A 98,529-nucleotide genomic window follows, 5' to 3' on the forward strand; every position below is an offset into this window, starting at 1 on the left:
GTTGCGGGTTCTGGTGCTATTGCCGCGCTCGTCCTCCAGATAGTTGAGGAACGCCGACACGGTCTCCGCGTCCAGGTCGGCCCAGTCCAGGTTCGCGAGCTCCGCGACCGCCGCCAGTCCCGGCTGCGGCGGCTCCGGCTCGTCCCCCGTGTCGTGCCGCAGAACACCGATGACCGCCCGCAGCTCCTCCAGGGCCTCGTGGGCGCTCTCGCGGACGACGCTGGCCGCGTCGTGGATGTCGGGGTCAGCAGCCGGATGCAGCTCCAGGGCACCAGCGTTCAGGCTGATCATCGGAAGGCGGTGGGCCAGTACGTCGTGCATCTCGCGGGCGATGCGATCACGTTCGTCACGCCGGGCCGCGGCGACCTTGGCGACCTGCTGCGCCTCGGCCCGCGCTACTCGCTCGTCCAGGTAATGAATCAGCGCCTGGCGCTCTCGGGCGTACAACCCCCAGCCCAACGCTGCCGTAACCAGTACACCGCGGACGACAGGATCCGTCCACAGCGGAAAGCGCGGATCGCGCTGCAGGAGGACGTACACCGGGGCGGTGGCGAGATAGCCAGTCGCGAACGCGGCCACGATTGTGAAGCGGAGGCGCAGTGCCAGACCGAACACCGCGCCCAACACGGCTCCACTCGCCATGACCGAAACAGCGCTGAGCGAGACGGCCAGCGCCGCGAGGCCGAGCGGCCACCGCCGCCGACACAGCAGCGCGAAGCAGGCAGTAACACCGGCCGCGACGTCTGCCTGCCACGGCAACAGCCCGGGCACAGGTCCACCAGCGTCGCCCACGAACATCAGAAGGCCGCCAGCCGTCAGCGCGGCCACGACAGCCACCGCGTCACGGACTGCGGCACTGCGCCCCGGCCACCAGACCAGGCTAAAGCCGGCAGACCCAAACCGGGTAGCGCCTTTGGTCACCGTCACCCCCTACCAAAGACGGAGACGCGCATGACTGAATGCCGACGACAGCGACACGGCGACGTGGGCAGTCTCGCCGCATGACATCTTCTCAGACCCTCGCCAGCCACCTCATCATCTCTTGGCGCGGTTGTCTGCTCGCCACAACCACCTTGCGCTGCGGGGCCGCGACGGCGTGGATCGCCGCACGCGCCGGTGCCGCCTTCCCGGACGTGCTCGAGCCCGTCGAACTGGCCATGTCCGTACCCGTGCCCTTCTTCGGTGTTCTCGCGGTCGCCGACCTGCACCAGTCGCAGGCGCCATCGCGCCGCCAGGTCACGCCGCGCCTGATCGGCGCGCTGGTCCTTGCCCTCGGCTTCGCGCTGATCGGTGCGCTACTAGCAGCGACGGTGACCGTGCCGCACAGGGACGTCTGGCCGCCCGCCGGGCGTACCGCGATGCTCGTCACGGCTGCCGTGCTGGTACAGCTGATCGCCCAGCTGACAGGCATCGGATGGGGACTGCTACTTCGCCACTCGGCCGTGGCCATGGCCGCGACGGTCCTGGTGCCGATGACCGTGACCGTGCTGCTGAGCGGCATTGACCCGGACGGAGGCCTGGTCCGATGGCTGACCCCGTACGGCAACGCCCGGTCCCTACTCGCTGGCAAACCCACGCCCGCAACGCTCGCCGGACTCGGTGTAGTAATGCTGCTGTGGGGTGTCCTGCCGAACCTCCTCGGAACGCGGCACGTCAACCGGAACGCGCCACGCTGTCGATGAACTCCGGGGCGCTGGTTGAACATCCGGATCTCGGCATGAGTGCGCGAACGGCCCGTTGCTGACGCTTGCGTCGCGTGACGAGTTCCGACGGCACGCAGCGCACGGATGGCGGCAGAACAATGCGCCCGTCAGCCGAGCTTGAGCAGAAGCTCGGTCAGTTCGGTCGGCACCGTGATCATGCAGTCGTGCCCGCTCGTCAGCTCCCACACCGTCGCCGGGGCGGGAACCGGCCGCCGTTCGAAGCCCAACGGATCGCTGCCGATGCAGTGGATATGCGTCTGCGAGATCGCGTGGACCGCCGGGTTGTCCAGCCGGGCTGGCTGCAGCAGGCAGAGCACCGGCTGGTCCGAGAGCATCGTGCGCAGCCAGGCGACGTCCGCCGGATCGGTGACTCCGAACAGGCCGAAGGGTGGCGGGAACTCGGGCATCGGTGGGATCCGCCACGGTGCGGCGGAGGTCGCGGCGCTGTCGATCAGCGCCCGCGTGACCGGCATGACGTCGACCGCGGTCTCACCGTCGACCGGCACCATTGCGTCAAGATAAACGAGCTCGGCGATCCGCTCCGGCAGCCGGTTCGCCACCGACGAGATCACCATCCCGGCGTAGCTGTGGCCCACCAGGATCACCTCGGTGAGATCCTCCTCCAGGATCAGGCCGGTGATGTCGTCGACGTGCGTCTGCAGCCCGACATCCGGGCTGAGCAGGTCCCGCTTGTCGCCGTATCCGGTCAGCGAAGGAGCGAGGACCCGGTGCCCGGCCGCCTCCAGCAGCGGCACCACCCGATCCCAGCTGTGCCCGCTGTGCCAGGCGCCGTGTACGAGCAGATAAGTGGACATGGCTGTACCTCATGCGCTTTCGTGAGTTCTGCATCGTGACCCGGTACCTGTGGGTAACCGCAGTTTCGATCATCGGTCGCCTGCGACCGTCGCGCAATCAGGCACATTCGTGTGCCCCGGTTCTCTGGGGGAAACCATGACCACGCCGACAAACCCGCCGGACCGCAAGGACGGCTGCCGGGCCATCATGGGCGACAAGTGGGCCATCCTGATCGTGTCCGACCTCGGCGCCGGCCCGCGCCGCTTCACCGAACTCAAACGCGGCATCGACGGCATCAGTCAGCGCATGCTTACCGTCACCCTGCGCAGCCTGGAGCGCGACGGCCTGGTCACCCGCACCGTCCACAACGTCATGCCGCCCAACATCAGCTACGGGCTCACCCCCATGGGACTCTCCCTGCTCGAAGCAGCCACCCCGTTGCTGGAATGGGGCAACGGCCACCTGCCCCGGATCAACGCCGCCCGCGCCACGTACGACGACCGCGCGGCCACCGAAATCGACCGCGGCAAAACGACCTCACCAAAGCAGTGAAGCGTTGAAGCACCAGCCCACACACGAACACAGGCCCAGACGTTCGACTGACAGGAACCCTCATCGGCTTGATCGAGTGCACTGTTCTCGGCGCATTGAGCGTGTTGCCACGAGAGACGCTCGCCACCACTCGCCGTCACCGAGGAGCTGGATCGCTCCGCCTGCCGGGTAGCGGCCAGGAGTCGCTCGGGTGGGGCCGCCTCGCACCATCCCCGACCGATCCGCCAACTCGGATGGACAACTTCCGCCAATTAGCGTGGACAGTCACACCGGCACGCTGGACGTCCAACCTGACTGATTGGAACGCTCGTGCGACTACTCGGGTTTGTGTGGGTGTTGAATGGCATAGCCAGGTCGCCGTCGAGCCCCCGATACTTCCTCTGCTGATGGTCATAATCATCGCCATGACGCACTCGGCGTGGCCATTGTTCGACCTGCGCATCAGGTGTCGCACCGTAACGCTGCGACCGGTCAAGGAGAGCGACCTTTCGCTGCTTGCGGCGATCCAGCCCGACGACTACGAACATAATCCACATGCGGAGCGGCTGCCTGGTACGGACCTCAGGCAGCATCGCCAGCGCTTGGTCCATCAGGACTACTGGCGCGCCCTGGGTACGTGGTCGCCCTCGTCGTGGACGTTATCGCTGGCGGTCGAGTACAGCGGAGCGCTCGTGGGCGTGCAGTCTCTCGAGGCCGAGAACTTCATGGTCCTACGCACGGTTGACTCCGGTTCGTGGCTTATCCACGCCGCCCGAGGGCGAGGCGTCGGTGTTGCCATGCGCAAAGCGGTGCTCGGGCTCGCGTTTGACCACCTGGACGCTCTCGCCGCGGTCAGCGCAGCGCGTCGCGATAACGGCGCGTCGCTGGGGGTGTCTCATAGTCTTGGCTATACGAATAACGGCGTCAGCCTCAATAACTCCGGTACCGGCCTGGTCGAACTGCAGCATATGAGACTGCCAGTGCAGCAATGGCGCGCCGCCGGCCATGGCAGCGAGATCGCAGTGGACGGCTTGACACCGTGCCTGGCCTGGTTCGGGCGATAGTACGTGGTCATCGCACGTCCGCATCTGGCGACGTGCGTGTCCAACCCGCCGTGCAACAGGCGTAGGAGCTGCTCAGAGAAAACTCACGGATTGCTGAAGCGTGTGGAGCTGGCTTGAAAGCGCGGCGCTGGCCCCAGATTGAGATCGGGCTGCCAGGTACTCGTTGATCAACCCGTGCGGCTTACCACGGCAGCGACCTGCTCCACGAGGAGGACTACGCGTTCTGGGCATAGCTGAGCCATTCGCCGAGCCGATGGCCGTGCCGCTGGGTCATAATTGCGGCGAAGGATTGCACCAGCTCAGCTGTGGTCCGTAGTTCGGGACATTTGCCGAGGATCGTGGTCAGGCGGCTGGTGTCGCGGTCGGTGAGGTTGTCGGGATGCCGGCAGATCCAGACGGTGACTTGCCAACAGCCGGGCGGCGGTGGCGAGGGTGACGTGGCGGTGCCAGCCGATCCAGGAGCGGCCTTCGCAGATCGCGGCCCAGCGGATCATGTTCGGAGACTTGCGGGTTGCGTTCGTAGTCGCGGGACAGCCTGCGGTAGGCGATCAGCCAGGCACAGAGTCCGTTCCACGACCTACCATTTTGGATGGACTCAGAAGCCGTGTTGGTTGGCCGGCTTACGCACGACGAGGAGTGTTTGAGCGGCCCAGTAGACCAGTCGGCCGGCGAAGCCCTGGTCGGCGAACACGAACCGGATCGGCGTGGACAGGTAGCCGCCGAGCGTCGCGGTCTTCGCGCCGTCACGGGTCCTGTCACGACGCGGCCAGGACCGTGACGCTGACCAGCACTCCGAGAGTGTCGGTCACGATGAATTACCTACGCCCGCTGATTTTTCGCCCCTGAAGGGCCGGTTTCGACGGTCGTTGCCTGATCTTCAAGAACGTCGATCTAACGGGAACCGATTAGGCCTGCCTACGACGCCTGAGTTAGGGCGCAACCGTCGCAAGCAGGCCGCCCGGAGGTCGGTGGGTCAGTCGGTGGAGCTGCTGGCTGAGGGAACGGGGTTTCCACCGTGCCTGCCGTGTCCGCCGCCGTGTCCGCCCTGGCCTTCGGTGATGGTCTTGAGGTCGGCGCTGACGTCGTAACGGACCTGCGCGCCGGCCTTGGTACCGAACACGTCATAAGAGCCGTCGGCGTCCTTCTGCACACTGGTGACGGTAACCGCAGAGTCCCTCGCCTTCACCGCCGCGGTGACCTTCGCGGCCTCGTCACCCGTCACGGGTGTGTGGGTTCCACCGCGGCCTCCGTTCGTGCCGGTCGACGAACTCGGCGACGGCGTGGCGGGGGCGGCGCTCGCCATGCTTGACACGCCGAGGGCCAGTCCACCGACGCTGACGGCGCCGGCAGCGAGCAGACCGATCTTCTTCCAGGACACGCAAGACTCCTTCGGCTGATTGGGCCGGCTGAGCGCCGACCGCACACCTCAAGAGTCGACATCGCGCCTGTCAACACCCTGTGAAAGGCGTAGGTGTGACCTGCCACTTTGCGCTGTGCGCGCCGGTCGGCTGCGTTGTTCAAAGCCGGCTAGTGACCGTGATCGGCACCGGTTCCCCGGCGCGGGTCGTGGTGGTGCCGGGGCCGTCGATACGGATGTAGCTGTTCTCATCGGTCGGGCCGGTGGTATTGGACCAGCCGATGCGGGTCTGGTCCGGCTCGGCGGCGTACTTGGCGATCAGTTTGGCCGCGGCGGCGTCGGCGAGGTCCCCAGCGTACGTTTGGATCGCCGTGCTGGCCTGCTTTTTCTGCGCGGCGGTCAGCTGCGGGACTGGCAGGCCCTCGACGGCGGGGAACTCGCCGGTGTCCTTACCCGGACCCATCAGCAGGTCGTCGAAGCTGCCGGTTAGCTTCGCGCTGGTCTTCTGCGTGTCGGTCAGGCCCGCCATCATGGCGAACATGGCCGCCACCTCGGCCTTCAGCGGCTCGACGGTGGTGCCGCCGGTGGTGGTTGTGGATGGACGGTTCGGTGCCGACGAACTGTGGGGTCTGGCTGACCTTGTCGCCGTGGTAAGTCAGGTTACGGGCCAGATGGTGCCCGCCGAATTGGATCATGAAATGAGGGTCACCCGTAATTGCGTGCCGATTGCGCGGCGGCGCTGCTTAGAGGCGCGACCATCCGTGTCTCTGAGCAGCGCCAGTTGCTCGATGCCGCCGACCGCAGGAGCTGCGGCAATCTTTTTCTGACAGACCTGCCACAGAGGTCTCATAGCTGCCGCCCAGCTTCACCGCCAAGGTTTGTCCTCATGACACCCGTTGACGTTCGCCGGCACGTCACGGGAAATCGGCAACGAAGGGGAACACGATGACCGAGCGTGACGCCACCCGGCCCGCGATGCCCGCCCAGCAGGCAGACCGGTTGCTGGCCGGTGAGGGCGACCGCCGCAGTTTTATGCGCAAGGTGTTCTTCGCCAGCGGCGCCGCGGCGGTGGCGACGATGACCGGCGGCGCCGCGAAGGCATTGGCGGCGCCGAGCCCGTCGGCCACACCCACCGCCTCGCCCAGTGGTTCGCCGGCGCCCAGCGGTGCACCGACCCGGGGACCGGGCACGGGCGGACCCGGGGCGCAGACGATTACCGAGGACTTCTTCGGTCTGACCACGAACGGCAAACAGATCGATGACCTGTTCACGATCCACTCCCAAGGCGTGAACACCGCCCCGGTCATCGCCGCGGCCAAGGCGTTCCTCGCCGGGCTGACCGACGCTGAGCGCACCAAGACCGCGTTCACGGTCCGCTCCACCGAGTGGCGGCTGTGGAGCAACCTCGACCCGCAGGGCTTTCCCCGCCAGGGCGTCAGCCTGGCCGACCTCGACGACACCCAGAACGCGCTCGGCACCGCTTTGCTGAAGGCGGCGCTGAGCGCCGACGGCCTGGAGACCACGGAGAAGATCCGCCGGATCAACCTGGCCGCCGGCAAGCTGGTCGGCAACAGCGCCGTGTTCAACGACGAGCTGTACTACTGGACGCTGATGGGCACCCCGTCGGCGACCGAGCCATGGGGTTTCCAATTCGATGGCCACCACCTGGTCATCAACTACTTCGTACTCGGCAACCAGGTCGTCATGAGCCCCTGCTTCTGGGGCTCCGAGCCGACCACGCTGCAGATCGACGGCGAAACCGTCACCGTCTGCCGCGAAGAGATCGACGCCAGCCTGGCGTTCATCCAGTCGCTGACCGCGGCGCAGCAGAAAACCGCGATCATCTCCGCCACCAAGGCCGACGAGGACATGAAGGCCGGCGCGTTCGCCGACAACGCGGTCATCGCGTACGCGGGCATCCGCGCCACCGCGCTGAACGCCGCGCAGAAGCAGAAGTTGCTCGACGTGGTGCAGGTGTTCGTCCGCCGCGGCAAGGCCGACGTGGCACGGGCCCAGATGGCCGAAATCCGCGCCCACCTGTCCGACACCCACGCCGCGTGGATCGGCGGCACCGGCAGCAGCGACCCGTTCTACCTGCGGATCCACAGCCCCGTCATCTGGGTCGAGGTCGACTGCCAGGCCGCTGGCCCTCTGGGCGGCGCCTACGGCAAGACCCGCGCCGACGGCCCCACCCAACTGCATCTGCACTCCGTCGTACGCACTCCCAACGGCAACGACTACGGCAAGGAACTACTGCGCCAGCATTACCTCACCTCACCGCACCATCAGTAACCTGATCAGCGGCGACCGGCCGTGAGGATCCGCAGACGATCGCAGGTGCCACGCCTGCCTCATCCGCGGGTCCACGCGGCCGGTCGCCGCACCCCATCTGCGCCCGGCAGCTTGCTCCCCGGGCCGTCGCCCTCCCTGAGCGCTCGCGACAGCAGCAGATCCGGACACGGGCGGCCGTCAAGGCAGCCTGATCACACCGTGATCGGCGGCCCGCGTCGTACCGGCGCCATTGACCGGTCGCCCACTTCGGCGACCCGTCCGTCGAGGACGGCGACGACGTGTGCGTTCTGGTCGAACGCCTGCCAGACGCGCGACACCGGCGATTACGTGTCGCCCGCCGGCATCCACACTCAGCCGGACGTCGTGGTGGGTGTGGCGTCAAAGTCGGTGACGGGATCCAGGAAGCCGTCGAGTGCCTGGAGGAACCAGGTGGGGTCCTCCTCTACGACGAAGTGTCCGGTCGGCGCGACGAGCCCGGCGAGTCGGGGTGCGTGGGGACGCAGGGCGTCAGCGACGCCGGTACCCATGCGGTCACCGCCGCCGATCGCGAGCACCGGCATGGTCAGCGGACGATTCTGCAGCAGCGTGCGGTTCTCCCGCCCGTCCTCCAACAGGTCGCGGTAGTGCAGGAAGCCACCGCTCAACCGTTCCCTGCCCTGGTACGCGCGGGCGTAGAAGGCCAGGTCCTTATCGGTGAAGGTGCCCGGGTTGCTCAGTGCGGTGAACGTCGTGGTGAAGAACTCGAGCTCGTGGCCGTCGAACAGCATCTCCGGGATGTGCGGTTGCATGAAGAATCCGAAGTGCCACATCCCTCCCGTCGCAACGTTCATGGCTTCCTCGAGGCCCAGGCCCGGGAAGATGACATCGATGGCAATCAGGGCCGCTACCTCGTCCGGGTGGGCGGCAGCCCAGGCGAACGAGACCATGGCGCCGATGTCGTGGCCGACGACGACCGAGGGCCCGGACAGTCCGAGGTGCTGCAGCACGCCTCGCATGTCCTCGGCCTGGTTGGTCTTGTGGTAGCCGTCTTCCGGCCGGGCGCTGGCACCGGATCCGCGCAGGTCGGGGACGACCACGGTGTGGTGCTCGGCGAGCGGGCCCATGACGTGTCGCCAAGCGCGTCCGGTCTGCGGCCACCCATGCAGCAGAATCATCGTCGGACCGCGTCCGCCGACGGCGGCCGAGATGGTGGTGCCGTTGGTGTCCACCTCGTGCACGGTGAAGCCGGCCGGCAGCCAGTGGTAGTCAGTGCCCGGGGCCGCGATCGTGTCGGACATATTTCTTCTCCTGCTGGTCGATGTTGGTTGCGGTGGATTTCAGTGGCGTGCTAGTTTGCGCAGGCGCGGTTCGCCGATCATGGAGAGCATGTCGGTGTGCTCGGGATTCCAGCCGAGTTCGCCTCGTGCGGTGACCGCTCGAAGCCGGCTGGAGGCGGCCATGACCAGGGCCCCGAAGTCGCCCCATACCCGAGATGCCTCTGCCGCTGTGATGCTGCGGGTTGCCACGCCGAGGTCGCTGGCGACCCGCTCGGCGATCCAACGGTTGGGTACCTCCCCGGCAACCGCGTGGTAGAGACCACCCGCCTGTCCCTTCTCGAGGGCAACGGTGAACAGGCGGGTCACGTCGGCGATGTGGACATGGCCGTAGGTGTTCAGGCCGGGCCCGACGTAACAAGCGCTCCCGGTCGCGGCGACCGACTGGTAGATCATCGACACGTGGCCGTGGTCGCCGGGGCCCCAGATCAGTCCGGGGCGGATGACCATGGCTCGCAGTCCGCCCGCGGCGGCGCCGAGGACCGTGTCCTCGGCCGCCTTGCGGGACTCGGCCAGGGGTTCGACGATGAACGGGTCGTGCTCTGCGAAGGTGTCCTGGCTCCAATCGCCCCCGGTGCGCTGCAGGAGCACCCCGCTCCCGGAAAGGAAGATCAACGTCTTTCCGGTGCCGTTCAGCGTACGGGTCAGTTCCTCGACGGCTGCGGTTTCCTGCGCCGGATCGGGCTGAGCGGCGTAGATCACGGCGTCGGCGCGCCGGGCCGCCTGAATCATGGTGGAACGCCTGGTGTCGAGGTCCCCCGCTACCGGGTCGACTCCCCCGGCGACGAGGGCCGCGGCGGCCGGCTCGGTGCGGGCGAGACCGGCGACCCGGTGCCCGCTCCCGACCAGGTGCCGGGCCAGGGCTCCACCGACGAATCCGGTGGCGCCGATGACGAAGATGTTCACGATGATCGTCCTCAGCCGGGCAGGGCGCTGCGCTCGCCACCGTCTGCGAACAGCACGGCCCCGTTGACGTAGCTGCTGGTGTGGCCGACCAGAAACGAGACGACGTCGGCGATCTCGGCTGGGTGGCCGGCTCGGCCTCGCGCGTTGGTGGTGTCCAGAACCGCGATGTGCTCGCCGAGCATGGCCGCGGTGCCCTCGGTGTGCACCGGACCCGGTGAGACAGCGTTGACGCGTACACCGGACGGCCCGAACTCGGTTGCCCAGTAGCGGGTGAGGAGTTCCGTGGCGGCCTTGGACGCGGCGTAGGCGGCGCCGAAGGGTGCAGGCTGGCGTGCCGCATTCGATCCGATCAGCACGATCGACCCGTGCCCCCGCTCGGCCATGCCGGGTGCCAGCGCTCCGACGAGTAGGAACGGGGCGCGGGTGTTGACCGCGATGTGCCGGTCGAAGGTTGCGGCGTCGGTCGCCGCGGTTGGCACGAACTCGTACACGCCGGCGTTGTTGATCAGGATGTCGATGTTGCCGGCCGCCGCGGCCAGGCGAAGCGTGTCCTCGGCGTCGGTGAGATCCGCAGTCACGAACCGGGCTACCCCGCCCTCGGCCGCGATCTGCTCCACCAGGGCCTTGCCACGGACCTCATCGCGCCCGTGCAGGACGACTTCGGCCCCCTGCTGGGCCAGGTTTTGCGCGATGGCCCTGCCGATCCCGGACGTTGCTCCCGTCACCAGTGCGGTCTTGCCCCGCAACGCGGTGCTGGTGGTCATCGCAGTCTCCTCGCTGTCGTCGCGACGCCCGGATCGTCCGCGGCGCCTCCAATCACTATGCCGCGCAGATGTTCTGTTAGCAAGAAGATCTGCCAGGACGCTCGGTGTGCTAGGTTGCACCGGTGAGCGCATCCACATCCGGGAGAAAGCCGCGCCGCGAGGTCGGCGACTTGACGCTGGAGACCGATCTGGGCTGGGCGATCCGCCTGGTCTCCACCGCGTTCAGCCGCGTCGCCACCGAATCCGTCGCCAACCTGCCCGGCGGACCCCGTGGCTATCTCGTTCTGGTCGCCCTTACCGGCGGGGAGCCGCCTTCGCAGCTCGCATTGGCTAAAGAGGTCAGCCTCGACCGCACGGTGATGACCTACCTGCTCGACGACCTCGAAGCGCACAATTTCGTGACACGCCGGCCCGACCCGCGGGACCGGCGTGCACGCCAAGTCCTCATCACCGACACCGGACGCACCCGCCTCGAGCAAGTGCGGGGAAGCCTCGCCGCCGCCGAGGCCCGGATCCTCGCCGATCTTGACGAACGAGAAGCCGAGCAGTTCCGCGCCCTGCTGTCCAAGGTCGCGCAAACCGCCCAACGAGAGTCGATCGCACCCGTCGAAACGGATTGCTGACAACCCGGGTCCACTACTTGGCGCGGTCGGCTTTGGCGCGAAGCCATATCATGATCAAGGCGATGGTTGCAGTGGTGTGGTAGCGATCGCGGAGTCATACCTGATCGCGACGGCGCGGAATTGCTCAATCCGCGCGATCCACGGCGGGCGCTGGCGCCTTCAGTCCAGATCTGTCGAACGGCTGAGCTTCTCCCACCTTGCCAAGTCGGTGCGCAACAGTTCGTGGTGGGCGGTGATGTGGTCGACTGCGTCGTTGCCTAGTGCCAGCCGCAGCGGTGGCTCAGCGCTGTCGAGCACCTCCAGAATGACCCGCGTCGCCTTCGCCGGGTCGCCAGGCTGGGTGCCGTCCATGGCCTCAACTGCGGAGCGGGTAGATCCCGTTGACACCGCATATTCAGCAATGATCCGTGATCGGTGCATCCGATGACCGCCGAACTCGGTGCGGAACGCTCCTGGCTCCACGATCAGTACGCGGACACCGAACGGGGCGACCTCCGCCGCCAGCGCCTCGGACAGGCCCTCGAGCGCGAACTTCGCCGAGCAGTACGCCCCGAAGCCCGGCATGCTCAACTGACCGCCCATCGAGCTGAGCTGGATGATTGCCCCGCTCCGCTGGGCACGCATGTGCGGCAGAGCGGCTTTGGTCACCGCGACAGCGCCGAAGAACATTACGTCCATCAAGGCCCGCAGGTCGGCAAGGTCAAGTTCCTCGACCGCGCCGACACTGCCGTGGCCGGCGTTGTTCACCAGCACGTCAATCCGGCCGAACTCGGCGATCGTCCGCTCGACCGAAGCCGCTACCTGATCATCGTCAGTGACATCCAACGGCGCCGTTCGTACCCGGCCCCCTCCGAAGGCGACAAGATCATTCAGCTGGCCCGGTTGGCGCGCGGTGGCCATCACCCGGTCTCCGGCGGCGAGAGCTGCCAACACCAGCTCTCGGCCGAATCCGGCTGAAGCACCGGTGATCAGCCACACCCGGCCTGTCTCCATCATTTCCACCGTCGCTCCTGTATGCGTTGCACACGTCTATAAGAACTACCTTGCCGAACCGTCCCGATTCGCCGCCAACACAGCCTTCCTTCAACGGTTACAGTCTTGGCCTGTGAGCGTTGAGTTGCGGCAACTGCGATACTTCGTCGCCGTGGCCGAGCACCTCAGCTTCAGCCGCGCCGCAGAACACCTGAACCTGGCTCAACAGTCACTGTCGCAGCAGGTCAAAGCTCTTGAACGCGGCCTGGGTGTACGCCTGTTCGATCGCGATACTCGCGGCACCCGGCTGACCGCCGCCGGACAGGTCTTCCTGCCGGAAGCATGCGCCGTCCTCGCCCGCTTCGACACCGCCGTTGTCGTGGTGCAGCGCGCTGGCCGCGGTGAGATGGGCCGCCTCAACGTGGCATTTCTTACCTCGACCGCCAACTACATGCTGCCGCCGGTCGTGCGAGCCATGCGAGAGCAATTCCCCGACCTCGAACTGACGACCCACAACGTACCGATTGATGAACTCGTCGCCGGCGTGCGTGCTGGGCGTTTCGACGCCGCGTTCACCCGCCCACCGCTGGTCGCCGACCTGGCGACCCGAGTACTGACTGTCGAACCGGTCTGCGCGGTGCTACCCGCCGGGCACCCCCTTGCTACCCGCGACGTACTGCACTTGTCAGACCTTGCCGCCGAAAACTGGATTCTCACGCCGCGCGAGTCGTGGCCGCCCTGGCACGCCAAGTACGACCGGGACTTCGCCGCCGCCGGGTTCACCCCCAGGGTCGTCCAACGCGCCGACGGCGTACCGAACCTGCTCGGCCTCGTCACCGCAGGCGTCGGGGTGACCCGCCTCGCCCGCTCAGCCCGCAGCATCCGACGCACCGGAGTCGTATTCGTACCCCTTGCTGATGACCACGCCGAGACCGTCGTCGCATGGATGCCCACCCGCGAAGGACCGGCACTACGGAACCTTCTCGACGTCACCGCTACCTTGACCCGAACCGTCAACCTCACATCCGCGGGCTGAGCATTGGAGCGGCATGTCAATGTCCGCTCGTCGGCACGAGCGTGCGTCGGGCCGACGCCGACCTGCGTCACACCGTGTAACGACTCACCGTCGACCGGTGCGGACGCTCGGCGGCAGATAGGACGTCGGAGCGCTCACGAGGTTCGGGGCGTTGGAAGCATTGTTTGGAAGGTTTGCCGGTACGCGGTCGGTGCGACCCCGGTTGTGTTGGTCAGGTGTTGGCGCAGCGATGCGGCGGTGCCGAAGCCTGCTTCCGTAGCAACTCTGTCCACCGGTAGATCGGTAGTCTCCAGCAAGCGTCGGGCGTGTTCGAGTCGCTGCCGCGTGAGCCACTGCACGGGTGTCATGCCGACCTCAGCGCGGAAGCGGCGCGTGAACGTCCGAATGCTCATCTGCTTGTGGAACCCGACAGCGCTGGGCTTGCCTCGCTCGTTGACCTGGTCGACAAGGGGCATCTGCGCGTCGAGGTGGACACGGTGCTGCCCCTCGAACAGGTCGCCAAGGCCCACGAGATCGGGCAAGCTGGCCATACCAAAGGAAAGATCATCCTGAAGCTTCGATCTTCTGCCACCGTTCGCTGAGCGACGGACCGCACAATCGCAGCGACGCGTCACCCGTGCCCACGAACGACCAGGCAGTCAACCGTCGGAGCGCGGCTGGCTCCAAGGCTCAGATCAACGCCTGCCGCCACCGTCCGAGCCAGCCGCTCGGACGGTGGCGGGAGGAGGGTGCCGTAGCGGAACGCCGACGAGGAAGACCAGCGACACATCCGCTCATCGGCACGAGCGTGCGGGGGGGCACCCTCGACCTGAATCACGCCGAGTGACGACTCACCGCGGGCCGCCGCGCGCGGCCGGCGTCAGAACAGTAATTTTGAGGACCGGCTCGGCGGCCGCGGTGTTCAGGGCAGGCCGGGCTTCTCCGCCCCCCATTGACACCACACTGCCGTGGCCAGGTCGGTTCTCGCATCCTCGCCCGCGCATGCCGATGGGCTGACTGGCCGACCGGGGCGTTGGTCGCGGTCAAGCTAGAGATTCGTCGTGTTCGGCCCGTCCTGGTCTGACGGTGAGTTGTCTGCTGCTGGTCAGCAGACAAGCAAAGAGACCCGTTCTGGGGGAAAGCGGTAGCCGCTGCCGCGGGCGCCGGTCCAGGGGTCGAGCGCGACCACGCCGGTGGGATGGGTGGGATCGGTCGGCCGCTGCCCGGTCGTCGGGTCGCCTCCCTCGAACTGGACGAGGGCGTTGGGGCCGAGTCCGCATCCACTGCTGTGGAGGCGTACGCGTGCGGTGTTGGTGGGCAGATCCAGGCGGTGCCGGACAACGCCAGTGGTGAGGTCGACCAGCAGGATTGCATCCCCGTCGGCCCACGGGGCCTCTCGTGGGTCGCCGGCCCGGATGAGGGGCACTACGGCGGTGATCCCGTCGCCGAGCATCACCTCGCCCGGCCAGCCCGTTGGGTTGACGATCTCGCCGGGCCGCAGGTGGGAGCGCAAGTCGGCGTCGACACTGCCGGGCTGCCGGCCTCCCACGATCCAGTGCACCGTGGCCGCGCTGGTGTTCGCGGGTCTGGCCCAAATCGGGTCGCCGTGGGCGTTGACTGCGACAAGCTGGGCGTCATTGGCGGCTGAATCTTCCACCCGGCGCACGCTCGCGCTGACGATGTCGACGACGACGGCCTTTCCCCCATCGGGACCATCCGCAGACACTGCTGCCCAGCGCGCGCCGGGTGACCAGAACACCGGACCCCACGCCGCGAGGTGGCCGGGTAGGGCCACCGAGCGCGATGTTCCGCTGTCCAGATTGCGCAAGACCAACCCGTCGGACCCTTCGTACAGCATCAGGACGGCACCGTCCGGAGAGATCGGACCGGGCCCCTCGTGCATCACGCTTTTGGGCAGCGTGTACTGGGAGCCGTCGGTGAGCACGAGGCGGAATCGGCAGTTCTCGTCCTCGTTCATGGGGTTGCACCGTGAGTAGAGGAACGCCGCGCGGGCCAGCGGCCGGTCCGGCAATGGCGCCGGATCGGCCACCGGCGAGTTCACCGTAGACAAAGCGGCGGTGGACGCGGCCGGCAAGTCGGCCCGCGGTCCCGTCGAGTGGGCCGCCGGGTCGGAAGCCGACGGGTGCCGCGCCGAGCACGCCGCGACGAAACCGGCCGACACCAACCCCGCGGCCACCAGCACGGTCACCCGGCGGAGCCGGCCCGGCCACAGCGGTCGCCCGGACAGCTCCACGCCTACCTCGACACTCTCGACGCCCGCGCCCGGAAACTCCGACGCGTCCCCCATCACAGCACCCCTCCCGTACAGGCGGCGAGCCCGACGACCGCCACGCCCGCGCGGGGTGGGGCCGGCCGACCGTACCTCACCGACCACCACGGCCCGACGCGCCCGCACTGACCGGACCGCGCACCGCGATTCCACGCACACGAATCATTCATGGCTGCCAGCGTCGCGATCGCCGGGCCAGTGCGCCCGAGAGCCCGTACTCAACCGAGGGTGAGTACCGGCACCTACCTGCACGTCGATTTGACGACGCAGGTCCCACCCATCGCCGACATCCGCTGGGTGCTGTAGGGCGGGGTGCCGGCTCCACATCCCGCAGTCGGTGCGAGTGCGACCTTGCACATACCGGATGCGGCTCAGCGCCTGTTCGTTTCCTCCAGAACGGACCGGTACCGAGTAACCCATTGATAAGCGACTCGGATCGTTTCGGGCACCCCGCTGTCGCGGAGGGCCATCAGAGCCGGATCGCCGGCCGCTGCACCTCGCGTGATCCCATCAGCGCTGCGCCGCTGCCACCAGAGGATCGCGTCGGTCAGCGGGGCGTCGCGCGAAGCCCATATGCTGACCTGATCAAGGCGATTTGCCGCCCAGCCTCAGCTGGATCGGTGCGACCTGGGCCGAGATCAAGAAATTGCCAGCAAAGATGGGCCACGTCGTGGATCCGGGCGCCGGGAGCGGCCAGGTCCCAATCCAGGAACGCCACGGGGTTGTCGCCGTGGTAGATGGTGTTGCGCGGCGATAAGTCGTTATGGCAGGCGACCTCCCCGCCTGCGGCGAGCGGGGTATCCGCGGTTAGGTCATGGAAGGCTCGCAGCACACCGTCCGAAACCGGCTCCGACCCGGCCAGGGGAATTCCTACCGCTCATCGACCGTGGCGGTGCCGGCCCAGCTGTCGTGCTTGGCTCGCCGCAGCGTCTCGGCCTCGCTCGGCTCCAGGTGGCCGATCGCCCACCGCAGCAATGGCGGCGCCATCAGCGACGTCACGATGGCAACGAGCACGATGATGGTGTAAGTGGCCGTGGTCAGGACACCGAGGCGCAAGCCGGTGAGGGCCACGATGACCTCGACCACGCCGCGGGCGTTCATGCCGGCGCCCAGCGCGACGGCCTCCCAGTGGCTGATACGCGCGAGCTTCGCGCCGAGGTAGGCACCGGCGAACTTGCCAAAGATGGCGATCACGAGTACCACGACCGCCGCAAGTGCGACGGACGAGTCGGCAAGCGCGGTCAGGTCCATCCGCAGCCCGGCAGTCGCCATGAACAGCGGCGCCAGCACCGACAGGACGATGGTCCGCAGTGGAGCAAGGTGACGTTGGTCGGCCACACCCGGCAGGCCGACGAGGATACCGATGACAAACGCACCGAAGATGGCCTCCATGCCCAGCGACTGGGTGAGGGCCCCGCCCAGAATGACGAGAACGACGGCGAACACGATGCTGGACAGGGGACCGGACCGCGCCGCGTGCTGCATGATGCGCGCGATCAGGGGTCTTCCGACCACCACGGCAAGCATTACGAAGCCCACCAGGTACAGCACTGATCGGGTGACCGCACCCGCCGTGACCCCGACTCCGGCCGCCGCCGACACGATCGACAACAGGAACCACCCGATGCTGTCGTCCACCGTTCCTGACGCGAGCGTCAACTGGGCGACGTCACGGTGCAGCAGCCGCATGTCGGTGAGCGTTTTAGCGATCACCGGGATCGCCGTCACGCACATCGCGACGCCCAGGAAGAGGGCGAACACCCAGGTCGGGATCCCGGCGCCCCGCATGTCGGCGGGCATGTACGCCCCGACAGCGATACCAAGGCCGAGCGGGATGACCAGGCCGAAGAAGCTGACCAGCACGGCGCTGATCGCCCGCCGGCGCAGCAGCGTCATGTCGAGATGGGCACCGGTCACGCCCACCAGGAGCAGGACCCCGATCTGACCGACTGCGTCGAGCAGATGCATCTGCTCACTGACCGGTGGGATCAGCCAGTTGGCGAAATCCGGGGCAAGATGCCCGATCAGGGACGGCCCCAGCACAACCCCGGTGAGCAGTTCACCGACGATGGCCGGCATACCGAAGCGCTCGGCGACCCGGCCCAGGGCGAAGGCCCCGATCAGCAGGACCGCCACCTGCAGCAGGAAGATCAGAAGGCCGTGTGCCGGTAGCGGCGGCGGGGTCTGGGCCAGAATCATGAACGCTGCCCTCCGCCGATCCGCTCGCATTCAGCCGTCCGCCCGACCAGATTCTCGGGACACAGGGTGATGGTCACAGCTTCTCCTGACGCTCAAGGTGGTGACAGCTCTCCCGGCGAGGCAGGCGGGACCCGCTCATGCTCGGCGGCCGGCGAGCGAGACGAGCGTGTCGGCGACGACACGGATCCCTTCGCGGACCGTCGCCTCGTCGGCGGTGATGGACAGGCGCAGACACTGGGTGGCGTGTCGGCCCACGCCGTCCGGGTCGGGGAAGAAGTGCCGCCCGGGCACGGCGACGACGCGCCGTTCCTTGAGCCGGGCATACATCTTCGCGTCGTCGAACCAAGGTTCGTCGATCCACAACCAGCAGAACATGCCGCCGTCGCCGGTGTGCAGACGCCAGTTCAGGTCGTCCGGCAGGTACTCGTGGAGCAGGTCCTCCGCGTTGCGCCGGCGGGCGGCGTAGTAGGGCTGGACCACTGCGGTGGCCAGCTCGTCGAGGCGCCCGGTCTCCAGCGCCCGGGCCAGGATGAGTTGGGGGAAATGAGGCGCGTGCAGCGCCGAGTTCGCGATCACGGCGACCATCGCCGAGATCTGCTCGGGTGCACCGACCGCGAATCCAAGCCGCTCCCCCGGAAGGCCGGCCTTGGACACCGAGAAGCAGTTGATGACTGCCGGATGCCACAACGGCGGCGCCGACGTCCGCGCCACCCGAGGAAATGGCTGCCCGTAGGCGTTGTCCACGACCAGCACGGCGTCGTTCGCGTCGGCGGTCGCCACCAGGCAGCCCATCTCGTCCTCGTCGAGGCTGCGGCCCGTCGGGTTGCTGGGGCTCGACACCAGCAGCAGGCCGATGTCGGCGCTGTCGCGCAGAGCGTCGCGGTCGAGCAGATAGTGGAAGCGGTGCCGGCCCACCGGCTGTACCCGCGGCGCGAAACCTTCAGCACCGCCGCTGTCCATGCTCATGCCCAGGTAGCCGGCGTAGTCGGGCACGCACGGAAGCACCAGCCGACGCATGCTGTCGTCGCCGGGTCCGGCGAACAGCGCGGCCGCGATGAAGCACAGCATCTGGCTACCAGGCCCCACCACCACGTTGTGCGGGGTCAGGTTCCAGCCGTATGTCTTGGCGAAGTAGTCCACGATAACGTCGATCAGCCGGGCGTTCCCGCGGGAAGGGCCGTAACCGGCGCTCTCCGTCGCGAAGTCGAAATCAAGGGTCTGCTGGGCGAGGTCGTGCCACATGGCACCGACCTCGGGTATGAATGCAGGATTCCCGACGCCCAGATTGAGCCATCGCTCACCGGCCGACCGGGTGGTCGCCACGTCCGCCATGATGCTGCGGAGGCCTGACGTCGTCATCATGTGACTGCCACGCTGAGAAAATTTCATGGAGCAGCTCCCTCGCCGGCGGTCGCCCTCAGGCGGTGTCCGCCAGGTTCTGTTCGACATCGTCGGCGAGGCTCCGCCACATCCCGGCCAGCTCTCGGGCCAGGTCCGCGACCGTCATCCCGCAATGCGGGGGCAGGTTCGGGCCGATCTTTCCCCACTCCTCCATTCCGGCCATCTGGACATGCAGCATGCGCAGCAGGGCGCGACCGGTATCGGTGAAACGCAGGGCTGGATCAGCGGTCAGGCGCCGCACGGCCTGCATCATCGCCATCCTGCTACGGCCCGTAGACGGCTGAGCGCCCGAGGACGCCGTCTTCGCATCGGATGCCAGCCGGGCCAAGGTGCCCGGTTCGCGGGGCCGCGAGCCGTTGGGCACCGGCTCCTCCCCCAGCTGGAGACGATTGCGGACATCACGAACCGTTTCCGGCGAGATCCCGACCTCGCGGGCGATCTGCCGCAGGGACATGCCGGGGTTCGCGATCATTAGCTTCGACGCCGCGATCCTGCCCTGCGCGCCGTTGACCGGCCGTGACCTTCCGTCCTGACCGACACGGACCTCCGCCGTTACGCCACCCGCCTGCCGCACGTCGGCCACGGTCCGCGGGTCGAGCCCCGCGACCGAACCGATCATCCGGTTCGACCAGTGCGGATGCGTGGCGATGATCCGGGCGGCCGCGTGGCGCCGGTCGGCCAGCGGCAGCGGCAGCCCGTGCGCGACGTTCGCCCTGACCGCCAGCACGAAGGCGTCGGCGGCGCTGCCCTCGAAGAATCGCACTGAGATGCGCTCGTCGCCGCGCAACCTCGCCGCCTGACAGCGGTGCAGTCCGTCGATCACCTGCATCGTCTCGCGGTGAACGGTAATCGGCGGTACCGCATCGCCGGCGGCCAGCAGATGCTGGACGTGCTCGGCGTTCTCCCCCGAGAGGCGCGGCGTGTCGCCGATCCGGAGCTCGCCGATCGGAATCGGCACGACGGGGCCGAGGACCGGCATCCGCGATCCGCCGGGCGAGAATTCGAGCAACGTACCGGTTTCCTTGTCCTGAAGCGTCGAATCCATGGCCAGCCTTTCCCCGTTGTGCGAACCACTGACAGAAATGCCTGGTCTGCGCCACCAATGGCAGGTCAGGCGACGGACCATGACGAGTACTGCCGCAGTCCGTACAGCAGCGGCGACTGGTCGACCGCCGCCGGATGCTGCACGCGGAACACCTCGCCGAACACCACGGTGTGGTCGCTGGCGGACATCGTCCCGGTGATCCGGCAGTCGGCGATCGCGTGGGCGTCATCGATCAGGTGCGGACCGGCCGCCTCCGGATCGGCCGACCAGCGCACCATGTCGAACCGATGGGGAGTCCCGGAGGCGAAAAGGTCCGCCGCCGCCCGGCCGCGGGCGTGCAGCAGGTTGACCGCCAGGGTGGAGCGGCGCAACATCGCCGTCAGAGTGGGACTGCCCGTACGCAGGCACATGAGCAGAGTCGGCGGGTCCACCGCGACGCTGCACACCGACGAGCAAGTCATTCCCCGCGGCTGACCGTCGAGGTCCGAAGTCGTCACGATGGCCACACCGCTGGGGAACGTGGACATCAGCGAGCGGAACTGCGCGGGAGTGACCGTCTGCGCCGCGGCTGCGCTCCCCGCGGCTCCACCTTCCATCATCGAATCCGTCATGTCACCTGTTCCCTTCCCCCGCCGGCGAACGCGGCCGGGAGCACAGTCGCGGCGCGAGCGCCACGGGGCCGGTCCCGGCCGCGAACTCGGCGAGGGTCATCGCGCCGCGCCCGCCTTGCGCCGCTTCGGCGGCAGACCGTGCAGGTGGGCGAAGTACTCGTACTGGCTGGGCAACTTCTCGACCAGCGCGCTCGCCTGGTCGGCCACCAGCCGAAACTCCCGGTCCGCCGCGGTGCCGTCGAGCTTGCCGAGCACGGGCAGCGGCCGTGTCGGCAGCCCGCCGAGGCCGAGGATGATCGCCCGGTAGGAGTACGACTCGAAACCGTGGTAGTACGGGTAGATCGAGTCCTGGTCGGGCAGCTTCACCTTCCACTGCTCCAGGCGCTCAGCCATACCGTCGGGGAGCTCCCGAGTCTTGGTGTCCCTCCAGTACTGGTTGTCGGCGCGGCCGGAGGCGTACCAGTGCAGCACCATGAACTCCCGCAGGCCGTCCATCACATGTGCGGCCTGCCGGTTGTAGGTCTTGCGAAGCTGGTCGTCGACTGCCTCGTCACCGACCGGGAAGTTCTTCACCAGCCGCTCGATGCCGTTCTGGATGATGAAGATGCCGGTGGACTCCAGCGGCTCGACGAATCCGTTGGAGAGGCCGACCGCCACGCAATTCTTGACCCATGCACGCTCACTGCGACCGATGCGCATCTTGATGTGGTTGGCGCTGACGTCGTCCGCCGCGGGACCGACGAACTCGCGCAGCGTACGTTCGGCCTCTTCCGGCGTGGCGTAGTCGCTGGCGTACACGTAGCCGGTGCCGAGCCGCTCGAAAAGGGGGATCGTCCAGATCCACCCCGCGTCCTGGGCATGCGCGGTGGTGGCCGGGCGCAGACCGTGCTCGGCCATGTCCACCGGTACCCGCAGCGCCACCGCGCTGTCGTTGGGCAGATGGTTCTGGAACGAGATGAACGGCTCGCCGAGCGCCTTGCTGATCAACATGCTCCGGAAGCCCGTGCAGTCGATGAAGAGGTCGCCGTGGACGTCTCCCTGCTCCCGGGTGCGCAAGAAGTCGATGGCGCCGCGGTCGTCCAACACGACGTCCACCACGTCGTCGAGGATGTGCCGTACCCCGCGCTCGACACCGAAGCGGGTCAGGAACTTCGACAGCAGCGTCGCGTCGAAGTGGTAGGCGTACGGGAACTGGGTGTTCTGCTCGGTCAGCGTGGTGCGGTACTCCTCGCCACGCTCGAACGTGCTGTCAAAGAGGGCGCCGTCCAGATAGCGCGGTGAACTCTCCGCGTCGCACATCGATGCGATCAGGAACGAGTCCCGGTCGAAGCGCTCGGTCGGCTTCTTCTCCAACCACCAGTCCGTGAGCGGGAAGCCGTCTACGACACGGTTGCGCTCGAACGGGTGGTAGAACACATCCCCGCGCTCACGCCAGCCCTCGAACCGGACGGCCAGCTTGTAGGTGGCGTGGCACTCCGGCATCCACTCGCGCTCGTCCAGACCCAGGTAGTTGAAGAAGTGCCGGATGGTGCTGAACGTGGCTTCTCCCACCCCGATCGAGGGCACGTTCTTCGATTCCACCAGGGTCACCGACACCCGGTCACCGAATGCCGCTTTCAAGTAGGTCGCCGTCATCCAGCCCGCCGTACCACCACCGACGATGACCACGCTGCTAGCCATGCACGCCCCCCAGATTGCCGCTCATGAATGTTTCTGTTCGAGCCTGTCGAAATGGCCGGTGCGCAGCCATCTCTTTGACCGACGAGTGAAATTGGGCGGTCACGCGACGGATCCGCACCGCCGGGAGCGGGTTCACGAGATGACCCGGGACCGGACTCCGGTCGACAGGAACACCCGGCGGATGTCGCGGATGAGGTTGACCCGCTTCAGCCACCGGTCCTTGCCGTCGTACCGCGGCTCGAATGGGTCGCGACCGTGCACGACGCGGTAATTGTCGAGAAATATGGCGTCCCCGGGCTCCAGGACGACCCTTTCCACCGCGTCGCACATGTGCCTGTAGAGCTCCTTGATGGCATCCCGCGCGGCATGGTCGTCCTCGTCCGCGGCGAAGGTGTCGTCGAAGTCGATCCGCAGGTAACACGAGCCGGGCGGCCCGAACATGATCGCGTCGAGGTCCGCCACGTCGGCCGAGTGGCCGTGCGGCCCGACGTGCGACTGGTCCGGGCGGTGCCGAAACCTCTTCTCGGCGAGGATCCCGGACAGTGGCGCCGGAAGGTCGAGCCGGTCGGCTCGCACCACGGTGGTGCCGACCCGTTCCGGGTTGCGCAGGCAGAAGAGCGCCACGTAGTCGCAGCGGCACTGGTGGAAGGCGTCCTCAGTGTGCAGTGACAGCGGTGCGGTGCTACTGCCACTGGTCTCCGAGCGTTCCATGCCCGGTGTCGGGCACACGTCGTGCACGATCCGTCCGTCCTGCTGGTTGCCCCAGGCGAACGGCTCACCGAGGGCGGCACTGCACAGAGCGAGCACCACCTCCTCCCGGCGACCGGCGCCGGTCTTCTGTGCCATGTCCCAGCCGGTCGGCGTCGCATCGAGGTCCGGACTCAGCGGTAGCCCCGACAGCACCGCCACATCGGACTCCTCGGACTGGATCTGCCGGAAGAACTGGCGGACCCGCAGGGGCAGCGACTCGGCCACCGTCTTGGCCTGCGTCACGAACTGCACCGGGTCCCAATGGCCGTGCTCGGCGAGCACATCGTCGACCAGCCGTTCGATGTGCCGGCGCTCGTCGGGTGCGATGGTCAGCCTTTTCACGCAAATCGTCCTTCCATTTCGTCGACCGGCGATCCGGCCGGCGCCGCGCCGGGTGATGATCGGTCGTCCCGAGCCTGGCCAGACCGCCGCCGTGCGGCCATCTCTTTGACCGACGGGTGAAATGGGTCGGATCCGCCGGCCGACGCCGGCCGCGCCGGCGAGGAGCTGGGCAGAGGCCCATCTGCGCTGCCAGACGGGGTTGCCGACCGTGGCGCCGGCCGGTACGAGCCCGGCGGAGCTCGTCGCGACTTCTCCTATAATTCAACCTGGTCGCCTGTCCGTGGATTCGACGAAGACAATCCGAATCGACGAATCCACGGAAAGAAAAGGGTATGAATCAATGGCGACCTTGACCGGGAACTCCTCGGCCTCGACCCGACGGGAGCCGGCGGCTGTTCCCGTGCTGAATCGGCGGCCATTGCTGGCCGTGTCCGCCGCGGTCGGTATGGTGCTGCTGGCGCTGTCGTGGCGGCACGGGTACCACGTCGACGAGCTGTACAACCGGGTGACCGGGCAGCACCTGGCCTGGGGGTACGTCGACCAGCCTCCGCTGGTCTCGCTGATCGCCAGGCTGGAGCTCCTGGTGTTCGGCGACACGCTCACCGGGCTGCGCGTGATACCGGCGCTGCTGACCGGAGTGGTGGTGTGGGTGGCCGGCCTCATCGCCCGGGAGCTCGGCGGCCGCGGTGGCGCCCAGGTGTTCGCCGCTGCCGCGACGGGCGCGTCGCTCGTCACCCTCAACGCCGGGCACGTGCTCACCACGAACGGTCCTGACCTGGTCACCTGGGTGGTGGTGAGCTGGCTGTGGATCCGCCTGCTGCGGACCGGCGACGGCCGGCTGTGGCTCGCCGTCGGCGCGGTCACCGGCGTGGCTCTGCTTACCAAGAACCTCATCGTGCTGCTACTTCTCTCGCTGCTCGTGGGCGTGCTGGCGGTGGGCCCGCGGCAGATCCTGCGCAGCCGGTGGCTGTGGGCCGGCGCCGCACTCGCCGTGCTGATCGCCGCACCCTCGGTGGTGTGGCAGATCGTGCATGGCTGGCCCCAACTGGAGATGAGTGCGGCTTTGTCGAAGGCTCTGGGATCGGCCTCCCGCTTCGCCTTCGTACCGTTTCAGCTCCTCCTGATCGGCCTCTTCCTCGCTCCGGTGTGGATCTGCGGACTGGCCGCTCTGCTGCGCCGCACGCAGTGGCAAACGTACCGGTCGGTCGGGGTGGCCTACCTGTTCATGGCGGCGCTGCTGATCGCAATCGGAGGCAAACCCGAGTACACCGGCGGTCTCCTACTGGTGCTGCTGGCGGCAGGTTCCGTGGTTTTGCAGGGATGGGCTCACACCGCCGCACGCCGCTCGCTGGCCGGCACCGCCCTGGCGTTCAACATGGCGATGTCGGCCGTGCTCATGTTGCCGGTGCTGCCGATCGCGGTGTACGGGTCGAACCCGGTCCTCAAGGAGCTCGGGGTCTTCCAGCTCGACCAGTCAGGTTGGCCCCAGCTGGCCGCACAGGTGGCCGCAGTGCACCGGTCGCTGTCGCCCGAGGACCGCGCGCACGCCGTCATCTACGCCAACCACTACGGCTTGGCGGGCGCCCTGGACCGGTACGGGCCGGCGAACGGTCTACCAGCCGTCTACAGCGGACAGAACTCTTATGCCGCCTTCGGCCGGCCCGCCGACGACACGAACGTGGTCATCGCGGTCGGCGTCAACCGTGACACGTTCGATGCCCTGTTCGCGAGTTGCGAGCCGCGCGGCACGTTCGAAATCGACCTGCCCGTCGCCGACCGGGGTGCAGGCTTCCTGGTGTGCCGCGGTCCCCGCCAACCGTGGTCGCGGCTGTGGTCCGAGCTGACCTGGATCGGTTTCCAGTGTCCGTACACGGCTGAGGCCATCACCGCCGACAGCAAGAAGGGATGCTGGTAGGCCGGGTAGTTCCGGTGAGGGGCCGCGATCGCGGCCCCTCACTTCAGCGTCGGGAACCGGCGCAAGGTCGGGCTCAACAGGGTGCCCACGGCGCCGACGGCCATGCTGACACCGCAGATCAGCAGGCTGCTGCGGCTGTTCCCACCGGTCATCAGCAGACCGCCCACCAGCGGGCCGATCGCGCCCGCGCCACCCGCGAAGAGCCCGACGATGCCGCTCAGCCGGCCACGCAGCTCATCGGGGGCGACCGTGATCTGGTACGTCATGACCGTCGTGAACGCGGTGGGGATGAAGAAGGCGATCCCGCCGAGCAGCACGCCGGTCAGCACCCCGGTCGGTACCTGGGCCATCACCAGCGTCAGCGTCGCCGCGATCCACGGGAAGCCGATCAGCACGGCAGGCCCGGGCACCGCGGCGTGCAGCCGACCCGCGACCGCCGCACCCAGCAGCCCACCGGCACCGAATCCGATCATGATCACGCCGAGCTCGCCCGGCGGCATGTCGCGGTCACCCGACGCCGCCAGCACAATGATCAGCAGGGCGGAGATGAACAGCTCACACGCGATCAGCCAGAGCAGCGTCGACCTGATCACGCGGTGCCTCAGCACCCACCGGAACCCGTCGGTGAGCATGCTCGTCGACCCGGGCCCCGGCACCAATACGCGCCGGGGAAGGCGGAGGAAACACAGCACGGCGCAGGACGCCACGAGCAGGACGGAGGCCACGGCGAACGGGGTTCTCGGATCGGCGGCGAACAGCAAGCCCGCGCTCGCCGGGCCCGCCAGTGTGGCGACGTAGCGACGTACGGTGTTGCGCGCCACCGCCGCCGACAGCTGCGCCTCGGGCACCACCTGCGGGAGCGCCGCGTGCTCGGCCGGGTCGAAGGCCGCACTCAGCAGGCCTTCCGCGACCGCGACGACCAGGACCAGCGGCATGGAGAAATGCCCGGTAAACAAGGCAACCGCGAGGCCGCCCAGCGCCACCGCCCGGGCACACTGGCACACCAGCATGACCAGCTTGCGGTCGAAGCGGTCCACCAGCACGCCCGCCGGGAGGTTGGCGATCATGCTCGCCGCTCCGACGACGGCCGTGACGGCACCCATCCACAGCGCGGAGCCGGTGGCCGTCAGCACCATCAAGGGAAACGCGATGAAGCTCAGTTGGCCGACCAGTTCGGAGACCAGTTGGCTCCCCCACAGCACGTGGTAGTTCCGGTTGCGCGACAGCGGCGGCGCATGACCAGAATTCACTTCGGCGGTCATTGCTCGTTCCCGCCGGTACGCCAGAGCAACCGCCCCGCGAGCTGGAGCAGCTCCACCCCGCCCGTGCCCGGGTCGCGGACGAACCGGCCCGTACGGGGCAGCCCGGCGCCCTCGGTGGTGAACCGCAGGTCCGTGCGACACATCAGCTCCGAGCGCGGCCCGGAACCGACGGCCAGGGTGAGTCCTCGGGCGCCGGACTCGACCACGCAGTCCCAGTCGCCGTTGGCGTAATGCCCCGCGCAGTCGGCGGGCCCGGCGACCGGCTCCCCCGGCTCGGACAGCACCCGCATCGAGTAGTTGGCCACGTCGATGCCGGCCGTGCGGAGATCGGCGAGGAGGTCCTCCCACAGCCCGAGTCCGGTGTTCGCATTGGTGTTCAGCGCGACGGCCGTCCCGGTGACCGGGTCGAAACGCAGGTGCGACCATGTGCCGTCGCCGCTGCCGTCGTGGCCGTTCCAGTCACCGCCGGCGCCGCGGTACACCGACCAGCCGAGCCCCCAACCGTCGGCCAGGCCGAACGGTCCGACGGCGAGGTCACCGGTCCGGTCCTGGAGCATCGCGCCAGCCGCCGCGGGGGCCAGCACCCCGGACCTGGCCGGGTCGTGCACGCCGGCCAGCCGTACCAGATCGGCCGCCGTGGCCACCAGCCCCGCGGCGGGTTCGTCGATCGCGGAGAAGGACTGCTCGGGCACGGTGAGCACGCGGCCGTTCACCACGTGCCCCTGCGCGCCCGGCTGCGCGTCGGACGCCACCGAGATGCCGAGTGGGCGCAGCACCGTCGACTCCACCGCCGTCCGCCAATGCATGCCGGTCAGCACCTCGACGACCCGGCCCGCGAGCACATAGCCGAAGTCGGAGTAGGAGAACGCCGTTCCCGGTGGGTGCAGCACGGCGGTCCGGTCGCCATGACGTTCGACCCACTCGAGCCGGTCCGCACTCGGCACCCGTTCCTCGACCCCGGCGATGAGGCCCCCCGTGTGGCTGAGGAGTTGCCGAGGGGTCACCCGGCCGACCGGGCCCACGGCGGACAGCTCCGGCAGGTACGCGCCAATCGGGGCGTCGAGGTCGAGGCGCCCGCCGGCGGCGAGCAGGTGTACGGCCAGCGCCGTCACCGCCTTGGTGAGGGAGGCGACCGGGAACGTGGTGTCCGCGGTGACCGGGAGGCCGGTTCCCGCGACAAGCTCCCCCGTCTCTACCACGATCAGCCGGCCCTGGTGGCGTACGGCGAGCTGGGCGCCCGGAACCTCGTGGGCGCGCGCCAGCTCGGCGAGCCGGGCGGACAGGCCGGTCAGCTGTCCTGCCCGGCTGATCCGGGCCGAACGCCCGGAGCCGGCCTGCCGCCCGGGCACGGAGGTCTGCCCGGGCGGCGTCACGCCCAGGAGGTCCGCAGCCCGCACGGCCACCGCAGCCAGGCGTTCCACGGTCGGGTGCAAGAACAGGTCCGTCGGCACGATGTGCCACCCGGCACGCCGAGCCCGGTAGACCACCTGGACGCTCACCACCGAGTTGCCGCCCAGGTCGAAGAAGCTGGCGGTCACGTCGATCCCGTCGACCGGCCGGCCCAGCACCTCCGCCCAGATCGCGGCCAGCACGGCCTCGGCCTCGGTGCGCGGTGCGACCCGCGGCGCGTCGGTGTCGGCCACTGCGCCCGGAGCGGGCAGCATCCTCCGGTCGACCTTCCCGCTGGGTGTCAGCGGGAACACGTCCATGACCACAAACAGTGCGGGCACCATGTAGCCCGGCAGGTATTGCCGCAGATACGCCTTCAGCTCCGCCGTCGCGGGGACGGTGTCCCGGGCCGGCGCGACGTACGCCACCAGTTGCTTGTCACCAGGGGTGTCCTCGCGCGCCACCACCACGGCCGAGCCCACCTCCGGGTGGGCGCCCAGCACCGTCTCGATCTCGCCGAGTTCGATCCGGAAGCCCCTGACCTTGACCTGGTCGTCGACTCGGCCGACGAACTCGAGCAGGCCGTCGGCCCGCCACCGGACCACGTCACCGGTGCGGTACATACGCTCGGCGGGCGGCCCGAACGGGTCGGCCACGAACCGGCCCGCGGTCAGGGCAGGGCGGTTCGCGTAGCCCCGCGCAACACCCTCACCGGCGATGTAGAGCTCCCCCGGCACGCCGGGCGGAACCGGCTGGAGACCGTCATCGAGCACGTACACCCGAGTGCCGGCGATCGGCCTGCCGATGGGCGGTGCACCGGTCTCGCCGCGTGTCAGCTCGGCCGCGGTGGACCAGATCGTGGTCTCAGTGGGCCCGTACACGTTCGTCACCGACGGCGACCCGGCAGTCAGGGCCCCGGCCAGCTCCGCCGGCAACGCCTCGCCGCCGACCAGCACCCGGATGTGGGCGAGGACGTCCGGGGCGCCCTCGACCACGCCGCGCCACAGACTCGGCGTCGCCTGCACCACCGTGATGCCCTCGTCGTGGACCAACCGCCGCAGTTCCTGCGGGTCGTGCACCAGCTCCTTGGCCGCCAGCACCACGGTCGCACCGCTGATCAGCGGCACGAACAGCTCGAGGTGCGCAATGTCGAAGCCGACGGTGGTCACGGCCAGCAGCCGGTCGTCCGGGGTCATCGAGGTCCGGGCCCGCATGTCGAGCACAAAGTTGGCGAGGTTGGCCCGGCTGATCACCACACCCTTCGGCTTGCCGGTGGACCCGGACGTGTAGAGCACATAGGCGGCGTTCGCCGGGCCCGGCGGTACGGCTGGCTCCGGCTTGGTGGCCGGATGGCGGGCCAGCGCGGCGGCGACGCCCGGCTCGGTGAGCGAGAGGGACGGCCCCGCCGGCAGGTCGATCGTGATCCCGTCGGCGGTCAGCGCCAGGACCGGGGCCGCGTCGCCCACCATTAGGGCCAGGCGTTCGCGCGGATGGTCAATGTCCAGCGGCAGGTAGGTCGCGCCCGCCTTCAGCACCGCCAGCATGGCCACCAGCAGCTCGGGCGTCCGCGGGCAGGCCAGGGCGACGATCTGCTCGGGGCCGATCCCCATTGCGATCAGGTGATGGGCGAGCCGGTTCGCGCGGGCGTCCAGGCCGGCGTAACTCAGCACGGCATCCCCGCACACCAGCGCAGCCGCCTCCGGAGTCGCGGCGGCCTGCCGTTCGAACAGCTCGGTCACGGTGGCTGGCCCCGTCGGGCGGAAGGTGGCGTTCCATTCGCGGAGCAGGAGGTCCCGCTCGCCGGCGGGCAGCAGGGGTAGCCGGGCGATCGGGGCGTCGGCGTGATCGGGGAAAGAGTCGAGCACAGTCGCCAGGCGTTCGGCGAGCGGTTCCACGGTGTCCGCGTCGAACAAGCGTGGGTCGTAGCCGATACGTAGGTGCAGCTCGTCGGTGGTGAAGGCGGTCAGTGTGAGGGCATAGTTGGTCTCCTCCGCGCCGGTGCTCTCGCGCACCACGAGCCCGTGCCGGGCGGCGGCGTCCCGGTCGTACGGGAAGCTCTCGAAGATGACCAGGCTGTCGAACAGGCCCGACTCCCGCGGGACCTCGCTCCAGCCGCGCACCTGCGCCAACGAGAGGTGCTCGAACTGCCGGGCTTCGGCCTGCTCGTCCTGCATCCGCCGCAGCCACGACACGAGATCCCGGCCACTGTCGACGGTTGTTCGTACGGGCAAGGTGTTGATGAACAGGCCGACGATCTCGTCCGCCCCCGCCAACTCCGCGGGCCGGCCGGACACTGTCGCGCCGAAGCACACGTCGCGTTCGCCGCTGTGCCGCGCGAGCAGGAGCGCCCAGGCACCCTGCACAACAGTGTTCATCGTCAGCCGGGCGTTCCTGGCGAACTCGTAGAGCCGGTGCGCACGGTCGGCGGGCAGCCGCAGATCCACGTCGCGGGTGGACCGCGAGCCGTGCGCGGCCAGCGGTGCCCGGTCGAACGGTAGCGTTGTGGCCGCCGTGAAGCCGGCCATGGTACGGCGCCAGTACGCCTCGGCGGCCGCGGCGTCCTGCTCGGCCAGCCACTGTACGTATTCGCGGTACGGCCGGCGTGGCTTCGGGGCGGGGGCGGGCGCGCCGCCAAGCGCGGCGTGTTCCTCGAACACCTGCGCCAGCACGTCGGCGAAACTCCACCCGTCCAGCAGCAAATGGTGGGAGGACCAGAACAGCCTGACGCTCGTCCCCGAGAGCCGCGCGATCGTGAGCCGCATCAGCGGCGCCTCGGACAGGTCGAGTTCCAGCGTCGGCAGCGTCTTCCACAGCGACTGCGACCGCGCCTCCCTGTCTTCGACGGGCAGATCGCTCCAGTCGAGATGGGTCACGGGCAGCCGCACGTCACGGTGGACAACTTGGAGCGGGGCGTCCGCCTCGATCCCGGTCACGGCGGTCCGCAGGATCGGAGTGCGATCAACGACCCGCTGGAACGCGTCGGCCAGCCGGCGCGGCTCGTCCACCCCGTCGAGCACTGCGGCGAAGTGGGTGAGGTACACGTCGCCGTCGTCGTCGAGGGAGTGGAACAACATGCCGCTCTGCATCGGGGTGAGCGGATAGATGTCCTCCACCGAGCGGCCGTCGCCGGCGATCCGGTCCACCGCCGCCTGATCGAGCCCGGCCAGCGGGAAGTCCGACGGCGTACAGCCGCCGGCGCCGGGCCGGGTGCAGTGCTCGACGATCTGCTCCAGCGCGGCGTGGAACGCCTCAGCCAGCCGCGCGATGGTCTCCTGGTGGTGGACATTGCCGGAATACTCCCAGCTGAATTCCAGCTCGCCGTCGCGGACCATGCCGGTGACATCGATCAGGCACTGCCGGGGCTGTGCGGCGCCGCGGTCGGGCACCGGGCTGTCACACCATCCCCGGAAGAGCCCGGCGTCGCCCGAGTCGGTGCCGGCATCAAAGCGGCCATGATAGTTGAACCCGACCTGGCATTGTCCGCCCCGCTCCACCGCACCCGGCTCGCCGAGATAGCGCAGGGCGTCATAACTCAGACCACGCGACGGTACGGCGCGCAGCTGCTCCTTGACAGCCTTCAGGCTGTCACCCCAGTCCCGGTCGTCGGGCAGCTCAAGCGCCACGGGAAACACTGTGGTGAACCAGCCGACGGTACGCGTGAGGTCGACGTCGCTGAACAGGTCCTCGCGTCCGTGGCCTTCCAGCTCGACCGGCACAGTGCCGCCGGTCCAGTCGCGCAGCACCCGGGCGAGGGCGCTGAGCAGCACGTCGTTCACCTGCGTCCGGTACGCCTCCGGCACCTTGCGCAGCAGCGCGTCGGTGTGGTCAGCCCCCAGCCGCCGGGTCAGGGTACGCGCGGAGCCCACGGTGTTCGGCCCGTGGCGGTCGACCGGCAGCTCAGCCGACTCCGCGATGGCGCGCTCGGCTCGGGCCCAGTACTCCCGATGCGCATCAAAACCGCCCTCGGCCACCAGAGCGGTGAGACGGCGCGCCCAGTGCTGGAACGACGTGGACTTCGCACCCAGGTCGGCTTTCTCGCGGCCGGCCACCTGCCGGTGCGCGGTTTCCAGGTCGGCCAGGATGACCCGCCAGGACACCGCGTCCACGACGTAGTGGTGGGCGGCAAGGAACAGCCGGGGCGACCGGTCGCCGCCCGAGGTGAACAGCACGCCCCGCAGCAGTGGACCGGTACGGACGTCGAATCCTGTCTGCACCGCGGTGATCGCCGTGCGCATCGCCTCGTCCCGAGCGGCCGCGTCGAGGCCGGCCAGGTCGACGGTCTCGAACACGTCGCCGTGCTCCTCGGCCGCGTTGTACTGCCGCCACGTCCCGCCGACCCGCTCGACCCGGAGCCGGAGAGCGTCGTGGTGGTCGAGCATGGCCGTGAACGCCGCGCGCAACGCATCGGCATCAACGGCGGCGTCCACCTCGAGGAACAAGGACTGGTTGAAGTGGCCCGGCGCGTCCGGGAACTGCTCGAAGTACCAGTGCTGCATGGGCGTCAGCGGCACCGGTCCGGTGACCGGGCCCTGGTCGGCGCCGGCCTCGGCCACCACGGTGACCTCGCCCGCCAGCTCGGCGATGGTCTGCCGGTGGAACATCTGCCTGGTGGTCAGCCGGAGGTTCGAGCGCCGGGCCAGCGACACCACCTGGAGGCTGAGGATCGAGTCACCGCCGAGGTTGAAGAAGTTGTCCTCGATGCCGATCCGAACGGTCTCCACGCCCAGCACCTTCGCCCAGACGTCGACGAGCGTGGCTTCCACCAGGGTGCGCGGCGGGACACGGCGGGACGGATCGGCGGGAGACTCCGCCACCTCGGGCAGGGCACGCCGGTCCAGCGTCCCGTTCGGGGTCATCGGCAACGCGTCGAGGGCCACGATCGCCGAGGGCACCGCCTGGCTCGGCAGGTGCGCGGTCAGGAACTCCCGGAGATCGGCGAGTCCGGGCGCCCGGTCGCCCGCGGGCACCACGTAGCCCACCAGCCGGACGTGGCCCGAGTCGCCTTTGCGCGTGGCCGCCGCCGCGGCCGCCACCTCGGGGTGGCGCGCCAGCACGGTCTCCACCTCACCCAGCTCCACCCGGAAACCGCGGATCTTGACCTGGTCGTCCGCGCGGCCGAGGAACTCCAGGTTGCCGTCGCCGCGCCAGCGGACCATGTCCCCAGTCCGATAGAACGCGCCGGTACCCGGCCCCATGACGTCCCGGGGAAACCGCTCGGCTGTGAGCTCAGGCCGCCGCCAGTACCCCTGGGCCACGCCGCCGCCGCCGATGAACAGCTCGCCGGCCACGCCGATCGGTACCGGGCGGCCCACCGCGTCCACGACATATGCGCTGGTGTTCACCATCGGCTTCCCGATCGGGACGAACGCCGAGGGCTCAACCGGATCGCCCCGCAGCGCGAACACCGTCGAGTCCACCGTCGTCTCGGTGGCGCCGTACGCGTTGACCACCAGCGTGTCGGGGCCGACGTGCTCGAGAAGATCGGCGCAGTCGCCGGCCAGCCAGCCCTCGGCGCCCAGGGAGAGCAGCCGCAGCGACGCCAGGGCGTCGCTGTCCCGTCCGGCCAGCTCGGCGGTGACTGCCCGGGCCAGCGACGGCGTGGTGGCCAGGATCTGCGGCCGGACGGCGGCGATCAGCTCCACCAGCGCGGGCGGGTCGGTCACCACCTCCGCCGGGCACACCACGAGCTCGCCGCCGAAGAGCGCGGAGAACAGGAAATCGCCGAAGAACAGGTCCACGCCGAAGCTGGCCACCGACAGGCAGCGGCCGCGGATCTCGTCGAGTCCGTATCGGGCGTTCCAGGCGCGCAGGATGTGGTGCACGTTCCGGTGGCTGATCAGGACGCCCTTGGGCCGGCCGGTCGTACCCGACGTGTAGATCACGTAGACGAGGTCGTCGACAGTGACCCCGGTATCCGGCGCTGAGGTCGGCAGGGCGTCGAGCACCGGCCGGTCGCGGTCGAGGCACACCACTGTCGCGTCGTGCCCGGCGACGCGGTCCAGCACGGTGGTCTGGGTGACCACCACGGGTGCGTCGGCATCGGCCAGCATCATGCTCAGCCGTTGCGCCGGGTAGTCCGGGTCGAGCGGCACAAAAGCCGCGCCCGCCTTCAGCACGCCGAGCAGACCGACCATCGCGTCCACACCGCGCTCAAGGCACACCCCGACCAGCGTGCCCGGGCCCGCGCCCAGGCTCCTCAGGTGCCGCGCCAGCTGGCCGGCCCGGGCTGCCAGCGCGGCGAAGGTCAGTTTCTCGCCCGCGCAGCTCACCGCGACCGCGTCGGGAGTGAGCGCGGCCTGATCGTCGAACAGCTCGTGCACACACCGGGCGGGGGCGTACTCCACCGGGCGGCCGTTCCACTCGGTGAAAAATTGGTGGAGCTCGGACCCGGTGAGCATGGGCAGCGCCCGCATCGGCTCGTCCGGCCGGGCGGTGACACCGTCGAGCAAAGTCAGCAGGTGCCCGCTCATCCGCTCGATCGTCGCCGGGTCGAACAGGTCGGTGCTGTACTCGATGGAGCCGGTGAGCGTACTCCCGTGCACGAAGAAGTCGAGGGACACGTCCATCTTGGCCACGCGCATCGGCGGGGTGATCTCCGAGACCCGCAGGCCCGGCAGGTCGTCCCGGCCGTCCGGTGCGCTCTGCAGGTTGACCATCACCTGCACCAAGGGCGGCCGGCTCGGGTCGCGCTCCGGCCGCAGGACGTCGACCAGCCGCTGGAACGGGACCTCGTCGTTGGCGAACGCGTCGAGCACGGTGGAGCGGACCTCACCGAGCAGGTCGGTGAAGGACCGCGTCTCGTCGATGTGGGACCGCAGCACGACGGTGTTGCTGAAGTAGCCGATGAGGTGATCCAGCTCGGCCCGGCCACGACCCGCGGTCACCGAACCCACGGCGATGTCGCGCTGCCCCGAGTAGCGGGCGAACAGCAGTTGACTCGCGGCGACCAGGACCATGAACGGCGTCGCTCCGCAACGCGCCCCGAGTTCCGTCACCCGCTCGGCCAGCGAGCCGGGCATCGAAAATTCGTGCACCGCGCCCGTAAAGCCGCGCACCGGGGGCCGAGGGCGGTCGGTCGGCAGGTCCGCCGGGGCCAGCCCCGCCAGCTGCCTCCGCCAGTAGTCCACCTGTCCCGCCACTTCCGGCCGGGTCAGCCGTTCCTGCTGCCAGACGGCGAAGTCGGCGTACTGCACCGGCAGGTCGGGCAGCTCGGCCCGCTCCCCGCGCAGGTGCGCGGCATATCCGGCGGTGAGTTCGTCGACCAGGATGCCGATGGACCAGCCGTCGCCGACGATGTGGTGCAGGCCCAGCACGACCACGTGCTCCTCGCCGGAAAGACGGAGCAGACAGACCCGGAGCAGCGGCCCGCGACGCAGGTCGAACGGGGTGGACGCCTCCCGTTCCAGGCACCGGTCGACCTCAGCGGCCCGTTCCACCGACGACAGGCCGGACAGGTCGACGACCTCGACCGGTACGCGACCGGGCTCGTGCACCACCTGAATGCCACGGCCCTCGACCTCGCCGATGGTGGTGCGCAGCGCTTCGTGCCGGGCGACCAGACCGTCGAGGGCCGCGCGCAGCGCCTCCAGGTCGAGTTCGCCGGTCAGCCGCAGCACCCGCGGCGCGTTGTACTCGACGCTGCCGGGATCCAGCTCCGCCAGGAACCACAGCCCTTGCTGGCCCACCGACAACGGCAGTGCGCCGTCCCGGGACGCATGCGGAATCGCGCCGTCCCCAGGGGCGGGATCGGCAGCACCGGCGAGCTGCCGCATGAGGATTTCGCGCAGGTGGTCGGGAAGCGCCGCCAACCGGTCCTCGATGAGGGGTGGCAGTTCCATGCTGTTTTCTCCCATTCGAAAAGCGCGGTTCCGGTGCCCTCAGGACTGGCGGTCGGCCATCCGGAGCACCTGAGCCAGGATTCGGTCGCGGACGGTCGCGGCGAGGGCGGCCACCCTCGGCCCCTCGAAGACGTCCCTTGGAGTGACCTCCACGCCGAATGCGGTCCGCATCCGGGCGACGACGCGGAGGCTGTTGATGGAGTCGCCCCCGAGAGCGAAGTAGTCGTCCTCGACGCCGACCCGCGGGATGTCCAGCACTTCCGACCAGATCCGGGCCAACGCCTCCTCGGTCGGGTCGCGCGGGGCGACGTAGCCGGTGCCCGCGCCGTCTTGCCGGGTCGGCGCCGGCAGCGCGGAGCGGTCGAGCTTGCCGTTGTGGTTGAGCGGCATCCGCTCCAGCAGCACGATCCCCGCCGGGATCAGGTAGTCGGGCAACGAGATACCGAGATGGCGACGCAACTCATCCACGGCCGGCTCGGGCGCCCCGGACCGGCGGACGACGTGCGCAACGAGCCGCTTGTTGCCCTGGTCGTCCGGCCACACCGACACCGCGGCCTCGGCCACGCCGTCGTGCCGCAGCAGTACGCTCTCAATCTCACCGGGTTCCACCCGGAACCCACGGATCTTGACCTGGTCGTCGGTACGCCCGACGAAGTCCAGCGTGCCGTCCGGGCGCCACCGCACCACGTCGCCGGTCCGGTAGAGCCGCGCTCCGGACGGTCCGAACGGGTCGGCGATGAACCGCTCGGCGGTCCGGGCCGGGTTGGCGATGTAACCCCGCGCGAGGCCGGCGCCGCCGACGTACAGCTCGCCCGGCACCCCGACCGGTACAGGAGATAGACGCTCGTCGAGCAAATAGACCCTGGTGTTGGCGAGCGGCTTGCCGAGCGGCACAGTGCGGTGGCCCGCCCCGGACTGGACCTCGAACAGGCTGACGGTGACGCCCGCCTCGGTCGGCCCATAATTGTTGATCACCCGGTGGTCGCGCGCCCACGCCTCGGCCACCTCGGGCGCGACCACGTCACCGCCGACCCGGATGGTCTCCATCCCGGGCAGGGAATCGGAGTCGAGCGACGACAGGACGCTGATCGGTATCGATGCCGTGGTGACTTCACCGGCGAGCATGTGCTCCACCAGATAGGCTCCGTTGCGCGCGACGTCCGGAGCCGGCACCACCATCGTGCCCCCAGCCGCCCAGGTGGTGAACAGATCCTGGACTCCGGTGTCGAAGCTCATGGAGCACAGCTGAAACACCCGGCTGGCCGGGGTGAGCCCGTACGGCTCGACCACCGCGGTCACGGTGTTGTAGAGCGAGCGGTGCTCCACCATCACGCCCTTGGGCCGGCCCGTCGAGCCCGACGTGTAGACCACGTAGGCAAGGTCACGGGCGCTTCCCGGTGCCCCGGGATCGATGTCCGGGTACTTGGCGACGACCGGCCAGTCCCGGTCGAGGAAGACGAGATCTGCATCGCTGCGGGGGAATTTGTCGATGGCCCCCTCGTGCGCCAGGACAACCGCCGGGCGGGTTTCGGCCAGCGTGACGGCCAGCCGCTCCGCCGGGTAGTCCGGGTCGAGCGGCACGTACGCGCCGCCCGCTTTGAGCACGCCTAGGATCGCGACGAACAGGTCGGGACTCCGCTCGACGGCGAGGCCCACCAGTACGTTGCTGCCGACGTTCCGTTCGATGAGATAGTGGGCCAGCTGGTTCGCCCGCGCGTCCAGCTCGGCGTAGGTCAGCCGCTGGTCGTCGAGCTCCACGGCGACCGCGTCCGGACGCAACCGCGCCTGTTCGGCGACCAGTTCGTGCACCCGGTGCTCGACGGAGTAGTTCGCGGATGTGTCGGTCCAATCGTCCACGACCGTCCGGTGCTCGGCCGGCGAGAGGGCCGGCAGGTCGCCGACGGTCCGTCCGGGGTCACCGGCGAACGCCTCCAGCAGCGTGCGCAGGTATTCCGCCATCCGCCGTACGCTGTCCGGCTCGAGCAGCGCCGGGTCGTGGTGCAACCGGATGGTGAGCCGGTCACCGGGGAGCACGACGACGCCGAGCGCCGCGCCTGCGCCGACCTCGGTGTCGAAGTGGCTCAGCTCCAGGCCGTACGCGGTGAACGTCCGCTCGTCGAACGGGAAGTTCTCGAAGACGATGATGTTGTCGAACAGGTTGTCCCCGGCGGACAGCCCGCTGCACGACTGCGCCTGTGTCAGCGACACGGCCTCGAAGTCCCGGGCGTAGGCCTGCTCAGCCTGCAGCCCGGCCAGCCAGGTCAGCAAGTCCTGCGCGCCGTCCACCCGCACCCGCACCGGCAGCGTGTTGACCAGCATGCCGACGATCGAGTCGATGCCCGCCAGGTCGGCGGCCCGGCCGGACACCGTGCCACCGAAGCAGACGTCCCGGCTGCCGCTGTAGCGCGACAGCAGCAACGCCCACGCGCCCAGCACGAGCGTGCTCATGGTCAGGCTCGTTCGCCTGGTCAGCTCCACGAGCTGGGTGGACAGATCGGCGGCGATGTCCACCTGCACCATCCCGGTGGCACGCGGCCGGTAGTCGGGGGCGGCCGGGTGGTCGTACGGCAGCCGGGTCGGGGTGGTGAAGTCCGACAGCACGCCGCGCCAGTACGCCTCTGCCGCGCTGTTTTCCTGCTCGCCCAGCCACCGCAGGTAGTTCCGGAACGGCACCCGGTTTTGTGCTCCGGGTCCTTCGCCGTCGCGCAGCCGTGCGTAGTCGGCGGCCACCTCGGCGAGCAGTTCCGCACCGCTCCACCCGTCGACCACGATGTGGTGCATCGACCACAGCAGGCGAACACTGGTGTCGGTGAGCCTGATGATCGCGACACGGGCGAGCGGTGCCACGGCCAGGTCCATCCCGGCCGCCCGGTCGGCGGCGCACAGGCCGCGCCACCGTTCGCGCCGGTCGGCTTCCGGCAGCTTCCGCCAGTCATGCCGGGTGACCGGCAGCGTGGCCCTGGCCCGGACCACCTGCACGGGGTCGCTGACATCGGCCCACACCACCGCGGTACGCAGGGCGGGCAGCCGGTCCGCGGTCCGCTGCCACGCCAGCCGCAGCAGCTCCGGGTCGTCGACGTGGTCGAGCACCAGGTCGAACTGGATCAGGTGCAGGCCGGTGTCCCCGGTCATCAGGGCGTCGAAGAGCATCCCGCCCTGCATCGGGGTCAACGGGTAGACGTCCTCGACGGCCCCGCCCGCGGCGAGGCCACCGAACTCCCGGTCGCTGAGGTGGATGAGCGGGCGGTCCGCCGGCGCGTCATCGGGCTGGGCTCCCGCAGTCGTCACGACCTCGGCCAGCGCGGCGATGGTCGGCTTGAGGAAGAGGTCCTTGGCGGTCAGCCGGATGCCGTGCACCCGGGCCCGGGAGACGACTTTGATGGCCAGGATGGAGTCGCCACCGATGGCGAAGAAGTTGTCGGTCACGCTCACCCGTCCGACCCCGAACACGTCGGCCCACACCTGAGCCAGCAGCCGCTCGGTGTCGGTCCGCGGCTCGACGTGCGCCGCCTCGGACAGCTCGTCGATCCGGGGTGGTGGCAGCGCACGGCGGTTGATCTTGCCGGTGTTCGACAGCGGCAGCGTGTCCATCACGATGAACCAGGACGGCACCTCGTAGCTCGGCAGCCGCGCGGCCAGGGCGTCACGCCACGCCGCCTCGTCGGCCTTCCGGCCGCGTTCCGGTACGACGTACGCGACCAGGTGCCGGGCACCGCGAACCTCGTGGACGACAACGACAGCATCAGCGACACCGTCGAGCGCGGCGAGCGCGGCCTCGATCTCGCCGATCTCGATCCGGAAGCCGCGGATCTTGACCTGGTTGTCGAACCGGCCCAGGAAGTCCACCGTTCCGTCGGCCCGCCAGCGGACGACATCGCCGGTGCGGTACAGCCGCTTCCCCGGCTCGAAGGGGTCAGCCACGAACCGTTCGGCGGTCTGCGCCGGTCGCCCGAAGTAGCCGCGCGCCAGGCTGTCGCCCGCGATGTAGAGCTCACCCGGCGCGCCGGGCGGGACCGGGCGCAGCCACGCGTCGAGCACGTACAACTGGGTAAAGTCAAGGGGCCGGCCGATCGGCACCACGCGCGCCCGTACCTGTTCCAGGGTCAGAACCTGCATCGTCGAGAAACAGGTGGTCTCGGTCGGCCCGTACGCGTTGTTGAGCTGAGTGCCGGGACAGTGGGTCAGCACCCGCTCCAGCGCCTCGGGCGAGTGCACCTCGCCGCCGGTGGTCACCGTGGCCACGCCGGCGAAGCAGTCTGGCGACTCCTCGGCGAACAGGCGCAGGAGGGCCGAGGTGATGAACACCGACGTGACCCCCTGCTCGACGATCAGCCGGCGTACGAGAGCGGGCGTCGACTCCTCCATCGCAATGACCATCTCGCCGCCGGTCAGCAGCGGTACCCACAGCTCGTAGGTCGAGGCGTCGAAGGCGTGCGGGGAGTGGAACAGGACCCGGTGATGTGCCGCGCTGCGCCATAACCGGTCCCACGCGAGGCAGACCACGTCCGAGTGGGTGACCGCGACACCCTTCGGGGTTCCGCTGGAGCCCGAGGTGAACATGATGTAGGCGAGTTGCCGGGCGTCCGGCAGCCGTTCGGGGTCGTGGGTGGGTTGCCCGGCGGTCGTGACCAGGTCGTCCACCACCAGCGTCGGCAGGCCGGCCGTGGTGGCCCTGGCCGCCATCGCCCGGTCGGTCAGCATCAGCTCGGCGCCGACGTCAGCGAGCATGGAGCGGACGCGGTCCTCGGGGTGGTCGGCGTACACCGGAACGTAGGCCCCACCCGCCTTCACCACCGCCAGGATTGACACGACCGTGTGCACCGACCGTTCCACCAGCATCGCAACCCGGGACTCCGCAGCGATGCCCTCGGCGAGAAGACGGTGGGCGAGCCGATTGGCCCGCTCATTGAGCTCGGCATACGTCAGGCGCTCGGCACCGGCCAGCACGGCCGGTCGGTCGGGGCCGAGCCGCACCCGCTCGGCGAAGATGTCCGGCATGCTCCGGTGTGCGGGAAACTCGCGCGCGGTGTCGTTCCAGTCGAGCAGGACCCGGCGCAGTTGGTCGTCACGCAGCAGCGGAAGCTCGGACAGCGGGCGCCCCGGGTTGGCGAGCACACACTCCACCACGGTGCGGAATGCCTCGGCCAGCCACTCGACGATCTCCATCTCGACGACGTCGGGGTCGTGGCCGACGGTCACCTCCAGCCCGCCGTCCTTCTCGGCGAACCGCAGAACGATGTCGGCGACGGCGAACTCGGCAGGCAGCGGAAGGTCCGCCGCGCCGGGAACGTTGCCCAGGAGGTTGTCGAAAGACAGTCTGCCGTCGACGGTCGAGTTCAGCACCACGGGCGAGCCGCGGTCCTCGGTAGTGCAGCGGACTGCCGCGGTCACCTCGTCCTGACCTGCGTATGCCGTGGACAGCACCTGACTCGCGGCAACCAGCGCTCCGAACAGCGTGCCCCCGGCCGAACCCGCGAGCTGCCGCAGATCCGACACGAGCGAGGCGTCGAGAGCGATCCGGTGCGTCGCCGCAGGACCGGTGGGCACCGACGGCCGTGGCCGGTCGACGGCGAAACGGGTCAGCGCCCGGTCGGCGGCCGGATCCGACGCCGGCCCTGCTTCCTGGAACCCCTCGGGCGTCACGTACGGCCTCCCTGTCCGGTCCGGGCTTGGCCTCCACCATGGAAGCCGTGCCTGACCGCCTCAGTCTTCCGACCGGGACCGCGATCCAGCTATGCACTTGATCGAAGAGGAAACCGGCAGTCAGCGGGCTGCCCGCCTTCTCGGGCGACCGGCGCCCAGGGCCGCGACCCGGTGTGAAAGGCCGACGGCGCCGCCGGAAACCCGGCGACGCCATCGCGCGCTGTGCAACCTCAGCCGTCCGCCCGGTCCTTACTCGCGCCCGCCGATCGCGTCGATCGCCGCGTGCCGCAGGGCGAACCGGGTGGCCATCGTGATCGCACCCCAGGAAATCGCGACGGTGAGCGCCACGATTGCGACAACTCCCATGATGGAGAGGCTGGGCCTGGGTGACTGCGTCAGACCGAGACTGAAGCCGATCAGCGGGGGGATTGTCGCCAGCGCACCGAAAAGCAGTGCCGCAAAGACCACGATCCTGGCCTCGCCGTTCATCATCGCGCGGATCTGGTTCCGGCTCGCCCCGATGAGCTGCAGCATCGCGAACTCGCGGACCCGCGCCGCCGTTGCCATCACCAACGTGTTCACCACGGCGATGGCGATGTAGCCCAGCAACACCGTCTGAAAGAGCAGATTGAGCACCCAGTCACTTCCGCCCCCTGCCCCGGGCGCGGCCAGGAATGCCTCCCGGTCACCCACCTGAACCGTCGGATAGGGCTGGACTGCGCCCCGCAGTGCGTTCTCGAGCGCCTTCTGGTCGGTCCCGTCCGCCGACCTGATCAGCACCGCGTTGTCGACCCGCGCGGTCGTGTGGGCGAGGACCAGATCGTTGGGCAGAGTGACATCACCGAAGCCGAGGCCGTTCTCGTAGATCGTCACCACCCGCGGCTTGATCGTCGTGCCGTCGCCGAGGTGGAGCTCGATGTTCCTGCCGACCTTCGCGTGGACGGTTTCCGCGACGACCCGGCTCAGCGCCACCGTCTCACCCTGCAACTGCGTGATGTCGCCCTCGATCACGGCGAGGTCCATGGTGTCGGAGAGCCGATCGGGCGTGACCCCCTGAGCGGCGAAGACCTTGGTCGCGGTGCTGTCCTCGGACGGGAAGGTCAGCAGCACCTGCATCCGCGCCACCGGCGTCACCACAGCGACGCCGGGCACCCGCCGCACGGCGTCCACGACCTCCGGGGAGATCCCGGCGCCGGACGACGCGGTCAACGCGTGATCGGCTCGCAGTCCTTCCTCGACCTGGTCCTGCGCTCCGGCGATCGCCGTGGAGGCTCCGAACACCTGCACGGCGGCCAGGGTCACGCCCATCGCCAACGGTGTGGTCGCCGCACTGAGCCGCCGCCAGTTGGCCCGGGCATTGGCATGGGCGAGGAAGCCGCTGGCCTTGGTGGGCAGGTTGACGAACCGGCCGAACAGCAGGAGGGCGCCGTAGAGCAGCAGTGGTCCGAGGCAGCCGAGCGCCACGACGAACAGGAGAACCGCGCTCGCCGCGGTGTCGGCGGCGGAGTCGCCCGGAGACGCCACGTTGCCCAGGGTCAGCAGCAGCCCGAGCGGGATGAGCAGGAGGCCGATGGTGAGCCGGACCCAGCCGAGCTTCTTGGGCTCGACAGCGGCGTCCCCGAGCGCCTCGACCGGGCTGACCTTGGCCACCCGGCGCGCGACCAGCCAGCCGGCGAGCCGGGCGCTGGTCATGCACAGGACCAGCGAGGCGAGGATCGGCAGCGGCCCGACTTGCATCTGGAAGTCCGGGGGCATCGCGCCCGCGAAGACGAACACGCTACGCATCGTGAAGGCGAGCAGCAGCCCGGGAATCGCTCCGACCAGCGCGCCCGTGAACGACACGAGGGTCATCTCGGCATTGATCATCCAGTGGATCTGTTTGGGCAGCGCTCCGATGGCGCGCATCAGGGCCAGCTCGCGCCGGCGTTGCCGCACTGACAGCGCGAGGGTGCTGGCCACCACGAACACCACGATCAGCACCATGGTGCCGCCGAACGACGCCGCCGTCTCCACCACCAGACTGCGGGCGTCTCCCACGTCGAGGAATTCCACGTCGCCGCGTTCCGCGCCGACGTGCACCACCACGCCGGGGACGGCGGCCTTGATGCTCTCGGCCAGCTGCGCCGGGGTGACGCCGGGCGCGGCGAGCACACCGATGGCGTCCACCCGGTCCGGCCGGCCGGACAGACGGGTCGCCTGATCGTCGGTGAAGAAGACCGCGGACTGCCGGTTGAGTTCGTCCGGAGCGGTGACGAGACCCACCACGCGATAGGAGGCCGGGATCGAGCCGACCACTATCTGCACCGTCGCGTCGAGCGCCACGTCACCGCGATCAGCGAGCTCGGCGTCCAGCACGACCTCGCCCGGCGTGGCCGGGGCACGGCCCTTGCTCACCTGGAAGGGCGCGAGGGCCGCCGCGGACCAGCCGTGCCCGAGCACCGGGAAGTCCTGTGGGCCGCTCACCACGTCGCGGTCCGGGGCCAACAGGCTGAGCTGCACGTTGACGTCACCGACGGCAGACCGGACACCGGGCACCGCGGCGACGGCGGCTACCGTGCCAGTGGGCAGCGTGACGCGCTCGCTGTAGCGAACCTCGGAGCTCTCGTCCAGCCAGAAAGACTGCTGGGCGCCGAGGACCACGGCCGCGGCCGAATACCGCTCGGCGGTGACGCCGTTTCCGAGCCCGGACTGCAGCAGGACACCGCATGCGGTGATCACGGCCGAACCGGCGACGATCGCGACGAAGGATCCGCCGAATCCGCCCTTGTTCCCCTTGATCGTGCTCCACGCCAGCCGAAGATCGCTGGGCAACGGCACCACGAGGCGGACCAGCCGCCGGATGCGGCGGATCACCACTCACCCAGGTGCGTCATGCGCGACGCCACCTGCTCCGGGGTGGGCCGGGTCAGCTCACCCGCCAGCTTGCCGTCGGCCAGGAACACCACCGAGTCGGCGAACGAGGCGGAGACCGGGTCGTGGGTGACCATCAGGACGGTCTGCCCCATGGTGTCCACCACCTGTCTCAGCAGCTCCAGGACCTGTTTGCTGGACCGGGTGTCCAGCGCACCGGTCGGCTCGTCCGCGACCACCACGTCCGGGTGGTTGATCAGCGCTCGGGCAACCGCCACTCGCTGCTGCTGACCGCCGGAAAGCTCGCTCGGCCGCCGCTTCAGGTGCTCGCCGAGACCGACCGCGGTGAGCACCTCCCGCAGGAACTTGCGGTCGGTCTTCTTCTCCGCGAGCCGCAGGGGCAGCGTGACGTTCTCCTCCACGTTCAGCGCGCTCAGCAGGTTGTAGGCCTGGAATATGAAGCCGATCCGCTGCCGGCGCACCTCGGTCAGCTGCGCCTCGCTGAGGCCCGACAGCTCGACGTCGCCCAGCCAGACCGAGCCCGAGGTTGGCCGATCCAGGCCGGCCGCGCAGTTCAGGAAGGTGCTCTTGCCGGAGCCGGACGGGCCCATCACCGCGGTGAACGTTCCCCGGCGCAGCTTGATGCTGACGGCGTCCAGCGCCTGCACGGTGCTCTTCGCCGATCCGTACACTTTGGACACGGCCTCTAAGCGAATCGCATGGTCAGCGGACGTGGCGCGCTGTACGACATGGGTCATAATAAGTAGTTCTAACGATACGCACCATAGGCTGTCAACTTTTCCCAAAGCCAGGAAATGTCGGTTACACGATAGCGCGCGATTGACTGTCCGGTCCGGACACCCACTATTTCCGGAGCGCCCGGTGCGCATTCATCGGCCGGTTCGCCCAGGACGGTCGCGCATGAGTCCCCGACGATCGGCCGACGCCTCGCGCGAGACGGCCCGCGACCCCGGCACGAGCCGGAGGACCACTCACATAATCCCCGCTTCAGCAGCCAAAACGAGGCTCATCCGAGCGAACCGATGGCACGCCGGAGAGCCGCCGGCCGACGTCTGGCAGAGGTTGGCGGCGGCTACCGGCAGCCGACATACTCCGGCCGGGAACCAGCTTGGTAAATGCATTCCTGAATGTTGCCGAGCATCATCCTTCCAGCGGCGGCGTAAAGGTCGTAATCAGCGGTAAGCGAATCCGAGCATGTCAAGTTCGGGTGCCGTGGTGATGGGTTCAGGAACCAGATTGTCTTTCTGGACGAACCGTTTCAGGTAACCGGCGCCTTCGGTGCCGCCGGATCCCTTCACCCCAGGAAGATAGCGGCGGCCGAAGCCGTAGTGCCTACCTCGCCAGGTCAGCAGCGTACGTTCGACCGCGTCGAGCGCCTCGGTCAAGTCCGGATCGCCCGCGCCGAGCACCGTGTCGCGTAGCGGCCGCACAGACCGCAGCGGCGGCACGGTCAGTTCGTGCAGGTGCTCGAACCTGAGGTACGCCTCGACCTTGCGCGCGTCGTGGCCGTACATCACCAGCTCCATCAAGTGGTAGTTCAGCGACTGGACGGCGCTGGCCTCGCCCGTGGCGTCGCGGAACGTCAGGAACAGATCGGGGGTCAGTGTCTGCAACACGTGAAAGATGTGGTTCGGGAGCTCCGCGTAGTGAACCAGCTGCGCCATCAGGGCAGGCGCCTGGCCGTCGCCGCGACCGATCGACAGCCTTGCGCGTACGGTGAAATAACGGATCAGGTAGAAGGCCAGCTCGCACGCCTGCACCGTGCGCAGGAAGATGTGCTCGTGGTGGTCGTTCGAGGCAAGGAAGCCGGAGCAGCGGGTCAGCACGAACGCCTGCCAGAGCGCCATGCCGTCGTCGCCCCGGCCTTTGATGATCTCGGCCACGTTCGCTTCACTGCCGATCTTCACCGGGAGCCGCCCGACCTGCTCGCGGAGCGCGTTCAGCCGCTTCAACCGTTCCTCGGTGTGGTCGGCTTCGGTCAGCCGCGGAGCGGCGCGCCGCTCGACCGCCTCCAGGGCGGCCAGCGTCGCGTCCAGGGCCAGCACCGCTCCGGCCACCGGCTCGGCCGGGCTCTGGTCGAGAAACCATGCGTAGACGTGTAAGTTGGCGTAGCGGTAGTACTCGGGGATGGGTTCCCGGCTGAACGACCGGGTCAGCAACCGCATCACCTCGCTCGCAGTGCCCTGTCCGGCGCACGCCTCGCCGTACAGCCGGCACAGGAGGTCCCGCTCGGCAGCGGTCAGCGCCTGCCGGCCGGCCTTCTCTTGAAGCCACGCGACGTTGTCGCACTGTCCCGGAAGTTCAAAGGTGCCCGGTACGGTCTTCATCACTCCTCCGGCGCTGCGCTTAGGAACCCGGAACCTGGCCGGCCGTTGACGCGGCGCGTCATTTCTTGAAGCCGATCACGAGGTGCTTGTCCTGAGAGGACCGGCGCACGTCGCAGTCGACGAAGCCGGCGGTTTCCAGCAATCCGATGTACTCGGCCGCGGTCCGGTGCCTCCCCTTCGCCTCGACGTGCATCGACAGGTTCATCACCGCGGTGGGCAGCGGCCCACGACGATCGTGGTCGAACAGCCGGTCCATGATCAGGACGCGGCCGCCGTCGGCGCAGGCGCGGTATGCCTTGTGCAACAACTGCAGGCCGATCTCGTCGGTCCAGCCGGAAAGGACGTAGCCGAACGCGACGCACTCGGTCGGGGGGAACTCGTCGCGGTGAAAGTCGCCTACGACAAAGTCGAGCCGGTCCTGCAGCTGGTGCCGTGCCACGGTGTCAGCCACGTACGGGCCGACCTCGGGCAGCTCGAACACTGTGGCGCGCAGACCGGGGGTGGACTCCAGGGCGGCTACACAGAATGGCCCACTCGCACCGCCAACGTCGAGCAGGTGCCGGACCCCGGCCAGCCCGGCCAGCGGCGCGAGTTCCCGGGAGACGTCGTAGGTGAGCTGCCACATGGCTTCCAGGAACTTGCCGGTGAGCTCCGGCGTTCCGTACATGACGTCGAACGGAGCGGGCAGAGCGGCGTCCACGGCCGACTTCCCGTCCGTCAGGTACGCGTCGAGCTGCGGCAGCCGGTCGAGGGTGCTGTTCATGACGTGGCTGACGAAGCCACCGACCGAGCGTGGGCTCTCGGGGTCGAGGAACGGCGCGAGCTCGGCGGGGATGCGGTAGGCGCCGTGCTCATTCCGCTCGATGATGCCGAAGGAGTCGAGCAGGACCAGCAGCCGGTCCAGGGAGTCCTGGTCGAGCCCGAGCTCGGAGGCGACCTTGTCGGTAGACGCTTCCCGATCGATGAGGTAACCGAAGACACCATGTTTGTCCGCCAGGTGAACCGCGGTTGTCGCGTACACGCCGTAGACCGCTTTTTCCAAAGCACTGGGCGGCATTTACTCAGTCTCCAAATCATTTCTGCGGGCGGTCACGTATTCCTACCGAGGAGCCATCGGCATCCGTCTTTCCCGAGGTACGGGAGGCCGGCGTAAAAGCGGTCGCCGGATACGCGGCCGCGACTGGGAGGTACTGCCTTTTCGAATGTCCGTGAGACGAGGCTATGCATGGCTGGTAGGGGCCTGAAGGAAGTTGCCTTGTCGTTCAAGGACCGCCGCAGAAATTTTCTGTACGCAGAAGTACCCGGCCCATGGGGCCGGGTACCGGAATTGCGTGGGTGTCGGATTGGTCGAGTGGGTGGGCTAACGCTGGTCCATCGCCTCCGCGAGACTCCGGGGCCGCATGTCGGTCCAGTTCGCCTCAACGTGGTCAAGCGCCGACTGCCGATCGGTCTCTGGCAGCACGACCGTCCATCCCGCGGGCACCTCGGCGAAGGACGGCCAGAGAGAGTGTTGACCCTCGTCGTTCACCAGCACCAGATAAGTGCCGGCCGGGTCCTCGAACGGGTTGGTACTCATGGTCTTCCCTTCGTTGGTGTGGCTGGTCCGCACGCCTGGCCCCGGCGTCAGGCCGCTGAGGACTGACCGTCGGTCCGGCGGCCGGCCGAGCGCCGCTGCTGCAGCAGCGCAACGCCGAGCGGCGTGAGGGAGTGCAGCGCCATGTTGCGCTGGCGGGCCGTCGTGATCAGCCCCGCCTTGCGCAACACCTTGGCGTGCTTGCTGGCTCCGGCGAGTGAGATGTTGAGGCGCTGGGAGAGTTCCCCCGTCGTGCAGCTGTCCGACAACGTCTCGAGCACAGCGGCGCGGGTGTGTCCGACCAGCGCGCTCAGCGCCTGCTCGTCACCCCCGCCGTGTCCCCACAACGTGGTCGCAGTCGTCGTGTCCACGGGTACGGAGAAGACCAGAACGGGCACCCCGATCTCCTGGAAGTCCTCCACGAGCATGCATGTCTTGCCCGCCAGGAACAGCGACGGGCACAGCACAAGCCCGCGCCCGTTGAGATGGACGTCGCGGTCGGGCTCGCCCGGCGCTTCCAGGCTCGGAGGCCTCCAGTTCAGCCTCGGGTGCAGGTTGTCCAGCGCGGTGTGCATACCGTTGGCGATGCTTATCCGGCCGCAAGCGTCGCGCACCGAGGCCAGGTGACCGCGCATCTGCCGCCAGTGCGGCAGCACGGCGGCCTGGCAGAACCCGAACAGGGTCGCCTGCGCCCGCTGACGGGCTCGTTCGTCACCCCCGGCGTCGGGATTTCCGCCGGGATGCTTGAGCAACGTCAGTAACTCGTCCGTGTCGTACCGGCCAGCAAGCTGCTCGACCTCGGCGACCCGGGCGCCGAGCCGCTCCCGGACCCCCTTCTGCCAGCCCTGGAAGGGAGCGCCGCCCTGCCTGCCAAACTGCTTCAGCGCGAATACGCTTTCGGCGACGGGCCCCAGAGTCGATATCATGGTCAATTGCGCGAGATCGGCAACCGTGAAGTGGATTCTCAAATCCCTCGGCCCCAAACGTCATTGTCGGTGGGGCCAGCCCTCAACGCGCCGCCACAACTGCCGGGCCATGGCACCGCACCCGATCGTCGAAGTACGCACGAACAGTCCGCGACATGCCACGTGTGGGCACGTCCCGGAACGATCCGAGTTGACTACCCCAGCTTTCCCAGTGGTTCCAAACAGCTATTTCCCAGCAACACAATGCATTGCGCCGTACCCCCGCGGATGCCACTCGGTCAACCACTGACGCAAAGCCACCTCCGAGCGGTAGGAAAGGAGATCCGTCGACTGAACGGCAATGCGCGATGAAGAAGTATGCGGACAGCCCCGCGGGGAGTCCCGGGTCGAACGGTCGCGCCGGTGCGAGCGCGGCATCGACCACAGTGGCGGGACCGAGTTAAGCAGCGCCCGGAAGTGCTGTCAACTACTATTGTGAACAGAGCGCACGGCGGTGGCCGGCCGCGTCCGAGACCCACCTCGATACCGGATTGCGCTTCACCGCAGGCCTAAACTTGATCTCCGTGTCCGCCTGACGTCCATCGTGGAGCAACGGCCCGAAATGGATCGTTGTTCAAAGTGGTTGACAAGACGACTCGCCGCCGGTTTGCTATGCGTGCTATGGATGACCAACCCCTTCCGCGCAGTGACGGTGCCGACATCCGGCCGACCATGACTCTTGCCGACAAGATCAATGCATTGATCGTCGAGCATTGGCGGGGGCAGAAGCCGCCCGGCAATGCCGTGATCGCCGAGCGCATCCGCGCGGCGACCGGGTTGTCGATCTCGACCGGCTATCTCTGGATGCTCCGGACCGGCGCGCGGGACAACCCCACCGGCACCCGCCTCCAGGCCCTGGCGAAGTTTTTCGGGCGCTCGCCCTCGTACTTCCTCGACGCCGACGGCTCCGAGGCGAACGACCAACTCAGCGCAGCTTTGCGGTCGGAGGACGTGGTCCAGATCGCCCTGCGCTCGGACGGCCTGTCCGCCCAGAGCATGAAGGCCATCCTCAGCATGGTCGAACATGCGCGGATGATCGAACGGCTCGATGAGGACAAGGCTCAGTAGATCAGTTCGACGACTGCATTTCGCCGGATCCACCCGGGGATCCGAATCCACACGGGGAGAAAAATGCTTGATCGCGAGCTTCAACGTTACTGCAGCTCGATCACTCGAGATATCGAGCTGCCCCGGCCGTTCTCCGCCAGGGCCCTGTGTGCGGAATTGTCCACGCAACGGGATCGGCGCATCTACCTGCACCCCCATGAGGCCGTCGGAGTAGGGACCGATGCCCCCTGCGGCGCGTGGATCGCCACGGCGCAGGCGGACCACATCTTTTTCGAACAGAGGACCAGTAAGTACCACCAGGAGCAGATCATCCTGCACGAGATCGGACACGTGCTCTGCGGCCATGGCCTGCACGACGTCTTCGAGACCCTGCTGAGCGGTCCCGGCGTCCTCGATAATCGCGTTGCCGTTCGCGGGGCGCTCCTTCGCACCAGCTACACCACTCAGCAGGAGAAGGAGGCAGAGCTAGTGGCAACCATGTTGCTGGGGCGGTCGACCTCCTGGGACGGCGACGGCGCGCAGACCGGCGAGCGCTACCTGGGCAAAGTGCTGGGCTTCATCTGATCCATTCTCAAGACACCCGCACGGCCCGGCATGCATTCGCCGAGGCCATTTCCGATCATTGTCACGGCTTCTGTCCCAACCGCGTTCGAACTGACGAATAGGGCGATCCTCGTGAATATTCAGACGGATATATCTGTCGGGTACCTGCCCGTCACGCGCGCCAATCACATCGATGACCACTTGGGCTCGGCCGAGCACCGATACTTCGGATCCGGTCACAAACAGGTGTTCCAGCGCATTCTGAATCTTGCCTGGACTCCGGCCGCAGCGGAAGCCGGGTCGCTGCGCACCGAGGCGCAGGGCACAGCTGAGATCAGGTATCCGGTCGCCTGGTCGTACAAGAGCAACAATGCCATCGGCCCCGCGCATGTGAGCACCATCGACGCCCTCGCACTCAGCCTGCGCATGGTGGAGGCATTCCTGTCATCCGGTTTCGGGCTGACCGCTGACCAGATATCCCGGGCTTGGCTCAGCCGTTACACGATGCGGCCGAGTTCGCGGCCGCACACCGACATGCACGACGTCCCACTTCGGATCGTCCGGGGCGAGAGCCGTACCGACGACCGGCCGTCCGGGCGGGCCTCCACAGAATTCGTCTGTGCGGTCGGCGGCATCAAGGTCCGATGTCACGTCGAGCACGATGCGGGCGAGGCCCAGCGCATGGGCACTGCACTCTCGCTCGTCACAGCACCTTACCACTGCGGTGGCTACCGTCGCCGGACACACGAGATCACTGACGTGACCTTGGCGGCCGCGGGGACGTCTGTCGCAGCTACGGTCTGGGTGTGCGACACGGCGCAGGCCGGCGCCGGTGCCGGGGAACTCGGGGCGGCGTACCAACCGGCGTTGACGACGCTCGATGCCACCATCGTGTACGCCCAACTGGGCCAGGTGTTGATGTACTCCTTGGACGAGGTGTCACGAGGTGACACCAACACGCTGTGGATGCGCGCGGTCGACATGTCGTGCAGCAGTCCGAATTCCACCTTGCCCGGACCGATGTCGTGCGCCTCGAGCGTCACCCGGAGTTCCGTCCTGAACGTCGCCGGTCAGCAATGGCGGGTCTCCGCGATGCGAGGCAGCATGGCGAACACGACCGTCACCTACTCGCTTGGACACCGCCTGCCGGGTGAGGAGCGGTGAAGCTGGCGATCTCCGGCACCTACTCCTCCGGCAAGACCACGACGTCGATCGCGCTGTCCCACCTGACCGGCATCCCACGGACGCACGCCCGGACCATGCGGGAGATCCTGCCGAGGCTGCTGCCCGGCCGGCGTCTGGAGGAGTGCACCATCCCGCAACTGCTGCAACTGGGCATGGCGCGGTACACCGAGCGGGCGGTGCACGAGAGCAAACTGCCCGACGGCTTCATCTCCGACGGGTCGTCATTGCACGAATGGGTGTACGGCAGCGTCCGGGTGGCGGTCGGCCTTCATCCCGGCCGCCCGCGGGATCCGGCCGGCTTCCGGTCCGCCGACGAGCGCGAGTTCTTCGTGCAGGTCATGGACGCCATGGGGGCGGTGATGCGCCGGCACGCGATGGACGCCTACGACGCGTTCGCCCACCTGCCGATCGAGTTCCCTCTCGCCGCCGACGGGCACCGGCCGGTCTCCGAGGAATTCCGGGCCCTGTCCGACAAGCTGCTGCTTGATGCCCTCGGACAGGCCGGCATTCCCGTACGCGTCATCGGAGGTTCGCTCGGCGGCCGGCTGAATCAGATCGTCGGGGCCTTCGACCTGCCCACGGTGATGCCGGTGAACAAGGCGATTGGGCTCGCACGCTCCGAGATGAGCCGCACGGACACCTCGGACGAGCTGGCCCGCCGCGACGGCCGGACGGTTGTCAGCACAGCGAAGGGACCGGCATGACCATCGCCGAAGCCAACCAGGCGCTGCTCGCCCCGTTCCGGCTCGGAAAACTTCCGCTCCGCAACCGGGTCGTCATGGCCCCGATGACGCGCGAGGCCTCGCGCGACGGCGTGCCGACCAAGAGCATGATCGACTATTACGCCCGCCGGGCCGCCGGCGGCGTCGGACTGATCATCACCGAGGGAACCACCGTCCCTCACGTGGCCGCTCGCAACCGGGTCGGCGTCCCGGTCTTCCACGGCGTCGAGAGCCTCGAGCAGTGGGCGAAGCTCGCCGCTACGGTGCGCGCCGAGGGCGCGGCCATCATGCCGCAGCTGTGGCACGTCGGGATGGATCGCAAGACCGGGGATCCGCCCGATCCGACGGTGCCGCCCGCCGGCCCGTCCGGCATCGACCTGAACGGCACCAAGGTGGGCCGGCCGATGACCCGGAACGAGATTGACGACGTCATCCAGGCATTCGCCGCCGCCGCCCGCGATGCCGAGCGGATCGGGTTCGACGGCATTGAACTGCACGGGGCTCACGGGTATCTGATTGACCAGTTCCTCTGGTCACGAACCAACCAGCGGACGGACGAGTACGGTGGCGACATCGTCCGGCGTACCCAGTTCGCGGCAGATCTGGTGCGCGCGTGCCGCTCGGCCGTCTCGGCCGAATTCCCGATCATTTTCCGGCTCTCCCAGTGGAAGATCAGCGACTTGACGGCCCGGCTGACCGAGTCGCCGGCGGAGCTCGAGCAGGTCGTCTCGCTCCTCGCGGACGCGGGCGTCGATGCCTTCCACTGCTCCACCCGGCGCTACTGGCTCCCCGGGTTCGCGGGCCTGCCGTTGACATTGGCCGGCTGGGTCCGCAGGATCACCGGGCTGCCGACGATCGGTGTGGGATCCGTGGGCCTGCGGAACAGCGAATTCACGGCGACGCTGCTCCACGGTATGGGCGCCGAGGTGGACGGACTGGCCGGTGTGGCGGACCACCTGAACCGCGGCGAGTTCGATCTCGTGTGTGTCGGTCGTGCTCTCATCTCGGAGCCGTCGTGGGTGAACAAGATCGCGCAGGGGCGCAGCGACGAACTGCGGCCCTTCAACGCCGGTGATCTGGCCAGGTTGTACTAGGGAGACGATGGTGTCCACCGCCGATCGCCTCGACACACTCGGCACCGCAGTTGCACCGGCCCGTCCCGGCGACGGTGCCCGGCTCCTCGCGCTGGCCATCGGATTCGTGATGGCCACGCTCGACGCCACCGTTGTCACCGTCGCCGCGGTCGACATCGCCGACGACATGGCGATCGGACCGACCGGCCTCACCTGGCTGATGGACAGCTACATTCTCTCGTTCGCGTCGCTGCTGCTGTTGGCCGGGTCGCTGGCCGACAGATTCGGCGCACGGCGGACATACCTCGCCGGGCTTGCGCTCTTCATCGCCGCGTCGACCGTGTGCGGACTCGCCGGTGACGGCGGTCTGCTCGTCGGAGCACGCGTCGTTCAGGGTGCCGGCGCGGCGTTGTTCATGCCCAGCTCTCTGGTCCTGCTGGTCGGGGCTTTTCCGGAGCCGCGCCGCCAGGCGATCGTTCTCGGGTACTGGACCGCGATCGTCTCGACCGCCTCCGGGCTCGGACCGGTCATCGGCGGTGTCCTGGTCGGCACGCTCGGCTGGCGGAGCATCTTCCTCGTGAACATCCCTTTCGGGATCGCCGGCGCCGTCCTCACGATGCGGTGGATCAGTCCGTCGCCGCGGCGCCCGAGAGGGCTGAACCTGGCGAGCAACGTCGCGAGTGCCGGCCTACTGGCCGCATTGTCGATCGTTCTCATCGAGGGGCCGAAGCAGGGCTGGACCTCGTTCCCATCAGTTGCGATCCTCACGGTGGCGGCTCTGTGCGTCAGCGCCCTCGTCGTGTCGGAAAGGTTCGCCGCGGACCCGCTGATCTCGCGTTCACTTCGCGGCAGCCCGGTCTTCCGGGCAGCCGTCAGCATCGGACTGCTTCTCAACCTGGCGCTCTTCGGCTCCATCTTCATGCTGGGCGTCTTCTTCCAGCGCGCGTGGGGGTTGTCACCGATGCAAGCGGGATGGTCGCTGCTCCCCATGCTGGTGGTGTTCGTCCTGGGAAATCTCACGTTCGCGCGCCTGGTCCACCGGTTCGGCAGCCGCCGGCCGGGGCTCGTCGCGCTCTGCGTGGCCGCGGCCGCCTCAGCGACGATGGTGACCATTTCGGCGGCGACACCGTACGCACTCCTGGCCGTCGCCGTCGGCGTCGCGAACTTCTGCGTCGGTGTGACGGTACCCGCGTTGACCGCCACGCTGATGGAGGTGGCGGGCAGCCACGCGAGTACTGCTGCCGCCCTGCTGAACGCCAACCGTCAAGTCGGGGCGCTCCTGGGGGTCGCCGCCGCGGGATCAGTCATAGCCGCGCCCACGGACTGGTATCACGCGGCATCCGTGGCGTTCGCCGTCATCGCCCTGGCCTACGGCACCGCTGCGTGTCTGGCATCGCGGCTTGCCCGATCGACGTAGCACCGGGTACCCCAGCAGGGGCCGTACCGAGCAATCCCGATATCCTGTTCGACCATCTTCGATGAGTTATGGGCGGTAATGCGACCACAGACGGAAATGCAGCCACATCCACACGGCTATCAGGGGCTCCGTGCCGATCATGTGTTCGACGGTGAACGGGTGCGCGACGACCGTCCGGTGATCGTGCTTCGTCACGGCCGGATCGAAGCGATCGAGGACGGTCCGATCGATGCGTCTCTTCCTGTAACGGACTACGGTGCGGCCACCCTGCTGCCGGGGCTGGTTGATGCCCACGCCCACTTGGCTTTCGACCCGTCCGGCGCTCCCGCCGAGCAGTTCCGCCACGATTCCGACGACATCCTGCTCGCCCGCATCCGTGAGCACGCCCGGATCGCCCTGCTGAGCGGCGTGACAACCGTGCGCGACCTCGGCGACCGTGGATATCTGGCCCTGCGGGTCCGCGACGAACGCCGGCCGGACCTGCCGGAGCTGCTGTGTGCCGGCCCTCCGTTGACCCGTAAGGGTGGCCACTGCTGGTTTCTCGGCGGTGAGGCGGAACCCGGCGCCGCGTTGACGGACTCGGTCGACAGCCACGTCGACCAGGGTGTCGACGTCATCAAGATCATGGCAACCGGTGGAGTGATCACGCCCGGTTGGACACCTTACGAGTCGCAGTACACGGCAGCGGATCTGCGCACGGTTGTGGAACGCGCGCATCAGCACGGAGTTCCCGTCGCGGCCCACGCCCACGGGGCTGACGGCATCGCCGCGGCACTCGAGGCAGGCGTGGACGGCATCGAGCATGCGTCCTTCCTGAGTGCCGGCGGGGTGCAGGCCAGCGATGAGGTGATTGCCGCCCTGGCAGCCAGACGCGTCTTCGTCGGCGTGGCCTCTGCCCGGCTGCCGAGCGGGAAGCCGTTGCCACCTCTGTTCCAAGCCGTGGCCGCCGTTTTCGCGCGCCAGTATCGTGCCGGCGTCCGGCTGGTCTGCTCATCCGACGCGGGCGTGGATCCGGAGAAGCCGTTCGACTGCCTGCCCCACGGAGTCGTCGACTTCCGGGACGTCATCGGCATGGACAACCTGTCGGCGCTCACCGCCGCAACGAGTCTGGCGGCGGACTCGTGTGGCGTCGGCAACCGCAAGGGACGCCTTCGTGCTGGTCATGACGCGGACATCCTGGTGGCGCCCGGGGACGCCACTACGGACGTATCCGCCTTAAGCAAGCTTGTCGCTGTCCACCGTGCGGGAATTCTGGTCAGCTGAGAAATGAGGGCGCTCACGGTAAGCGGCTCGCACCGCCATGAGCCACCGCACCTCGCTGTCGAGATCATCGCCGCCGTCGGTGGCGATGGCGGGCACCTCCGTGGACCGCGGCGCGCCGGCCAGCTTGGCGGCTCGACCCAGCACGAGACAGCGAGCGGTCACGGTACCGGCCGCCTCCATGCCGGTGAGCCCGCTCTCCCCCACCTCCGCTGTCACCGCCGCCAGCTGCTCCGGCGTGACCCATTCACGCAAGGTGATCGCAGCGTCCCGGATCTCGATGACACGTCGTTGGAGCCGTACGATGCTGTGGCGCAGCTGGAGCAGATCACGACCGAGCGACGGGCAGTCCTCGAGGACCACACCGGGCACGGCCTGGGTCAGGCTGTGCCAGAGGTGGAAGAGCCGGCACCGCTGCCACCAGGCCCGGACGCCGGCGACGATTGGGGCGACGACCACGATCGCGCACCCGAACACGAAACACAGAAAGTAGGTCATGGACGCGTACAGGACCAGGGTGTCGCTGGCGGAACCCTGGCCGGAGCCGTTCACGACGGTGACGGCCCGGCCGAAGACGTAGACGACGCTCGCACAGGCCCCGATGAAGAGCAGCATGACGGCAAGCCGGAGGGCTCCGAAGCTCGTGGCCCGCTGGTGACGCCACAGCCGCCTGGCAGAGTCGGCGGAGGCGACTGCCATGAACAGCAGATACGCGATCCACCCGACGGTGATGACATTGCGGTACGCCGACACCGGCAATGCGCGGTCGCGTGTCGCCTCAGCGGCGAGGGTGGACCACAGTTCGGCGATCAGGATCACCGTCACGATCGCGGCGGTGAACCAGAATCGGAACCGGCGACCGCGTCGAGACCAGGCATTGGGCGAATCGACGCTCGCGATGGTCCACAGGATCGACATCATGACGATGTGACACCAGCCGCCGAGGAAGACGTCGAGATTCGGCACGCCGCTGACCCGGACCACCGTGACCGCGACCTCATCCTGGAGCAGAGCGATCTCCACGGCCAAAGCCAACAGGGCCAGCCACACGGGGCGTTGCCGGGCCAGGAAGGCCGCCCGGGTGCGAAGCAGAAGCGCTGACCAGCTCACAACGAGGAGAACAAGCCTGACGACCTGCTCAGTCGTCATGCGACATCATCCCGGGCCCCGGTGCTCCCCACGGAGGGCAAGCCCTACGCGCCTTCGAGCAGCCGGCGTTTCATACCGGCGACGGTGAACATCTGCGGGAAGAGCACACCACCCGGATCGAGCGGTGCGGACTCCGCCAGGCCGCCGATGTCGACCGGGGCAAAGCCGGTGGCCTTGACCAGTTCGCCGACCATCTCCTTGGCCGAGCTGTCGTCGCCGGCGACCGCCATCGCCCACAGACCCGGTTGGCGCCGGCCGCGAACAGCGAGGAGCTCCGCCATCACGTGTGTGAAAGCGCGCACCACAGTTTCGGACGGCAACAGCTTCGCCAGGCGGGTCCCCACCGTCTCGTCACCGTCGAGGCCGGAAACGATCTGCCCGTCCGGTGACAATGCGATCGGATTGGTGGGATCAACGACGATGCGGGCCGCGCCACCGGCGGGCCAGCCTGCCACGATGTCGTTTATCGCGTCGTAAGGCACTGCCAGTACGATGACGTCTGCCACCTCTGCGGCAGCGCGCCATCGCACACATTGGACGGCTGGTGGGACGTCGCCCGCTGCGAGCACTTCGGGATTACGGACGCCGACGACGACCTCATATCCGCCGTCGTGCAACAGCGCCGTCAGGTGTTGTCCGACAGGACCGTAGCCAAGAATCGCGACTGTGCCCAGTGTGTCCACTGTGTGCCAACCCCCCGATCGCTTCGTCCGCGACCGTACCAGAGGTCTTGCCTGGCGCGATGCCCTCGCGCGCGGCGGCAATTTTTTACACCACTGGCACCGGGGTAGGATCCATGGCCGCGTTCCACGGTACGTCGGTCGGCGCGGACTCGCCCCGTACCTGCCGAAAGTAGGCGTCTACCAGGTCAGTGGTCACCGCGCAGTAGGGCCAGCCACGGAGTTCGTTGCCGTCGATCTCACGAACCGGCGCGAATTCGGTGCCGGTGCCGCACAGGAAGACCTCGTCGGCGCGGCGCAGCCGCTCGGGGCTCACCGCCTCCGCCCGGACATCCAGGCCGAGGACAGTCCGTGCGGTGGCCAGCACCCAGGCCCGGGTGACACCCGGCGCCATCACGTCGGACAGGCGGGGAGTCAAGAGCCGGCCGCCCTCGACGAGGAAGACCGACGCGGAAGGGGTCTCGCTGATGAAACCGTCGCAGGTCAGCAACACGCAGCCGTCATACCCGGTCGCCGACGCGGCATCCTGCGCCAGGCGGGGCCCGGCATAGGCGGAGATGGTCTCGGCTGTTCTCCGGAACGTTTGCTCCGACGGCCGCTGCCAGTCGCTGATCAGCAGCCGCATGCCCTCGCCCGTGGCCAGCCATCGCTCGCGGCCACTGGGTGCCGCCGAGACGGTCAGGACGGTCTCCGCCGGGTCTCCGGTCCCGTCCGGGTTGCTCGCCCCGACCGCAATGCGGACGTAGCTGTCCTCCATGATCGAGTTGGCGGCGACGAGCTCTTCGATGACCAGGGGTACGGCGTCGGCGCAAGCTGCGCTCAGTCCCATGATGCGGCACGAGTGGCGCAGGCGGTCCAGGTGCTGGGCGAGCAGCCAGGGCCGGACCAGGCCCGGCGAATTCTCCTGCCGGTACAGTCGGACGCCTTCGAACGCCGATGTCGCGTAGGGCATCGTGCTGCCACCCGCCGGGATCGTCGCCCGGTCGGCCGGGACCAAGCGGCCGGCGTGGTGGATCAGGCGAGGGTGCGTGGCGACCCTGGGCCGGGAAACGAGCGGAAAGCTCACGTCAGCCTCCGTAGCGATAGACCGGCTCGGTACATGGTCCGGTGGAGCCCGCCGGGCGGCACGCACACATGGCGCGCCGCCCGGGCGACGTCCTGGCCCGAGGCCAGAACGTGTTCGACGGCCATGGGACGGCTCAGGCCGTCGCCATGACGGCGTCGAGGTGTCGAGAGATCTCGGCGATCGTGGGGCGGCGGAACAGCGCGTCCATCGGCACCTCGACGCCGAAGGCGCCCCTGAGGTCCACCTGGATCTTCTGCATGATGAGTGAGTGCCCGCCGAGGTCGAAGAAGTCGTCGTCGTCCGCGATCTGCGGCAGCGCCAACTGCTTCTTCCAGATCTCGCGTACCTGCTCGATAGCCACGTGCAGCCTCCTTGCGGTCGGAACGGCGTCCGGCTCAGCGAGCCGGACGGGTGGTGAACGGCTGCCCGTGCACGTCCTGCGTGCGAATCTTGTTGTGTCCGAACTTGTCCTCGCCGGACACCAGCACCGAGCCGTAGTCGGACAGATCGAACGACGCGCCGTGCGCGGTGAACTGCTTCTGGTTGGGGTACACCCGCACGTGGGTCGGCACGTAGCGGCCCGCGATGGCGAACCGGGTCTCCCGCTCGGTGACGTTGGGCTCCGACCCGTGCACGCACGTCGCACTGAAGATGACCGCCTCGCCCGGCTGCATCTCCATCCGGACGACGTCCTCCTCCGGTGGCGTCCAGGCCGGATCGATGAGGAAGTCGGCGAACTTGTAGCCGAAGAATGCGGTGCCGGAGTTGTTGACGTCGAAGTTCTGCCCGCGGCCGGAGTCGGTGGTCTTGCGCTCGTCGTAGTACCAGTTCCGCTGTGAACCGCGTACGAACCGCAGACACCCCGTCTCCACCGTGGCCGGCGTCCATGCCGTCCACACCGTGATGTCGATAAACGCGTTCCAGTCGGGGTCCGTGGGCAACAGCTGCGGATTCCCGTTGGCGTAGCTGTAGTCCCGTACCTGGTGCCACTCGGTGCCCTCGGTGCCCGGGAACTTCGGGAAGAACTCGGTGCGCCACATCAGCACGTCCGGCCCGAGGATCGACTGCAGATACTTGATGATCGTCGGGTGACTGATGTGCGAGTTGAGCAGCGGAATGTCGAAGTGGCGATCGTAATTGACGTTGTTGTGGTACAACGCCTTGGAGTGGTCCTGGTTCTGGGCCCTGATCTCGCGGATCATCGACGAGGCCTCGTCGGGCTCGTAGAGCTTGATCGGCCCGAAGAACCCGTCGCGCTGGAAGGCCGCCACATCGTCCTTGATGTCTTCGTGGGCCACAGCGTTGGCCGCGAGATTCGCAGTCGGCTTCGGCAGTGCCTGCAGATCCGTCACAACAACACCTTTCCTTCTAGGATTCGGACACCCGCAGCGCGAGTGCCAAACGATCGACCTTTCCGTTGGGACTCAACGGAAAGTCACCGACCGGGACGAACTGTGCGGGAATCATGTGCTTGGGCAGCACGGCCTGCAGATCCCGGCGGACCATGTGCGGGTCGAAAGCACCGTTGCCGGCCGGGACCACGAAGGCCACCAGGCCTGTGACCTGACCGCCGTCGCGGGACGGCAGCACGACGGCCTGACTGACGTACCGGTTGCCGGTGAGTGCCGCCTCGACATCACCCAGGTCGGTTCGCATCCCTCTGATCTTGACCTGACTGTCCGCCCGGCCCACGAACATGAGCTCACCGTCCTCGCGGAGACGGGCGAGGTCGCCGGTGCGGTACAGGTCGACGATCTGCTGTCCTACCCGTACCGGGACGAAGCGGTCTCCGGTCATGCCGGGATCGTTGAGATAGCCGGCGCCGAGTCCCGCCCCGGCTATGCAGAGTTCGCCGACTTCTCCCGGCGCCACCGGGTGCAGGTCGTCGGCCAGCAGGTAAACGTCGACGTTGCTGATCGGTCGCCCGATCGGCACCCCGGTCGTTGCGTAACTGCGGTAGTCGGCAAGCACGTGAGCGGTAGACACGTCGGTGCATTCCGCGACGCCGTACACGTTAACCAGGGTGGTGCCGCCTGGCCGGGTGGCCCAGCCGGCGACCCGGTCGGCGACGATGGGTTCGCCACCGGGGAAGGCGAAGTCGAGCGAGTCGAGCGCGTCAGCGCCAGCCGCCCCGACACCTTCCAGCAGCAGGTACAGCGCGCTGGGTGCACAGTGCAGCGTCCGGACTCTGCGCTGCTCGATGACCCGGTACGCCATCATGGGATCGAAGTGCCGACTCGGTAACAGGTGCAGGGTCGCGCCCGCGAACAGGGGCGCCATCAACGCCCGCTGGCTGATGTCGAACCCGGCCGGGCTCAGCAGCAGCCCACTGGAGTCCGGCCCGAGGGAGAAGTCCTCGACCAGCCAGCTGAGCAGGTTGAACCAGCCGCGGTGGCGGACCGCGGTGGCCTTCGGTGTACCCGTTGAGCCGGAGGTGAACACGACGTAGCACGGGCTGTCGGAGTCGGCCACGGGTGCCGGGGCGTCCTCGGGGAGCCGGTCGAGCAACGGCCACAGGCGATCCACGTCGAGGACCTCGGCGGTCGATCCCGTCGTCATGGCGGCGGTGTCCGCGCTCACCATGATCAACTTTATACTCGGGACCTGTGACACCATGAGCCGGAGCCGCTCCGCCGGGTACGTGGTGTCGAGCGGCACGTATGCGGCACCGGCCTTCAGGGTGCCCAGGACACAGGCGACCATCTCGGGCGACCGGTCGAGGCAGATCCCGATGACGTCTCCCGCTGCGATTCCGCGTGTCCCGAGGTAGTGCGCAAACCGGTTCGCCTCGGCGTCGAGACGGCCGTATGTCCATTCCTGCGGCCCACAGGTGAGCGCAATTCGCTCCGGCCCGCTCCGGGCATGACGGTGAAACACCTCGTGGACAAAAGGACGTACCGGACGAGGAACACGCCGCCCCGGCAAAACCATTAGTATTCCTCCCGCCAACTCAGCAGAGAATGAATGTGAAACAGCAATTCCTCACCGGCTTCTGATGAGTCGACCGAATCAACGAGGAAAGAATTGAATGAAGAATATTGAGCGGCGCGGGCAGTGGTCAAGGAGTGGCAATGCAGCGGGGTTGGACGTCGCGGTCCAACGGTGCGGGCAAGAGAATTCACATGTGTCCAACCGCTGCATATCCACTGATGGACAAATGCCAGCGAGGAGCTCACCGCCGAGATGAGGCGGTGAGCTGACGCGTAAGGGCGGCGTCCAACCTCCGCCATTCGGCGCTTGGACGCCGCCGCCCGGCGGCTCACGCCCCGCCGGACCTGGCCGCCCCAGCGGGCATACTCGCCGCGGTCAGAACGGCGATCAGCTCCGTGACGACAGCCCGCCAGTCCCCGACGATGCCGATGTCGGACTGCGCGAAGATCTCGGCGTCCGGGTCCGCGTTCACGGCCATCACAACCGACGCACGGCTGAAACCGACGGTGTGGCTGAAGCGGCCACTCGCACCGATCGACAGCACCAGCTCCGGAGCCACGGAGCGACCCGTGATGCCGATCTGCCGGCTGCGGGGCAGCCAGCCCTGGTCGGCGACCTTCCGGGTTGCCGCGATCGGGCCCGCGCCCAGCAGGACGCGAAGCCGGTCGATTAGGGGGTAGCCCTCGGGCTCCACACCGGCACCTACGACCACGAGCCGCTTGGCCCGGTGCAACTCCCGCATTTCGTGGTCCAGGCCGCATACCGGCGACGCGGTGACCCTGGTGGTGCGGGGAACCGACATGACCTCGGCGGCCGGGACGGTCCAGCTACGGTACGACCCCTGTCCGCCCAGCGCCCCCGGGCGCACGCTGACCATCAGAGTGGGTGACGTGCTGGTCACGGGCACCAGCGCCTGACCCGAAAAGGCCGACTTCCACGCGAGCAGCCGCCCACCGTCCACAGTGAGGCTCGTGGCGTCGCCCACGAGCCCCCAGCCCAGCCGTGCTGCCACCCGCGCGGCGAACTCGCGGCCCCAGGTGGTGGCCTCGACGACGACGGCGTGCGGCGGCTGGCTCCGCAGCCGATCGGCCAGCGCGGCCGACCAGTCCTCGGCAGCGGTCGAACCACCGACCAGCATCAACTGCCCGTCGACGCCCAGCGGCACTGTCGCCGGCACGCCGGTCAAAGCCAGCAGACGCCGGTCCACGCTCCGGGCGAGCGTGCTGACGGCTGCCAGCATCGCCTCGTCGGGGCCGATCGCCGTGGGATCGAGAACACACCATACCGGCGTGTCGTCCAGCACCGAGCGCGCGTCGCCGGACCACTCCGACCCGGGCAGCGCCACCGGCACGGCCAGGTCATGCCACAAGCGTGCCGCCTCGGTCACCGAAGTCGTCAGCAGCCGCCTGCGGGGCATTCCCGGCACCTGCACCGTGTCGCGGACCCGCGTGGGCGAGCCTGCCGAGCCGACCTGCGCCGGATCGAAGCCCAACTCCCGGACACCGATCTCCCGGATGAGCGCGGCCGGGACCTGCGCCCACCGGTCGGCATCGGTCTTCGACGGCGTACACAACCGCTCAGCGGCGGACGCCACGAGCGGAAGCGCCACCTCCACGTCGACATAGCCGCCGTCGTACTCCACGGCCCCCGTCGCGACGCCGCCGACGACGTCGAACCTTCGACACGGCCCCACGAACGGCAGGCCCAGCATCTCGGCGACCTGGATACCGACGTGACCGGTCTCCGAGTCCAGCGAGCAGGCCCCGGTCAGGACGAGGTCGAACGGACCCTCCAGGCGGATCGCCTTCGCCAGCACCGCCGCCGTCACCAGCGTGTCGCTTCCGGCCAAGGCCCGATCGCTCACCAGGATGCCGCGGTGGGCACCGCACGCGATCATCTCCCGCAGCACGTCCACAGCGCTCGGCGGACCCATGGTGAAGACGACCACCTCGTCGTCCGGGCCGTCCGCCAGGGTCACGGCGCGCGCGTTCGCCCGTCGGCAGTATGCGCTGGTTTCCAGCGGGACGCCGGTTCGCACTACGTGGCCGCCGGTGAACGTGAGCTCTACGGGCGCTGGAATTTGCTTGACCAGAACGGCAATGCGCATGGCTGCTCCATTGATCGATAGCCTGTCGAGGCGACACCTACTCAGTTGTCGCGGGCCCGCAAAACGGCGATGGTCGGAGGAAAAGTGTTTCAGCCCGCACCTGAATTGACGAGCCACCACTCGGACACAGCACGCGACGAAGCGGCTCGCCGCCGATGTACGGGAATGCTTTTATCTGGCAAAATCCGGCTCACTCGGCCAAGGAGACGACATTGACAGCGCACGAACGATGGTTCCTGGGCGGGCCGCCTCAGCAATCCCGGCGCATTCAGCTGCTCTGCCTACCGCATTCCGGGGGCGGCGCTTCCAGCTATCGGTACTGGCTGGAACCGCTTTCTGATGTCGCCGATATCAGAGCGGTGCAATTTCCCGGGCGGGAGAACCGCCGCGCCGAACCGTTCGTCACGGACGGAGACGTACTCCTGCACCGGCTTACCGAAGCGGTGATGGCAACCTCCGCGGATCACCTCGCGCTGTTCGGTCACAGCCTCGGCGCTGTGATGGCCACCCGCCTGTGCATGGCCCTCGAGGCTCGCGGCCGTACTGTGCGGGCGCTGATCGTGTCCGGCCATGCCGGACCTACGACCGTGTCGGGCACGTCGCGTAGCCAGACGGCGCAACGGTTCTTCGACGTCCTCACCAACGGGCAGCTGAGCCTGGCGGACGCGCTCGTCGAACTCGGCGCCATGCCGGAGTACGTGCGTGACAACGCCAGCCTGCAGGAGCTGTTGGTTCCTGCCATCCGCGCCGACCTGCGGCTGATCGCCGATGAATTCCTGGGGACTGAGCGCGTACGCGCACCCGTCACCGTGTTGGCCGGCGTCGATGACCCGCTGTTGACGGGACTCGACTTCGCTGGCTGGCGCACGGTCAGCCCCGGAGAGTGCCCCGTGCACTGGATCCCCGGCGGCCACTTCTACCTGGCGGATCAACGCGAACAGGTCGCCGGAGTCATCCGTCGGCTGCTGGGTCACCACACCCCGCTCACAGCGAACGCCGACCGGGTCAGCGTGCCACCGTCGCCGGCTGCTCCACAGCCCGCCGATGCGGCAGGGCGCCGGCCGCGCTGACTGGTGGTTGCTGCGCCGGAAGCCCAGGACCCTTCACGACCCGACCGCGGACGAGCCGCCCGCACCGCGGAAGCCGACGTCGAGCGCGTTCCGGTGGTCGGCAACCCCCGGGGCCCGTCCACCTCGCCGCCGAACTCCGTCCCGGAAGGGCGGCCCAGGTGACCATCATCAGGGAATGGGTCCGGGAGCACGATCGGCACGGGAGAATGCCGCCGGGAATCATCGGGGGCCGCTGATCATTCGAGCAAATCAGCAGAATTCCCGGCGGCATTCCTGACAACCGTATGGCGAAGGGCCCGCCACGTCCACCGCGGCGGTGTCCACGCCCATTCATTGCTTACCCTCGGCGCGCCGAATAGTGTCAACAACGCCGCGGCTCAGCGTACCCGCTCCTTCTTCATTGTCGTCCCACAACGTCGGCTGTCCTTCCGCCGCATCGGTGCCCGCCCAGGAACGCCGGCCCGATATCCACGACGGTTCCGTCAGTTCGCCCGCATCCCGATCCGCCGGCGCCGACTGATCAACCAGACCGGGGGAGGTGGCCTCGCCGGCACGGCAATCTCATCGCCGGTCGACGCACAGCCGGGACCCCGTTTCGCATGCCGCAGCTCCAAGCTTCATAGCTTCCACCGGGGCAGGATCGCGGCGCCGGAAGCAATGGGTATTGCGTCAGCGAGGGCGGGCAAGACGATCTACCGAAGGGTCCACAGATGAAGTAAGAATGAACACTTCCAACGATCGCCAGACGGCCGGTTGCCACCCGGAAAGGAATTCCTTCCCGGGCGGGAACCAATCATTCGGTGCCACCGGCATCAACACCGGCTGGTCCGGTCAGCGAGACCCGGATTCCAGTTCCGCGGCGCGCTCGACACGCTCCGCCCGGTCCACGTCTTCGTCTCGGATAAACAGGAAACCAAAGATCCGGACCGCCTGATAGTAGATCCAGGCCAGAGCGTTGCAAGCGGGACAGACGGCGGAGTCGTACGAGTCACTCAGCCTCTACGGTGGCACCGACGGCTTGAATACCGTCATCCCGTACGGCGATGAGGTTTCCGCCAAGACTCGCCCGCCCCTGGCGTACCCGGTTGACCAGGTGCTGAAGCTCGACGACGACTTCGGGCTCAACCCCGGCCTGGCCGGGCTGCACAAGCTGTACGGTGCGAAGAAAATGGCTGTGGTCCGCTGTGTCGGATACCCCAAGCCCGACCACAGCCATTTCCGGTCGATGGACATCTGGCAGACCGCCGGCCGGGGCCGGAAGCGCCGGCGCGACCGTGCCCGGCGGCACGGTGAAGCTGCCGAAGCCCGCCCCGCCCGATCTGCTGAACGGCTTCGGCGCCGTGGCGGCCAGTGACACCCCGGCGCTGCCGGCTGCTTCCGCGACCTGAGCCGTGTGCAGGACCTGATGGCGGACGTGGCCGAGGCGGCGCCGGACGAACTCTTACCGGTTCCGTACAAAGGCATGACATGAGGTGCATCTACCGCAGCTAACTTTCCTTCCCATGCGCAATTTCAGGCTACGCAGAGCACTGGCCGTCTCCGTGATGGCGGCACTCCTGGCCGCTTCCTCGGCTGCCTGCACAGCGTCCCGTTCGTCCTCGACGTCGCGGGCCACGAGCACGGGCAAGATGAACGTCGTCTTCGTTCTCGCCGATGACCTGTCCATGAACCTGCTGCCGCACATGCCCAACGTTCAGGCGCTGGCCAAGGACGGCACCACGTTCACGAATTACACGGTGACCGACTCGCTGTGCTGCCCGTCGCGGTCGTCGATCTTCACCGGCCGGTACCCGCACAACACCGGTGTCTTCACCAACTCCGGCAAGGACGGCGGGTTTCATCTCTTTCGCCAAGCACAGGAACTGGACACCGTTGCGACCACGCTGAAGAGCAACGGCTATCGCACCGGCTTCATGGGCAAGTACCTCAACGAATACCAGCCCGTCGACGGCGTCCGTCCCGGCTGGACCGACTGGGCAGTCGGCGGTAACGCGTACGCGAACTTCAACTACAAGCTCAACGACAACGGCACCATCACGCCATACGGCAGCAAACCCGAGGATTATCTCACCAGCGTCGTCCAGAACAAAGCGGTTGATCTCATCACTGACGCTGCCAAGCGGAGCCAGCCGTTTCTGCTCGAGATCGCCACGTTCTCGCCGCACGGCCCCTATACCCCCGCCCCGCAGGACAAGGATCTTTTCCCCGGCATGACAGCGCCGCGGACCACCGCCTTCAACAAGCATCCCGAGAACGCGCCACCATACCTGGCCGGAAACGACCTGCTCACGCCCCAAGAGATCAACAATCTCAATGGCATCTATCGCAAACGGGCACAGTCGGTGCAGTCCATCGACCGCATGATCGGCAGCCTGCGCGACACCCTGTCAACGGCTGGGATCGCCGACCGCACCGTCGTCGTTTTCAGCTCCGACAACGGCTTCCACCTCGGCGACCACGGATTGAATGTCGGCAAGCAAACCGCCTTCAGCACCGACGTGCACGTACCGCTGGTGGCCGCCGGGCCTGGCATCCGCAAGAACGCGACCGTCGACCAGCTCGCGGAGAACATCGATCTGCGCCCCACCTTCGAGGACCTCGCCGGTCTCAGCGGCTCGGACAAGACCGACGGCAGCAGCCTCGTGCCGCTGCTCAGGACCGGCAAGCCAGCGGGCGGCTGGCGGCAACTCTCCCTGGTCGAGCACCACGGCCCAAAAACCATCAAGCCGGGCGCCGCCGCGGACGACCCCGACAAGCAGAGCACCAAGGACGGTACGCCGCCGACCTACACCGCGATCCGGACCGCGGACTGGACCTTCGTGCGGTATCTCGACGGCACAACGGAATACTACGACCGCACGACCGACCCGGACGAGATGAGAAACATCGCCGCCAGCCTGCCCGCCGAACGAGTCCGGAATCTGCAAGCGAGCGTCCAGAAGATGGTGGCCTGCAAAGGCAGCACGGCCTGCACCGCCGCCACCCAGTAGAGCGCCGGCGAACAGTCACGGTTCTGCGGCGGGCCGGCGCCGCCGGCTTGACCCACCTGGACCGGGCCAGGTGGGTCAAGCCGGCGCCGCCGGCTTGACCCACCTGGACCGGGCCACCGCCGAGCCGATCCGCCGCTACGAACACGACACTTGGGGGATCTGGTCCATGGACCAAGAGATCCACGCCCTGCTGATCACCTGCGTTCGGCTCCTGACGGCTCGGGAACGGATGGCCGTCTCCGGGCCGGGAATCTCAGCTCAGGCGGATTCGCACCGCCATGGTCCCCGCCTCCGCTACCGCCGTTCGAGAGGCCCTGGCCGCGTGAGGCCCTGGGCCCCGATGCCGAGCCGAGCGCTGCGGTAATGGATGCTCAGAGTGTCTGAACGTCATGCAACGTCAGAGTTCGAGCGGGGCATCGATGCGGTGGAGAAGATAAAGGCCGGAAACGGCACATCGCCAACTGACGATTATGCACTTCCTAGCGAAATAGACACGCCGAGAGCGAATCCCCTCTCAGCGGATCAGGTGCCTTCTTACGGTCGCTGCTGGTCTCTGAGCACGGCAGTGGCTGCGGTTCGCAACGTCGTTCCGCTGTACATGGCACGTTTCTGCAGGAGAAAGAAGCTCCGTTCCGCGGTTTCGGCCGAGGTGCGAGTAAGAATGGTGACGGCGCGGTTGATCGTGGCGCGTAATGCGAGAACTTGGCGGTAGGCGGTCAGCAGTTGCTCGGCTCCGGGATCCAGAGCCGGTGGTACGGCGATACCGAAGGACAGTTCGCGGCTGGTGGCATAGAGGTGGGCCACGCCGATGATCAGTGGAGCCATGGCGGTGCTGTCGCGGCCGTACAGATTGAGAACAGCTACCGGAGGACCCCAGCCGGTGAACAGCGGGACGGAGACCGAGGCGTGCAGTCCCAGTTCTGCTGCGACCTTCTGGAAACCGGGCCACTGCATGGTGGCTGCAGTATCCGGTACAACGACGGGCTCGCCTTCACTCAGGGCTTGCAGGCAAGGACCGACCGAGTCGGTGATCTGGGCTTCGTCGACGGCTGCGGCGATATCGTCGCTGGCCGCGACGATAGTGAACTCCGCACCCTCAAGCCTGGTGACGGATGCGTAGTCGGCCGCAGACACCTGAGACACCGACGCGCCGGCGATGCTCGTCAAGCAGTGATCAAGGCCCGCGGCGGGTTCCGGCTTGTTCGCGAGGTCGAGGATGGCAGTGCCTAAGTTTTGGGTCCCGTCGAAGCCGGTCATCGCGCAGCACAACTCTTCAGCCGAGGGTCGCGTGCAGTCGTGACACACCCAGCGCATAGGTAACCGCAAAACCAAGAATGCATCGGCGCCTCATTTCACGTCGGAAGCGCCCGCATCCCCAGATCAGGGTTTACCAAACAAGTATTGATGCGCTCCTCCTCTCTGAAATCGACTTGATCGGAGGCCCGAAGGACGTAATCGTTCGTCAAGTGAAGCTCCCCTCGCACCACCTGCCGCAAACCAGCAGCGGCCGCCGTGATTCGCCAAACGTTTCTTGCGAAGGCTTCGTGACCGAATTGCACGGGCAGGCCGCATGCGATGAGGTGCGATGGGCTGCGCGCGCAACACCTTGGCAACGCGCTGACGCATCCGACTGCGCCCCGGCGTTGGTTTTCCACGGCGCGGGGACATTCGGGTCGTCCATGACCCGGTCGCCGCGCGGAGGCTGCCGGCGCCGCCGATCGTGACCAAGCGGGTGACGCCGGCAGTACGGAGCCCGTTGATCAGGGCCCGGGCCGCGCCGACGATCGTGTCGCGATCGTTCTCCTGACCGACCCGGGGCCGACGGCCGAGAGTGCGGCGTCGTGGGAGGCGGCGAGGTGGGCGACCATGGCGGGGTCGGTGACGTCACCGGTGGTCGCGGGTCAAGGCTTCGTGGTCGAGCCCGTCGATGTGACCGCCTCGGTTAACTGCGGTGACAATGTGACCGCGATGTAGCAGCTCCCCCGGTCGTGGGCCACCCGATATTGCCGCTGGCACCGAAGATGATGATCTTCATCATTACTCGTTGGCATGATTCTCAGATGACGGTGTGACCATCGGCGATGATGGCGGCGGTGATACCGCGCTCGGCGGCGGCTTGCCGGAAGCGCTGTTCGATGTCCGGCTGCTCGACGTAGAACGGCGGGTTGCTGAACAGGCCGTAATGCATGGCACAGACGGTGCCGGCGCCAAGCGCGACAGCGGCTTCGACTGCCTGTTCGGGAGTCATGGTTGCCGGAACGTTGGCCGCGTAGCCCTCGAAATGGGCGATGACGCCGTTGACCGGGACGAACGCGACGTCGAACGGGCCGTGGTCGCGGGCGATCTGCCACCAGCTGCCGTGCCACTGCGTGTCGCCGCAGTGGATGATCCGCCGACCCGCTCCCTCAATCACCCAAGCAACCTGATCGCAGTCGTTGCCGCGCCAGTCGAGCGAGGTCACCGGAGTAACGGTCAGCCCGCCAATGAGTCGGGACTCCCCCAGCTCTTGTGCAGTGGGGGTGATGCCCGCCTCCTGCAGCGCCGCCGCGCTCGGGGTGTGGCAGCCGATCGTGCCGGTGGCAGCGATCCGGGCGAGCAACTCGTGGTCGTAGTGGTCGGGGTGCAGGTGGGTGATGAGGGCGTGGGTGCCGGGCGGGGCGTCGATCGGGCCGACCGGCCGGTGTGGTGGGCCCATCACCGGCACCAGCGGGGCGACGTTTTCGAGCGGGTCGATCATCAAGCGGGTGCCGCCGAGACGGATCTCGACACCGGCCCAGGTCAATCGGCGTACGGAAAGGGTGGGGGTCATGGGCAGCGACGCTAGACCGACCTTGTTGATAAAGTCAACTAACAAGTTTTGAATCTCAACATGATGGTGTAGGTTGCTGAGATGCGCACCTACGGTCAGTACTGCGGCATCGCGAGAGCGCTGGACACGATCGGGGACCGCTGGACCCTGCTCATCGTCCGTGAACTGCTCGCGCTGGGCCCGTGCAGGCATACCGATCTGCGCAACGGGTTACCCGGAATCGCAAGCAATCTGCTGGTCGACCGGCTGCGCGAACTCGAACAGGCCGGCCTGATCCGCCGGGAGGCAGCACCGCCGCCGGTGGCGACCACCCTGTTCTCGCTCACCGACCGTGGCCGCGCGCTCGAGCCGGTGCTGCAGGAACTGAGCCGGTGGGGCGTTCCGCTGTTGCGTGAGCCAACAGGCAACGACAGCTTCCGCACCCATTGGCTGACCGTGCCGGCCCGGACACTGACCGACCACCGTCCCGACCAGCCAGCGATCGCCCTCCAGCTACACGCCGACGGCAACGAGGATTTGGTTGTCGAGGTAAAGGACGGCTCGGTGCACACGCACGCCGGCCGCATCGACCACCCCACCGCGTCACTGGCAGGCCCGCACCAACTGCTGGCCGCGACACTGCTCGGCGATCTCGATCTGAGTGCCGCAGTGCAGCAAGGCCTGCGGCTCACCGGCGAACGCCAGGCCGTGCTGCGCATCCTGCCCCGCTGAGCGACTGGCCGCTTGCAGGGCAACCGACGGCCGGGGCCGGGTGGGCAACAACCTCAGGTTCTGCTAGACGCGCCGAGCGACGGTAGCCTCCAGCCCGTAGCCCCGCCTGCAGCGTGCCACGGCGGTGGTACGAGGCAATGGGTGAGAGCCATCGCCTGGCCACGCGGTCAGTTCCAGCGCTTTTGCTGTGATGCCGGGCGATCGAGCTGGCCTGCCTCGGGCGATGCAGGCAGACGCCGTCATCGATGGGCCTGGTTCTGTCTCGCAGGGGACGGCCGGGCTGCGGCGGGCACTCGATCAGCGCGTCGGCCAGCAACTCCCGCCCGCGGGTGTAACCAGCCACCACGTGAGAACGTCAGTTGGGTCCGCGCAGTGCGTCTACCGGCTGCATGCGGGCGGCCCGCATCGCCGGGTAGAGGCCGGCGCACAGTCCGACCAGCGCGCCGACCAGGGGCGAGGCCGCCGCGAGGGTGCCGTCGACAACCGGGGTCCATTGCTTGGCGACGCTGATGGCAACCACGGTGAGGATGCCTGCGCTCGCGCCTACGACACCGCCGAGCAGGCCGATGACCGTGGATTCGAGAAGGAACTGGACCGCGATGTGACGGCGGCGGGCGCCCATCGCGCGGCGCAGACCGATCTCGGCGGTGCGTTCCATGACCGTGACGAGGGTGACATTGGCGATGCCGAGGGCACCCACGATCAGCGATACCAGGCCGAGGATGAGCAGCAGGCCGTTGACGTCGCCGGCGACGCCGTTGCGCAGGGAAGCCGGGTCGGGCGGTGCCGCCACGTCCAGGCCGGCGGGGTCGTTCGGGGCGAGCGCGAAGGGTGCCTGACGGGCGATCAATTGCGCGCCCCCCAGCGCGGTGGCGATCGCGACCGTGTTGATCGGGCCCAAGTCGAGGCCGTCGTCGGCCGCGGTCCAGGGCAGGATGACCGCCGTGCCGAGCACCTGCTGGTCCTGCCGTGCGATCGAGCCAAGGATCCCGATCACCGTATAGGCCGTACCGTCGACGAACACGGCCGGCTGGTTGTCGATCCTCGTCAGGCCGAGTTGCTCGGCGGCCAGCGGGCCGAGCACCGCCACCCGGTCGCGGCGGCGCACGTGTCCCGCGTCGAAGAACCGGCCAGCGCTCAGCGAGGCGCGGGTCGCCGCCGGCAGCGTCTCGGTCGAGCCGAGCACGGGCAGCAGCCGGTCCAGGATGCGGGTCGGGTCCCGCACGGTGTTGGCCCGGACCGGAAGGTCTCGGCCCTCGGGGGTACGCGACCAGGCCGTGACCGCCGTGACCCCGTTGAGCCGGGCGACGTTGTCCACGGCGCTCCACGGCACGGCCGGTGGTGCGTCCGGCCGGGTGGGCGCGGGTACGTTCACGGTGATCTCGGTGGCGGTGGCGGCGTCGAACCGGCCGGAGATCTGGTTGCCTGCCGTGGCCGACACGCCCAGCGTGGTGACCAGCGTGCCGATGCCGACCACCACGCCCGCGATCGTGAGCGCCGTGCGGGCCGGCCGGGCCCCGACTCCGCTGATCGCCTCGGTGATCAGGTCGCGCACGTTCATGAGATCCGCCCGTCGGTGATGCGCACCTGCCGGTCCGCGCGGGCCGCCACCGTCGCGTCGTGCGTGATGACGAGCAAGGTGGCGCCGGCGGCCCGCAGGTCATCGAAAAGGTCGAGCACCGCGGCCGTGTTCGCGCTGTCCAGGTTGCCGGTCGGCTCGTCGCACAGCAGTAGGGCCGGGTCGTCGACCAGCGCGCGGGCGATCGCCACCCGCTGCCGTTCGCCGCCGGAGAGCCGGCTGGGCAGGAATTGGTGCCGGTGCGCCAGGCCGACCCGGTCGAGTGCGGCCACCGCCCTGGTCCGTCGTTCGGCGACCGGTACGCCGGTGTAGAGCCCTCCGAGCATCACGTTCTCCAGCACGCTGCGGTACATGAGCAGGTGGAAGGACTGGAACACGAACCCGATCCGGGAGCCGCGCAGCCCGGTGCGGTGCCGGTCGCCCATCGTGGTCGTCTCGGCGCCTTCGAACAGGTAGCTGCCCGAGTTCGGCACGTCGAGCAGGCCGAGCACGTTGAGCAGCGTCGACTTGCCCGAGCCGGACGGGCCGACGATGGCCAGGTAGTCACCGCGGTGCACGCGCAGGTCCACACCCGCCAGCGCGGTCACCGGCGGGTCGGCGGGAAAAACCCGGCGCACGGCGGTGAGCTCGAGGACGTACGTCATGAGCCGCTCACCACGACCCGGTCCGCCACCGAGAGGGTGGCGCCGCCGACCGGCGTGACCTCCACGTCGCCCCCGGCCGCCAGTCCCGGTTCGACCGGAACGTCGTGGCGGCCGCCGGCGGCGTCGGCCACGGTCACCCGGGCCTGGCCGTCGGAGTCGGTGAAGACCGCGGCCACCGGTACGGCGAGCACCTGGCCGCCGGTCCGGCCGACCTCGATCGACACCTTCACCGACCGCCCGGTCAGGGCCGTCGCCCGGCCGGGGTTCCGCGGTTTCAGCACGATCGCGGTGCCGTCGTCCTTCGCCGGACCGATCGCTGTCACCGTGGCCGCCGACTCGCCGCCGTCGTCGTCCTGCAAAGTGGCGGTGAGCCCGGTCTTGAGCAATTCGGCGTCCTCGGTGGCGACGGTCGCGTTCACCACCAGTGCCGAATCGGCCACGGTGGCCACCGCGCCGGACGGTGCGGTGCCGGCCCGGGCGCTCACCGAGGTGACCCGGACGGGCAGCTGCGGCAGAAAGATCACCTCCCCGCTGGGGACGCTCACGCCGTACGTCCGGCGGAAGTCCGCCAGGTCGGTCTTCGCGTCCGTCAGCGTCTGCCCCTGGGCGCCGGTCACCGCCCGTTCGAGTTCCCGCAGCTGGGTACGCTGCTCGGTCGTCGGCTCCACCGCAGCGTAGCCGGCGTCGCGGTAAAGGGCACGGACCGCGGCGAGCATGCTGTCGTTCACCGTTCCCGACGAGGAGAGCCCGCGTCCCGGCAGCAGCCGGCGCAGCGCGGCCCGCAGCTGGCGGACGTCGTCGCCCTCGCTGCTCCGGGTCAGTGTCCGGTACATCGGCACCTTCCCCTTGAGCACGAACACGGGCCGCCCGTTGATCTCCAGCAGGACATCCCCCTCGCGCAGGGTGCGCCCGGCCGCGGACGATTTGGTAACCAACTGCGTGCCGGACTCACCGCCGGCGGCCGCGACCATGCCGGTCAGCGTGATCGGCCGTGCTCTGCCGTACGTCACCGAACCTTGGGTGACCACTTGGGAGGTGAGCAAGCGTCGCTCGACCGGGACGGTGACCAGGGAGGCCTCGGGAGCGCGGCGGGCGGCCGCGGCGGCGGCGGGCGAGCGGATCCGGCCGGCGGCGACCCAGCCGCCCGCCGCGGCGGCCACGGCGATCGCCGTGGTGACCGCCACCACCCGGAACGGGGAGCGCATATTCAACCTTCCCCGCCGCCCCGGGTGGCGACTGCGGCGTACTGCGTGCGGGTGATCTCGGCGTAGTCACCGCGGCAGTCGAGGTCGGCCAGCGCGGCCTTGACCTCGCCGGGCAGTCGCTTCTTCGCCTGCGCCGCGGTGACGTCGTCGCCGTCCTGCAGCGGGTCGATGATGGAGTCGTACACCCCGTTCTCGACCTCGCCCGGCTCGGCAGAGGCGACCTTGTAGCCCTTGGCGGTCAGGCAGTCGGCGTACTTCCGGGCGGCCCGCACGACCTTCGCGTCGGTCCGGTACTTCTCGTAGGCGCGCTTGGCCTCCTTGTTCTCGGCCGACGAGAGGTCCGTGGTGCCGAAATACTTCAGGTACGCGGTGTCGGCGCATCCCTCCGCGGCGGTGCCACCCTTGGAGTCGCTGCCCAGGGCCGCGTCGTAGGCCTTCCGCCGCGCCGGGTCAAGTGCCTCCCGGATCGCCGTGTTGGGGTTCGTCGCCGACTCCGGTTCCTTGACCAGGGGGTCGTCCGGCCATACCAGCTGGGCGTAGACACCGAAGCCGTACTTCTTGCGGAACGTCCGCAGTTCGTCATCGCTCTTGAGCAGACTCGAAGTGCCCACATACTCGCCGGACGGGGCGTTGGTTTCCGCCAAGGGCGGCGGAACCTCGTACTGGAAGCCCTGCTTCTTCATGCAGTCGGCGATCTCCTTCTCCGCGTTCTGCCGCTTGGCTGCATCGTCAGCCTGAGCGGTAGCGCCGCCCTGATCGGTGGTGCTGCTCTCGCCCGCCGCGGAACCGCAGCCGGTGAGTACCAGTCCGGTCGTCAGTACGGCCAGCGGAATCCATATACGTCGTCGCATGTCGATGACTATCGGACAAGACGCATTCGGGGACCGTAAACGAGTTCCTTACTCTTTCCTTATGCCGTCCGCGGCGGGCAGCGTCACCGCCACCTGGAGGCCGTCGTGACCGGTGGAGCTGGCGGCGATGGTGCCGTCGTGAGCGTGCACGATCGAACGCGCGATGGTCAGACCCAGTCCGACCCCGCCGCTGTGGTCGATGCGGACACCGTTGAGCCGCCGGAACGGCTCGAACAAGCCCACCACGGACTCGGCCGGGACGTCGTCACCGGTGTTCGCCACGACCAGCGCCGGATCATCGCCCACCAGGACCCGCACGGTGCCACCCGGCCGGTTGTACTTGATCGCGTTCTGCACGAGATTGTTAACCAGGCGTTCCAGCAGCACCTGCTCGCCGATCACGAACCGTGGCACGAGCTGCGTGGTGACAGTCACCGTCGCCTCGGACGCCCGGGAACGGTGCTCGGCCACCACGGCAGCGACAATGCTGTCGAGGCGCAGCGGGCTGCGGGAGGCAAGCCCGCGATCGCTCTCGCTCAGCACGAGCAGCGCCTCGATCAGACGTACATTGCGCTCGTTGGTCTCCAGTAGTTGCTCAGTCACCGCGCGCAGCTTCTCGGGGCTGGGGTTGCGGGCCAGGCTGACCTCGATGAGCGTGCGCTGCACGGCGAGCGGGGTGCGCAGCTCATGTGAGGCGTCGGCGGCGAACCGGCGCTGCGACTCGTAGCCGGCTGCCATCCGGCCGACCATGCCGTTGACCGCCCCGGCCAGCTCCACCATCTCCCCACCGCGGCGCGGGCTGCGCACCCGGTAGGCGAAGTTCTGCGGGCCGAGGGCGTCGATCTGACCCGCGAGGTCACGGATCGGCCGGACCGCCCAGTTGAGCAAAGCCACGGCCAGCGCCAGCACAACCAGGGGAATGACGATCAGAAAGGTGCCGGTCGTGTCCACCGGCTCGTACATCTTCCGGCAGATCAAAGTGGTCGAGATCCGGCCCGAGGGCAGGATGCAGCCGGGATCCAGCAGGCTCTGCCACAGCGCCGCCGCCTGCTCCGCAGCACCGAGGGCGAACATCCCGGCGAGCAGGACCACAACACAGATCAACGCGGCCCGCCAGCGCGGAGAGCGCAGCGTCATGCGCCGAGCCGATATCCCGTACGCGGAACGGTGTGGATGACCGGCGGGTCGCCCAGCTTCCTGCGCAACGTCATCACGGTCACCCGGATGACGTTGGTGAAGGGGTCGGTGTGCTCGTCCCACGCCTGTTCAAGCAGGTCTTCGGCGCTCACTACGGCGCCGTCTGCCTGCAGCAGCACCTGCAGCACGGCGAACTCCTTCGGCGTCAGCCGCAGCGTCAGCCCATCCCGCGAGGCGGTGTGTTTCGGTACGTCGAGAACGATCCCGTCGCGTTCCAGGACCGGGTTGCGCGCGGCGTTAGCGCGCCGGCCGAGCGCCTGCACCCGCGCCACCAGCTCGGCGAACGCGAACGGCTTGGTCAGATAGTCGTCGGCGCCCAGGCCGAGACCCTCGACCCGGTCACGGATCCCGCCCGCCGCGGTGAGCAGCAGCACCCGGGTGTCGAGGCCAGCCGCGATCATCTCCCGGCACACCTCGTCGCCCGTGGCACCCGGCATGTCCCGATCCAGCACCGCCACGTCGTAACGGTTCACGCTCACCCGCTCCCGGGCGGCGTTCCCCTCGTACACGACATCGACGGCCATCGCGAAGTCCCGCAACCCGTCGGCCACCGTGTCGGCCAGCACACGTTCGTCATCGGCCACCAGCACCCGCACTCCGCTACCCCCTACCTGCCATGATCCGTAACCTTGTCAGCCATGGCATAAGGAATCGATAAGGTCGCCCGCGAGTCCCCCGGCTGGGTCTTGGCGACGCGTTCGGCGCGGGCACCGGATCAGGCGCCAGGGCCGGCGCCGGCACCATCGGCTCGGGCGTCTCGACCGCTGCTGACTCCCAGAGCGAACACCGCTTTTCCTCAACACCGGGCGGTGACCGGATCGCCGTCGAGCAGGCGGTCAGCCGATGGCGGGGTCCGGCTGCCACAGCTCGGGCTGTTCTTGCTTCAACCCGCTGACCAGCAGCGTGACGGTGCGGCGGACGTCGTAGTCCGGGTCGGGCGAGGTCCAGGCCACGAGGTCACCGACGGCGCGGATCAGCTGGTACGCCGTGATCGGGGCGACCACCTCCTCTGCCTTGCGGGCCGCGTCGAGCAGGTCGGTCAGCACGGGTACGAGCCGGTCGATGAAGAGCAGGTGCAGGGCGGTGAAGCCGTCCGCGTCGCCCTGCCAGACGCGGGCGAGCCCGTGTTTCGTACCGAGGAAGTCGACGAACAGGTGGATCCAGCTCAGGACGGCGGCGAACGGCGACGGGGCCGCCGCGAGCAGGGCCGGTCCCGCCTGGGCGCACGACTCGATCTGGTGGCGGTACACGGCGACGACCAGGTCGGAGCGTGCCGGAAAGTGCCGGTAGAGAGTCCCCACGCCGACTCCGGCAGCCGCCGCGATCTCCCGGACCGGAGCATCCACCCCGGAGGAGGCGAACACGGCCGCGGCCGCCTCCAGCAAGGAACGCTCGTTGCGCTGCACATCCGAGCGCCGGCGCGGCGGCTGAGGATGCGGCGCGGAAGTGCCCATGCCGCGATCATCGCACGAAAACAAGCTCAGCGGAACTATGTTCCACTTCACTTTGCGACCCGGAACCGCGTTCCGTATCGTGAACGGAGCGACGTTCCGTTCTGGCGGACGTCGTCTCATCATTGCGAAAGGGCTTTCCATGTCATCTCTCGAGACGCAATCCCGCAACGCTGCGGCACAGGTCATCAGCGTGCGCCCGGTGACGCTGCCAGCACCCACGCGTGGGGCCGATCTGCAGGTCCGCATCACCGCACCCGCCGCAGGCGGCAACCTTGCGGTGATCGTCTTCGCTCACGGCTTCGGACAGTCCATGAGCGCCGGCGACCCCCTCGTGGACCACTGGACGGCTAACGGGTTCGTCGTTGTGCAGCCCACGTTCCTCGACTCCACCACGCTCGGCCTGACGCCCAACGACCCCCGCTACCCCACGATCTGGCAGACCCGCGTCGACGACCTCGAGCACGTCATCGACGACCTCGACACAATCATCGCCGCGGTCCCCGGCCTGACCGGACGCGTCGACACTGGCCGGCTCGCCGCCGCCGGGCACTCCTGGGGCGGACAGTCCATCGGCATGCTGCTCGGCGCCCGCGTGATCGGCGCCGACGGGCAGCCCGGCGAGGACCGCACCGACAAGCGCGTCAAAGCTGGCGTGCTGCTGTCCACCACCGGAATCTCCCGCGGCGACCTGACGCCCTTCGCCCAGCAGAACTTCGCGTTCATGAGCCCGGACTTCACCCAGCTCACCACACCGTCGATCGTCATCGCCGGCGACCACGACCAGTCACCGTTGTCCACCCGCGGCCCGGACTGGTTCACCGATGTCTACCACCACAGCCCCGGCGCCCAGCACCTCGTCACTCTCTCCGGCGGCGAGCACACCCTCGGCGGCATCCAGGACTACACCTCGACGGCCACCACCGACGAGAGCCCCGAACGCGTCGACCTGGTCCGTCGCACCACCACGGCCTTCCTGCAGAAGGCTCTCGGCATCAGCGAAGCCGCGTGGGCCGAGGTGACCGCGTCGTCCCACGAGCCGGCCGGTCGCATCGACTCCAAGTAGTCGGGACGGCGTCGGCCAAGGTCGCCCCTCACCCCGGCCGGCGCCCGTCCCGTCCGACCCTCAAGGCGAGAAAGCAGACCCCCATGCCCCAGATCCCCCTCAACACTCCGTTCACCGCCGCCTCCACCACCGCCGATGTCCTGCACGGCGTCGACCTGCGCGGCCGCGAGGCCGTCGTCACCGGCGGGCACAGCAGGCTCGGCCGCGAGGTGACCCGTGCCCTCACGACAGCCGGCGCAACGGTCACCGTCGCGGCACGAAACCCCGCACAGGCTGCCGCAGCCCTCCACGGCCTCCCCGGCGTACACATCGAACAACTGGACCTCACCGACCCCGCCTCGATCGACGCCTTCGCCACCGGGCGCATCGATGCCAGCCGCCCCGTGCACATGCTGGTCAACAACGCGGCGGTGATGTTCGGACCGCAACGGCGGCTCGACACCCGCGGTCACGAGCTGGCGTTCTCCACCTCTCATCTCGGGCACTTCCACCTCACTCGCATGCTCCTGCCGGCCTTGCGCGAAGCCGGCAATGCCCGTGTTGTCACCGTGACCTCCGGCGCCGCGCGCTTCGGCGCCATCCGCTGGAACGACCTGAACTTCGCAACCGGATACGACCCCGTGGCCGCGTACGCGCAGGCCAAGCTGGCTAACGTCCTGTTCACCGTCGAGCTCGACCGCCGCTTCGCGGGTGCGGGGCTGCGAGCCTTCGCCGCACATCCCGGCGTGGTCATCGGACCGGGCCCGCATTCGTGGCAGGTGCTCGACTCCTACCGGGCCCAGGGCCTCGTTGACGAGCACGGCACTACCGTCATCGACCCCGGAGCAGGCAAGAAGACTGCCAGCCAGGGCGCTGCAACGATCGTTTTCGGGGCCGCCAGCCCGCTGCTCGACGGCATCGGCGGGGTATATCTCAAAGACAACGACATCGCCGTGCTCGATGACGAGCGGCGGCCGGTGACCGCGAGCAGCATCCCTACCGACGCCAACTCGGCAATGCTCGACCCCGAACAGGCGCGGCGACTTTGGGACGTAAGCGAGCAGTTGCTGGCCTGAGCAAACCTTCCGCGAATTCGCCGGAGACTTCTTTACGGTCGGTCAATGTCCGTGGTGCGCGCGGCGGTCATCCTGTCCCGCCGACACCAGCAGGGTGGTCCTGGCCGGAGCCAGCGGCGGCGCCCACATCGTCGGGCAGTTCGCGCTCGCTCAGACCAGCGCCGGCTACGCCCGGGCGAGCGGCGTGCCCCAGGTCATGATCGGAAACCTCAAGGCCGTCGTGCTCGACAGCGCCGCGCTCGACCCACGCCGGGTGTCCCGTACCCAGACTCCCGCCTTGTTCGCGGACTGGCTGTTCAGCCTGGCCGAGCGCACATACTTCGGCGACTCGGACGAGAAGCTGGACCGGGGCAACCTGATCAAGCACGTGACCGCCGGCTTCCCGGCCACTTTTCTCGCCGACGGCAACACCGCGACCTTTCCCGATCAGTCCCAGGACATGCACGAACGGCTGGACGCCCTCGGCGTCACCAACGCCCTCGACCTGCCCTCCCGTGACGAGGCTGAACTGGGGCACGGCTATATGGCAGTGGCCTCGCGGTGGACCGACGACTACAACCGGCGGAAGATCGCCTTCCTCGACCGTGTGCTCAACCGCTGAAGCGGACGTCCTCGACGACGCTATTCCTGCAGATCGCGGCTCATGTAGACGGCGTGCGGGCCGTAGGTGGCGGGCAGGGTGATCTCGGGGTGCACGCGGAAGCCGCAGGCGTTCCAGAAGCCGGCGGTGCCGTCAACGGAGATCAGCGAGATGCTGTCGTAGGCCAGGGCGCGGGCGGTGTCGGTGAGATGCTGCACCAGGCGTTTGCCCCAGCCGCGGCCCCGCAACCCGGCGCCGATGACGATGTCGTGCAGGTGCAGGCCGCCGGAGGGCACGGCGGCGGGTTCCGGTCGGCGCAGATCGGGAAATCCTTTCGGAGGGTACGGCAAAGCGAGCACGTAGCCACCGATCCGGTCGTCCGACTCGATCACGAACGAGGTTGCCGGGTGCGCCCGGGATCGCAGGGCCTCCGGGCTTTCCGAGAGGCCGGCTGAGGCGTACGCGCCGGCTTCGAGGGCGCTGATGGCGGCCCAGTCGCGAGCTTCGATCGGGCGCAGCCGCTCGGCGCGCACGCTGTGGCAGGGCAGCGGGTCGAAGCCGTTGAACCCAGTGGTGGTGTAGCTGACGGCGTACGCCCCGGCCGAATGGATCCACACCGGGTCACCGGATTGCAGACCGGCGGGGACGAGCACCGGGTCGGCGCCGGCCAGCACATCATCGCTGTCGCAGCTGGGCCCGGCCACGACGGCGGGCACCAGCGGCTGCCCGGTAGCGGTGGGAAAGGTCAGCGGATAGCGCAACTGGTCGCCCTCGTAGAGCCCGTTGAACCGCCCGCAGGTCAGGTAGAGCCAGGGCTGGCGGCGCCCGGTGAGGCGGGCCACCCGGGCGCGGATGACGCCGTGATCGGCGACCAGGTGCCGGCCGGGCTCGATGACGAAACCAAGCTCCTCGTCGCCGGCTGCCGCCCGCAAGCGGTGCAGGCCGGCTCGGATGGCGGCGAAGATGGCGGCCAGGGGTGGGTGCAGGCCGGGATGCCCAAGCGCGGGCAGGCCACCGCCGAGGTTGACGTGTTCGAGCCGGATGTCCTCGGCAAGCAGGCCGAGGATGAGCGGTTCGAGGGTGCCGAAGGCCGCTTCCCAGGCCGCCACGGTCATCTGCTGCGACCCGACGTGCAGGGACAGCCCGGCCGGGCGCAGGCCGAGCCGGCGCGCCTCGGCGAGCACGGTGATCGGGTCGTCGGTCCCGCATTTGCCGGTCAGCCCCCACACCGCACCCTGCCCGGTGGTGGACACCCGGCAGAACACGGTGCTACCGGGGGCGTACCGGGCGATCGCTTGGACGTCCTCGATGCAGTCGGTGGCGTACAGGGTGATGCCCAGACGGCAGGCAACGGCGATGTCCTCATCGGACTTGATGGTGTTGCCATAGTGCACGTTCTGCGGGCTGATCCCGGTGCGCAGCGCCTGGCGGATCTCGCCCGGGCCGGCGGCGTCGAAGCCCGCACCGGCTTGGGCCAGGGCGCTCAGCACGTCGTCGACCGGGCAGGCCTTCATGGCGAAACGAACCCGTACGCCCGGTAGTTCGGCGCGCAACTGCCGGTACTGCTGCTCGATGCCGGTGAGGTCGTAGATGATCCGGTCGCTGTCCGCGGCGGCCAGCGCTGCGGTGAGGTGGCGGGGCTCAGACATCGCGCAGCTGTGTCCGGCGGGCAGCGGCGATCAGCTCGGCCCACGCGTCGATCAGGACCGCGTAGTCGTCGATGTCGCGGCGGGCCTCGACGAGCAGGGGGTCCCGCCGTTCGCGGACCGCGTCGGCGACCGTGGTGAACCGCCCGCCGAGCCGCCGGTAGGCCTGTTCCAACTGGTCGGCCTTGCGTTCGTTGGGTTCGCGCGCTTGCCAGGTGCTGGCCCGTGCGATTGCGGCGATGGTGGCCGGGTCGTCGTTGCTCAGCCGCTGGTAGATGAAGTGGAAGTAGTACATGGACAGGATGAACTTGGTGAAGCGCAGCTGGTAGGCGAGAAAACCCGCGTCGCTCTTGCGTTCGCCGGTGTGGAAGTTGACGATGTGCCGGTTGTGCAGGACGGCGGGCAGGCCGGCTCGGTGGGCCACGTGGATGAGGAAGTAGTCGCTGCCGATGGTGTCGGTGGCCGGCGGCAACGGCACGCGTTCGTGCAGCCCGTGGAACGCGATGTTGTGCATGTCGACGCGCAGGGGGTCGACCACCGACAGCAGCGAGGAGTCGCCGTCGAACGGCTCGCCGCCGGTGAACGACTCCTCGACCAACGCGCGCTTCTCCGCCTCGGTGCTGCCTTCCGCGGCCCACAGGCTGACCAGGTCGTAGTAGGCGTCGTGGTCGCGGATGCCGGCGAGGTCGACGGACATGTCACCGACGAACGACGCCCCAGCCATGACCACCGGCAGGTCGCGGCGGTCCTCGTCGAGCTGGACGTCGGTGGTCACCACCTCACGGGCGGGCCGGCCCAGCGCCGCCACCTCCACGTCGATCGGGAACACCTTGCGCCCGGCGTGGGTCTGGAAGTAAAGATCGGAGTCGCGCCGGTGCACCGACGTGCAGCCCAGCGCCGCCGCGATCAGGAACGCCCGGTTGGTGCAGGCGCCGTATGACAGGCCGCGGGGCAGCATGAGGTCGAGCAGCAGGTCGGGCTTGGTCACGTCGGCCGAGTGGATGACCTGGTCGAGGAAGGCACGCTGGTGGGCCTCGTCGAGGTGGCAGATACCGGGGACGCCGGCGAGCGCCTGGGCGTGGGCCTCGAAGTGATCCGAGGAGTCCAGCACGAGCAGTTGCACCTCGACGTCGCCTCGGGCGGTGGCGTGCTGGGCTTCAGCGACAACCTCGGCGAGCGTGGCGGCGCATTCCCGGTTGGTCGGCACCACCAGGCAGATGCGGCGCCGGTTCGCGGTGTGGTTCATGTGTTTCCCCCGTACGAAAGAGCCAGGATGCGCGTGCGCTGGCGGGCGCACGGCCGCGAGAAGTACAGAAGTTCGTGTGGTGTGGGCAAGCACTGCACCGCGCCGGCGAGGTCGGCGCCGGTGCTGTCGTCGATCACCACCAGGTTGCCGGCGGCGGCCAGGTTGGGCAGCCGGGTCAGCGCGGCCGCGGCGGTGGCGTCGCCGGCTTCGAGGAGCTGGTAGGTCAACGGCTGCGGCAGCCGCCCGGCCAGGGCGCGGGCGGCGTACTCGAAGCGCTGCATGCCATGCTCCCAGGTGATCTCCGGGCGGCCGAGCACGGACTGCGCGACGATTTCCGGGGCGTTGCCGTGCTTGACCGCGAACCGGCGCAGGTTGCGGCGCCACTCGGCGAACATCCGCGCGGTCACTTGCTGCTCGTGCTGGTGGTACACGAGCGCGGCCGGGTTGTAGGCGAAGGCCAGCCCGTGCTGGTGCAGGCGGTAGCCGAGTTCGGTGTCCTCAAACCCCCAGCCACGAAACGACTCGTCGAAGCCGCCAACGCTGAGCAGGTGCTCGCGGCGGACCGAGGCGTTGCAGCTGTACAGGTGATGCCAGCGGCCGGCCAGGTTGTTCAGGTTGGCCGAGAAGTGCTCGTAGACGGCTTCGCGGCTGTCCGGGGTACGCACCGGTGGCAGGGCTTGCTGGGTGAACCGGCGGGCGAGCAGGTCGCGGTCGAGCGGTCCGGGGGCCAGCTCGTCGCGCCGGCCGATGACCACCAGGGCGGTGCTGAGCTCGTGGTAGCGGGCGTGTTCGGCCAGCAGCCGCGGGGTGACGACCTGGTCGGCGTCGACCATGAGCACGAGGTCGCCGCTCGCGCGGTGGATGCCGGCATTGCGGGCGGCGCTGCGACCCGAACTCGGGGTGCGCGGCAGGGTTTCCCAGCTCAGCTCGTACGGCGCCGGGTACGAGGCCAGCATGGCGGCGGTGCCGTCGTCGGAACCGTCGTCGATGACGACCACTTCGAAGCTGTGCTGCGCGGGTAGCTGGGTGTGCGCGAGGGTGAGCAGGCACAGTTCCAGCCCGGCCCGGGAGTTGTAGGCGGGTATGACAACGCTGATCTTCACAAGGGCTTCTTCCGGGGGACGGTTCACGCCATGGCGTGGTAGCCGCCGTCGACGTGGATGACGCTGCCGGTGGTGGCACGGAACTGCGGCGACAGCAGGGCCACACAGGCGGCGGCCACCGGCCCGGGATCGGTGGGATCCCAGCCCAGCGGAGCGCGGTGCTGCCAGGCGGTCTCGGCTTCGCTCTCACCGGGTACGGCCGAGCCTGCCGCGGTGCGCAGCGGCCCGGCCGACACCAGGTTGACCCGGATGCCGGCCGGGCCGTACTGCGCGGCGAGCGCCCTGGCCGTGGCTTCGAGCCCGGCCTTGGCCACGCCCATCCAGCCGTAGCCCGGTGAGACCCGCCGGGCGTCGAAGTCCAGGCCCACGATCGCCGCGCCGACGGGCATCAGCGGACGGGCCGCCTCGGCCAGCGCGGCCAGCGAGTGCGCGGACACCCGCAGGGTGGTGGCCACGTCGGACCAGGGCGCGGCGAGAAAGCCCGCGCCGAAACAGCTCGCCGGCGCGTAGGCGATCGCATGCACCAGCCCGTCGACTCGGTCCATATGCTCGCCTGCGCGCGCGGCCAGCGAGGCCAGGTTTGCCTCGTCGGTGACGTCCAGGTCGAGCACGGGCGCCGGTTCGGGCAGCTGGGCGCTGAGCCGGCGGACCAGGCTGGGCCGGCCGTACGCGGTGAGCACGACGCGAGCGCCCTGCAACTGCGCCTCGCGGGCGACGGCGTACGCGATCGATCGGGGGGTGATGACCCCGGTGATCAGCAGCCGCCGCCCGGCCAGCAGTGCGTTCTCAGGCATCGGCGGGTTCGGCGCCGGGCGGCGTGAACGGGCGCGCGGCAACCGTCAGGATGTGGTCGATGGAGGTGCGGGGCAGGTCCAGCTGGACCATCCGGCGCTCGAGTTCCTTGGTGAGTTCCCGGGCCGTACGGCGGGCGTGCGCGGTTTCCTTGGTTCCCCGCTGCTCGATGTGGACGGCCAGCGGCGCGCAGTGCTCCAGCACGTCCATCACCGCGTCGTGATGTCCTTCGTGCAGGCCCTGGCGCAGCGCGTGCATGCCGTAGCTGACGTGGCGGGACTCGTCGCGGGCCATGGCGATGAAGCCGGCTTGCAGGCCGGGCAGAACCTGGCGGTGCCGCAACCCCTTGATCAGGTTGCGCTGGGCGTTGAGGGCGAGCACCCCCTCGGTGATGAGGTGGAAGTGGGTGACCGCGCGGATCCAGCGGCCGTAGTCCGAGGGCTTCTCGGCCAGGTCGCGGACCAGATCGGCTTCCACGACGCTGAGCTCGCGGTGCGCCTCGGTCATCTCGGCCCAGATCAACGGCAGCATGGAGCGCAGGTCGCCGTCCATGCCGAGCAGGTCAACGGCGATCTTGGCCAGCAGCACCGTGTGCCGGGACTCGTCGGCGACCTGGGTGCCCAGGTAGATCAGGCTCTGCTCGTCGGGGCAGCCGCCGAGGATGGGCCCGAGCAGATCGAGCCCGGTGTACTCGCCGACCACGAACGTGTTGAGCAGCTCCCGGATCTTGGTGCGGATCAGCGGCGGGAGGGCATCGAAGTCCTCGCGGTCGGGTGCCAGCGGCACCGCTTCGGCCTCCCACTGCTGGGTTTCCCAGCGGCGGTACAGGGCCATGGGCCCGAGCCGCTGCCCGAAGATCGACTCGGCGTGGGTGCTGACCTGACCGATCGGCACCTGCGGCAGGTGCGTCAGGTCGGCAGAGTCCATCAGTAGCGTGCTCCAGCGGCTGCTCATCGGACGATTTCCTCCCGTACGGCGAACTGCTGCGGCAGCCCGGCGGTGTCGACAAGGGTGGCGCCGGGGGCGAGCACGAACTCACCGTCGGCGGCAGGGGTGAAGCCGGCCCGGACGAACACGTCCTGGGCGGCGTGGTTGCGCTCGGTGCGCACGATGCGCCCGGTGATGGGCGTGCCGGGGTCGCGCCGGCTCAGGCAGGTGGCCACGAAGCCCGGGCCGACGTCCAGGCCGATGACGCGGCAGCTTACGGCGAGCGCCACGACGGTGCCATTGGCGATGAGGCAGGCGCCGACGGTGCCGTACCCGGCGAAGCGGTCCGACACCGCCATGAGCCACAGCTCGGCGCCACCGGTGGTCATGGCGGCGAGTTCGGCTTCGGTGGTGCGCCACGCGGTGGTGGTGAACTGGTTGGTGCGGTTGAGCAGTTCGGCGGCGCGGGGCAGATCGCCGGGCTGTGCCTGCCACACCGTCGCCGAGACGTCGAGCTCACGCAGGAAGTCGTCGCCGTTCTCCTCGATCAGTTCGGCGCGGCGCAGCATGGCCCGGGTGGTTTCGGTGCGCTGCTGGGCTTCGTCGGTGGCGGCGGCCGCCTCCAGACCGGGCTCGGTGAGCAGGAACTCACGGAACTGCGCGACGTCGATTTCGGGCACTCGCACGCCGGGCAGGTGCCGGCGTACCTCCGCGCGTTCCACGGGGTTGTCGTCCAGGAACAGCGTGGCCTCGGGGGCGACGCCCAGCCGGGTGCAGAGGTCGGCGATGTTGGCCGATTTGGCCTGCCAGTTGATGCGGTGCAGCACGAAGTCGTCGGGCATGGCCAGCTGGGCGTCCGGGGCGCAGGACCAGGCCTGCAGGGTCACCGCTTCGGTGCCCTTGCTGCAGGTGGCCAGCAGCACCCCGCGGCGGCGCAGCACCTTGAGCGCCTGGTGCACGCCGAGGTGGATCCACCGGCTGGTGGCGTCGCTCTGCACCCAGGAGAACCCGTCGTCGGCGGCGATGCCGGGCCACAGGGTGTTGTCCAGGTCCACCACCACCAGCTTGATGCGATCCCGGCCGTGGTGGGCGGTGTACCCGGCGACGTACTCCTCGGCCAGGGCATCGCCGAGCGCTGGAAGCTGGTTGGGCGTCTCGACGGCGGGGTCGGGGCGGCCGCCGTGGTGGCCGAAGGGGAACATCAGGTCGTCGAACAGGTTCGCGGCGCCGTACCGGGCGGCGAGGCGTTCCTCGTCGAGCACGAACAACGACGGGTGCTCGCGGACCTGCTCGTCGACGTGCCGGTTGAGTTCGGCCACGATCTCGCGGTGGCTGAGTTCGTGGCGGAAGTCGTAGCGCCCGAACGGTGACACGGCCAGCGGCGCCACGTTGTGGACCATCCCGAAGCGGGGGCCCAGCGCCGCCGCGAATTCCGCGATCGCCGAGCTCAGCGCCCGCTTGGTCACGGTCAGCCGGCGGCGGCGCTCGGCCGCGGAAACAAAGACACCGTCGTCCCACAGGCCCGTGAGGAAGGGCTGCACCGTGGGCTGCAGCACGGCCAGATCGGGCTGGTGCCGCTCGACGAGTCCGGCCAGCCGGCCTCGGATGGACGGCCATTCGTGCGTGGGTGTGATCGCTAGCCCGCGGCGCAGCCCGGCGCGTACCAAGGCGTCGGCGGCGAACTGGGCGACGCAGCCGCCGATCAGCATCGCCCGTACGGGCTGCAGCTCCTGCGGGCCCGTGGCGAGATCAGCGGCGGTGATCGCGGTGGGTTGCCAGTAGGCGTCCAGCTCGCCGTCCGCGAGCACCTCGGGCAGCTCGGTCACGGGCGCGGCCGGCTGGTCGCTGCCGGTCAGGAAGCCGCGCTGCAGCAGGAATTCGATGAAACGGCCGGCCGCGTCGCGGTGCGCCGGGTCCACCGCCTCGGTCAGTTCTTGCCGGGTCGACCCGGCGGTGGCGGCTTGCTCGCACAGGCCCACCCATTCAGCAGCGATGGTGATCCGCTGCAACTGCACCACATCAACGAGCACGTGATGCCCTGATATCGGTATCAACCGGACATGATTGCCCAGCCGAAGTCGTACGTCCCCCATGGTTTCTCCTTCGTTGCCCGGCGCTCAGGCCGGAGTTGCGCAGTGGCGCTACAACGCCGTCACGTCGATCTCGTGCGTGAACGTCACCGCTTGGGCGAGCCGGCGGTCGTGGGTGACCAGAAGAACGGTCCCCGGGTACGTCGCCAGCGCCTGTTCCAGTTGCTCGATCGCCTCCAGGTCAAGGTGGTTGGTGGGTTCGTCGAGGATCAGGCAGTTGGACTTGCGAGCCTGAAACAGCGCCAGGCCGGTGCGGGTCCGCTCGCCGGGGCTCAGCGAATCCGCGGGGCGCAGCACCACGTCGGCGCCCACCCGGAACTTCGCCAGCAGGGTGCGGGCCTCCTCGGCGGGCTGGGCGCTGAGCCGGCGGAACACCTCGAGCAGCGGCTCCGGACCGCGCAGCGCAGCCCGGCTCTGTTCCAGCTCGCCGAGGAGCACGCCCGGACCGATGGAGCGTTCCCCGCCGGCCAGCGGCAACCGGCCGAGCAGCGCCTGGATCAATGTGGACTTGCCGGAGCCGTTCGGGCCGCTGATGCGTACCCGATCGCCCGCGGCGACAGTGAGGCTGAGCGGTCCCAGCCGAAGGTCGCCGCGCTCGATGATGGCGTCGCGCAGCGTGAAGACCACGCGGGAACCGGCTTCCGCGGCGGCGATGGACAGCCGCAGCTCCCACGGCTCGCGGGGTTCCTCGACAACCTCGAGCCGGTCGGCGGCCTTCTTGGTGGCACCGGCTTTCGCGGCGACACCCTGCGCCGAGGTTTTGTTCTTGTGGCGGATGAACTTGTCCTGCTCACCGCCGGCCGCGTTGCGCCGCTGCCCCGCCTCGGCCCACTCCCGCATCCGCCGGATGCGCTCCTGCATGGCCTGCTGGCGGGCGGCGTACTCGGCGTAGTTCTGCTCGGCACGGTGGCGGTCGTTGGCCCGCTCGGCCTGGTATGCCGCCCAGCCGCCGGTGTACAGCCGCCCGGAGCGGGTGAACTCGTCGATCTCGAACACCCGGGTGGCGACCCGTTCGGCGAACGCCCGGTCGTGCGAGACCGCCACGATGCCGCCGCGGAAACCGGTGACGTACTGCTCCATCGCGGCCAGGCCCGGCGCGTCCAGGTCGTTTGTGGTCTCGTCGAGCAGCAGCAGGTCGACGCGCATGAGCAGGACCACCGCGAGGCGCAGGCGGGCCTGCTGGCCGCCGGAGAGCGCCTCGCCGCCGCGCGACAGCACGTCATCGGGCAGGCCGAGCTGCGCGCAGACCTTTTCGCAGCGCTCCTCGAAGTCAGCTCCCCCGGCGGCCAGCCAAGCGTCGAGGGTACGTCCATAGTCATCGCCCGCCGCTGGATCTCCCGCCGCGAGAGCCTCAGCCGCCGCCTCCATCGCCGTTGCCGCCTCCGCCACGCCGGTGCGCTGAGCCAAGTGCCCGGCGAGGGTTTGCCCCTCCTGCACCTCGGTCTCCTGCGGGACGTAGCCGATCGACGGGCGGGTCACTTCACCGGCGTCCGGCTCGACCTCACCGGCCAGCACCTTGAGCAGCGTGGACTTGCCGGCCCCGTTCGGCCCGACGACCAGCACCCGATCACCGGGCCCGACGGCCAGGTCGATCGCGTCGAGCACGGGGACCGGGCCGTACAGCACCGACAGCCCGCGCGCGGTGAGGAACCCGCTCATCGCAACACCGGGGCCAGCGGCGCGTACGTCTCGTGGTTGGACTTGCCGCCCATGAAGTAGTTGACCGTCACCTGCTCGGTGCAGACCACTTCGACGTCGTTCTTGAGCAGCAGGTAGTTGAGCAGGGCATCATCGCCGAGGCCGATCTTCTGCTTCCACCGGGAGAACTGCTCGGGAAACGGGATGCGCTCGAACAGCCGGCGGCGAACCATGAGTTCGTTGGTGTCGACGCGGCCCAGCAGCACGCCGTTGAAGTGGATGCGGTCGCGCAGCACGTTCGAGCCGGGCACCACGACACCGGCCTCCACGAGCAGCGCGTACGAGCGAGCGCCCACCTTCTCGTCGTCGTTCCAGGGGTCGACGCCCTCGGGGATCAGAAACGGCGACCCGTCGTCGTTGAGCAGCCGCCGCCACCCGTGCGCCATCTCGGCCTGCGGCGCCGCCTGCAGCGCCGCCACCAGCGAGCTGAGGTGGCCAGGATCCCAGCTGTTGTCGTCATCGAGATGCGCGATCAGGTCGATGTCCGAGGCGGCGGCACCGAGGTTGCGCAGCCGGGCCACCCGCGCCCAGCGATAGTCGTCCTGCGCCTGCGGATGCGTCTCGGGCGTGGTGTTGATGACGGTGACGTGGGGAAACGCCGCGGTGAGCCGCGCGGTGTACGCCGGATCGGCCAGCACGGGACAGTTGTCGCCCACCACGATGTGCCGGATCGTCACGTCGCGCTGCGCCGCCGCCGAAGCGACCGCACGCCACAGCAGCTCCGGGCGATTGCGGGTCGGAGTAACGACGACGACATCGGCGGTGCTCATGCTTGGCCTCCCTCGGCCGGTACGGAGGCCAGCAGCCGGTCGGCCAGCACGGCGGACAATCGGCGGGCCAGCGCCATCGTGGTCAGCGACGGGTTCGCCGCGCCCAGCCGCGCGAAAGTGGCCGGGCCGGCCGCGTAAAGCCCGCTCAGCTGCGCGAACTCGTGATTCTCGGTGAGCATCGAGCCCAGCGGCAGGGTGCCGCCGTCGTGGTCCTCGGCGCCCAGCGCGCTGACCCAGCTCTGCGGCTGGCCGATCGGGTAGTTCTCCCGGTTGCGCGGCAGCACCGCCGCGTTGGTGGCGGCTGGGTCGTCGTAGTCGCCGAACCTCAGCTCACCGCTCAGGCCGAACGCGGTTGCCACAGCCGACCACACACCGGCGAGCACCTCACGCTGCGCGGCGATGACCACCCGGCCACCCGCGCCGACGTGGGCGTGCACCCGGGTGGGCCACGGATAGGCCGGCCCGGGCTCGCAGGCGACGTAGCTGCCCGGGTCGGGCGGCAGTTCGCCGTTGATTTTGACGTCGAGGACCAGTTCCGCACGGGACTCACGCCACAGCGAGACGAACAGGTTGCATTTCGCCTCGGGGACCGGCACGTAGTAGGAGCCGGGCCGCAGCGGCAACGGGCGCGGCGCCGAGCGGGAGTCGAGGCGCACGAAGAAGCCCTGGGCGAGGTGGTCGGCGAGACCGCCGAGCCGCGGTTCGGCGCCAGCCCGGGGATGCAGGGCCTGGATGGCGAGCCGGCTGCTTTCCACGGTGCCGGCGCACAGCACGACCGTATCGGCGGTCACGGGCACGGGGGCGCCGGTGTGCGGGTCGGTGACGACCACGCCGGTGACGCGGCCCTCGTGCACGCTCACCTGCCGCACCGCCGTTCCCGTGAGCAGGTGTATCGCGTCGGGGAAGCCGGTGACAGCACCGGTTGCCGGGTCCCGCCAATGGTCCAGTGGGGAGTACGCCGACCAGCGGCCGGGCTGCTCCGGATGGGTCCGGGAGGCGCGCGGGGTGGGCCGCAACGCGTAGTCACCGAGAAGCCGGACGGGGCCGGGTGAGGCGACCGTACCCTGCTCCCAGGTCAAACCGAGGTCGGTGGCGGTGCGTTCGTAGAGCGACGGGCCGCCGCGCCACGACAAGGTGAGGTCATCGACGATCGGGGCGGGCCAGTGACCGGTGTCCAGGGCCCAGTCCTCCAGCGGCAGCGTGACGCCGTACCAGTACAGCGATCGGCCGCCGAGCCGGGCGCGGATGCCGGCGTTACCGGCGAAGTGGCGGTGGCTGGCGGATTCCCACGGGCGCTGGTGGTAGGGGTCCTGGGCAGGATCGAGCCACAGATGCACGGCGGTGTCCGGGTCGTGGGCCACGTTGGTGTGCCGCAGATCCCCGGCCGGCCCGCCCTCGATCACCAGGATGTCGTCCACGCCGCCGGCGGCGAGGTGCCTGGCGGTCTCCAAGCCGGCGAAACCCGCGCCGACGATCACCACCCGGGCCCGCGAGGGCGTGCGGTCAAGCGTACGGTCCATCGTCATTGATCCTCAGTCCTTGTCCTCAGTGGCCCATGGCGGCGCCGCCATCGACCGGCAGCACCGCACCGGTCAGGTAGGCGGCATCGGCCACGAACACCACCGCGGCGGCGATCTCGGCCGGCTGCGCGGGACGGCCCACGGGTATCCGCGCGCACCAGGCGGCTCGTTGCTGCTCGTCGACGGCGGCTGTCATGTCGGTCTCGGTGTAGCCCGGCGCCACCACGTTGGCGGTGATGCCGTGCGGTGCCAGTTCACGGGTGAGCGAGCGGGCCAGCCCGATCAACCCGGCCTTGGCGGCCGCATAGTTCACCTGACCGGCCTCGCCGGCCAACGCGACGCTGGACGAGATGAACACCAGCCGCCCCCGCCGGGCGTCGAGCATGGCAGGCACGGCCCGGCGGGCGACCCGGTAGGCGGCGGTCAGGTTGGTGTCGACAACGCCGGTGAAGTCGTCGTCGCTCATCCGGGCCAGCAGGGCATCGCGGGTGATACCGGCGTTGGCGACAACCACCTCCACCGGGCCGTGTCGCTGTTCGGCGGCGTTGAACGCGCGGTCCACGGCGCCGGTGTCGGTGACGTCGCACGCCACGGCGAACAGGTCCCCTGGTGGCGGCGTGGTGCGGTAGGTGGCGGTCACCCGGTCACCAGCCGCGGCGAACGCCCGCGCGACGGCGAGCCCGATGCCGCGGTTGGCGCCGGTGACCAGAACAGATCGCTGCACTGCCGATCCTCCTTCGTACAGATCAGCAGGGACGCAGGGTCAGCCGGCGGCTTCGGCGGCGCTGACCGGCTGGGGTGCCGGTTTGCCCGCGGGTTGCGGCCGGGGGGTGAAGAAGCTGCGGGTGAGCAGCAGGATCGGGATTGCCATCACGCCGGCGATCACCGCGATGGAGACGCCCAGGCGGTCCGGTGCCACCAGCAGGCCCGCCACCGTGGCGCCCAGCAGGACGAAGACGTCGTTGCTGGGTAGCAGCATCGAGTAATAGTGGGTGAGCTCGCGTTCGGTGAACCGGGCCTGCACCTCAGCCATGTAGACCGCCGTGGCCACCGATTCCAGAATGCCGCCGGCCACCAGGAGCGCGATCGCCAGCACCGGCTGATGAGCGAACAACAGCAGCAGCCAGCAGACCGCTTCCAGCACGTTGCCGAGAATGTACATCAGGCCGGGACTGAAACGGGTGAGCCGGCCCGCCAGAATACCGCCGGCCGCTCCGCCCAGACCCATTGCCGCAATAAGATATCCGAGCATTCCGTCGATCTCGGGAAAACGGATGCGCGCGAAAGCCGGAACGAACACCGAATTCATGCCGACCACGAACACGTAGGTAAAAGCGGTGAGGGTCAGACCGAACACCATTCCGTCGCCGCGAATGATGGCGAAGAGATCCCGCGGATTGTCCAGGAACAACCGGCGCAGAATTCCCAGTGGTGATTTGGGCATTCGCGGTGGCGGCGCATCCGCCTGATGCGCGGGGTCCTCCCTGGGCCCGGGGAAGGGCCCGGCCAGCAACAGGGCCGCGATCAACGCGGTGGCGGCCTCGGCGAAGAACAGCACGGAGATGGTGCTGAAGGCCAGCACCGGTCCAACGACCACGGGACCCAGCAGCGACGCGACCCGCTGGGCGGTGACGATCAGCCCGTTGGCCTCCAATTCCCGGCCCTGCGGGGTGACCCGGGTGCGCAGCGCCAGCCGCGCCGGGGCCAGGAACATCGTGGTCAGCCCGATCAGGAAGGATAGGGCCTGGACCTGCCACAACGCGTCGGTGAAGGGGAACGCGACGGCGATCAGCGCGCTGAACACCGACGCCAGCACGGACACCTTGCGCGGGTCCCAGCGACGCACGACCTCCGACACCACGGTGCCGAGCATGATGTTCGGGATCAGCCGGATGCCCAGCGTGAGGCCGAAGTCCAGGCCGAGGCCGAAGCGGTCCAGCAGGAAGATGGGCAGGGCCACCCCGGTCACCGCGGTGCCGAGCTGGCTGATGGTGATGCTGGTGATCAGGCGGGCCAGCCCGGGTGACCGCCAGATGGACGTGCGCTGCGCCGGCTCTGCGCTCATGCGGGAGCCCCCGCGGCCAACCGCCCTGAGAGCGCTCTCTGCGCAGGCCAGAACGCCATTGACGATCCTTTCCCCCGTTGCATTGGTCATGCCCATGTCATGACCTGGCATTGATAGCTGCCGAAGAGCACTATACCTACTCGTCCGCCGCGCGGGTGCCCCTCGATCGGGGCCCACCCGGCGGACCAGCATCGGCGCGCCGCAATGGTGGCCGCCGTCGAATTTCGCGGAACCGGTCCCCCGGCGCATCGCAAGTGTAATGATCCTTGGCAATGTCGCAACCCCGTTACAGGCCTTTGGAATTGACTGAGAAAAGGGGGCAGCCGGACGTGGCAGGGTGCTGCTATCGTCCGATCCCGACACCGGCCGACTGAGCCGAGTTCGTCAGAATGCAACGGGGGAAACACCATGAATGTCAGTCATACCCGTGCGCCCAATTCCCGGTTGTTTGCCCATCGCGGCGCCGGCGACGATCACGACGGGTCGAAGTACTGCCAGGATCTGATCGACGCGATGCTGCGCCGCCAGGACGAACTCATCGAGGCGCTGACCACGATCGCCACGCATGACAGCGCCTCGGATGAGCTGCACCGCTCGATCCGCGCCCTGGCCGGCGCACGCTGGGAACTGGCCCGTAACCGACCGGCCCCGCAGGACTTGCTCGGGGTGTTCCTGCCGTCCAACAACGTGCTGTATTCGTACACGCTGATGTGTTTGATCCCGGCCCTGTACTGCCGGCGGATCGAGATCCGTCCGTCGAGCCGGGTGAAGGGCGTCATCGAGACGGTGCACGAGATCTTGGCGCCGGTGGTGCGCGCGCGCGGAGCCGGGCAACTGGCGCTGACCCGCGAGTCGCAACGGGACTTCGTGCGCTCGTGCGCCGAGGCCGACGGCGTCGTGTTCACCGGCCGGTACGAGAACGGCCTGCAGATCGCGACCCGGGTCTCGCACCGCACCAAGCTGCTGCTGTTCGGTTCCGGCCCCAACCCGTTCGTCGTGGGTCCCGCGGCCGGCACCGCCACCGCCGTCGACGACCTGCTGCGCAGCAGGCTCTACAACTCCGGCCAGGACTGCCTGTGCCCCGATGCGGTGTTCGTGCACCGTGACCGGCTCGACGACGTGGTGACGCAGCTGGAAGAGCGGCTCGCGGAACTGCCGATCGCCGACCGGCGCGACCCCGAGGCCCGGATCACTCCGCTGGTCTACGACGACGCGGTCGAGGATGCCGCGGCGTTCCTGGCCGGTCACCGCGGCCAGATCCGCTTCGGCGGCACCGTTGACGTGGCGGCCCGGACGGTGAACCCGACCATCCTGGTCACCGATCTGCACCCGGACCTGCGCCCGCCGGAGTTCTTCTCGCCGGTGTTCCTGGTCTGTGCCTACGACGACGCAGCCGACATCGAGCGCTGGGCGGCCACCCCGGCCGAGCTGGCGCGGGGCATGTACATGTCGGTATACGGCGAACCGGGGCTGACCTCGGCCATGGTCGGCACGAGCGTCGTGAACCGCGACTGCACCACGTTCGATGCCGAGGACGGCAACCGCCCGTTCGGCGGGTACGGCATGCAGGCCAGCAGTGTGCACGAGCGCGGCCGGCTCACCGCCCGCCCGTTGCTGGTGTCAGCGGAGTTCGGCGCCGCCAGGACCCAGCCCGACCTGCTCGCGGCGGCCGGCGCGGCGGCGGGTGACCCGGCATGAACCAGCCCGCCTCGCTTGCGGTGCTGGTCGCGCACTCCCCGGGCTCGGCACCGTCGCGACTGGAGAACGCCTACTTCGGCCCTGCGGTGCGCACCCTGAGCCCGGTCGCCGCGCCGGACGTGCTTCGCCACGCGATCCGCCACGCGCTCGAAGAACTCTGCGGGCCGCACCGCAACCAGGTACCGGCCTTCGTCGCGGCCGCATCCTACAGCGCCTACACGGCAACGTATTTCGCCGAACGCCACGAGGATCCGACCCGGCGCCTGCGACCGTCGCACTCGATCCAGATGGAAAGCTCCCGGCTGATCCAGGGCCTCGACGACGAGCTTGAGGTCTTCTTCCTCTGCACTCCCGGGCGCGATCTGCAGCAGTCGATGCGGGCAGCACAGGGCGCGGTCGCGGCCGGCGCCCCCGCAGCACTGGTGTGTGACATCGCCGTCGCCCCCGGAGAAGCGGACGGCAAGCCTGCCCTGTCTGCCGCCGCCCTGCTTTTGTCCGCCGTGCAGCCGGACATCATTCTTGAAGGAGCACCCGCATGAGCGCCCCCACGATGGTGCCCGCGTCGCCCGACGTCGCCGCCGGAAGCTGCTGGCCGGTAGCCGCGCAGACGTTACGTGACGCGGGCTGTGAGCTGGTTATCGGGTTGCCGGCCGACGAGCCGGGTCTGCTCGACGCCGCCGCCACCGTTGAGGGACTGACGGTGGTGCCGGTCCGTGATCAGCGGGCCGGGGCCTGCGCGGCCGTGGCAGCCGCGATGCTGACCCGCCGCCCGGTCGTGCTCGCGCTGACCACCGGACCGGCCTTCACCAACGCCCTCACCGGTCTGCTGGAAGGCATGTCGCTCGGCGCGCCGGTCGTCGTGGTGACCACTCGCATCGCCGCGGGCGAGGTCGGTCGCGGCGGTTTCCAGGAGACCGACCACCGTTCGCTGGCCCAGTCGGTGGTCAAGCAGCACCTGACGGTGGCCACCGGCGAGGATTTGACGTGGGCCCTGCGCCGCGCCGCCCACCTGGCGATCAACGGCCGTCCGGGGCCGGTCCTGGTGGAGATCAGCGCCGAGGCCACACCATCGATCAACCCCATCAACCCCCACCCTCATCCGGTACGTCCACAGCGCTCCTCCCCCGAC

Annotated in this window: 78 protein-coding genes and 2 pseudogenes; 25 read left to right on the top strand and 55 right to left on the bottom strand. The window is 68.8% G+C overall.

Annotation, left to right across the window (positions count from 1 at the left end; genetic code table 11):
- Positions 1–828, bottom strand: an 828-nt coding sequence (locus tag TFC3_RS33300; protein ID WP_173745433.1) for a histidine kinase, incomplete at its 3' end; no start/stop codon positions are given.
- Between the two features lie 173 nt (positions 829–1,001).
- Between TFC3_RS33300 and TFC3_RS33305 the strand changes: the two genes are divergently transcribed.
- A complete protein-coding gene (locus tag TFC3_RS33305; protein WP_153040619.1) occupies positions 1,002–1,682 on the top strand; it encodes a hypothetical protein in 681 nt (226 codons plus the stop codon).
- Positions 1,683–1,810: 128 nt separating this feature from the next.
- Here the strand turns inward: TFC3_RS33305 and TFC3_RS33310 are convergent, their stop codons facing one another.
- Positions 1,811–2,518, bottom strand: coding sequence for an alpha/beta fold hydrolase (locus tag TFC3_RS33310; protein ID WP_067510145.1), 708 nt, complete (start codon positions 2,516–2,518; stop codon positions 1,811–1,813).
- Between the two features lie 136 nt (positions 2,519–2,654).
- On the opposite strand from TFC3_RS33310, the gene TFC3_RS33315 reads away from it, so the two are divergent.
- Together TFC3_RS33315 and TFC3_RS33320 are read left to right on the top strand one after the other, a co-directional pair.
- On the top strand, positions 2,655–3,050 hold the full coding sequence (locus tag TFC3_RS33315) for a helix-turn-helix domain-containing protein (protein WP_067510147.1): 396 nt from the start codon (positions 2,655–2,657) through the stop codon (positions 3,048–3,050).
- 404 nt (positions 3,051–3,454) lie between these two features.
- The gene (locus TFC3_RS33320) at positions 3,455–4,093 is read left to right on the top strand and encodes a GNAT family N-acetyltransferase (RefSeq protein ID WP_067510271.1); all 639 of its coding nucleotides are present in this window, start codon (positions 3,455–3,457) and stop codon (positions 4,091–4,093) included.
- Positions 4,094–5,066: 973 nt separating this feature from the next.
- Here the strand turns inward: TFC3_RS33320 and TFC3_RS33325 are convergent.
- From TFC3_RS33325 to TFC3_RS40605, 3 genes and pseudogenes are all read right to left on the bottom strand, one after another.
- Positions 5,067–5,516, bottom strand: coding sequence for a hypothetical protein (locus TFC3_RS33325; protein WP_201787307.1), 450 nt, complete (start codon positions 5,514–5,516; stop codon positions 5,067–5,069).
- A gap of 94 nt (positions 5,517–5,610) precedes the next feature.
- A pseudogene (locus TFC3_RS33330) lies at positions 5,611–6,145 on the bottom strand (DUF3500 domain-containing protein).
- Positions 6,142–6,300: a hypothetical protein gene (locus TFC3_RS40605; protein ID WP_161952724.1), complete on the bottom strand. Its 159-nt coding sequence runs from the start codon at positions 6,298–6,300 to the stop codon at positions 6,142–6,144. Before TFC3_RS40605 ends, TFC3_RS33330 begins: the two are co-directional and overlap by 4 nt.
- A 95-nt stretch (positions 6,301–6,395) precedes the next feature.
- Between TFC3_RS40605 and TFC3_RS33335 the strand changes: the two genes are divergently transcribed.
- A complete protein-coding gene (locus TFC3_RS33335) occupies positions 6,396–7,742 on the top strand; it encodes a DUF3500 domain-containing protein (protein WP_067510152.1) in 1,347 nt (448 codons plus the stop codon).
- Between the two features lie 191 nt (positions 7,743–7,933).
- Here the strand turns inward: TFC3_RS33335 and TFC3_RS40125 are convergent, their stop codons facing one another.
- From TFC3_RS40125 to TFC3_RS33350, 4 genes are read right to left on the bottom strand one after another with little or no spacing between them, the layout of a single operon-like run.
- Entirely contained in the window at positions 7,934–8,059 is a 126-nt protein-coding gene (locus tag TFC3_RS40125; RefSeq protein ID WP_255363821.1) for a hypothetical protein, read from the bottom strand.
- 33 nt (positions 8,060–8,092) lie between these two features.
- Entirely contained in the window at positions 8,093–9,019 is a 927-nt protein-coding gene (locus TFC3_RS33340) for an alpha/beta fold hydrolase (protein ID WP_082772731.1), read from the bottom strand.
- 39 nt (positions 9,020–9,058) lie between these two features.
- On the bottom strand, positions 9,059–9,961 hold the full coding sequence (locus TFC3_RS33345; protein WP_067510154.1) for an NAD-dependent epimerase/dehydratase family protein: 903 nt from the start codon (positions 9,959–9,961) through the stop codon (positions 9,059–9,061).
- An 11-nt stretch (positions 9,962–9,972) separates the two neighbouring features.
- Complete coding sequence (locus TFC3_RS33350) at positions 9,973–10,725, bottom strand: SDR family NAD(P)-dependent oxidoreductase (RefSeq protein WP_067510156.1); 753 nt, start codon at positions 10,723–10,725, stop codon at positions 9,973–9,975.
- A gap of 170 nt (positions 10,726–10,895) precedes the next feature.
- On the opposite strand from TFC3_RS33350, the gene TFC3_RS33355 reads away from it, so the two are divergent.
- Positions 10,896–11,348 carry a MarR family winged helix-turn-helix transcriptional regulator gene (locus TFC3_RS33355; protein WP_067510158.1) on the top strand — a complete coding sequence of 151 codons (453 nt, stop codon included), beginning with the start codon at positions 10,896–10,898 and terminating at the stop codon, positions 11,346–11,348.
- Positions 11,349–11,507: 159 nt separating this feature from the next.
- On the opposite strand, the gene TFC3_RS33360 is transcribed toward TFC3_RS33355, so the two are convergent.
- Positions 11,508–12,344, bottom strand: a complete 837-nt coding sequence (locus TFC3_RS33360; protein ID WP_067510159.1) for an oxidoreductase — start codon at positions 12,342–12,344, stop codon at positions 11,508–11,510.
- Here TFC3_RS33360 and TFC3_RS33365 point away from each other — a divergent pair.
- Positions 12,313–13,356, top strand: coding sequence for a LysR family transcriptional regulator (locus TFC3_RS33365; RefSeq protein WP_236718624.1), 1,044 nt, complete (start codon positions 12,313–12,315; stop codon positions 13,354–13,356). The genes TFC3_RS33360 and TFC3_RS33365 overlap by 32 nt on opposite strands.
- 134 nt (positions 13,357–13,490) lie before the next feature.
- Here the strand turns inward: TFC3_RS33365 and TFC3_RS33370 are convergent, their stop codons facing one another.
- The gene (locus TFC3_RS33370; protein ID WP_082772749.1) at positions 13,491–13,748 is read right to left on the bottom strand and encodes a helix-turn-helix domain-containing protein; all 258 of its coding nucleotides are present in this window, start codon (positions 13,746–13,748) and stop codon (positions 13,491–13,493) included.
- Between TFC3_RS33370 and TFC3_RS39865 the strand changes: the two genes are divergently transcribed.
- On the top strand, positions 13,662–13,937 hold the full coding sequence (locus TFC3_RS39865; RefSeq protein ID WP_369819732.1) for a zinc-binding dehydrogenase: 276 nt from the start codon (positions 13,662–13,664) through the stop codon (positions 13,935–13,937). The genes TFC3_RS33370 and TFC3_RS39865 overlap by 87 nt on opposite strands.
- Before the next feature lie 503 nt (positions 13,938–14,440).
- Here TFC3_RS39865 and TFC3_RS33375 read toward each other — a convergent pair.
- The 8 genes from TFC3_RS33375 to TFC3_RS33405 all read right to left on the bottom strand — a co-directional run bounded on the left by TFC3_RS33375 (position 14,441) and on the right by TFC3_RS33405 (position 23,653).
- Entirely contained in the window at positions 14,441–15,643 is a 1,203-nt protein-coding gene (locus tag TFC3_RS33375) for a hypothetical protein (protein WP_067510165.1), read from the bottom strand.
- A 529-nt stretch (positions 15,644–16,172) separates the two neighbouring features.
- The gene (locus TFC3_RS40610; RefSeq protein WP_201787310.1) at positions 16,173–16,457 is read right to left on the bottom strand and encodes a phosphotransferase; all 285 of its coding nucleotides are present in this window, start codon (positions 16,455–16,457) and stop codon (positions 16,173–16,175) included.
- Between the two features lie 38 nt (positions 16,458–16,495).
- Positions 16,496–17,824 carry a cation:proton antiporter gene (locus TFC3_RS33380; RefSeq protein WP_067510167.1) on the bottom strand — a complete coding sequence of 443 codons (1,329 nt, stop codon included), beginning with the start codon at positions 17,822–17,824 and terminating at the stop codon, positions 16,496–16,498.
- 135 nt (positions 17,825–17,959) lie between these two features.
- Complete coding sequence (locus TFC3_RS33385; protein ID WP_161952725.1) at positions 17,960–19,147, bottom strand: aminotransferase class I/II-fold pyridoxal phosphate-dependent enzyme; 1,188 nt, start codon at positions 19,145–19,147, stop codon at positions 17,960–17,962.
- A 94-nt stretch (positions 19,148–19,241) separates the two neighbouring features.
- Positions 19,242–20,270 (bottom strand): ParB/RepB/Spo0J family partition protein, encoded by a 1,029-nt coding sequence (locus TFC3_RS33390; RefSeq protein ID WP_201787311.1) that lies wholly within the window; start codon positions 20,268–20,270, stop codon positions 19,242–19,244.
- 65 nt (positions 20,271–20,335) lie between these two features.
- A complete protein-coding gene (locus tag TFC3_RS33395) occupies positions 20,336–20,881 on the bottom strand; it encodes a flavin reductase family protein (RefSeq protein WP_153040621.1) in 546 nt (181 codons plus the stop codon).
- A gap of 96 nt (positions 20,882–20,977) precedes the next feature.
- The gene (locus tag TFC3_RS33400; protein WP_082772734.1) at positions 20,978–22,561 is read right to left on the bottom strand and encodes a tryptophan halogenase family protein; all 1,584 of its coding nucleotides are present in this window, start codon (positions 22,559–22,561) and stop codon (positions 20,978–20,980) included.
- Positions 22,562–22,693: 132 nt separating this feature from the next.
- On the bottom strand, positions 22,694–23,653 hold the full coding sequence (locus TFC3_RS33405; protein ID WP_082772735.1) for a TauD/TfdA family dioxygenase: 960 nt from the start codon (positions 23,651–23,653) through the stop codon (positions 22,694–22,696).
- 208 nt (positions 23,654–23,861) lie between these two features.
- Between TFC3_RS33405 and TFC3_RS33410 the strand changes: the two genes are divergently transcribed.
- The gene (locus tag TFC3_RS33410; protein WP_161952726.1) at positions 23,862–25,568 is read left to right on the top strand and encodes a glycosyltransferase family 39 protein; all 1,707 of its coding nucleotides are present in this window, start codon (positions 23,862–23,864) and stop codon (positions 25,566–25,568) included.
- A gap of 38 nt (positions 25,569–25,606) precedes the next feature.
- On the opposite strand, the gene TFC3_RS33415 is transcribed toward TFC3_RS33410, so the two are convergent.
- The 9 genes from TFC3_RS33415 to TFC3_RS33455 all read right to left on the bottom strand — a co-directional run bounded on the left by TFC3_RS33415 (position 25,607) and on the right by TFC3_RS33455 (position 49,397).
- Positions 25,607–26,830, bottom strand: coding sequence for an MFS transporter (locus TFC3_RS33415; RefSeq protein ID WP_067510176.1), 1,224 nt, complete (start codon positions 26,828–26,830; stop codon positions 25,607–25,609).
- Positions 26,827–36,057 (bottom strand): non-ribosomal peptide synthetase, encoded by a 9,231-nt coding sequence (locus tag TFC3_RS33420; RefSeq protein WP_067510178.1) that lies wholly within the window; start codon positions 36,055–36,057, stop codon positions 26,827–26,829. Before TFC3_RS33420 ends, TFC3_RS33415 begins: the two co-directional genes overlap by 4 nt.
- Positions 36,058–36,096: 39 nt before the next feature.
- Positions 36,097–41,700 (bottom strand): non-ribosomal peptide synthetase, encoded by a 5,604-nt coding sequence (locus TFC3_RS33425; RefSeq protein ID WP_067510180.1) that lies wholly within the window; start codon positions 41,698–41,700, stop codon positions 36,097–36,099.
- Between the two features lie 249 nt (positions 41,701–41,949).
- The gene (locus TFC3_RS33430; RefSeq protein WP_067510281.1) at positions 41,950–44,553 is read right to left on the bottom strand and encodes an ABC transporter permease; all 2,604 of its coding nucleotides are present in this window, start codon (positions 44,551–44,553) and stop codon (positions 41,950–41,952) included.
- Positions 44,550–45,308, bottom strand: coding sequence for an ABC transporter ATP-binding protein (locus TFC3_RS33435; protein ID WP_067510182.1), 759 nt, complete (start codon positions 45,306–45,308; stop codon positions 44,550–44,552). The genes TFC3_RS33430 and TFC3_RS33435 overlap by 4 nt, the downstream gene beginning before the upstream one ends.
- 435 nt (positions 45,309–45,743) lie before the next feature.
- Positions 45,744–46,616: a tryptophan 2,3-dioxygenase family protein gene (locus tag TFC3_RS33440; RefSeq protein WP_201787312.1), complete on the bottom strand. Its 873-nt coding sequence runs from the start codon at positions 46,614–46,616 to the stop codon at positions 45,744–45,746.
- Between the two features lie 340 nt (positions 46,617–46,956).
- The gene (locus tag TFC3_RS33445) at positions 46,957–47,955 is read right to left on the bottom strand and encodes a methyltransferase (protein ID WP_067510186.1); all 999 of its coding nucleotides are present in this window, start codon (positions 47,953–47,955) and stop codon (positions 46,957–46,959) included.
- 303 nt (positions 47,956–48,258) lie between these two features.
- Positions 48,259–48,474, bottom strand: coding sequence for an MbtH family protein (locus TFC3_RS33450; RefSeq protein WP_067510283.1), 216 nt, complete (start codon positions 48,472–48,474; stop codon positions 48,259–48,261).
- Positions 48,475–48,521: 47 nt separating this feature from the next.
- Complete coding sequence (locus TFC3_RS33455) at positions 48,522–49,397, bottom strand: helix-turn-helix transcriptional regulator (protein ID WP_067510285.1); 876 nt, start codon at positions 49,395–49,397, stop codon at positions 48,522–48,524.
- A gap of 618 nt (positions 49,398–50,015) precedes the next feature.
- On the opposite strand from TFC3_RS33455, the gene TFC3_RS38365 reads away from it, so the two are divergent.
- From TFC3_RS38365 to TFC3_RS33490, 7 genes are all read left to right on the top strand, one after another.
- Positions 50,016–50,504 carry a helix-turn-helix transcriptional regulator gene (locus TFC3_RS38365; RefSeq protein ID WP_161952727.1) on the top strand — a complete coding sequence of 163 codons (489 nt, stop codon included), beginning with the start codon at positions 50,016–50,018 and terminating at the stop codon, positions 50,502–50,504.
- A 63-nt stretch (positions 50,505–50,567) separates the two neighbouring features.
- Positions 50,568–51,068: a hypothetical protein gene (locus TFC3_RS38370; protein WP_067510190.1), complete on the top strand. Its 501-nt coding sequence runs from the start codon at positions 50,568–50,570 to the stop codon at positions 51,066–51,068.
- Between the two features lie 111 nt (positions 51,069–51,179).
- Complete coding sequence (locus TFC3_RS33470; RefSeq protein ID WP_161952728.1) at positions 51,180–52,211, top strand: AvrD family protein; 1,032 nt, start codon at positions 51,180–51,182, stop codon at positions 52,209–52,211.
- Positions 52,208–52,936 (top strand): AAA family ATPase, encoded by a 729-nt coding sequence (locus TFC3_RS33475; protein ID WP_067510194.1) that lies wholly within the window; start codon positions 52,208–52,210, stop codon positions 52,934–52,936. Before TFC3_RS33470 ends, TFC3_RS33475 begins: the two co-directional genes overlap by 4 nt.
- Positions 52,933–54,048: an NADH:flavin oxidoreductase gene (locus tag TFC3_RS33480; RefSeq protein ID WP_067510196.1), complete on the top strand. Its 1,116-nt coding sequence runs from the start codon at positions 52,933–52,935 to the stop codon at positions 54,046–54,048. The genes TFC3_RS33475 and TFC3_RS33480 overlap by 4 nt, the downstream gene beginning before the upstream one ends.
- A gap of 10 nt (positions 54,049–54,058) precedes the next feature.
- A complete protein-coding gene (locus TFC3_RS33485) occupies positions 54,059–55,444 on the top strand; it encodes an MFS transporter (RefSeq protein ID WP_161952729.1) in 1,386 nt (461 codons plus the stop codon).
- 159 nt (positions 55,445–55,603) lie between these two features.
- A complete protein-coding gene (locus TFC3_RS33490; RefSeq protein WP_161952730.1) occupies positions 55,604–56,707 on the top strand; it encodes an amidohydrolase family protein in 1,104 nt (367 codons plus the stop codon).
- On the opposite strand, the gene TFC3_RS33495 is transcribed toward TFC3_RS33490, so the two are convergent.
- The 7 genes from TFC3_RS33495 to TFC3_RS33525 form a co-directional block, all read right to left on the bottom strand.
- Entirely contained in the window at positions 56,660–57,853 is a 1,194-nt protein-coding gene (locus TFC3_RS33495) for an MAB_1171c family putative transporter (RefSeq protein ID WP_067510201.1), read from the bottom strand. The genes TFC3_RS33490 and TFC3_RS33495 overlap by 48 nt on opposite strands.
- 44 nt (positions 57,854–57,897) lie before the next feature.
- Positions 57,898–58,536 (bottom strand): NADPH-dependent F420 reductase, encoded by a 639-nt coding sequence (locus tag TFC3_RS33500; protein ID WP_067510203.1) that lies wholly within the window; start codon positions 58,534–58,536, stop codon positions 57,898–57,900.
- Between the two features lie 85 nt (positions 58,537–58,621).
- Positions 58,622–59,599, bottom strand: a complete 978-nt coding sequence (locus TFC3_RS33505) for an aminotransferase class IV (protein WP_153040623.1) — start codon at positions 59,597–59,599, stop codon at positions 58,622–58,624.
- Between the two features lie 133 nt (positions 59,600–59,732).
- Positions 59,733–59,960 (bottom strand): acyl carrier protein, encoded by a 228-nt coding sequence (locus TFC3_RS33510; protein ID WP_067510206.1) that lies wholly within the window; start codon positions 59,958–59,960, stop codon positions 59,733–59,735.
- A gap of 34 nt (positions 59,961–59,994) precedes the next feature.
- Positions 59,995–60,951 carry a chlorinating enzyme gene (locus TFC3_RS33515; protein WP_201787313.1) on the bottom strand — a complete coding sequence of 319 codons (957 nt, stop codon included), beginning with the start codon at positions 60,949–60,951 and terminating at the stop codon, positions 59,995–59,997.
- Positions 60,952–60,967: 16 nt separating this feature from the next.
- Positions 60,968–62,476: an amino acid adenylation domain-containing protein gene (locus tag TFC3_RS33520; protein WP_201787314.1), complete on the bottom strand. Its 1,509-nt coding sequence runs from the start codon at positions 62,474–62,476 to the stop codon at positions 60,968–60,970.
- A 382-nt stretch (positions 62,477–62,858) separates the two neighbouring features.
- Complete coding sequence (locus TFC3_RS33525; RefSeq protein ID WP_067510211.1) at positions 62,859–64,637, bottom strand: FAD-binding protein; 1,779 nt, start codon at positions 64,635–64,637, stop codon at positions 62,859–62,861.
- 155 nt (positions 64,638–64,792) lie between these two features.
- Between TFC3_RS33525 and TFC3_RS33530 the strand changes: the two genes are divergently transcribed.
- From TFC3_RS33530 to TFC3_RS33540, 3 genes are all read left to right on the top strand, one after another.
- The gene (locus tag TFC3_RS33530; protein WP_082772742.1) at positions 64,793–65,707 is read left to right on the top strand and encodes a thioesterase II family protein; all 915 of its coding nucleotides are present in this window, start codon (positions 64,793–64,795) and stop codon (positions 65,705–65,707) included.
- A gap of 955 nt (positions 65,708–66,662) precedes the next feature.
- Entirely contained in the window at positions 66,663–67,061 is a 399-nt protein-coding gene (locus tag TFC3_RS33535) for a DUF1501 domain-containing protein (RefSeq protein WP_067510215.1), read from the top strand.
- A 274-nt stretch (positions 67,062–67,335) separates the two neighbouring features.
- On the top strand, positions 67,336–68,697 hold the full coding sequence (locus TFC3_RS33540; protein WP_236718626.1) for a sulfatase: 1,362 nt from the start codon (positions 67,336–67,338) through the stop codon (positions 68,695–68,697).
- 534 nt (positions 68,698–69,231) lie between these two features.
- On the opposite strand, the gene TFC3_RS33550 is transcribed toward TFC3_RS33540, so the two are convergent.
- Together TFC3_RS33550 and TFC3_RS33555 are read right to left on the bottom strand one after the other, a co-directional pair.
- Complete coding sequence (locus tag TFC3_RS33550) at positions 69,232–69,954, bottom strand: GAF and ANTAR domain-containing protein (RefSeq protein WP_067510221.1); 723 nt, start codon at positions 69,952–69,954, stop codon at positions 69,232–69,234.
- A 799-nt stretch (positions 69,955–70,753) separates the two neighbouring features.
- Positions 70,754–71,506: an MBL fold metallo-hydrolase gene (locus TFC3_RS33555; protein WP_067510223.1), complete on the bottom strand. Its 753-nt coding sequence runs from the start codon at positions 71,504–71,506 to the stop codon at positions 70,754–70,756.
- A gap of 81 nt (positions 71,507–71,587) precedes the next feature.
- Here TFC3_RS33555 and TFC3_RS33560 point away from each other — a divergent pair, with 81 nt between their 5' ends.
- Positions 71,588–72,217, top strand: a complete 630-nt coding sequence (locus TFC3_RS33560; protein WP_067510225.1) for a helix-turn-helix domain-containing protein — start codon at positions 71,588–71,590, stop codon at positions 72,215–72,217.
- 355 nt (positions 72,218–72,572) lie between these two features.
- On the opposite strand, the gene TFC3_RS33565 is transcribed toward TFC3_RS33560, so the two are convergent.
- The 7 genes from TFC3_RS33565 to TFC3_RS33595 form a co-directional block, all read right to left on the bottom strand.
- A complete protein-coding gene (locus tag TFC3_RS33565) occupies positions 72,573–73,778 on the bottom strand; it encodes an ABC transporter permease (protein WP_067510227.1) in 1,206 nt (401 codons plus the stop codon).
- The gene (locus TFC3_RS33570) at positions 73,775–74,440 is read right to left on the bottom strand and encodes an ABC transporter ATP-binding protein (RefSeq protein ID WP_067510229.1); all 666 of its coding nucleotides are present in this window, start codon (positions 74,438–74,440) and stop codon (positions 73,775–73,777) included. Before TFC3_RS33570 ends, TFC3_RS33565 begins: the two co-directional genes overlap by 4 nt.
- The gene (locus TFC3_RS33575; RefSeq protein WP_067510231.1) at positions 74,437–75,645 is read right to left on the bottom strand and encodes a hypothetical protein; all 1,209 of its coding nucleotides are present in this window, start codon (positions 75,643–75,645) and stop codon (positions 74,437–74,439) included. The genes TFC3_RS33570 and TFC3_RS33575 overlap by 4 nt, the downstream gene beginning before the upstream one ends.
- Positions 75,646–75,647: 2 nt before the next feature.
- Positions 75,648–76,496, bottom strand: a complete 849-nt coding sequence (locus TFC3_RS33580; protein ID WP_067510232.1) for a hypothetical protein — start codon at positions 76,494–76,496, stop codon at positions 75,648–75,650.
- 48 nt (positions 76,497–76,544) lie between these two features.
- Positions 76,545–77,633: a HAMP domain-containing sensor histidine kinase gene (locus TFC3_RS33585; RefSeq protein WP_067510234.1), complete on the bottom strand. Its 1,089-nt coding sequence runs from the start codon at positions 77,631–77,633 to the stop codon at positions 76,545–76,547.
- Positions 77,630–78,289, bottom strand: coding sequence for a response regulator transcription factor (locus tag TFC3_RS33590; RefSeq protein WP_067510236.1), 660 nt, complete (start codon positions 78,287–78,289; stop codon positions 77,630–77,632). Before TFC3_RS33590 ends, TFC3_RS33585 begins: the two co-directional genes overlap by 4 nt.
- A 240-nt stretch (positions 78,290–78,529) precedes the next feature.
- On the bottom strand, positions 78,530–79,147 hold the full coding sequence (locus tag TFC3_RS33595) for a TetR/AcrR family transcriptional regulator (protein WP_067510238.1): 618 nt from the start codon (positions 79,145–79,147) through the stop codon (positions 78,530–78,532).
- A gap of 139 nt (positions 79,148–79,286) precedes the next feature.
- Here TFC3_RS33595 and TFC3_RS33600 point away from each other — a divergent pair, with 139 nt between their 5' ends.
- The 3 genes and pseudogenes from TFC3_RS33600 to TFC3_RS33610 all read left to right on the top strand — a co-directional run.
- Positions 79,287–80,210: an alpha/beta fold hydrolase gene (locus tag TFC3_RS33600; RefSeq protein WP_067510240.1), complete on the top strand. Its 924-nt coding sequence runs from the start codon at positions 79,287–79,289 to the stop codon at positions 80,208–80,210.
- Positions 80,211–80,293: 83 nt separating this feature from the next.
- The gene (locus tag TFC3_RS33605; RefSeq protein WP_067510243.1) at positions 80,294–81,265 is read left to right on the top strand and encodes an SDR family NAD(P)-dependent oxidoreductase; all 972 of its coding nucleotides are present in this window, start codon (positions 80,294–80,296) and stop codon (positions 81,263–81,265) included.
- Positions 81,266–81,329: 64 nt separating this feature from the next.
- Positions 81,330–81,866, top strand: a pseudogene (locus TFC3_RS33610) (alpha/beta hydrolase fold domain-containing protein); the annotation flags it as partial.
- Positions 81,867–81,886: 20 nt separating this feature from the next.
- Here the strand turns inward: TFC3_RS33610 and TFC3_RS33615 are convergent.
- The 11 genes from TFC3_RS33615 to TFC3_RS33665 are packed head-to-tail and all read right to left on the bottom strand — an operon-like array spanning position 81,887 to position 95,702.
- The gene (locus tag TFC3_RS33615) at positions 81,887–83,494 is read right to left on the bottom strand and encodes a GNAT family N-acetyltransferase (protein WP_067510247.1); all 1,608 of its coding nucleotides are present in this window, start codon (positions 83,492–83,494) and stop codon (positions 81,887–81,889) included.
- A complete protein-coding gene (locus TFC3_RS33620; RefSeq protein WP_067510248.1) occupies positions 83,487–84,737 on the bottom strand; it encodes a DUF6271 family protein in 1,251 nt (416 codons plus the stop codon). The genes TFC3_RS33615 and TFC3_RS33620 overlap by 8 nt, the downstream gene beginning before the upstream one ends.
- A complete protein-coding gene (locus TFC3_RS33625; RefSeq protein ID WP_067510250.1) occupies positions 84,734–85,840 on the bottom strand; it encodes a glycosyltransferase family 2 protein in 1,107 nt (368 codons plus the stop codon). The genes TFC3_RS33620 and TFC3_RS33625 overlap by 4 nt, the downstream gene beginning before the upstream one ends.
- A gap of 23 nt (positions 85,841–85,863) precedes the next feature.
- Positions 85,864–86,634, bottom strand: a complete 771-nt coding sequence (fabI, locus tag TFC3_RS33630) for an enoyl-ACP reductase FabI (RefSeq protein ID WP_067510252.1) — start codon at positions 86,632–86,634, stop codon at positions 85,864–85,866.
- The gene (locus TFC3_RS33635) at positions 86,627–87,586 is read right to left on the bottom strand and encodes a ribonucleotide-diphosphate reductase subunit beta (RefSeq protein WP_067510254.1); all 960 of its coding nucleotides are present in this window, start codon (positions 87,584–87,586) and stop codon (positions 86,627–86,629) included. The genes fabI and TFC3_RS33635 overlap by 8 nt, the downstream gene beginning before the upstream one ends.
- The gene (locus TFC3_RS33640) at positions 87,583–89,652 is read right to left on the bottom strand and encodes an HAD-IIIC family phosphatase (RefSeq protein ID WP_082772745.1); all 2,070 of its coding nucleotides are present in this window, start codon (positions 89,650–89,652) and stop codon (positions 87,583–87,585) included. The genes TFC3_RS33635 and TFC3_RS33640 overlap by 4 nt, the downstream gene beginning before the upstream one ends.
- A 48-nt stretch (positions 89,653–89,700) precedes the next feature.
- Positions 89,701–91,308, bottom strand: a complete 1,608-nt coding sequence (locus tag TFC3_RS33645; RefSeq protein WP_067510258.1) for an ABC-F family ATP-binding cassette domain-containing protein — start codon at positions 91,306–91,308, stop codon at positions 89,701–89,703.
- On the bottom strand, positions 91,305–92,117 hold the full coding sequence (locus TFC3_RS33650) for a glycosyltransferase family A protein (RefSeq protein WP_067510260.1): 813 nt from the start codon (positions 92,115–92,117) through the stop codon (positions 91,305–91,307). Before TFC3_RS33650 ends, TFC3_RS33645 begins: the two co-directional genes overlap by 4 nt.
- Positions 92,114–93,637: an FAD-binding protein gene (locus TFC3_RS33655; protein WP_082772746.1), complete on the bottom strand. Its 1,524-nt coding sequence runs from the start codon at positions 93,635–93,637 to the stop codon at positions 92,114–92,116. Before TFC3_RS33655 ends, TFC3_RS33650 begins: the two co-directional genes overlap by 4 nt.
- A gap of 25 nt (positions 93,638–93,662) precedes the next feature.
- Positions 93,663–94,361 carry an SDR family oxidoreductase gene (locus TFC3_RS33660; RefSeq protein WP_067510262.1) on the bottom strand — a complete coding sequence of 233 codons (699 nt, stop codon included), beginning with the start codon at positions 94,359–94,361 and terminating at the stop codon, positions 93,663–93,665.
- Positions 94,362–94,400: 39 nt separating this feature from the next.
- A complete protein-coding gene (locus TFC3_RS33665; protein ID WP_067510265.1) occupies positions 94,401–95,702 on the bottom strand; it encodes an MFS transporter in 1,302 nt (433 codons plus the stop codon).
- Positions 95,703–96,110: 408 nt separating this feature from the next.
- On the opposite strand from TFC3_RS33665, the gene TFC3_RS33670 reads away from it, so the two are divergent.
- From TFC3_RS33670 to TFC3_RS33680, 3 genes are all read left to right on the top strand, one after another.
- The gene (locus tag TFC3_RS33670) at positions 96,111–97,400 is read left to right on the top strand and encodes an aldehyde dehydrogenase family protein (protein ID WP_082772748.1); all 1,290 of its coding nucleotides are present in this window, start codon (positions 96,111–96,113) and stop codon (positions 97,398–97,400) included.
- A complete protein-coding gene (locus tag TFC3_RS33675) occupies positions 97,397–97,939 on the top strand; it encodes a hypothetical protein (RefSeq protein WP_067510269.1) in 543 nt (180 codons plus the stop codon). The genes TFC3_RS33670 and TFC3_RS33675 overlap by 4 nt, the downstream gene beginning before the upstream one ends.
- A partial coding sequence (locus TFC3_RS33680; RefSeq protein WP_255363822.1) for a thiamine pyrophosphate-binding protein occupies positions 97,936–98,529 on the top strand: 594 nt, incomplete at its 3' end. The genes TFC3_RS33675 and TFC3_RS33680, both read left to right, overlap by 4 nt.

The sequence above is a fragment of the Actinoplanes sp. TFC3 genome (assembly GCF_001553785.1).
Lineage (GTDB): Bacteria > Actinomycetota > Actinomycetes > Mycobacteriales > Micromonosporaceae > Actinoplanes.

Excerpts from the sequence above, each read along its gene's own strand:
- TFC3_RS33305 (WP_153040619.1), top strand. The coding sequence starts at position 1,002 with ATGACATCTTCTCAGACCCTCGCCAGCCACCTCATCATCTCTTGGCGC.
- TFC3_RS33310 (WP_067510145.1), bottom strand. The coding sequence starts at position 2,518 with ATGTCCACTTATCTGCTCGTACACGGCGCCTGGCACAGCGGGCACAGC.
- TFC3_RS33315 (WP_067510147.1), top strand. The coding sequence starts at position 2,655 with ATGACCACGCCGACAAACCCGCCGGACCGCAAGGACGGCTGCCGGGCC.
- TFC3_RS33320 (WP_067510271.1), top strand. The coding sequence starts at position 3,455 with ATGACGCACTCGGCGTGGCCATTGTTCGACCTGCGCATCAGGTGTCGC.
- TFC3_RS40605 (WP_161952724.1), bottom strand. The coding sequence starts at position 6,300 with ATGAGACCTCTGTGGCAGGTCTGTCAGAAAAAGATTGCCGCAGCTCCT.
- TFC3_RS33335 (WP_067510152.1), top strand. The coding sequence starts at position 6,396 with ATGACCGAGCGTGACGCCACCCGGCCCGCGATGCCCGCCCAGCAGGCA.
- TFC3_RS33340 (WP_082772731.1), bottom strand. The coding sequence starts at position 9,019 with ATGTCCGACACGATCGCGGCCCCGGGCACTGACTACCACTGGCTGCCG.
- TFC3_RS33350 (WP_067510156.1), bottom strand. The coding sequence starts at position 10,725 with ATGACCACCAGCACCGCGTTGCGGGGCAAGACCGCACTGGTGACGGGA.
- TFC3_RS33360 (WP_067510159.1), bottom strand. The coding sequence starts at position 12,344 with ATGATGGAGACAGGCCGGGTGTGGCTGATCACCGGTGCTTCAGCCGGA.
- TFC3_RS33370 (WP_082772749.1), bottom strand. The coding sequence starts at position 13,748 with ATGAGCATTCGGACGTTCACGCGCCGCTTCCGCGCTGAGGTCGGCATG.
- TFC3_RS33375 (WP_067510165.1), bottom strand. The coding sequence starts at position 15,643 with ATGGGGGACGCGTCGGAGTTTCCGGGCGCGGGCGTCGAGAGTGTCGAG.
- TFC3_RS33380 (WP_067510167.1), bottom strand. The coding sequence starts at position 17,824 with ATGATTCTGGCCCAGACCCCGCCGCCGCTACCGGCACACGGCCTTCTG.
- TFC3_RS33390 (WP_201787311.1), bottom strand. The coding sequence starts at position 20,270 with ATGGATTCGACGCTTCAGGACAAGGAAACCGGTACGTTGCTCGAATTC.
- TFC3_RS33395 (WP_153040621.1), bottom strand. The coding sequence starts at position 20,881 with ATGACGGATTCGATGATGGAAGGTGGAGCCGCGGGGAGCGCAGCCGCG.
- TFC3_RS33400 (WP_082772734.1), bottom strand. The coding sequence starts at position 22,561 with ATGGCTAGCAGCGTGGTCATCGTCGGTGGTGGTACGGCGGGCTGGATG.
- TFC3_RS33415 (WP_067510176.1), bottom strand. The coding sequence starts at position 26,830 with ATGACCGCCGAAGTGAATTCTGGTCATGCGCCGCCGCTGTCGCGCAAC.
- TFC3_RS33420 (WP_067510178.1), bottom strand. The coding sequence starts at position 36,057 with ATGGAACTGCCACCCCTCATCGAGGACCGGTTGGCGGCGCTTCCCGAC.
- TFC3_RS33435 (WP_067510182.1), bottom strand. The coding sequence starts at position 45,308 with ATGACCCATGTCGTACAGCGCGCCACGTCCGCTGACCATGCGATTCGC.
- TFC3_RS33445 (WP_067510186.1), bottom strand. The coding sequence starts at position 47,955 with ATGCCGCCCAGTGCTTTGGAAAAAGCGGTCTACGGCGTGTACGCGACA.
- TFC3_RS33450 (WP_067510283.1), bottom strand. The coding sequence starts at position 48,474 with ATGAGTACCAACCCGTTCGAGGACCCGGCCGGCACTTATCTGGTGCTG.
- TFC3_RS33455 (WP_067510285.1), bottom strand. The coding sequence starts at position 49,397 with ATGATATCGACTCTGGGGCCCGTCGCCGAAAGCGTATTCGCGCTGAAG.
- TFC3_RS38370 (WP_067510190.1), top strand. The coding sequence starts at position 50,568 with ATGCTTGATCGCGAGCTTCAACGTTACTGCAGCTCGATCACTCGAGAT.
- TFC3_RS33480 (WP_067510196.1), top strand. The coding sequence starts at position 52,933 with ATGACCATCGCCGAAGCCAACCAGGCGCTGCTCGCCCCGTTCCGGCTC.
- TFC3_RS33495 (WP_067510201.1), bottom strand. The coding sequence starts at position 57,853 with ATGACGACTGAGCAGGTCGTCAGGCTTGTTCTCCTCGTTGTGAGCTGG.
- TFC3_RS33525 (WP_067510211.1), bottom strand. The coding sequence starts at position 64,637 with ATGCGCATTGCCGTTCTGGTCAAGCAAATTCCAGCGCCCGTAGAGCTC.
- TFC3_RS33530 (WP_082772742.1), top strand. The coding sequence starts at position 64,793 with ATGTACGGGAATGCTTTTATCTGGCAAAATCCGGCTCACTCGGCCAAG.
- TFC3_RS33540 (WP_236718626.1), top strand. The coding sequence starts at position 67,336 with ATGAACGTCGTCTTCGTTCTCGCCGATGACCTGTCCATGAACCTGCTG.
- TFC3_RS33550 (WP_067510221.1), bottom strand. The coding sequence starts at position 69,954 with ATGACCGGCTTCGACGGGACCCAAAACTTAGGCACTGCCATCCTCGAC.
- TFC3_RS33555 (WP_067510223.1), bottom strand. The coding sequence starts at position 71,506 with ATGACCCCCACCCTTTCCGTACGCCGATTGACCTGGGCCGGTGTCGAG.
- TFC3_RS33560 (WP_067510225.1), top strand. The coding sequence starts at position 71,588 with ATGCGCACCTACGGTCAGTACTGCGGCATCGCGAGAGCGCTGGACACG.
- TFC3_RS33565 (WP_067510227.1), bottom strand. The coding sequence starts at position 73,778 with ATGAACGTGCGCGACCTGATCACCGAGGCGATCAGCGGAGTCGGGGCC.
- TFC3_RS33570 (WP_067510229.1), bottom strand. The coding sequence starts at position 74,440 with ATGACGTACGTCCTCGAGCTCACCGCCGTGCGCCGGGTTTTTCCCGCC.
- TFC3_RS33575 (WP_067510231.1), bottom strand. The coding sequence starts at position 75,645 with ATGCGCTCCCCGTTCCGGGTGGTGGCGGTCACCACGGCGATCGCCGTG.
- TFC3_RS33580 (WP_067510232.1), bottom strand. The coding sequence starts at position 76,496 with ATGCGACGACGTATATGGATTCCGCTGGCCGTACTGACGACCGGACTG.
- TFC3_RS33585 (WP_067510234.1), bottom strand. The coding sequence starts at position 77,633 with ATGACGCTGCGCTCTCCGCGCTGGCGGGCCGCGTTGATCTGTGTTGTG.
- TFC3_RS33595 (WP_067510238.1), bottom strand. The coding sequence starts at position 79,147 with ATGGGCACTTCCGCGCCGCATCCTCAGCCGCCGCGCCGGCGCTCGGAT.
- TFC3_RS33600 (WP_067510240.1), top strand. The coding sequence starts at position 79,287 with ATGTCATCTCTCGAGACGCAATCCCGCAACGCTGCGGCACAGGTCATC.
- TFC3_RS33605 (WP_067510243.1), top strand. The coding sequence starts at position 80,294 with ATGCCCCAGATCCCCCTCAACACTCCGTTCACCGCCGCCTCCACCACC.
- TFC3_RS33615 (WP_067510247.1), bottom strand. The coding sequence starts at position 83,494 with ATGTCTGAGCCCCGCCACCTCACCGCAGCGCTGGCCGCCGCGGACAGC.
- TFC3_RS33620 (WP_067510248.1), bottom strand. The coding sequence starts at position 84,737 with ATGAACCACACCGCGAACCGGCGCCGCATCTGCCTGGTGGTGCCGACC.
- fabI (WP_067510252.1), bottom strand. The coding sequence starts at position 86,634 with ATGCCTGAGAACGCACTGCTGGCCGGGCGGCGGCTGCTGATCACCGGG.
- TFC3_RS33635 (WP_067510254.1), bottom strand. The coding sequence starts at position 87,586 with ATGAGCAGCCGCTGGAGCACGCTACTGATGGACTCTGCCGACCTGACG.
- TFC3_RS33640 (WP_082772745.1), bottom strand. The coding sequence starts at position 89,652 with ATGGGGGACGTACGACTTCGGCTGGGCAATCATGTCCGGTTGATACCG.
- TFC3_RS33645 (WP_067510258.1), bottom strand. The coding sequence starts at position 91,308 with ATGAGCGGGTTCCTCACCGCGCGCGGGCTGTCGGTGCTGTACGGCCCG.
- TFC3_RS33650 (WP_067510260.1), bottom strand. The coding sequence starts at position 92,117 with ATGAGCACCGCCGATGTCGTCGTCGTTACTCCGACCCGCAATCGCCCG.
- TFC3_RS33655 (WP_082772746.1), bottom strand. The coding sequence starts at position 93,637 with ATGGACCGTACGCTTGACCGCACGCCCTCGCGGGCCCGGGTGGTGATC.
- TFC3_RS33665 (WP_067510265.1), bottom strand. The coding sequence starts at position 95,702 with ATGAGCGCAGAGCCGGCGCAGCGCACGTCCATCTGGCGGTCACCCGGG.
- TFC3_RS33670 (WP_082772748.1), top strand. The coding sequence starts at position 96,111 with ATGAATGTCAGTCATACCCGTGCGCCCAATTCCCGGTTGTTTGCCCAT.
- TFC3_RS33675 (WP_067510269.1), top strand. The coding sequence starts at position 97,397 with ATGAACCAGCCCGCCTCGCTTGCGGTGCTGGTCGCGCACTCCCCGGGC.